Source organism: Actinomadura sp. NPDC048021 (assembly GCF_040653135.1).
Taxonomy (GTDB): domain Bacteria; phylum Actinomycetota; class Actinomycetes; order Streptosporangiales; family Streptosporangiaceae; genus Spirillospora; species Spirillospora verrucosospora.
In genome coordinates this window covers 123,275-238,617 of record NZ_JBEZJQ010000006.1, presented here as the reverse complement: position 1 = coordinate 238,617, position 115,343 = coordinate 123,275, and the positions used below count along the sequence as shown (strand labels likewise).

The 115,343-nt window shown below is 73.8% G+C and carries 90 protein-coding genes and 1 pseudogene (1 of these 91 cut by a window edge); 51 read left to right on the top strand and 40 right to left on the bottom strand.

All coding sequences use genetic code 11. The annotated features are described in order from the left end of the window. From cobT to AB0C87_RS12765, 10 genes are all read left to right on the top strand, one after another. Positions 1 to 1,000, top strand: the 3' portion of a protein-coding gene (gene cobT, locus AB0C87_RS12810) for a nicotinate-nucleotide--dimethylbenzimidazole phosphoribosyltransferase (protein ID WP_360577486.1). The gene continues 80 nt to the left of window position 1, outside the view; only the last 1,000 of its 1,080 coding nucleotides appear in the window; its start codon lies off the left edge, out of view; its stop codon occupies positions 998 to 1,000. Between the two features lie 127 nt (positions 1,001 to 1,127). After that, positions 1,128 to 2,366 (top strand): uroporphyrinogen-III C-methyltransferase, encoded by a 1,239-nt coding sequence (gene cobA, locus AB0C87_RS12805; RefSeq protein ID WP_345175782.1) that lies wholly within the window; start codon positions 1,128 to 1,130, stop codon positions 2,364 to 2,366. Continuing rightward, a complete protein-coding gene (locus AB0C87_RS12800; RefSeq protein ID WP_360577484.1) occupies positions 2,363 to 4,360 on the top strand; it encodes an AAA family ATPase in 1,998 nt (665 codons plus the stop codon). Before cobA ends, AB0C87_RS12800 begins: the two co-directional genes overlap by 4 nt. Then, the gene (locus AB0C87_RS12795; protein WP_345175777.1) at positions 4,357 to 6,072 is read left to right on the top strand and encodes an ABC transporter; all 1,716 of its coding nucleotides are present in this window, start codon (positions 4,357 to 4,359) and stop codon (positions 6,070 to 6,072) included. The genes AB0C87_RS12800 and AB0C87_RS12795 overlap by 4 nt, the downstream gene beginning before the upstream one ends. Positions 6,073 to 6,156: 84 nt before the next feature. Continuing rightward, a complete protein-coding gene (locus AB0C87_RS12790) occupies positions 6,157 to 6,621 on the top strand; it encodes a single-stranded DNA-binding protein (RefSeq protein ID WP_345175775.1) in 465 nt (154 codons plus the stop codon). A gap of 842 nt (positions 6,622 to 7,463) precedes the next feature. Next, complete coding sequence (locus AB0C87_RS12785) at positions 7,464 to 8,753, top strand: GGDEF domain-containing protein (RefSeq protein WP_345175773.1); 1,290 nt, start codon at positions 7,464 to 7,466, stop codon at positions 8,751 to 8,753. Between the two features lie 47 nt (positions 8,754 to 8,800). Next, positions 8,801 to 10,465 carry an energy-dependent translational throttle protein EttA gene (gene ettA, locus AB0C87_RS12780; protein WP_345175770.1) on the top strand — a complete coding sequence of 555 codons (1,665 nt, stop codon included), beginning with the start codon at positions 8,801 to 8,803 and terminating at the stop codon, positions 10,463 to 10,465. A gap of 700 nt (positions 10,466 to 11,165) precedes the next feature. Then, positions 11,166 to 11,597 carry a thioesterase family protein gene (locus AB0C87_RS12775; protein ID WP_089309629.1) on the top strand — a complete coding sequence of 144 codons (432 nt, stop codon included), beginning with the start codon at positions 11,166 to 11,168 and terminating at the stop codon, positions 11,595 to 11,597. After that, positions 11,594 to 12,187, top strand: coding sequence for a GNAT family protein (locus AB0C87_RS12770; RefSeq protein WP_345175766.1), 594 nt, complete (start codon positions 11,594 to 11,596; stop codon positions 12,185 to 12,187). The genes AB0C87_RS12775 and AB0C87_RS12770 overlap by 4 nt, the downstream gene beginning before the upstream one ends. Positions 12,188 to 12,595: 408 nt before the next feature. Then, positions 12,596 to 14,008, top strand: coding sequence for a S28 family serine protease (locus AB0C87_RS12765; RefSeq protein WP_360577481.1), 1,413 nt, complete (start codon positions 12,596 to 12,598; stop codon positions 14,006 to 14,008). 84 nt (positions 14,009 to 14,092) lie between these two features. Here the strand turns inward: AB0C87_RS12765 and AB0C87_RS12760 are convergent, their stop codons facing one another. From AB0C87_RS12760 to AB0C87_RS12745, 4 genes and pseudogenes are all read right to left on the bottom strand, one after another. Next, positions 14,093 to 15,664, bottom strand: a complete 1,572-nt coding sequence (locus AB0C87_RS12760; RefSeq protein ID WP_360577479.1) for a glycoside hydrolase family 13 protein — start codon at positions 15,662 to 15,664, stop codon at positions 14,093 to 14,095. 24 nt (positions 15,665 to 15,688) lie between these two features. Next, positions 15,689 to 16,054: pseudogene (locus AB0C87_RS12755) on the bottom strand (globin); the annotation flags it as partial. 72 nt (positions 16,055 to 16,126) lie between these two features. Beyond that, positions 16,127 to 17,158, bottom strand: coding sequence for a mechanosensitive ion channel family protein (locus tag AB0C87_RS12750; RefSeq protein ID WP_345175760.1), 1,032 nt, complete (start codon positions 17,156 to 17,158; stop codon positions 16,127 to 16,129). A gap of 290 nt (positions 17,159 to 17,448) precedes the next feature. Beyond that, the gene (locus AB0C87_RS12745; protein ID WP_179836786.1) at positions 17,449 to 17,733 is read right to left on the bottom strand and encodes a hypothetical protein; all 285 of its coding nucleotides are present in this window, start codon (positions 17,731 to 17,733) and stop codon (positions 17,449 to 17,451) included. 393 nt (positions 17,734 to 18,126) lie between these two features. On the opposite strand from AB0C87_RS12745, the gene AB0C87_RS12740 reads away from it, so the two are divergent. Continuing rightward, positions 18,127 to 19,776 (top strand): XRE family transcriptional regulator, encoded by a 1,650-nt coding sequence (locus tag AB0C87_RS12740; RefSeq protein ID WP_360577477.1) that lies wholly within the window; start codon positions 18,127 to 18,129, stop codon positions 19,774 to 19,776. Between the two features lie 5 nt (positions 19,777 to 19,781). Further along, positions 19,782 to 20,384, top strand: coding sequence for a GNAT family N-acetyltransferase (locus tag AB0C87_RS12735; protein ID WP_345175755.1), 603 nt, complete (start codon positions 19,782 to 19,784; stop codon positions 20,382 to 20,384). A gap of 440 nt (positions 20,385 to 20,824) precedes the next feature. Here the strand turns inward: AB0C87_RS12735 and AB0C87_RS12730 are convergent, their stop codons facing one another. Next, positions 20,825 to 22,921 carry a prolyl oligopeptidase family serine peptidase gene (locus tag AB0C87_RS12730; protein WP_360577475.1) on the bottom strand — a complete coding sequence of 699 codons (2,097 nt, stop codon included), beginning with the start codon at positions 22,919 to 22,921 and terminating at the stop codon, positions 20,825 to 20,827. Between the two features lie 261 nt (positions 22,922 to 23,182). Here AB0C87_RS12730 and AB0C87_RS12725 point away from each other — a divergent pair, with 261 nt between their 5' ends. Both AB0C87_RS12725 and AB0C87_RS12720 read left to right on the top strand, forming a co-directional pair. After that, complete coding sequence (locus AB0C87_RS12725) at positions 23,183 to 23,692, top strand: HNH endonuclease (protein ID WP_345175751.1); 510 nt, start codon at positions 23,183 to 23,185, stop codon at positions 23,690 to 23,692. Positions 23,693 to 23,723: 31 nt separating this feature from the next. Next, positions 23,724 to 23,942 (top strand): zinc ribbon domain-containing protein, encoded by a 219-nt coding sequence (locus AB0C87_RS12720; RefSeq protein ID WP_360349120.1) that lies wholly within the window; start codon positions 23,724 to 23,726, stop codon positions 23,940 to 23,942. A gap of 42 nt (positions 23,943 to 23,984) precedes the next feature. Here the strand turns inward: AB0C87_RS12720 and AB0C87_RS12715 are convergent, their stop codons facing one another. The 3 genes from AB0C87_RS12715 to AB0C87_RS12705 form a co-directional block, all read right to left on the bottom strand. Next, positions 23,985 to 24,332, bottom strand: coding sequence for a DUF1330 domain-containing protein (locus AB0C87_RS12715; RefSeq protein ID WP_360349117.1), 348 nt, complete (start codon positions 24,330 to 24,332; stop codon positions 23,985 to 23,987). Between the two features lie 98 nt (positions 24,333 to 24,430). Further along, a complete protein-coding gene (gene ilvD / locus AB0C87_RS12710) occupies positions 24,431 to 26,293 on the bottom strand; it encodes a dihydroxy-acid dehydratase (protein ID WP_345175748.1) in 1,863 nt (620 codons plus the stop codon). A gap of 246 nt (positions 26,294 to 26,539) precedes the next feature. Continuing rightward, on the bottom strand, positions 26,540 to 27,265 hold the full coding sequence (locus tag AB0C87_RS12705) for a nuclease-related domain-containing protein (protein WP_345175746.1): 726 nt from the start codon (positions 27,263 to 27,265) through the stop codon (positions 26,540 to 26,542). Between the two features lie 364 nt (positions 27,266 to 27,629). Here AB0C87_RS12705 and AB0C87_RS12700 point away from each other — a divergent pair, with 364 nt between their 5' ends. Together AB0C87_RS12700 and malQ are read left to right on the top strand one after the other, a co-directional pair. Further along, positions 27,630 to 29,054: an amidase gene (locus tag AB0C87_RS12700; RefSeq protein ID WP_345175745.1), complete on the top strand. Its 1,425-nt coding sequence runs from the start codon at positions 27,630 to 27,632 to the stop codon at positions 29,052 to 29,054. A gap of 28 nt (positions 29,055 to 29,082) precedes the next feature. Then, positions 29,083 to 31,185, top strand: a complete 2,103-nt coding sequence (gene malQ / locus AB0C87_RS12695) for a 4-alpha-glucanotransferase (protein ID WP_360577472.1) — start codon at positions 29,083 to 29,085, stop codon at positions 31,183 to 31,185. Here malQ and AB0C87_RS12690 read toward each other — a convergent pair. Next, entirely contained in the window at positions 31,166 to 32,158 is a 993-nt protein-coding gene (locus AB0C87_RS12690; RefSeq protein WP_360577470.1) for a hypothetical protein, read from the bottom strand. The genes malQ and AB0C87_RS12690 overlap by 20 nt on opposite strands. 81 nt (positions 32,159 to 32,239) lie before the next feature. After that, positions 32,240 to 34,774 carry an aminopeptidase N gene (pepN, locus tag AB0C87_RS12685; RefSeq protein ID WP_345175742.1) on the bottom strand — a complete coding sequence of 845 codons (2,535 nt, stop codon included), beginning with the start codon at positions 34,772 to 34,774 and terminating at the stop codon, positions 32,240 to 32,242. 164 nt (positions 34,775 to 34,938) lie between these two features. Here pepN and AB0C87_RS12680 point away from each other — a divergent pair, with 164 nt between their 5' ends. The 8 genes from AB0C87_RS12680 to AB0C87_RS12645 all read left to right on the top strand — a co-directional run bounded on the left by AB0C87_RS12680 (position 34,939) and on the right by AB0C87_RS12645 (position 40,497). Next, the gene (locus AB0C87_RS12680) at positions 34,939 to 35,553 is read left to right on the top strand and encodes a DsbA family protein (RefSeq protein WP_360577468.1); all 615 of its coding nucleotides are present in this window, start codon (positions 34,939 to 34,941) and stop codon (positions 35,551 to 35,553) included. 136 nt (positions 35,554 to 35,689) lie between these two features. Then, complete coding sequence (locus AB0C87_RS12675; RefSeq protein WP_353830947.1) at positions 35,690 to 36,400, top strand: energy-coupling factor ABC transporter permease; 711 nt, start codon at positions 35,690 to 35,692, stop codon at positions 36,398 to 36,400. Between the two features lie 11 nt (positions 36,401 to 36,411). Then, the gene (locus AB0C87_RS12670; protein ID WP_360349098.1) at positions 36,412 to 36,768 is read left to right on the top strand and encodes a PDGLE domain-containing protein; all 357 of its coding nucleotides are present in this window, start codon (positions 36,412 to 36,414) and stop codon (positions 36,766 to 36,768) included. Beyond that, positions 36,768 to 37,532, top strand: a complete 765-nt coding sequence (gene cbiQ, locus AB0C87_RS12665) for a cobalt ECF transporter T component CbiQ (RefSeq protein WP_353830945.1) — start codon at positions 36,768 to 36,770, stop codon at positions 37,530 to 37,532. The genes AB0C87_RS12670 and cbiQ overlap by 1 nt, the downstream gene beginning before the upstream one ends. Beyond that, positions 37,529 to 38,281: an ABC transporter ATP-binding protein gene (locus AB0C87_RS12660; RefSeq protein ID WP_345175735.1), complete on the top strand. Its 753-nt coding sequence runs from the start codon at positions 37,529 to 37,531 to the stop codon at positions 38,279 to 38,281. Before cbiQ ends, AB0C87_RS12660 begins: the two co-directional genes overlap by 4 nt. Positions 38,282 to 38,455: 174 nt before the next feature. After that, positions 38,456 to 39,400: an ATP-binding protein gene (locus AB0C87_RS12655; RefSeq protein ID WP_353830944.1), complete on the top strand. Its 945-nt coding sequence runs from the start codon at positions 38,456 to 38,458 to the stop codon at positions 39,398 to 39,400. A gap of 62 nt (positions 39,401 to 39,462) precedes the next feature. Then, complete coding sequence (locus AB0C87_RS12650; RefSeq protein WP_360577465.1) at positions 39,463 to 39,948, top strand: hypothetical protein; 486 nt, start codon at positions 39,463 to 39,465, stop codon at positions 39,946 to 39,948. Positions 39,949 to 40,020: 72 nt separating this feature from the next. Next, a complete protein-coding gene (locus AB0C87_RS12645; RefSeq protein ID WP_345175732.1) occupies positions 40,021 to 40,497 on the top strand; it encodes a ribose-5-phosphate isomerase in 477 nt (158 codons plus the stop codon). Positions 40,498 to 40,510: 13 nt separating this feature from the next. On the opposite strand, the gene AB0C87_RS12640 is transcribed toward AB0C87_RS12645, so the two are convergent. Then, entirely contained in the window at positions 40,511 to 40,744 is a 234-nt protein-coding gene (locus tag AB0C87_RS12640) for a hypothetical protein (RefSeq protein ID WP_345175731.1), read from the bottom strand. 131 nt (positions 40,745 to 40,875) lie between these two features. Here AB0C87_RS12640 and AB0C87_RS12635 point away from each other — a divergent pair, with 131 nt between their 5' ends. Next, positions 40,876 to 41,994 carry a PP2C family protein-serine/threonine phosphatase gene (locus AB0C87_RS12635; protein ID WP_345175729.1) on the top strand — a complete coding sequence of 373 codons (1,119 nt, stop codon included), beginning with the start codon at positions 40,876 to 40,878 and terminating at the stop codon, positions 41,992 to 41,994. A 24-nt stretch (positions 41,995 to 42,018) separates the two neighbouring features. Here the strand turns inward: AB0C87_RS12635 and AB0C87_RS12630 are convergent, their stop codons facing one another. Next, positions 42,019 to 43,359, bottom strand: coding sequence for a serine/threonine-protein kinase (locus tag AB0C87_RS12630; RefSeq protein ID WP_345175728.1), 1,341 nt, complete (start codon positions 43,357 to 43,359; stop codon positions 42,019 to 42,021). Between the two features lie 332 nt (positions 43,360 to 43,691). Between AB0C87_RS12630 and AB0C87_RS12625 the strand changes: the two genes are divergently transcribed. Further along, entirely contained in the window at positions 43,692 to 45,053 is a 1,362-nt protein-coding gene (locus AB0C87_RS12625) for a HAMP domain-containing sensor histidine kinase (protein WP_345175726.1), read from the top strand. Here the strand turns inward: AB0C87_RS12625 and AB0C87_RS12620 are convergent. Then, entirely contained in the window at positions 45,050 to 46,471 is a 1,422-nt protein-coding gene (locus tag AB0C87_RS12620; RefSeq protein WP_353830942.1) for an amidase, read from the bottom strand. The genes AB0C87_RS12625 and AB0C87_RS12620 overlap by 4 nt on opposite strands. A 101-nt stretch (positions 46,472 to 46,572) precedes the next feature. On the opposite strand from AB0C87_RS12620, the gene AB0C87_RS12615 reads away from it, so the two are divergent. Next, the gene (locus AB0C87_RS12615) at positions 46,573 to 48,051 is read left to right on the top strand and encodes a carboxyl transferase domain-containing protein (protein WP_360577462.1); all 1,479 of its coding nucleotides are present in this window, start codon (positions 46,573 to 46,575) and stop codon (positions 48,049 to 48,051) included. Further along, positions 48,048 to 48,662: a methyltransferase domain-containing protein gene (locus AB0C87_RS12610; RefSeq protein ID WP_353830941.1), complete on the top strand. Its 615-nt coding sequence runs from the start codon at positions 48,048 to 48,050 to the stop codon at positions 48,660 to 48,662. The genes AB0C87_RS12615 and AB0C87_RS12610 overlap by 4 nt, the downstream gene beginning before the upstream one ends. 10 nt (positions 48,663 to 48,672) lie before the next feature. On the opposite strand, the gene AB0C87_RS12605 is transcribed toward AB0C87_RS12610, so the two are convergent. Both AB0C87_RS12605 and AB0C87_RS12600 read right to left on the bottom strand, forming a co-directional pair. After that, positions 48,673 to 49,359, bottom strand: a complete 687-nt coding sequence (locus AB0C87_RS12605) for a gamma-glutamyl-gamma-aminobutyrate hydrolase family protein (RefSeq protein ID WP_353830940.1) — start codon at positions 49,357 to 49,359, stop codon at positions 48,673 to 48,675. After that, positions 49,356 to 50,825: an aldehyde dehydrogenase family protein gene (locus tag AB0C87_RS12600; RefSeq protein WP_360577460.1), complete on the bottom strand. Its 1,470-nt coding sequence runs from the start codon at positions 50,823 to 50,825 to the stop codon at positions 49,356 to 49,358. The genes AB0C87_RS12605 and AB0C87_RS12600 overlap by 4 nt, the downstream gene beginning before the upstream one ends. A gap of 109 nt (positions 50,826 to 50,934) precedes the next feature. Between AB0C87_RS12600 and AB0C87_RS12595 the strand changes: the two genes are divergently transcribed. Genes AB0C87_RS12595 through AB0C87_RS12585 form a run of 3 tightly spaced genes read left to right on the top strand, consistent with a single transcriptional unit; the run spans position 50,935 to position 54,118 of the window. Then, on the top strand, positions 50,935 to 52,383 hold the full coding sequence (locus tag AB0C87_RS12595; RefSeq protein ID WP_353830938.1) for an aldehyde dehydrogenase family protein: 1,449 nt from the start codon (positions 50,935 to 50,937) through the stop codon (positions 52,381 to 52,383). Further along, a complete protein-coding gene (locus tag AB0C87_RS12590) occupies positions 52,371 to 53,273 on the top strand; it encodes a catechol 1,2-dioxygenase (protein ID WP_353830937.1) in 903 nt (300 codons plus the stop codon). Before AB0C87_RS12595 ends, AB0C87_RS12590 begins: the two co-directional genes overlap by 13 nt. After that, on the top strand, positions 53,273 to 54,118 hold the full coding sequence (locus tag AB0C87_RS12585; RefSeq protein ID WP_360577458.1) for a fumarylacetoacetate hydrolase family protein: 846 nt from the start codon (positions 53,273 to 53,275) through the stop codon (positions 54,116 to 54,118). Before AB0C87_RS12590 ends, AB0C87_RS12585 begins: the two co-directional genes overlap by 1 nt. 11 nt (positions 54,119 to 54,129) lie before the next feature. Here AB0C87_RS12585 and AB0C87_RS12580 read toward each other — a convergent pair whose 3' ends face one another. Continuing rightward, complete coding sequence (locus AB0C87_RS12580) at positions 54,130 to 54,702, bottom strand: MarR family winged helix-turn-helix transcriptional regulator (protein WP_345175712.1); 573 nt, start codon at positions 54,700 to 54,702, stop codon at positions 54,130 to 54,132. 193 nt (positions 54,703 to 54,895) lie between these two features. On the opposite strand from AB0C87_RS12580, the gene AB0C87_RS12575 reads away from it, so the two are divergent. Next, on the top strand, positions 54,896 to 55,516 hold the full coding sequence (locus AB0C87_RS12575; protein WP_360577456.1) for a hypothetical protein: 621 nt from the start codon (positions 54,896 to 54,898) through the stop codon (positions 55,514 to 55,516). Positions 55,517 to 55,519: 3 nt separating this feature from the next. Here the strand turns inward: AB0C87_RS12575 and AB0C87_RS12570 are convergent, their stop codons facing one another. Continuing rightward, positions 55,520 to 56,308: an acetoacetate decarboxylase family protein gene (locus tag AB0C87_RS12570; RefSeq protein WP_345175708.1), complete on the bottom strand. Its 789-nt coding sequence runs from the start codon at positions 56,306 to 56,308 to the stop codon at positions 55,520 to 55,522. A gap of 152 nt (positions 56,309 to 56,460) precedes the next feature. On the opposite strand from AB0C87_RS12570, the gene AB0C87_RS12565 reads away from it, so the two are divergent. Beyond that, positions 56,461 to 57,801 (top strand): glutamine synthetase family protein, encoded by a 1,341-nt coding sequence (locus AB0C87_RS12565; protein WP_353830933.1) that lies wholly within the window; start codon positions 56,461 to 56,463, stop codon positions 57,799 to 57,801. A gap of 102 nt (positions 57,802 to 57,903) precedes the next feature. After that, positions 57,904 to 58,995 carry an alpha/beta hydrolase gene (locus tag AB0C87_RS12560; protein WP_360577453.1) on the top strand — a complete coding sequence of 364 codons (1,092 nt, stop codon included), beginning with the start codon at positions 57,904 to 57,906 and terminating at the stop codon, positions 58,993 to 58,995. Here the strand turns inward: AB0C87_RS12560 and AB0C87_RS12555 are convergent. After that, entirely contained in the window at positions 58,976 to 60,403 is a 1,428-nt protein-coding gene (locus AB0C87_RS12555; protein WP_345175704.1) for an aldehyde dehydrogenase family protein, read from the bottom strand. The two genes, AB0C87_RS12560 and AB0C87_RS12555, sit on opposite strands and share 20 nt — an antisense overlap. Before the next feature lie 5 nt (positions 60,404 to 60,408). Next, positions 60,409 to 61,887 (bottom strand): PucR family transcriptional regulator, encoded by a 1,479-nt coding sequence (locus AB0C87_RS12550; RefSeq protein ID WP_360577451.1) that lies wholly within the window; start codon positions 61,885 to 61,887, stop codon positions 60,409 to 60,411. A 91-nt stretch (positions 61,888 to 61,978) separates the two neighbouring features. Between AB0C87_RS12550 and gabT the strand changes: the two genes are divergently transcribed. Together gabT and AB0C87_RS12540 are read left to right on the top strand one after the other, a co-directional pair. Continuing rightward, the gene (gene gabT, locus AB0C87_RS12545; protein WP_353830930.1) at positions 61,979 to 63,340 is read left to right on the top strand and encodes a 4-aminobutyrate--2-oxoglutarate transaminase; all 1,362 of its coding nucleotides are present in this window, start codon (positions 61,979 to 61,981) and stop codon (positions 63,338 to 63,340) included. A 163-nt stretch (positions 63,341 to 63,503) separates the two neighbouring features. Then, positions 63,504 to 65,207, top strand: a complete 1,704-nt coding sequence (locus AB0C87_RS12540) for an amidohydrolase (protein WP_360577449.1) — start codon at positions 63,504 to 63,506, stop codon at positions 65,205 to 65,207. 34 nt (positions 65,208 to 65,241) lie between these two features. Here AB0C87_RS12540 and AB0C87_RS12535 read toward each other — a convergent pair whose 3' ends face one another. The 4 genes from AB0C87_RS12535 to AB0C87_RS12520 form a co-directional block, all read right to left on the bottom strand. After that, complete coding sequence (locus AB0C87_RS12535) at positions 65,242 to 66,231, bottom strand: LLM class flavin-dependent oxidoreductase (protein WP_360577447.1); 990 nt, start codon at positions 66,229 to 66,231, stop codon at positions 65,242 to 65,244. Between the two features lie 38 nt (positions 66,232 to 66,269). Then, positions 66,270 to 66,578, bottom strand: coding sequence for a hypothetical protein (locus tag AB0C87_RS12530; protein ID WP_345175695.1), 309 nt, complete (start codon positions 66,576 to 66,578; stop codon positions 66,270 to 66,272). A gap of 67 nt (positions 66,579 to 66,645) precedes the next feature. Beyond that, entirely contained in the window at positions 66,646 to 68,334 is a 1,689-nt protein-coding gene (locus AB0C87_RS12525; protein WP_360577444.1) for an ExeM/NucH family extracellular endonuclease, read from the bottom strand. Positions 68,335 to 68,410: 76 nt separating this feature from the next. Beyond that, the gene (locus AB0C87_RS12520) at positions 68,411 to 69,274 is read right to left on the bottom strand and encodes an NAD(P)-binding domain-containing protein (RefSeq protein ID WP_360577443.1); all 864 of its coding nucleotides are present in this window, start codon (positions 69,272 to 69,274) and stop codon (positions 68,411 to 68,413) included. 80 nt (positions 69,275 to 69,354) lie between these two features. On the opposite strand from AB0C87_RS12520, the gene AB0C87_RS12515 reads away from it, so the two are divergent. Next, complete coding sequence (locus AB0C87_RS12515; RefSeq protein WP_360577441.1) at positions 69,355 to 72,330, top strand: BTAD domain-containing putative transcriptional regulator; 2,976 nt, start codon at positions 69,355 to 69,357, stop codon at positions 72,328 to 72,330. On the opposite strand, the gene AB0C87_RS12510 is transcribed toward AB0C87_RS12515, so the two are convergent. After that, positions 72,327 to 73,532, bottom strand: a complete 1,206-nt coding sequence (locus AB0C87_RS12510; protein WP_345175688.1) for an MFS transporter — start codon at positions 73,530 to 73,532, stop codon at positions 72,327 to 72,329. The genes AB0C87_RS12515 and AB0C87_RS12510 overlap by 4 nt on opposite strands. 47 nt (positions 73,533 to 73,579) lie before the next feature. Between AB0C87_RS12510 and AB0C87_RS12505 the strand changes: the two genes are divergently transcribed. The 3 genes from AB0C87_RS12505 to AB0C87_RS12495 all read left to right on the top strand — a co-directional run bounded on the left by AB0C87_RS12505 (position 73,580) and on the right by AB0C87_RS12495 (position 77,816). Next, complete coding sequence (locus AB0C87_RS12505) at positions 73,580 to 74,989, top strand: aminotransferase class I/II-fold pyridoxal phosphate-dependent enzyme (RefSeq protein WP_353830922.1); 1,410 nt, start codon at positions 73,580 to 73,582, stop codon at positions 74,987 to 74,989. A gap of 104 nt (positions 74,990 to 75,093) precedes the next feature. After that, positions 75,094 to 76,062, top strand: coding sequence for an acyl-CoA desaturase (locus AB0C87_RS12500; RefSeq protein ID WP_345175683.1), 969 nt, complete (start codon positions 75,094 to 75,096; stop codon positions 76,060 to 76,062). After that, positions 76,059 to 77,816, top strand: coding sequence for a fatty acyl-AMP ligase (locus AB0C87_RS12495; protein ID WP_360577438.1), 1,758 nt, complete (start codon positions 76,059 to 76,061; stop codon positions 77,814 to 77,816). Before AB0C87_RS12500 ends, AB0C87_RS12495 begins: the two co-directional genes overlap by 4 nt. Before the next feature lie 16 nt (positions 77,817 to 77,832). On the opposite strand, the gene AB0C87_RS12490 is transcribed toward AB0C87_RS12495, so the two are convergent. From AB0C87_RS12490 to AB0C87_RS12480, 3 genes are all read right to left on the bottom strand, one after another. Further along, positions 77,833 to 79,074 carry a helix-turn-helix domain-containing protein gene (locus AB0C87_RS12490; protein WP_345175679.1) on the bottom strand — a complete coding sequence of 414 codons (1,242 nt, stop codon included), beginning with the start codon at positions 79,072 to 79,074 and terminating at the stop codon, positions 77,833 to 77,835. A gap of 143 nt (positions 79,075 to 79,217) precedes the next feature. Further along, positions 79,218 to 80,072 carry an EamA family transporter gene (locus AB0C87_RS12485; protein WP_360577436.1) on the bottom strand — a complete coding sequence of 285 codons (855 nt, stop codon included), beginning with the start codon at positions 80,070 to 80,072 and terminating at the stop codon, positions 79,218 to 79,220. Beyond that, positions 80,069 to 80,587, bottom strand: coding sequence for a MarR family transcriptional regulator (locus tag AB0C87_RS12480; protein WP_345175677.1), 519 nt, complete (start codon positions 80,585 to 80,587; stop codon positions 80,069 to 80,071). Before AB0C87_RS12480 ends, AB0C87_RS12485 begins: the two co-directional genes overlap by 4 nt. 102 nt (positions 80,588 to 80,689) lie before the next feature. Here AB0C87_RS12480 and selA point away from each other — a divergent pair, with 102 nt between their 5' ends. The 3 genes from selA to selD are packed head-to-tail and all read left to right on the top strand — an operon-like array spanning position 80,690 to position 84,782. Further along, entirely contained in the window at positions 80,690 to 82,021 is a 1,332-nt protein-coding gene (gene selA, locus AB0C87_RS12475) for an L-seryl-tRNA(Sec) selenium transferase (protein WP_360577434.1), read from the top strand. Then, positions 82,018 to 83,784, top strand: coding sequence for a selenocysteine-specific translation elongation factor (selB, locus tag AB0C87_RS12470; RefSeq protein WP_360577432.1), 1,767 nt, complete (start codon positions 82,018 to 82,020; stop codon positions 83,782 to 83,784). The genes selA and selB overlap by 4 nt, the downstream gene beginning before the upstream one ends. Next, complete coding sequence (selD, locus tag AB0C87_RS12465; RefSeq protein WP_353835314.1) at positions 83,781 to 84,782, top strand: selenide, water dikinase SelD; 1,002 nt, start codon at positions 83,781 to 83,783, stop codon at positions 84,780 to 84,782. The genes selB and selD overlap by 4 nt, the downstream gene beginning before the upstream one ends. Positions 84,783 to 84,961: 179 nt before the next feature. On the opposite strand, the gene fdh is transcribed toward selD, so the two are convergent. The 4 genes from fdh to AB0C87_RS12445 form a co-directional block, all read right to left on the bottom strand. Next, the gene (gene fdh, locus AB0C87_RS12460; RefSeq protein ID WP_360577430.1) at positions 84,962 to 88,213 is read right to left on the bottom strand and encodes a formate dehydrogenase; all 3,252 of its coding nucleotides are present in this window, start codon (positions 88,211 to 88,213) and stop codon (positions 84,962 to 84,964) included. A gap of 131 nt (positions 88,214 to 88,344) precedes the next feature. Further along, entirely contained in the window at positions 88,345 to 89,082 is a 738-nt protein-coding gene (locus AB0C87_RS12455) for a hypothetical protein (RefSeq protein ID WP_360577428.1), read from the bottom strand. Between the two features lie 78 nt (positions 89,083 to 89,160). Further along, positions 89,161 to 90,591: a SpoIIE family protein phosphatase gene (locus tag AB0C87_RS12450; protein ID WP_360577426.1), complete on the bottom strand. Its 1,431-nt coding sequence runs from the start codon at positions 90,589 to 90,591 to the stop codon at positions 89,161 to 89,163. A 264-nt stretch (positions 90,592 to 90,855) separates the two neighbouring features. Then, positions 90,856 to 91,380, bottom strand: a complete 525-nt coding sequence (locus tag AB0C87_RS12445) for a MarR family transcriptional regulator (protein WP_345175664.1) — start codon at positions 91,378 to 91,380, stop codon at positions 90,856 to 90,858. A 429-nt stretch (positions 91,381 to 91,809) separates the two neighbouring features. On the opposite strand from AB0C87_RS12445, the gene AB0C87_RS12440 reads away from it, so the two are divergent. Then, complete coding sequence (locus AB0C87_RS12440) at positions 91,810 to 92,223, top strand: hypothetical protein (protein WP_360577424.1); 414 nt, start codon at positions 91,810 to 91,812, stop codon at positions 92,221 to 92,223. On the opposite strand, the gene AB0C87_RS12435 is transcribed toward AB0C87_RS12440, so the two are convergent. The 8 genes from AB0C87_RS12435 to AB0C87_RS12400 form a co-directional block, all read right to left on the bottom strand. Further along, entirely contained in the window at positions 92,220 to 92,765 is a 546-nt protein-coding gene (locus AB0C87_RS12435; protein WP_345175660.1) for a TetR/AcrR family transcriptional regulator, read from the bottom strand. The two genes, AB0C87_RS12440 and AB0C87_RS12435, sit on opposite strands and share 4 nt — an antisense overlap. A 31-nt stretch (positions 92,766 to 92,796) precedes the next feature. Continuing rightward, positions 92,797 to 93,960: an acyl-CoA dehydrogenase family protein gene (locus AB0C87_RS12430; RefSeq protein ID WP_360577422.1), complete on the bottom strand. Its 1,164-nt coding sequence runs from the start codon at positions 93,958 to 93,960 to the stop codon at positions 92,797 to 92,799. 92 nt (positions 93,961 to 94,052) lie between these two features. Then, positions 94,053 to 95,288, bottom strand: coding sequence for a cytochrome P450 (locus tag AB0C87_RS12425; protein ID WP_345175656.1), 1,236 nt, complete (start codon positions 95,286 to 95,288; stop codon positions 94,053 to 94,055). After that, complete coding sequence (locus AB0C87_RS12420) at positions 95,285 to 95,932, bottom strand: ATP/GTP-binding protein (RefSeq protein ID WP_345175653.1); 648 nt, start codon at positions 95,930 to 95,932, stop codon at positions 95,285 to 95,287. Before AB0C87_RS12420 ends, AB0C87_RS12425 begins: the two co-directional genes overlap by 4 nt. Beyond that, positions 95,913 to 96,275 carry a DUF742 domain-containing protein gene (locus tag AB0C87_RS12415; protein ID WP_345175651.1) on the bottom strand — a complete coding sequence of 121 codons (363 nt, stop codon included), beginning with the start codon at positions 96,273 to 96,275 and terminating at the stop codon, positions 95,913 to 95,915. Before AB0C87_RS12415 ends, AB0C87_RS12420 begins: the two co-directional genes overlap by 20 nt. Continuing rightward, the gene (locus AB0C87_RS12410; RefSeq protein WP_345175650.1) at positions 96,272 to 96,676 is read right to left on the bottom strand and encodes a roadblock/LC7 domain-containing protein; all 405 of its coding nucleotides are present in this window, start codon (positions 96,674 to 96,676) and stop codon (positions 96,272 to 96,274) included. The genes AB0C87_RS12415 and AB0C87_RS12410 overlap by 4 nt, the downstream gene beginning before the upstream one ends. Before the next feature lie 132 nt (positions 96,677 to 96,808). Continuing rightward, on the bottom strand, positions 96,809 to 98,476 hold the full coding sequence (locus AB0C87_RS12405) for an ATP-binding protein (protein ID WP_360577419.1): 1,668 nt from the start codon (positions 98,474 to 98,476) through the stop codon (positions 96,809 to 96,811). A gap of 182 nt (positions 98,477 to 98,658) precedes the next feature. Then, on the bottom strand, positions 98,659 to 99,882 hold the full coding sequence (locus AB0C87_RS12400; RefSeq protein WP_360577417.1) for a cytochrome P450: 1,224 nt from the start codon (positions 99,880 to 99,882) through the stop codon (positions 98,659 to 98,661). Positions 99,883 to 100,174: 292 nt separating this feature from the next. Between AB0C87_RS12400 and AB0C87_RS12395 the strand changes: the two genes are divergently transcribed. The 6 genes from AB0C87_RS12395 to AB0C87_RS12370 all read left to right on the top strand — a co-directional run bounded on the left by AB0C87_RS12395 (position 100,175) and on the right by AB0C87_RS12370 (position 110,796). Beyond that, entirely contained in the window at positions 100,175 to 100,963 is a 789-nt protein-coding gene (locus AB0C87_RS12395; RefSeq protein ID WP_345175645.1) for a DeoR/GlpR family DNA-binding transcription regulator, read from the top strand. A 200-nt stretch (positions 100,964 to 101,163) separates the two neighbouring features. Continuing rightward, a complete protein-coding gene (locus AB0C87_RS12390; RefSeq protein ID WP_360577415.1) occupies positions 101,164 to 103,860 on the top strand; it encodes a family 78 glycoside hydrolase catalytic domain in 2,697 nt (898 codons plus the stop codon). A gap of 79 nt (positions 103,861 to 103,939) precedes the next feature. Then, positions 103,940 to 105,220: an extracellular solute-binding protein gene (locus AB0C87_RS12385; protein ID WP_345175643.1), complete on the top strand. Its 1,281-nt coding sequence runs from the start codon at positions 103,940 to 103,942 to the stop codon at positions 105,218 to 105,220. Between the two features lie 2 nt (positions 105,221 to 105,222). Next, positions 105,223 to 106,197 (top strand): sugar ABC transporter permease, encoded by a 975-nt coding sequence (locus AB0C87_RS12380; protein WP_345175642.1) that lies wholly within the window; start codon positions 105,223 to 105,225, stop codon positions 106,195 to 106,197. Next, positions 106,194 to 107,021, top strand: a complete 828-nt coding sequence (locus tag AB0C87_RS12375; RefSeq protein ID WP_353835173.1) for an ABC transporter permease subunit — start codon at positions 106,194 to 106,196, stop codon at positions 107,019 to 107,021. The genes AB0C87_RS12380 and AB0C87_RS12375 overlap by 4 nt, the downstream gene beginning before the upstream one ends. 103 nt (positions 107,022 to 107,124) lie before the next feature. Further along, on the top strand, positions 107,125 to 110,796 hold the full coding sequence (locus AB0C87_RS12370) for a glycosyl hydrolase (RefSeq protein ID WP_360577413.1): 3,672 nt from the start codon (positions 107,125 to 107,127) through the stop codon (positions 110,794 to 110,796). Between the two features lie 41 nt (positions 110,797 to 110,837). On the opposite strand, the gene AB0C87_RS12365 is transcribed toward AB0C87_RS12370, so the two are convergent. Then, positions 110,838 to 112,442, bottom strand: coding sequence for an alpha/beta hydrolase (locus tag AB0C87_RS12365; RefSeq protein ID WP_360577411.1), 1,605 nt, complete (start codon positions 112,440 to 112,442; stop codon positions 110,838 to 110,840). 316 nt (positions 112,443 to 112,758) lie between these two features. Between AB0C87_RS12365 and AB0C87_RS12360 the strand changes: the two genes are divergently transcribed. After that, positions 112,759 to 115,293, top strand: a complete 2,535-nt coding sequence (locus AB0C87_RS12360; RefSeq protein ID WP_345180990.1) for a collagenase — start codon at positions 112,759 to 112,761, stop codon at positions 115,291 to 115,293. The last annotated feature ends 50 nt before the right edge of the window (positions 115,294 to 115,343 follow it).

The window sequence follows — 115,343 nt, the reverse complement described above, 5'->3', positions numbered from 1 at the left end:
CCGGCTCACCAAGCCGCCCGGGTCCCTCGGCGTCCTGGAGGAGGTGTCGGTCCGCCTCGCCGGGCTCGCCGGGCAGTGCCCGCCGCCCCTGCCCGAGCCCGCCGCCGTCGCCGTGTTCGCCGCCGACCACGGCGTCCACGCCCAGGGCGTCACCCCGTGGCCGCAGGAGGTCACGGCGCAGATGGTGGCCAACTTCCTGGTGGGCGGCGCCGTCGTCAACGCGTTCGCCGCCCAGGTCGGCGCAGCCGTCACGGTCGTCGACATCGGCGTCGCCGCCGAGCTGGAGGAGGCCCCAGGCCTGCTCCAGCGCAAGATCGCGCCGGGCACCGCCGACATGACGGCCGGGCCCGCGATGACCGCCGGGCAGGCCCGGCGCGCCGTCGAGACGGGGATCGAGATCGCCCGTGACCTCCACGGGCAGGGCGCCCGGTGCCTGCTCACCGGCGACATGGGGATCGCCAACACCACCGCGTCCGCCGCGCTGATCGCCGCGTTCACCGGCCTGCCGCCCGAGCGGGTCACCGGCCGGGGGACCGGCATCGACGACGCCACCCACGCCCACAAGGTCGAGGTGGTGCGCGCCGCCCTCGACCGGCACGGCCTGCGGGAAGGGCACGGCCGGCCGCCGATGGAGGTCCTCGCGGCGGTCGGCGGGCTGGAGCACGCGGCGATCGCCGGGTTCGTCCTCGGCGCGGCGGCCCTGCGCGTCCCCGTCGTCCTCGACGGCGTGATCGCCGGAGCGGCCGCCCTGGCCGCCGCCGCGCTGTGCCCGGACGCCCTCGGCGCGTGCGTCGCCGGGCACCGCTCCGCCGAGCCCGGCCACGGTGCCGCCGTGGAGTTCCTCGGCCTGCGGCCACTGGTCGACCTGGAGTTGCGGCTCGGCGAGGGGACCGGCGCCCTCCTGGCGCTGCCACTGGTCCAGGGCGCGGCGCGGGTCCTGCGCGAGGTCGCCACGTTCGACTCCGCCGGGGTGAGCGAGAAGGGCGCCGGGCGGCCGTAACGGCGCGATCACGGAAGAAGTCACGCTCGGCTATCGAACGGGCGAGGCCCCTCTCCACGGACTCCCCGAGCCGAGTACCTTTGTTCCACAAAGAGAGCGTCCGCCACCCGCGTCCGAGAGATCCACCGTGCCCCCGTACCTGCTAGGCCTGCGACTCGGCGGGCGACGCGTCCTCGTCGTCGGCGGAGGGCGGGTCGCCCAGCGCCGCGTGCCCGCCCTGCTGGACGCGGGCGCCGAGGTGGTCCTCGTGTCCCCCTCGGTCACCGCCACCCTGGAGGGCCTCGCCGAGCGCGGCCGGATCACCTGGCACCGGCGGGGCTACCGGCGCGGCGACTGCGCGGGCGCCTGGCTGGTGCAGGCCGTCACCGACGACGCCAAGGTCAACGGCGACGTGGTGGCGGAGGCCGACGCCGCGCGCATCTGGTCCGTCCGGGCCGACGACGCCGAGTCCTCCCCGGCCTGGACGCCCGCCAGCGGGCACGCGGGCGACGCCACCGTCGGGGTGCTGCTCGGCGGCGACCCGCGCCGCGCCGCCGGCATCCGCGACGCGGTGGTGGAGGGCCTGCGCGACGGCGCCCTGGAGTCCCGGCACTCCCGGAGCAAGCCCGCGGGCGTCGCGCTCGTCGGCGGCGGCCCGGGCGACCCGGGCCTGATCACCGTGCGCGGGCGGCAGCTGCTCGCCATGGCCGACGTCGTCGTCGCCGACCGCCTCGCCCCCGGCGGGCTGCTGGACGAGCTCGCCGCCGACGTCGAGGTCATCGACGCCGCCAAGATCCCCTACGGCCGGACGGTCACCCAGGACCGCATCAACGAGTCCCTGGTCGAGCACGCGCGGCGGGGCCGCTTCGTCGTCCGGCTCAAGGGCGGCGACCCGTTCGTGTTCGGGCGCGGCGGCGAGGAGGCCCTGTACTGCGCCCGCCACGGCGTCCCCGTCACGGTCGTCCCCGGCATCACCAGCGCGGTCGCCGTTCCGTCGGCCGCGGGCATCCCGGTCACCCACCGGGGCGTCGCGCAGGAGTTCCACGTCGTCTCCGCCCACGTCCCTCCCGGGCACCCCGACTCGACCGTCGACTGGGAGGCGCTGGCCCGCGCGAACGGCACGATCGTCCTGCTCATGGCGGTGGAGCGGATGGCGCTCATCGCGGCGGCCCTCATGCGCTATGGTCGGTCGTCCGGAACGCCGGTGGCCGTGGTGCAGGACGGCACCCTTCCCGGCCAGCGGGCGCTGACGGCGACGCTGGGCACGGTGGCCGACGAGATGGCCGCCGGAGATGTCCGGCCCCCGGCGATCGTGGTCGTGGGCGACGTGGTCAACGTGGCACGAGAGATCGACATGATTCGAGCGGACTTGGGACGGGATCCGTGACACCCCCCGCAGAGCAGAGCACGGTCCACGACGAGGAGGCCGGCGCCGGCTCGGGCCGGGCCGGCGAGCCCGCCCCCGACGAGGCCGCGGCGTCCGGCGAGACCACGGGCGGCGAGGACGCGTCCGGGAAGGACCCGGAAGGCCCCGGCGCGGCGGCCGGGAAGCAGACCTCCGAGAAGGGCGCTGCCGACGACGACGCGGCGCCCGAAGGCGAGGCGGCCGACGACGAGGCCGGTAGCGGCGAGAAGGCCGAGGCCAGGCCCAGGCGCGGACGGCGCCGCGCCCCCAAGGCCGGGGCGACCGTCAACCGCGCCGAGCTGGTCCGCGCCCTGACCGCGCTGCGCGAACAGCTCGGCGCGTTCGACCTCCTGCTGGACGTCCCCGGCGTCGAACAGGCCCGCGAGGCCCGCGACGAACTGCGCGCCCAGCTCGTCGACTACGTCCTGCCGCGCGTCCAGGCGTCCGGCGCCCCCATGCTCGTGGTGCTCGGCGGCTCCACCGGCGCGGGCAAGTCCACCCTGGTCAACACGCTCGTCGGCGCCCGCGTCAGCGCGACCGGCGTGCTGCGCCCCACCACCAGCAGCCCGATCCTCGTCTGCCACCCCGACCACGTCCGGTGGTTCATGGAGGGGCCGATGCTGCCCGGCATGGGACGGGTCCGCGGCCCCGCGCCCGACGCCATCGCGGGCGACCAGCTGGTCATCATCGCCAGCGACGTCCTGCCGCCCGGCCTCGCCCTCCTCGACAGCCCCGACTTCGACTCCGTCTTCGAAGACCACTACGAGTTCGCGACCAAGCTGATGGCCGCCGCCGACCTGTGGCTGTGCGTCACCACCGCCGCCCGCTACGCCGACGCCCAGGTCTGGCAGATGCTCCAGCGCGCCAAGGAGAACGGCGCCACGATCGGCGTCGTGCTGTCGCGCGTCCCGCAGGGCGCGGGCGCCGGCGGCGGCGAGATCGTCGAGCACTTCGCCGAGATGCTGGACGAGCACGAGGTCGGCGACGCGCGCCGCTTCACCATCCCCGAGACCCGGATCGAGGAGAGCCGCCTCCCCGAGGAGACCGTCGAGGACATCCGCGACTGGCTGACCGGCGTCGCCGAGGACGCCGAGGACCGCGAGATCGTCGTCAGCGACACCCTCGCCGCCGTCCTGGACAGCTTCCGCACCCGCGTCCCCGAGCTCGCCCGGCAGGTCGAGGCGCAGGTCGAGCGGCGCACCGAGCTGGCCAGGGAGGTCGAGGCCGGGTACGGCACCGCCCTCGCCGAACTGGACGAGGCCACCCGCAACGGCTCGCTGCTGCGCGGCGAGGTGCTGGCCCGCTGGCAGGACTTCGCCGGCACCGGCGACCTGCTGCGCGCCCTGCACGTCCAGCGGTCCCGGCGCGGCCGCGCCGCCAGCCGCCGCCACCGCAGCCCGGCCCGCGTCCGCGCCCTCAAGGCGGCGCTGCGCAGCGGCCTCGAATCGCTCATCATGGCGTCCGCCGAGCACGGCGCGGAGCAGGTCATGGCCCGCTGGCGCGAGCACCCGGCGGGCGCCCAGGTGCTCGCCGGCGCCGACGCCGGCCTCGGGCACGTCTCCCCGGAGCTGTCGCGGCGCGTCACCCGGGCCGTCAGCGCCTGGCAGGACCACGTCCAGGAGCTGATCCGCACCCAGGGCGTCACCAAGCGCTCCGTCGCGAAGCTGGTCTCGTTCGACACCGAGGCGGTCTCGCTCGTCCTGACGATCGGCCTGCTCGGGTACGGGACGTCCGACGTGGCCGTGGAGGGCGGCAACAGCGCCGTCCCGCAGCGGCTGCTGAAGGCCCTGTTCGGCGCCGAGTCCCTGCGCGGCATGGGCGCCAAGGCCCGCGCCGACCTGCGCAGCCGCATCGGGATGCTGTTCGACGAGGAGGCCATCCGCTTCGGGCAGGTGCTCGACTCCGCCGGCATCCCCGACGAGACCGTCCCCGTCCAGCTGTACCAGGCCACCTACAACCTCGAGGTTGCCCGATGACCACCTCGGCCATCCCCGCGAACTCCACGGCGGGAACCGGCGAGACCCCGCTCCCCGGCATGCCCGAAGCCGCTCCCCCCGCCGAGCCCGCCGGCCCGCCCGGACTCGTCGAGCGCCTCGACGGGCTCGACCGGCTCGTCCAGGCCGGCCTCGGACGGCTCGACCAGCCCGTCCTGGACGACGCCGGAGCGCTGCTGCGGCGCGCCGGCCAGCGGCTGCGGCTGTCGGGCGACCACACCGTCGTCACCCTCGCGGGCGGCACGGGCAGCGGCAAGTCCTCCCTGTTCAACGCCATCTGCGGGCTCGAACTGTCGCCCACCGGGATGCGCCGCCCGATGACGTCGAAGGCCCACGCGTGCGTCTGGGGGCTGGACGGCGCGGGCCCCCTCCTCGACTGGCTCGACGTCGACAAGCGCCACCGCTACGCCCGCGCCAGCGCCCTCGACCTGGAGCGCGCCGAAGCCACCCTGCAGGGCCTCGTCCTGATCGACCTGCCCGACCACGACTCGATCCAGGCGATGCACCGCGCCGAGGTCGACCGGTTCGTCACCATCGCCGACCTGCTGGTCTGGGTCGTCGACCCGCAGAAGTACGCCGACGCCGCCCTGCACCGCAACTACATCGTCCCGTTCGCCCGGCACGCCGGCGTCACCCTGATCGTCCTCAACCAGGTCGACCGGCTCGCCCCCCACGAGATCGACGACTGCGTCGCCGACCTGCGCCGCCTGCTGGAGGCCGAGGGGCTCGCCGACCCGCGGATCGTCACCACCTCCGCGGTCGCCGAGGACGGCGTGCACGGCTTCCGCGACACCCTCGTCGAGACCGTCGCCGCCCGCCGGGCCCGCACCGAGCGGCTGACGGCCGACGTCGACCGCGCCGCCGAGCGGTTCACCGCCTACCGCTTCGACGCCGAACCGCCCGTCACGGTCGACGACGGCCGCAAGGCCGAGCTCCTGCAGTCCCTCACCGACGCCGCGGGCGCGCCCGCCGTCGCCGAGGCCATGGAGAGCGCCTACGAGCTGCGCGCCGCCGACTTCATCGGCTGGCCCGTCACCGCCATGGTCACCCGGCTGCGCTCGGACCCGCTGCGCCGGATGCGCCTCACCGAGCTCCGCGAGGAACTGCGCAACGCCTTCACCGGGCCGATCGGCGCCCAGCAGGGCGACGTGGACAACGCCCTCCAGAACGTCGCCGAGGGCGTCACCGCCGAGCTTCCGCCGCACTGGGGCCGCTCCGTCCGCGCCGCGGCCCGCTCCCACGCCGCCGAGATCCCCGAGGCGCTCGGCGAGTCCCTCAAGGAGGCCCTGCCCACGTTCAACGTGGTGCCGCGCTGGTGGTGGCTGGTCAAGACCTGGCAGTACTTCCTCGTCCTGGTCGCCGCCCTCAGCGTCGTGTGGATCGGCTTCCTCGTCGCCTACGGCCTGCTCGACCTCGGCGGCGACGACCCGGACGGCCTCATCGGCCAGGCGGGCCTGATCCCCTACGTCGCCATCCTGGTCGTCTGCACGCTCGGCATGGGCTGGCTCACCGCGTCCGCGTGCCGCAACATGGTCGCGCTGTCGTCCGCCAGGCACGGCGAGAAGATGGAGCAGCACATGCGCCAGGGCATCGAGCGCGTCGCCCGCGAGAAGGTGATCGTCCCCATCGAGGAGGACCTGGAGGTCTACGCCCGCTTCCGCCGGGACGTCGACGTCGCCCTCGGCCGCGGCTGAGTTATCCACAGTTCCGCGACCGCGGGCGCCGCCCTGCGCGTCTGAGCCACCGTTGTCCTCGTACGCGAGACAACGGAGGACGCGATGAACGAGGCGCACGTCACCATCACCGGCTGGGTAGCGGCCGAGCCCCGCTACGCCGTGACGGCCAACGGCCACCCCTTCCTGTCGCTGCGGGTGGGCTGCACGCCCCGCCGCTTCGACCGGCAGACCGGCCAATGGCAGGACGACGATTCCCTGTACGTCACGGTGAACTGCTGGCGCGGCCTGGCCGACAACGTCAACGCGTCCGACCTCCAGCGCGGCACGCCGGTCCTGGTCACCGGCCGCCTGCGCATCCGCCAGTACGAACGCGACGACCAGTGGCGCTTCTCCGCCGAGGTCGAGGCCACCACCCTGGGCCCCGACCTGACCCGCGGCACCGTCGACTACCGCCCCGCCCAACGCACCGGCCCCCTGACCGACGAAGACCGCCAACTGGCCCGCGACACCGCCGACCAATGGGCCCTGACCACCCCCACAGAAGAAGACGAACCCAAAGCCGCCTAACCCCACCCACCGAGAGAACCCACCCGCCCCACTCGGCACCCCCGAACGCCGCCCGGCTGCCACAGAAGCGGCGACGCGCGGTTCGGCCTGGCTCGGTCCATACGCGCTCCCACCCGTCGCACGACGCAGCCAAAGAAGGGCACGCGCCAGCGGGACCCTCGACCGGCTCTCTCCAGGGCGCCCTAGCGCAATGACGAGCGACCCACGCTCCTCTGCGCGACCTGTCCCACGGCGTGACCCAGGGATGCACGCGGCGGCGGAGCAAGCTCCGCCGGGGGTGCTCGGGACGAGTAGGCGCCGTTGGTGGGGCGGCGTGCGTGGTCGGGCTGGTCTCGCCGCGGGCGCCACCTGTCGTAAGGCGTGAGCAGGGGATGCGTGCGTGGTGGAGCGGCTTGGCCGGGGGTGCTCGGGGCGAGTGGGCGCCGCTGGTGGGGTGGCTTTGGTGTGGGGTGGTGGGTTTTTGGCTCCTTGCTCCCGCTGTTTTGGGGTGGCTGGGTGGCGGCCAGGTGCGGCCAGTGCTCGGGGCGGCCCGGCTGGGGCCGGGCGTGAGCCGGGTGTGGGAGTTGGAGGTGAGGCGAAAGTGTTCGGTGGGGGGATGTGGGCCGTGGGAGCGGTGAGCGCGCGCCCCCGGCGTTTTGGGTGGCTGCTTGCTGGTCAGATCCAGGAAACGCCGCGCATGGTGGTCCCCCTCAGGATGGTCGGGCTCCGCGGATCAGCGGGCCCGGATACCGGTGATCAGAACGGTCACCCGCATGTGCGTTCCCGAACGTACCTGTTTCACGCCCGTTCCGCACACGTTGCAACTATCGTGTTACACAACGTGATGCGCGTAAGGGGGAAGGATGACGGCAGTGCAGTCGTCCGCCGAGGACCGTGGTGGGGAGCTGGTCCGCAGGCCGAGGCGCAGGGCGCGACTTGGGCGTCGGTCCCTGCTCGCGGTCTACGTGCCGGTGGTCGTCGCCGTCCACCTGGGGCTGATCGTCGCGGGGCTGGTCGAGACCCCGTTCCGGGGCGACGATCTGATGACCTTCGGGGCGCTGCTGGCGTGCGGCGCCGTGTGCATCGAGGCGACGCGGAGGCTGGGGATGCCGGCGGGGGTCGCGCGCGACCTGCTGTCGGCCTGGTGGCTGCCGGTCGCGCTGCTGCTGCCGCCGGTGTACGCGCTGCTGGTCCCGGTGCCGATGCAGGCGTTGCTGCAGTTCCGCGTCCGGCGGACGCTGATCTACCGGCGGGCGGTCGTCGCCGCCGCGCTCGGGATCGCCGGGGCTTGCGCGTCGGTGGTGTTCCACCGGGTGGTGGCCGACCCGCTGCAGGGGGCGCCGCAGTGGGTCGTCGAGAGCTACCCGGGCATCCCGGCGGCCGTCGGCTGCGCGGCGCTGTTCACGGTGGTGAACGCGGCGATCGTCGCGGTCGCCGCGCACGCCGCCGATCCCGAGAGCCGGTGGCGGGACGTCCTGTGGACGCGCGAGAGCCTCCTGCTCGACACGGTGGAGCTCTGCGTCGGCATCCTGGTGGCGATCACGAGCGCCCTGTCACTGGGCCTGCTCCTGCTCGCCCTTCCGCCGGTGATGCTCCTGCAGCGCAGCCTGATGCACCAGCAGCTCCAGGCGGCCGCGCGCACCGACGCCAAGACGGGCCTGCTCAACGCCGCCGCGTGGCAGCGCGAGGCCGACACCGAGCTCTCCCGGGCCCAGCGCACCCACGACGCCGTCGCGCTCCTCCTGATCGACATCGACCATTTCAAGCGCGTTAACGACACCCACGGCCACCTGGTCGGCGACCAGGTGCTGGTGGGGGTGGCGAGCACCCTGTGCCACCAGCTGCGCGACTACGACGTGGTGGGCCGCTTCGGGGGCGAGGAGTTCGTCGTCCTGCTGCCGGGCGCCGACACCGTGGAGGCCTGCCGCGTCGCCGAACGCCTCCGCGGCCGGGTGCGCCGCCTCGCCGTCCCGGCCGAGGAGGGCACCGTCACCGTCACCGTCTCCGTGGGGGTGTCGCTGTTCCGCACCCACGGCCAGGACCTCCTGGAACTCATGACGGCGGCCGACCTGGCGCTCTACCGGGCGAAGTCCTCGGGGCGCGACCGGGTGTGCCTTCCCGCGCTGGAAGGCCCCAGGCCGTCCGGCAACTGAGGCGGCAACGCGAAAAACAGGTTCCAGGACCCCCTAGTCTTGACGATATGGCCGAGTACATCTACACGATGCAGCGTGTGCGCAAGGCACATGGCGACAAGGTCGTCCTTGACGACGTCACCCTGCATTTCCTTCCGGGTGCGAAGATCGGGGTCCTGGGGCCCAACGGCACCGGCAAGTCGACGCTGCTGCGCATGATGGCCGGTCTGGAACAGCCCTCGAACGGCGACGCGCGCCTCATGCCCGGTTTCAGCGTGGGAATGCTGCAGCAGGAGCCGCCCCTGAACGAGGAGAAGGACGTCCTCGGGAACGTCCAGGAGGGCGTCGCCGAGACCAAGGCGATGCTCGACCGGTTCAACGAGATCGCCGAGCTGATGGCGACGGACTACTCCGACGCGCTGATGGAGGAGATGGGCAAGCTGCAGGAGCAGCTCGACCATCGCAACGCCTGGGACCTCGACAGCCAGCTCGACCAGGCGATGGACGCGCTGCGCTGCCCGCCCGGCGACGCCGAGGTGTCGAAGCTGTCGGGTGGCGAGCGCCGGCGCGTCGCGCTGTGCAAGCTGCTGCTGGAGGCGCCCGACCTGCTGCTGCTGGACGAGCCCACCAACCATCTGGACGCCGAGAGCGTCCAGTGGCTGGAGCAGTTCCTCGCCAAGTACGAGGGCACCGTCCTGGCCGTCACGCACGACCGGTACTTCCTCGACAACGTGGCGACCTGGATCCTGGAGCTCGACCGCGGCCGCTGCTACCCCTACGAGGGCAACTACTCCGTCTACCTGGAGAAGAAGGCCGAGCGGCTCAAGGTCGAGGGCAACAAGGACGCCAAGCGCAAGAAGCGCCTCCAGGACGAGCTGGAGTGGGTGCGCTCGAACCCCAAGGCCCGCCAGACCAAGAGCAAGGCCCGCCTTGAGCGGTACGAGGAGATGGCCGCCGAGGCCGACAAGTACCGCAAGCTCGACTTCGAGGAGATCCAGATCCCGCCGGGCCCGCGCCTGGGCAACACGGTGATCGTCGCCGACAAGCTGAACAAGGGCTTCGACGACCGGCTCCTGATGGACGGCCTGACGTTCAACCTGCCCCCGAACGGCATCGTCGGCGTCATCGGCCCGAACGGCGTCGGCAAGACCACGCTCTTCCGCATGATCGTCGGGGAGGAGCACCCGGACGCCGGCGACCTGCGGGTCGGCGAGACCGTCAAGATCTCCTACGTCGACCAGGGCCGCGGCGGCATCGACCCGAAGAAGACGGTGTGGGAGGTCGTCTCGGACGGCCTGGACCACATCAACGTCGGCCAGGTCGAGATGCCGTCCCGCGCGTACGTCGCGGCGTTCGGGTTCAAGGGCCCCGACCAGCAGAAGCCCTCCGGCGTCCTGTCCGGCGGCGAGCGCAACCGCCTCAACCTGGCGCTGACGCTCAAGCAGGGCGGCAACGTCCTGCTGCTGGACGAGCCGACCAACGACCTCGACACCGAGACCCTGTCCAGCCTGGAGAACGCCCTCCTGGAGTTCCCCGGGTGCGCTGTGATCACCTCGCACGACCGGTGGTTCCTCGACCGCATCGCCACGCACATCCTCGCGTGGGAGGAGGGCTCGAACTGGTTCTGGTTCGAGGGCAACTTCGCCGACTACGAGAAGAACAAGATCGAGCGGCTGGGCGCCGACGCCGCCCGCCCGCACCGGGTCACCCACCGCAAGCTGAAGCGCGACTGACCCACGCCTCCCCGAACGGCCGCGCGATCACCGATCGCGCGGCCGTCCGCGTCCTCAGCAGTACGTGTTCCCGGCCGCCCCTGTTCCCTGGCGTTCGCCTGCCAAGGCGGTAAAGCCGGAGGCGAGCGGAGCCGGGCAGATCGCGAAGCGATGCCCGCGTTCGCCCAGGCCCGGTCACGGAGCGAGCCGCCAGGCGAGCGAAGTGAGACGGGACTTCGAAACACGGCCTAGGCCCCGGTCGCCGGTCGTTTCCGGGGGCGTCGCGCCGTCTCCGGTCACTGCGTGCCGGTTGCCGGTCGTCACCGGGATGCGATTCCGTGCCGGGTGCAGAATGCCGGTTGCTGGTCGTCACCGGGGTTTGGTCGTGCTGGACGCCGGTCTTTGGTCGCCGAGTGCCAGGTGCTGGGCGTTGCCGGGATGTGGTTGTGCTGGTTGTGACAGGTGGCTGGTTGATTTAGGTGTGCCCGCGGCCGCTTCATGTGGGATCTGGGTTTTTTCTGCGACTCGTCGGGCGGCATGGGCTGCGGTGAGGTGGCGGGTGGTGAGGGCGGCGGGTGGAGGTTGGAGGATCCCCCCGCGGCGATGAGGCGCGTGGGTTCGGACTGGTGGTTCGACCTGGAGCGACCCTGCCTTGTCAGGGACCTCGGCCGCGCCCGGTAGCATCGGGCCGACCCCCGGTTTCCCGTACCCAGGCGAGGACATGCAGCAGTTGCCCGCGGCCGAGTACCGCCACGTCTACGAGTTCAAGATCCGGTTCGGTGACATCGACTCCCAGGGACACGTGAACAACGTCAAGTTCCTCGGCTACCTGGAGGACGCGCGGCTGGAGATGTTCCACGGCGACCCGGTGCGCAAGGGGGAGCCGCCCGTGCGCGGCATGGTGATCTCCCGGCACGAGATCGACTACCGGTATCCGCTGCTCCCGACCGTCTACCCGATCCGGGTGGAGACGTGGGTGACCGAGGCCCGCGCCGCGTCGTTCAAGCTGGCCTACGAGGTGCGGGACGACGACCACGTGTACGCGGAGGCGACCTCGACGCTCGTCGCGTTCGACGTGGAGGCGAACCGCCTGCGCCGCTTCACCCCGGAGGAACGCGAGTTCATCGGGCGGTACGTGGTGCCCCGCGCATGACGGCGCTCGCCGGCCCCCCGCCCGCGCTCGACGGACGTCGGGTGGGGGTGCGCCTGCGCGCCGTCCAGATCGCGGACGCGGAGGCGCTCGCGGCGCTGTACCGGGAGAACCGCGCCTACCTGCGTCCCTGGGAACCGGAGCGGGGGGAGGCGTACTTCACCGTCGACGGCCAGCGCGACAACCTGCGCGACCTGGTCGAGGCGTATGCGGCGGGGGAGATGTGGCCGGGCGTCATCCTCGTCGACGGCGAGGTCGCCGGGCGCATCACGCTCAACAACATTCTGCGCGGCCCTCTCCAGAGCTGCTTCGTCGGCTACTGGGTGGCGCGCGCGCACGCCGGCAGGGGCGTCGCCACCGAGGCCGTCAGGCAGGCACTGGACGTCGCGTTCGGCGCGCTCCGCCTGCACCGCGTCGAGGCGTTCACGAGAGTCGACAACGTCGCTTCTCAGCGGGTGCTCGAACGCAACGGGTTCACGCCCGTGGGGACGGCCCGCCGCCACATCCACCTGGACGGGCGCTGGCACGACGAGCGGCTCTTCGAACGCCTGGCCCCGTGGGACGACGGCTTCGCCCTCGCCCCTCCCACCTGATCCTCCGCCCGGCCCCATCCCTGCACGCCCCGGCGGACGTTTCGTCGGCACCCGCGTGCCCGTCAGGCTTGCCGATGCCTCGCGCTCGGTCGAAGGGTCGGCCCTCCGCAGGTCGTCTGCCCGGGGCGAGCTGATCTCCGCTCCCCGTTGGTCGCCGTTCCGGACGTGATCGAGGCCCACCGTGCCGCCCCGCGTTCTCCCAGCGTGAACGCCAATGCGTACCTGATCACGCTTCCGCCCCTCTTGGGGGTTGTTTTCCGGTCTGATCGGGTGACAACCGACCTGTCACGGATAGGTAACAAGCCCAACAGCAATCCGTTTTAGCCGGGCTTCTCCCTCTAGGGTCGCGACGCGAATGTGGAGAACCCACGTGAAAGGGGCACAATGCGGCGCGTCTCACGAGGAGCCATGGCACTGCTGCTCGCCGCGGGCATGACCGGGGCGGGCGCCACCGCGGCGCAGGCCGCGGCCACGGCTCAGGCGGGCACGGCGAAGGCCGGCGCCGCCCAGGCGGGCGACATCCTCGCCCAGCTGAAGGCGATCCCCGGCATGCGGGTGACGGAGAAGCCGTCCACCCTGCCCGGCCAGCGCTGGTTCTGGCTGGAGTACCGGCAGCCTGTCGACCACCGCAACCCGCGGGGGCAGTGGTTCGAGCAGCGCATCATGTTGCAGCACAAGTCGGCGGACCGTCCCATGGTGCTCTACACCAGCGGGTACAACACGCCGGAGACGATGTTCACCTCCGAGCCGACGGCGCTGGTCGACGGCAACCAGATCTCGGTCGAGTACCGGTACTTCACCCCGTCCCGTCCCGAGCCGACGGACTGGAAGAAGGACACGATCTGGCAGGCGGCCACCGACGAGCACCGGCTGATCGGCGCCCTGAAGACCATCTACCAGGGCAAGTGGATCTCGACGGGGGCCAGCAAGGGCGGCATGACGGCCGTCTACCACAAGCGGTTCTACCCGCGGGACGTCGACGGCAGCGTCGTGTACGTGGCGCCGAACGACGTCAACAACAACGACGACCGCGCCTACGACAAGTTCTTCCAGACGGTCGGCTCCGACCCCGCGTGCCGCGCGAACGTCAAGGCGCTCGCGCGCAAGTTCCTCGAACGCCGCACCGAGATGCTCAAGCGCTTCAAGGCCGCCGCGGACGAGAACGGCTGGACGTTCGACATCCTGCGCACCCAGGACCGCGCGTTCGAGAACTCGGTGATGGACTACGAGTGGGGCTTCTGGCAGTACAGCCTGCAGTCCGCCTGCGCGGCGCTGCCGAACGCGAAGGACGCCACGGACGACCAGCTCTACGAGACGCTCGACAACATCTCCGGGCTCTCGTTCTACAGCGACCAGGGCCTCGCCCCGTACATCCCGTACTACTACCAGGCGGGGACGCAGCTGGGCTGGCCGACGCCGAAGTTCAAGCACCTGCGGCCGCTGCTGCGGTACGAGGACAGCTACCAGCCGCGCACCTACGTCCCGCGTGACATCGCCATGCGGTTCGACAACGGCCGTGCCATGCGCGACATCGACCGCTGGGTGCGCGGGAACGCCAACCACATGCTGTTCCTGTACGGCGCCAACGACCCGTGGGGTTCCGAGCCGTTCCGCCTCGGGCGCGGCAGCCGCGACTCGGCGGTCTACGTCGCTCCGGGCATGAACCACAGCGGCCGCCTCATCGCCAAGCTGCCCGGTGACCAGCAGACCAAGGCGATGTCCGACGTCAAGCGCTGGGCGGGCGTCGGAACCGGCATGCAGACCCTCAAGTCGGCCCCGATGGCCGACGACCCGCTCCAGCTCCAGCGCCCGCCGCTGTAGCCGGAAGCGCCTTTCGGCGAAGGACCGCGGTGTGCCGGTCCGTGCGTTGACCCCTCGCACGGACCGGCGCACCGCGTCCTGCGTTCAGGGGACGCTCAGCCACGCGGCGGTGTTGCCGGGAAGCAGGTCGCCGTAGAGGGGCGTGCTGGTCAGGAGCGGCGTGCCCTCGGGGAGGCGCACAGGGTTCTCGCCGCAGTTGAGGGCCAGGATCAGAGAACCGCGCCGGAAGAAGAGGGCGGTCTCGGGGGAGTCGAGCCACTCCAGGTCATCGGGGAGGCCGCCGTGCAGGCGGCGCCGCAGCGCGAGGGCCTCGCGGTACCAGCTCAGCATGGAGGACGGGTCGGACGCCTGCGCCTCGGCGGTCATCGACGCCCACCGCTCCGGCATCGGCAGCCACGGCCGGACGCCGTCAGGGGAGAAGCCATAAGGCTCGGCGCGGCCCGACCACGGCAGCGGTACCCGGCAGCCGTCGCGTCCTGCGGTCTGCCCGTTCGTGCGCTTGAAGATGGGGTCCTGCCTGGCGTCGTCAGGCAGATCCGTCACCTCGGGCAGTCCCAGTTCCTCGCCCTGGTACAGGTAGGCCGACCCGGGGAGCGCCAAGAGCAGCAGTAGCGCGGCCTTGGCTCTGGCGTGCCCGATGCCCTGGAAGCCGTCCCGCTGCTCGTAGCGGGTGACGTGGCGGACGGAGTCGTGGCTCGACAGCACCCATGTGGGGGCGGCGCCCATGGGGGCGACGGCCTTCAACGCTGCGTCGATCACTTCGCGGAACGCCATGGCCGACCACGGGGCAAGCTGCAGGTCGAACTGGAACACCTGGTGCAGTTCGTCTGGACGCAGGTAGAGGGCGAGGTCTTCCGGACCGTCCGTCCACACCTCGCCTATGGCCATGCGGTCGCCGTCGTACTCGTCGAGGATCTGGCGCCATCTCCGGTACACGTCGTGGACTTCCGGGCGGCTGTACATGGGCCCGTTCACCATGTCCCGGTCCTGGCCGCGGAGGTCGCGGAACGACTCGTCCTTGAACAGTCCGGCGGCGACGTCGATGCGGAAGCCGTCCACGCCGCGGTCGAGCCAGAACCGCAGGATGTCCTCGAACTCGTGCCGCACCTCGGGGTTGCGCCAGTTGAGGTCGGGCTGCTCGGGCGCGTACAGGTGCAGGTACCACTCGCCGTCGTCCAGCCGCGTCCAGGCGGGGCCGCCGAACGCCGACGGCCAGTCGTTCGGTGGGGCGGCCTCGCCGGGACGTTCCCCTGGCCTGCCGGCGCGGAAGATGTAGCGGGAGCGTGCGGGCGACCCGGGCGGAGCCGCGAGCGCCTCCCGGAACCAGCGATGCCGGTCGGAGGAGTGGTTCGGGACGATGTCGACGATCAGCCGCATCCCGTGGGCGTGCACGTCCGCCACGAGGGCGTCGAAATCGTCCAGCGTGCCGAACCGGGGATCGACGTCGCGGTAGTCGGCCACGTCGTAACCGCCGTCCGCCAGAGGGGAGGTGTAGAAGGGGGTGAGCCACAGCGCGTCTACACCGAGATCCCGCAGGTGGCCGAGCCGGGACCGGACCCCTTGGAGATCGCCTTCGCCGTTCCCGCCGGCGTCGGCGAAACTGCGGACGTAGATTTCGTACACGACGGCGTTGCGCCACCACGGGATTCGCGTCATACGGGGCGCTCTACCCGCTCACGTCGGGGCGTTCACCATGCTCTGCGCCGCCATGGTGAAGTAGGCCCAGAGCTGCTTCTCCAGGTCTTCCGGAAGCCCGAGCTCGTCCACCGCGACCCGCATGTGCCGCAGCCACGCGTCCCGCTCGGCCGCGCCGATGACGAAGGGCACGTGACGCATCCTCAGCCTCGGGTGCCCGCGCTGAGTGCTGTAGGTGTTGGGACCGCCCCAGTACTGGATCAGGAAGAGCCGCAGCCTCTCCTCGGCGGGACCGAGGTCCTCCTCGGGATAGAGGGCGCGGAGGTCGGGGTCGTCCGCGACCCCCTGGTAGAAGCGGTGCACCAGCCGGTGGAAGGTCTCCTCGCCGCCGACCGCTTCGTAGAAGGTCACCTGTTCAGCCATAGCGCTCCCACCCTATGTGAGACGCGCCCTCTTCCTCACCTTGATCCACTGGGAAGGCGGCTAGGGCGCGGGGGTGGCGACCGTGACGCCCGCCTCGTCGAACGCCCGCTTGACGCGTTCGCGCAGCTCGCGGGCGATGTCGCCCTGCTTGCCCGGCGCCGTCTTGAGCACGACGCGGATCACGACGGCGTCGCCGGCGAGGGCCTGCACGCCCCACACCGACGGCTGCTCCAGGACGAGGTCGTGCCACGCCCCGTCCGCGGCCAGCTCGTCGGCGGTGGCCTGCAGGATCTCCTTGACCTTCTCGGTGTCCTCGTTGATGTCGACCGGGATGTCCAGGACGGCGCGTCCCCAGTTCTGCGACTCGTTCCCGACCTTCTTGATCTCGCCGTTCGGGACGTACCAGACGACGCCGTTGACGTCCCGCATGCGGGTGACCCGCAGCGTGACGGCCTCGACCGTCCCCTTGGCGCTGCCCACGTCGATGACGTCGCCGACGCCGTACTGGTCCTCCAGCAGCATGAACAGCCCGGCGAGGAAGTCCTTGACGATGTTCTGCGCGCCGAAGCCGACCGCGACGCCGATCACGCTGGCGCTGGCGAGGATGGGGGCGAGGTTGAGGCCGAGCGAGCCGAGGATGCTGAACGCGGCCGTGCCCATGATGATGATGGACGCGATGGAGCGCAGCACCGAGCCGAGCGTCTGGGCCCGCTGGGCGCGCCGCCTGTTGAGCAGCGCGGGACTGCCCTCGAAGACCGTCCGGGACCGCTCCCGGACCTTCTCCGACATCGTGCCCTCGGCCATCCGCAGCGTGACCTTGGTGATCATCCGGTGCGCGATGTTCTTCACGATCAGCGCGACCACGAAGGTCACGATGATCCACAGCAGCGTGGTGAGCGGCTTGTCCAGCCAGGTCGCCCAGAACTGGGTGAAGTCGGTGTTCTTCGAGATGTTCCAGACCAGCCGGCACGAGACGCTGGGGTCCGTGTTCTTGCAGGCGGCCTCGGGGGTGCCCTTCTCGGCCCAGGGCAGGAACGGCTTGGCGACCGGCGACACGGCGAGCGGCACGCTGATCGACGCGAACAGAGACATGGTGTGGCAGACCCTCCCCGGCCATTGCGGTTCCCCGCCAACTCGCCGTGGACCTGCGGCGGGTACGAGCCCGATCGTAGGGGACGGTTCCGACCGGTTCATACGAACGCCGGGGCCGGCGGCGGGGACCGGCCGGGGAGGGGGCCTGCCGGGCGAACGTGTCCCGCGGGGTCCGCGGCTGCCGCGCCCTTCGCCGCGGCCTCGCGGGACACGCCCGGCCTGGTGGGCGCCCTGCCGGCGGGCGCCCGGGTCGGTGACGGTGCTCGGGCTCGGGCCCGGAGTGAGTCAGCTCACCTCGCGGCGAGCGGCTGGAGGACGTGCGCCAGCTTGAGGGCCGCTCCGCCGACGTCGTCGACGCGGTGCATGCGCTCGCCCCAGGACCACCAGAAGTAGTGGTCCTTGGTCTCGGGGGCCGGCGCGCAGGTGACGTCCTCCGCGAGGCTCGCGGCCTCGGGGTTCACGACCCTCAGGAAGGCCGGCCCCGAGCGGGTCCTGACGACGCGCGCGACGAGGCCCCGCGTGTCGAGTTCGTGTTCCAGCTCTTCGAGGTAGCCGACGCGTCTGTCGCTGACCACCTTCGCACCCCCTCCATCGGCGGGCGGAGCGCCCGCGAGCACAGTGCCGGTCGATCCAGATGATCGACTCTCCGGATTCGCTCGATCACAACACGAGAGATTTCCAACACTCACACTGACCGGTCAAGGGGGCGGCCGGGGGCCGAAGAACCGGATTTCCCCACCTCAGGAGAAGTCCTCCTCCCTGCGGAGGAAAATTCTCTACCCACGGGGTGCGGAGCGCGTCCCGGCCCTCATCACTTCTCCGGAATCGCTTGGCGGGGACTGTGACGAGGATTACGCTGCGTGCGCAAGAGATTATCTGTTGTGGCCAAATCGACCGGTCGCCGCGGTCGGAACGGTCGTCCACCCCCCGAGGGGACGGCGTTCCGGCACGACCGGAGGAGGCGCCGGATGTCGGACCCCCCGCGGAGAGAAACGGACGTCGCTCGCCGGATCCGCGCGCACGCCCTGGCGCGAGGACGGGGCCCGGTGGCGATCGCGCAGGAGATCCACGAGCAGTGCGGGCCGCTGTTCGGGACCAGCCGGATCAAGGCGCACCGGCTGGCCCACGGCGTCGCGCTCTCCGACATCGTGGCGCAGGTCAAGGCGCTCTACGAGGTCGACGGCAAGCCGCCGCCGCGACTCGGGGAGACGCTGCTGTCCGCGTACGAGAGCGGCTACAAGCGACCCGGCCCGGAGTACCTGCACTACCTGTGCGCCGTCTACAGGGTGGAGCCCGACGCCCTCGACTACCAGAGTCCCTGCATCTGCGGCCGCGGGCACGCGACCCGGGCGGGCGCCGCGAGCGTCCCGCAGCCGCGCGCGCCGGACCAGCGTCCGGTACCCGACCCCGACGCCATCGTCGGGGCGATCGTGCCCAGGAGCGAGGAGCGCCCCTGGGCGACCGTCAACGACCTGCGGGGCCATGACCGCGCCGACGGCCCCCTGACCATTGATGTGGGAGAGGAGGACATCGTGCTTCGTAGGACCCTTCTGCAGCTGCTGGCCGGAGCGGGCGTGGCGCTCGACGGTCAGTTCCTTGGGGCCGTCGACAACCTGCGCCGCAAGATGGACGACACGCTCGTCGGCGCGACCGTCTCGCCGACCATGCTCGACCAGTGGGAGGAGACCACCTACGGCTACGGCCGGCAGTACCAGGCGACCCCGTCCCTCCGGATGCTCTGCGACGTGCTGCTCGACTTCAGCGAGGTGCGGCGCATGTGCGACAAGCGCCAGCCGGTCGAGCTGCAGGAACGCCTGTGCCGGATCGCCGCGCAGCTGTCCGGGCTGTCCGGGCTCATCATGATCAACCTGGGCGACCACCGGCTCGCCCGCTCGTTCTTCCGGACCGCGCGGACCGCCGCCGACGAGACCGGCGACCGCCAGCTGCGCGCCTGGGTGACCGTCCGCGAGTCGCTCGTGCCGATGTACTACGGCGACCCGCGCGAGGCGCTGCACCTGGCCCGCAAGGCGCAGGACCTCGCCGGCCGCACCCCCGGCGTCGCCGCCGCCATGGCCCCCGCCGTGGAGGCGCGCGCGCTCGGCATGCTGGCGATGCGCGGCCGCGGGGACGCCGCCCCCAGCGCCCGCCGCGCGCTCGTGCGCGGCCGCTCGGTGTTCGACCAGCTCTCCAAGACCGACACCTCCGACCTGGTGTTCGGGTTCACCGACCGCCAGATGGCCTTCTACGAGGGCGACACGTTCACCAACCTCGGCGACCACAGGCAGGGCGACGAGGTGCTCAGCCACGCCCTCACCCTGTACTCGCCCACCGACCGCGTCGACCTCACCCTGGTGCGGCTCGACCGGGCGATGTGCAAGCTGCACGCCGGCCACCCCGAGGCCGCGCTGACGGCCGGCCGGGAGGCCATCTTCGACCTGCCCGCCGACCACCGGTCCGACATCCTCGTGCACCGCGCCCGGCAGATCGGCGCGGCGGTCGCGACCAAGCACGGCCAGATCCCGGAGCTGCAGGACTTCTACGAGGCCCTCTCCGGCCCGTCCGTGAAGAGCCCCACCCAGGATCCGCCCGCCGCCGTCCGCCCGGGGGAACAGGTCTGACCGGGATGAGCGCCGACAACGCCTCCTGGCAGGGCCACCCCACGCTCGTCCGGCTCGAGGACGATCCCCCCGAATGGCGCTACGGCGACCTGCGGATCCGCCGGTACCACGCGACCGACCACGGCGTCGTCCTGGCCCTGCACCAGGAGGGCCTGGCCCAGGTCGGCCTGCGCCCCGGCGACGGCGTCTACTACGACCACGACTTCTTCCGCATGGAGGACATCTATCTCCGCAACAACGGCGAGTTCCTCGTCGGCGAGCTCGACGGCAGGGTGGTCGCGATGGGCGGCCTGCGCCGCGCCGACCTGATCCCGGGCGGCCACGCCCGCGCCTACGGCGGCTACGCCCCCGGCAACCCGACCCTCGACGTCGCCGAGATGGTGCGCCTGCGCGTCCTGCCGGCGGTCCAGCGCCGGGGCTACGGCACCGCACTGGTCCAGGCACTGGAGGAACGCGCGGTGGAGTACGGCTACCGCATCCTGCGCGCCGACACCACCGAGTTCCAGTCCCCCGCCCTGGCCCTCTACCGCAAGTTCGGCTGGACGGAGACCCGCCGCGAAACCATAGGCGGAATAGTCAACATCTACATCCAAAAGCCACTGCGCTGACACGTGTAGCAGTGCTCTTCTCCACCAGAGAAGAGCACTGCCACAACCCCCACCTGACAACCGCGCCCGCCTCCGAAGACAGGCTCAAGCGGACCGCAACCTGCTCGCGCAGCGAGCCCAAGCAATGCCAGCAGGCGCCCCCAGCACCAGGCGTTGGAAGCCCGCCACCCCCAACGGCGGAGAGCTGACAGCGACAAATGCCGTCACGGCGCCAACCCCGGCCTTAAGAGCAACCACCCAACAACCTGAGAAGTCGCGATCGCGTCCGAAGGCAGGTTCAAGCGAAGCAAGAACCTGATCGCGCAGCGAGCCGCCAAGGCGAGTCGGAGCGATGCCAGCGATCGCCGCAGTGCCCGACGATGGAGGGCCCTCAGGCCCGAAGGAGGAGGGCACTGCCATAGGCACAGCGATCGCCCGCAGTGATCGACGATGGAGGGCCCTCAGGGCCCGAAGGAGGAGAGCACTGCCATAGGCACGAGACCGGTCTGGGCGGCCAGGAAGGTGAGGGTGTCGGCGGTGAGGTCGGCCGAGCGGGTCACCGAGCGGGCGGCGTGGCCCACCTCGGCTTCGTCGCGCAGGAGGATCGGGGCTTCGGACGTGGTCGCGTGCTGGAGGGCGGCGCACATCTTGCGGGCGTGGAGGGGGTCCACGCGGGTGTCGCTGCCGAACGTGGTGAACAGGACGGCCGGGTAGGCGGTGCCGGGGCTGACGCGGTGGTAGGGCGAGTAGCCGATGAGCCAGCCGAACTCCTCGGGGTCGTCGGCCGTCCCGTACTCGTCGTTCCAGGTCTGGCCGAGGCCGAAGCGCTCGTAGCGGACCATGTCCAGGAGCGGCGCGGAGCACACCACCGCCCGGTAGAGGTCGGGGCGCTGGGTGAGGGCGGCGCCGACGAGGAGGCCGCCGTTGGAGCCGCCGGAGATCGCGAGCTGGGACGGCGTGGTGAGGCCGTCCGCGATCAGCTTCTCGGCGGCGGCGTGGAAGTCGTCGAAGACGTTCTGCTTGCGGTCCCGCATGCCGGCGCGGTGCCACTGCTCGCCTTCCTCGGAGCCGCCGCGCAGGTTGGCGACCGCGTAGACGCCGCCGGCCTCGACCCACGCGAGGATGCTCGCCGAGTAGGACGGCGTGAGCGAGATGTTGAACCCGCCGTAGCCGTAGAGGATCGCGGGGCGCGGCCCGGTCAGGCCCGGACGGGACGAGACGAGCATGCGCACCTGCGTCCCGTCCCGGGAGGTGTAGACGACCTGGCGCGTCTCGATCTCGGGGACGTCGACCGTGCCCGGCGCGGACGCCCACGGCGTCGTCTCGCCGGTGCGCGCGTCGTAGCGCAGGACGGAGGAGGGGGTCACGCCGTCGGTGTAGCCGAACCAGGCCTCGTGCCCGCCCTCGGGCCGCTCGACGATGCCGCCGATGGAACCGAGGCCGGGGGTCGGGACGGCGCCGAGCCGCTCCCCGGACGCCAGGTCGTGGACGGTGATCTCACTGATCGCGTGGCGGGTCCACCCGGCGAGCAGGACGGGGCGCTCCAGGCCGTCCAGGATCGCGAAGTCGGTCAGGACGGCCTCGGCGTCCTGGGGGAGCAGGTCCCGCCACGTCTCGTAGGAGAGGTCGGACGGGTCGGCGACGCACAGGCGGGACCGGGGCGCGTCGCGGTCGGTGAAGACGTAGGCGCGGCCGTCGCGGCCCACGTGGACGCCGGTGGAGGCGTCGACGCCCTCCTGCACGGCCCGCAGCGCGGGCGCCTCGGGGGCGGACGCGGTCAGGTCGGCGATCCACAGGTCGTTGCGGGGCGCGGTGCCCTGCGACGCGGAGATCGTGAGCCAGCGGCCGTCGCGGCTGACGCCGACCCCGTAGTAGTTGGTCTTGTCCAGGCCGTCGCCGAAGACCAGCACGTCGTGGGCGTCGGGTTCGGTGCCGACGCGGTGCAGGTAGACGCGGCGGTGGTACTGCTCCTCGCCCGCCGGGACGTCCTCCGCGGGCAGGCGGCGCGTGTAGTAGTACGCCTCGCCGCCCGGCAGCCAGGCCACCGAGGAGTACCGGGCCCGGTCGATGGGCCCCTCCACCCGGTCTCCCGTGGCGACGTCGATGACGTACAGCAGCGACTCCTCGTCGCCGCCGGTCGACACCTTGTACGCGAGGAGGCGGCCCTCCTTGTCGGGCTGCCAGCCGTCCAGCGTCGTCGTCCCGGCGGGGTCGAGGGCCATGGGGTCGACCAGGGCGCGTTCGGAGCCGTCGGGGTCGACGGTGTAGAGCACCGGGTGCTCCTGGTCGGCGGAGCGGCGGGTGAAGAAGCGCCGCTGGCCCCGCCACACGGGGGCTCCGACGCTTCCCGCGCCGAGCAGTTCGAGCAGGCGGGCCCGCAGGGCGTCCCGGCCGGGCAGCGTGTCGATGGTCTCGTGGAAGAGCCGGTCCTGCGCGGCGCGCCACTCGGCGGTCTCGGCGCTGTCCGGGTCCTCCAGCCAGCGGTAGGGGTCGGCGACCCGGTGGCCGTGGATGTCCTCGACGATGTCCTGGCGCTGCGCGGACGGATACGGCGTCATGGATGCACTTTATTGGGCGTTTAGCGCTGCCCGCCCCGGTACTCCCCGCGGGTTCCGTGTTCGAGCGGTGTGCGGATGGGGATTATTGGGGTAGCGGACGACCTCCCTCAGACGCCACACTGATTCTGGTCGGTTCGCCCCTGGGGAGGTCCTCATGGCGAGTGCGCAGGTGCCGGAGACGATAATCGGGCCTCGGTGGGAGGCGCGCTGCGCCGCGACCACCGAGGCGAACGCAGAACGCGGCCCGGCGGAGGGCGTCTGATGCGACAGGTCCTCCTCCTCAACGCGACGTACGAACCCCTCACCACGCTTCCTCTGCGGAGGGCGGTCTGCCTCGTGCTTCGCGAGAAGGCGGAGATCGTCCATCACGACACCTCCGGTGCCGTGCTCCACTCGGCCACGATGACGGTCGAGATCCCGTCCGTCATCCGGCTCCGCCGCTACGTCCGCATCCCCTTTCGCACCCGCGTGCCCCTGACCCGCGCGGCGCTGATGCGCCGCGACAACTTCCGCTGCGTCTACTGCGGGCGCCGCGCCGAGACGATCGACCACGTCCATCCGCGCAGCCGAGGCGGCCAGCACGTGTGGGAGAACTGCGTGGCCTCCTGCATGACGTGCAACCACAGCAAGGCCGACCGCCTGCTGTCGGAGCTGGGCTGGACGCTCAGCGTCACCCCGGCCGTTCCGAGGGGCGCGCACTGGCGGCTCATCGGCCTCGTCAACGACGGCGACCCGCAGTGGGCCGCCTATGTCACCGAGCCCGCGGCCTGACGCGCACACCGGGGGGACGTATCCTGGGGGCGTGCCTCGCTATGACTACCGCTGCCGCGCGTGCGGGTCGACCTTCGAGGTCTCCCGCCCGATGATCAACGCGTCCGACCCGGCCCCGTGCCCGGACGGCCACGACGACACCGTCAAGCTCCTGTCCACGGTCGCCGTCACCGGCTCCTCCCGCGGTGGGGCTCCCCAGCCGCCGCCGAGCGGGGGCGGGGGCTGCTGTGGCGGGGGCTGCTGCTCCTGACCGCCGACCCGCTCTGTTGCCGACCGGTCAGTGCCTGACCGGTCAACCGGCCTGGGCCGCGCGCAGCGCCTTGCCGGTCGCGGCGACGTCGTAGTCCCGCGGGACGCCCTGGAGCAGCACGAGGTGTCCGGGAATGTGGTCGCTGCGCTTCGCCGCGATCGCCTGGTAGGCGTCCGAGTTGTACCAGTCGCGGGCCTTGTCCATGTCGGGGAACTCGATGATGACGTAGGCGCCGTCGAACGGGCCCTCGACCACCTCGGTCTCGCTGGCATGCACGATGAACCGGCCGCCGAACGGGTCCATGGTCTCCTGGATGCTCTCCATGTAGACGAAGACGTCCTCGGGCAGCGGCGGCTGGGGGGTCATGTGGGCGAGGGCGTAGGCGGTCATCGCGGTCTCCTTCAGTGGTGGGGCCGGGCCTGGTTCGCCCGACACCCACCACTTTGCCCTAGGCGGGGAATGACCGCGATTACCCGCCTGGTAACCGCTCAGCCGTTGAGGCGGTCGAGCTGGGAGACGTCGCGCGCGGCGCCGGTCGAGGCGGACGTGGCCATCGCGGCGTAGGCGCGCAGGGCGGCGCTCACCGGGCGGTGGCGGTCGCGGGGCCGGTAGCCGCCGAGGTCGGCGAGCAGCTTCTCGCGGCGGATCTCCAGCTCGTCGGCCGGGACGTCCAGCTCCAGCACGCGGTTCGGGATGTCGATCACGACGCGGTCGCCGTCCTCGACGAGGGCGATGATCCCGCCGCCCGCGGCCTCGGGGGAGGCGTGCCCGATGGAGAGCCCGGACGTGCCGCCGGAGAACCGGCCGTCGGTGATCAGCGCGCACGCCTTGCCGAGCCCGCGGCCCTTGAGGAAGCTCGTCGGGTACAGCATCTCCTGCATGCCGGGCCCGCCCTTCGGGCCCTCGTAGCGGATCACGATGACGTCGCCGGCCTTGATCTTGCCGCCGAGGATGCCCTCGACGGCGTCGTCCTGCGACTCGAAGACGACGGCGGGGCCGGTGAAGGTCCACAGCTCCTCGTCCACCCCGGCGGTCTTGACGATCGCGCCGTCGGGGGCGATGTTGCCGCGCAGGACGGCCAGGCCGCCGTCGGCGGTGTAGGCGTGCTCGGCGGAGCGGATGCAGCCGTTCTCGCGGTCGAGGTCGAGCGACTCCCAGCGGGCGCTCTGCGAGAACGCCGAGGTGCTGCGGACGCCGCCGGGCGCGGCGTGGAACAGCTCGACGGCCTCCGGCAGGACGTCGGGGGAGCGGACGTCCCACTTGGCGAGGAACTCGTCGAGGGACGCGGAGTGGACCGAGTGGGCCGACGCGTTCAGCAGGCCGGCGCGGTTCAGCTCGCCCAGCAGGGCCGGGATGCCGCCGGCACGGTGGCAGTCCTCGACGTGGTACTTGGCGGTGGCGGGGGCCAGCTTGCAGACGCACGGGACGCGGCGGGAGATCGCGTCGATGTCGGCGAGCCCGAAGTCGACGCCGCCCTCGGTGGCGGCGGCGAGCAGGTGCAGGATCGTGTTGGTGGACCCGCCCATCGCGACGTCGAGGACCATGGCGTTCTCGAACGCCTCGCGGGTGGCGATGTTCAGCGGCAGGACGGACTCGTCGTCGCCGTCGTAGTAGCGCTTGGCGATCTCGACCACGGTGCGGCCGGCGTCCTCGTAGAGGCGGCGGCGGGCGGTGTGGGTGGCGAGGACGGTCCCGTTGCCGGGCAGCGCCAGCCCGATCGCCTCGGTGAGGCAGTTCATCGAGTTGGCGGTGAACATGCCCGAGCAGGAACCGCAGGTCGGGCAGGCGCTCTCCTCCATCTCCAGCAGCTTGTCCTCCGGCATGGAGGCGTCGGCCGAGGCGATGATCGGGTCGATCAGGTCGAGCTTGTTGCCGCCCATGACGCCCTCGACGGGCTTGCCGGCCTCCATCGGGCCGCCGGAGACGAACACGGTCGGGATGTTCAGGCGCAGCGCGGCCAGCAGCATCCCCGGGGTGATCTTGTCGCAGTTGGAGACGCAGACCAGGGCGTCGGCGCAGTGCGCGTTGACCATGTACTCGATCGCGTCGGCGATCACCTCGCGGGAGGGCAGCGAGTACAGCATGCCGTCGTGGCCCATCGCGATGCCGTCGTCGACCGCGATCGTGTTGAACTCGCGGGGCACGCCGCCGGCCTCCCGGACGGCGCCGGCGACGACCTTGCCGACCTCGTCGAGGTGGACGTGGCCGGGCACGAACTGGGTGAAGCTGTTGGCCACCGCGACGATCGGCTTGCCGAAGTCCTCGCGTTCCACGCCGCTGGCCCGCATGAGCGCGCGGGCGCCCGCCATGTTCCTGCCATGGGTGACCGTGCGTGACCTGAGCGGTGGCATTTCGACCTCTCCAAACCTGGGACGTGCGGGGACGACGGGCCGCGCATGGTTCGGCGTGGGCGGGCGGGTCGCCTGGAAGGGATACGCGCAGCGGCGGGTCGCGGCGCTGCCGCCGGCTCAGCGGAGGTCGCGCCCGGGCCGGCCCGTGGCCTTCGATGCTACCAACCGCAGGAGGGCAGGAAAAAAGCCGGGACGACGGTGTCCCGGCTTTGCGGCGGGCGGCCCGGATCGGGGCCGCCCTAGGCCTCAGTCGGGGTACTTCGGCGGCAGGGCGTCCTCGGCCGCCTGGAAGATGCGCTGCACGTCGCTCTCGGTGAGGATCTTCGGACGGCGGCGCAGGTACGAGCGCGCCCGGTTGCCCGCGTAGACGTCGACGTCGCGCACCCGCATGACCTTCCACGGGATGGACGGGCCGTAGATCGCCACGGAGGGCTGCACCGGCACGTCGAAGCCGACCCGCTCGGCGAGGATGATGCTCGCCATCTGGGCCTCCCAGCGCGCCTCGTCCAGCCGGTCCTTCTTGTTGAAGGGGCCGTGGAAGAGCTTGAGGTGGGACATGGTGCGCACGGGGAGGCGCTTGTCCCACTTCTCCGAGTCGATGGCGTAGACGCCGCTCGGCCCGATGACCAGGTGGTCGATCCGCCCGTCGCTGACGCCCTCGTCGTCGCGGGGGACCGCCCGCGCGTGCAGCACGAGGTATCCGTTGCGCCGCAGGGACTTCAGTTGCCGCTCGGTGCGCCGTTCCGCCGCCGAGGACTTCTGCCAGGCGGTCACGGTGGAGCTCTTGCGGGACTGCCGCACGTAGTCGCCGATGACGACGAGCACCGCGACCGTCAGCCCGAGCCGCCAGCTGGTCAGGGCGAGGGCGGCGGCGCCGGCGACGACCGCCGCGCCGATCCGGTACGCCCAGCGCCGGATCTTCGGATCGTCGAGCATCGCCGCGGCGGCGCTCGCCTCCAGCCGCTCCTTCACCGGGGGCTGGTCATCGTGCTCACGCGTCTCATCGAGTTCACGAATGTCATCGTGTTCATGAGTGTCATCGTGCTCACGCGCCTCCTCGGACTCGGGTCGCGCCCTGGCATTCTGCGTGTTGCCCCGCTCCATGGTCGCCATGGTGACGCTCCGTGTTCCTTTCCCTTCGGGGGCATGATCCTCCGTGCGCAGAGTAATCATCGGGAGGGTGGGCGACCAGTCATGCCGGGTTAATGTTTTGTCGCCCCACGTCAGTGATTCTCTTACGGCACGGTCGGGTAGGCCAGTATTAATCTCCTTCCGCCGCTGGTGTCGTGTGTGCCCTCTTTGATGCCCGCGCACACGGCGTCTAGCGTTCCGGATCGTGACACAGATTCATGACCTCAGCGCCACACGCATGGCCGCCGCCGTCCGCGCCCGGGACGTCTCCCCGGTCGAGATCGCCGACCACTACCTGGCCCGCATCGAACGGCTGGACGAGCAGGTGGGCGCCTACGTGACGGTCACCGCCGACCGCGCCCGCGAGGAGGCGCGCCGCGCCGAGAAGGCGGTGCTGGAGACGGCGGACGCGGCGGAGCTGCCGCCGCTGCACGGCGTCCCGGTGCCGATCAAGGACCTGAACATGGTGGACGGCGTCCGGATGACGTTCGGCTCGGCGGTCTACGCCGACCTGACCGGGTTCGCCGACGACCACGTGGTGGCCAAGCTCGCGGCGGCCGGGACGGTGCTGCTCGGCAAGACCGCGTCCCCCGAGTTCGGGCTGCCCTGCTACACCGAGGGCGCCGTGTCGCCCCCGGCCCGCACGCCGTGGGACCCGTCCCGGTCGGCCGGCGGTTCGAGCGGCGGGGCCGCGGCGGCGGTCGCGTCCGGGCTGGCGCCGATCGCGCAGGGCAGCGACGGCGGCGGCTCGATCCGGATCCCGAGCAGCGTGTGCGGGCTGTTCGGGATCAAGCCGACCCGCGGCCGGATCTCCCAGGGACCGGTCATCCCCGACCTGTTCGGCCTCTCCACCAACGGGCCGATCGCGCGGACCGTCCGCGACGCCGCCCTCATGCTGGACGTCATGGCGGGCCCCATGCCCGGCGACCTGTACCGGGCGCCGGAGGCGGACGGGCCGTTCCTCGCCCGCGCCGACCGCGCGCCGGGCCGGCTGCGGATCGCGCGGAGCCTCCGGCCGCCGGTGCCGGACGTCGAGGTCCACCCCGACTGCGTCGCCGCGTACGAGGACGCGTCCGCCCTCCTCGAGGAGCTCGGCCACGAGGTCGTGGAGCTGCCGGAGGTGCTCGGCTCCGATCTCGTCCCGCACTTCGCGACGCTGTGGGGCGTGATGGCGACGATGACGCCCGTCCCCGAGGGGAGCGAGGAGCTGCTCCAGCCGCTGACCCGCTGGCTGCGCGGCTACGGCGAGAAGACGACGGCGCCGCAGCTGTTCCAGGCCCACGCCGCGCTCCAGGGGGCGCTGCGCGCGGCGTTCCCGGTGATGGACGAGTTCGACGCGATCCTGCACCCCACGCTCGCCATGCCGCCGGTGCCGGTCGGCTACTTCCACGACCAGGACCCGGAGGAGAACTTCCGGCGGCAGACGCACTTCACCCCGTTCTGCGCCATGTACAACATCTCGGGGCAGCCCGCGGTGAACGTCCCGCTGCACTGGAACGCCGAGGGACTGCCCATCGGGGTCATGCTCGCCGGGCGGCTCGGCGGGGAGGGCACGCTGATCTCGCTGTCCGCGCAGCTGGAGGAGGCCCGCCCCTGGATCGGCCGCAAGCCCCCGGTCTGGACGGCGTGACGCGCCCCGCACCGGGCATGGTGCAGGCGTGGCTGACGACGAACTGATCAGACTGGCCGGGCTGCACGGCGTCGCGACGCGCTACGAGGACTGGCGGGGACGGGAGACGGAGGTCACGCGCGACACGCTCGCCGCCGTCCTCGCGGCCCTCGGGGTGGACGCCTCCACCCCCTCCGCCGTCCGGGCGGAGCTCGACCGCCACCGGGAGCGGGCGCGGGAGCTCCCGCCGGCCGTCGTCGTCCGCCGGGCCGGCGCCGGCACCGCCGGGCGGATCCGCGCCGCGCTCGGCGGCCACCTGGACGGCGCCGCCGAGGTGGAGATCGAGACCGGCACGGACGAGGTCCTGGCGCCGCAGCGCGCCCACGTGCCGCCCGCCGAGCGCTCCTTCGAGCCCCTGTACGGGCTCGCGGACGTCCCTCCCGGCTGGCGCGGCCTGCGCGTCCGGAACGGGGAGCGGACGCGGTACACGCAACTGCTGGTGGCGCCCGGCGCGCTGCGCCCGCCGCCGAGGATGTGGGGGTTCACGGCGCAGCTGTACTCGGTGCGCTCCGCCGCGTCGTGGGGGCTCGGCGACCTGCGCGACCTGGCGGACCTCGCGGACTGGAGCGGCCGGGAGCTCGGCGCGGGCTTCGTGCTGGTCAATCCGCTGCACGCGACCGAGCCCGTCCCGCCGATCGGGGCGTCCCCGTACTCGCCGATGAGCCGCCGCTTCCCCTCGCCGCTCTATCTGCGGATCGAGGACATGCCCGAGTACGCCGAGCTGCCCGCCGCGGACCGGGAGCGGTTCGAGGCCGTCGCCGCCAAGCTGCGCGCCCAGGCGGGCCTGCTGGACCGGGACACCGTGTGGGCCGCGAAGCTGGAGGCTCTGGAGGCGATGCACCGCCGCCGCCGGGACCGCGACCCGGATTTCGAGGAGTTCCGGCGGAGGGAGGGCGCCGCCCTCGCGAGCTTCTCGACGTGGTGCGCCATCAGCGAGGAGCAGGGGTCCACGGACTGGCGGCGCTGGCCGTCCGGGCTGCGGAGCGCCCACGACCACGGAGTGGTGGACGCCCCCCGGTACCACGCCCGCGCCGGCTTCCACGAGTGGCTCCAGTGGAGGCTGGACGGGCAGCTCGCGGAGGCGCAGCGCACGGCCCGGGACGCCGGGATGCCCCTCGGGATCGTCCACGACCTGGCGGTCGGGGTGCCGCACGGCAGCGCCGACGCCTGGATGTACCGCGACTCCTGCGCGGCCGGGATGAGCGTCGGCGCGCCTCCCGACGAGTTCAACCAGCGCGGGCAGGACTGGGGGCAGCAGCCGTGGCGGCCGGGCGCGCTCGCCCTCGACGCCTACCGGCCCTTCCGCGAGATGGCCGCCGCCGCGCTGCGGCACGCCGGCGGGATCCGCCTGGACCACGCGATGCAGGTGTCGCGCCTGTGGTGGGTGCCCGAGGGGGCGTCCCCCGCCGACGGCACCTACGTCCGCTACGACCGCGACGCGCTGCTCGGATCGCTGGCCTGGGAGGCCGAGCGCTTCGGCGCCGTCGTCGTCGGGGAGGACCTCGGCACCGTCGAGCCGGAGGTCCGGGAGGCGCTGGCCGACAGCGGCGTCCTCGGCACGTCCCTGCTGTGGTTCGAACGGGACGAGCGGGGCCGGCCCAAGCCGCCGGGCCGGTGGCGGGAGCTGTCCCTGGCGACCGTCGGCACCCACGACATGCCGCCGATCACCGGGTTCGTGCACGGCGACCACATCGACCTGCGCGACCGCCTCGGGCTGCTCACCCGTCCCCGCGCCGAGGAGGAGGACGACCACCGCCGCCAGCTGGCCGACTGGCTCGCCGTGCTGCACGCCGAGGGCCTGCTGGCCGCCGAGCCGGCCGTGGTCGTGCGGGCGCTGGCGGACGGCTCCGGCGCCTACGACGAGGAGATCGTCACCGGGCTGCAGGAGTTCCTCACCCGGACGCCCGCCCGTCTCATCGGCGTCTCCCTGGCCGACGCCGTGGGCGAGCGCCGCACCCAGAACCAGCCGGGCACCGTCGACGAGTACCCGAACTGGCGGGTCCCGCTGGGGGACGTGGAGGGCCGCCCCGTCCTCCTGGACGACCTCAGGAACCGCGGGACGCTCAGGCTCTTCAGGCGAGCGTCGACGTGATGCGCTCGGTGACGTCGCGCAGGAGCGTGTCGGGGCGCAGGTCGGCGGCGGCGATCGCCGAGAGGACGGCCGGCAGGCCCGGCAGGGGGTAGGAGTCGTCGTCCGCCAATGCGGACTTGCCCAGCGGATGCCGGGCCAGGGACCTGCGGGCGCGGGTCCAGGCGGCCTGGACCTCCTCGGGCGAGGGGACGCCGAACCCGTGGCCGACCGGCGCGGCGTGCCGCAGCTTCACCAGGGCGCCGTCGGCGAAGTCGGCGGCGAGCCGGCAGCGGTCGCTGAGGTCGGCGCGGACGAGGCCGTCCAGGCGGGTCATGACCGTGCAGGGGGTGCGGCAGCGGGCGGCGCAGTCGCCGAGCGCGGCCGAGACCTGGCTGTGCTGGCGGTCGAGGTAGGCGCGCCAGCCGGACGGCGGCTCCTTGGCGACCCGCAGGGTGCGCTCGCAGGCGGAGCGCTCCGGCCGGGTGTGGTCGCACATGCGGACCGCCCCCGGCTCGACGGGGACGCCGAACCGGCTGCCCTCGCCGCGCACGGCGGAACCGATCAGCGCCGGGTCGCCCGCGTGGCCGAGGACGGGCTCCCAGGCCAGCATCGGCAGGTACTCGCCGGCGATGTGGACGGCGGCGACGAGCGCGGCCATGTCGCGGCGGTGCCAGCGGATCGCGATGACCTCCAGCAGCAGCGAGTACGCGGGCCGGAGGCTGGCGAGCGCCCCGCGGGGGTGTTCCCGCGGGGCCTGCGGCATGCGGCTGGCGCGGGCCCGGTCGAGGAGGTCCCGCGGGACCTCGCCGGCCTCCTCGGGCATGCCGAAGTCCTCGGCGTCCAGGTCCAGGACGCGCTGCCCGAACGCGCACAGCGCCGCGACCGGCGCGGAGCGGCCGTCCGCGGCCAGGGTGCCCTGGCTCAGCAGCGCCTCCAGATCGCCGAAGGCGTAGCGCCGCGCCAGCGCCGTCAGAACGTCGCGAGCCGTCTCCACTTCGTCCCCTCCCCGTGACCATGCAACGATCGCATGGTCACGGGGCCTTTGGGCCGGTTCGCTGGGACAGGCGCGGCCGGGTCAGGCCGAGGCGGCGTCCTTCGCGCGGGCGCGCAGGGCGCGCGCGACGCCGTCGCGCCCCTCCGACAGCAGCCGCCGCAGCGCCGCCGGCGGGTCGTTCTCCGCGATGTAGGCGTCGGTGCGGTCGACCGTGGACTGCTCGATCACCAGGAACGGGTAGGCGACCTCGGCGAACGTCTGGGACATGTCGCTGGTCCACTCCTTCCACACGCGCCCGACCTCGGCGAAGTACCGGTCGACATAGGGGACGAGCAGCGCGGCCTGGTCAGGCTCGACGAAGCCGCCGAGCGTCGCCCGGAAGACGGCGTTCGGCAGGTCGCCCGCGATGATCCGCTCCCAGGCGGCCGCCTTGGCCTCGGGGGTGGGGATCGCGGCCTTGCAGGCGGCGGCGTGCCGCTCCCCGGCGGCGGTGCGGTCCCGCTCGTGCTCGGCGTCGATCTCGGCCTCGCCCGCCTTGCCGGTGGTGACGAGGCGGCGCAGCAGCGCCCAGCGCAGGTCGGTGTCGACGGTGAGGCCGTCGAGGACCTGCGAGCCGTCCAGCAGGCCCTGGACGAACGCCAGGTGCTCGCCGGTGACCGCCGACCCGGTGAACGCCAGGGTGTAGGCCAGCTGGAGGTCCGAGCCGGGCTCGGCCTCGCGCGCCAGGTCCGCCAGGGTGTCGGCCATCAGGGCGAGGCCCTCCTCGCGCCACCCCGGGTCGGCGTACTGCTGGACGGCGGTGCGCGCCTGCCGCAGCAGCGTCTGGGTGACCGAGATGTCGGTGACGCCGCGGATCCCCTTGACGACGAGCCGGACGTAGTCGCGCGTCGCCATCTCGGCGTCGCGGGTCATGTCCCACGCCGCCGACCAGCACAGGGCGCGCGGCAGGCTGTCCCTGACCTCGCCGATGTCCTCGATCAGCGTCTTCAGGGAGTGCTCGTCCAGGCGGACCTTGGCGTAGGTGAGGTCGTCGTCGTTGACCAGGACCAGGTCGGGCTGCTTCTTGCCGACGAGCTGCGGGACCTCGGTACGGGCCCCGACCACGTCCAGTTCGACCCGGTCGCGCCGCACGAGTCCGTCGGCGGTCTTGTCGTACAGGCCGATGGCCAGGCGGTGCGCGCGCAGCGTCGGGTAGTCGGCCTTGGCCTCCTGGAGGACGGTGAACGAGGAGAAGTTCCCCACGCCGTCGACCTCGTACTCGGGCCGCATGGTGTTGACCCCGGCGGTCTCCAGCCACTCCTTCGACCAGGACGCCAGGTCGCGGCCGGACGTCTCCTCCAGCGCCCCCAGCAGGTCGGTGAGGACGGTGTTGCCCCACGCGTGCCGGTCGAAGTAGCGCCGCACGCCCTCCAGGAAGTTGTCGAGGCCGACATAGGCCACGAGCTGCTTCAGGACGGACGCGCCCTTGGCGTAGGTGATCCCGTCGAAGTTCACCTCGACCGCGCGGATGTCGGGGATGTCGGCGGAGATCGGGTGGGTGGACGGCAGCTGGTCCTGCCGGTAGGCCCACGCCTTCTCCAGGTTCGCGAACGTCGTCCACGAGCCCTTCCACTTGGTGGCCTCCGCCTGGCACAGGACGCTCATGTACGTGGCGAACGACTCGTTCAGCCAGAGGTCGTCCCACCAGCGCATGGTGACGAGGTCGCCGAACCACATGTGCGCCATCTCGTGCAGGATCGTCTCGGCGCGCCGCTCGTAGGCCGCGTCGGTCACCCGGGACCGGAAGACGTAGTCCTCCAGGAACGTCACGCAGCCCGCGTTCTCCATGGCGCCCGCGTTGAACTCGGGCACGAAGAGCTGGTCGTACTTCGAGAACGGGTACGGGCGGCCGAACACCTTCTCGAAGTAGCCGAAGCCCTGGCGGGTCACGTCGACGATCGCGTCGGCGTCGAGGTGCTCCGCCAGCGAGGCGCGGCAGTACACGCCGAGGGGGATGACGGTGCCGTCCTCACGGCGGTACTCGTCGCGGACGACGTGGTACGGCCCGGCCACGAGCGCGGTGATGTAGGTGGAGATCTGCGGCGTGGACAGGAAGTGCCACGTCCCGCCTCCGGCCGTCTCGGCGGCCTCGTTGGTGACGACCTCCCAGTTCTCCGGCGCCTTCACGGTCAGCTCGAAGGTGGCCTTGAGGTCGGGCTGGTCGAAGCAGGTGAACATGCGGTGCGCGTCGGCCGTCTCGAACTGCGAGTACAGGTAGACGCTGTCGTCGACCGGGTCGACGAACCGGTGCAGGCCCTCACCCGACCGGGAGTACGCGCAGTCGGCCACGACCCGCAGCTCGTTGTCGGCCGCCAGGCCCGGCAGCGGGATCCGGCCCTTCTCTGCGTCGTAGGACGCGGGGTCCAGGGACTCGCCGTTCAGGGTCACCTCCCGCACGACGGCGCCGTGCAGGTCGATGAAGGTCGACGCGCCGGTCTCGGCGCTCCCGAACCTGACCACGGTGGTGGAGCCGAACCGCTCCTCGCCCGTCGTGAGGTCCAGGTCGACCGCGTACGACGCGACGCTGAGCAGCCTGGCCCGTTCCCGCGCCTCGTCGCGCGTGAGGTTGCCTGCCACATGAACTCCTTGGTCGGCTTAAAGGCTTGGTGTCCCCATGTCTACCAACCGGACGACCCTACGGCCCGTCCGCCACGGACTTCGGCGACCTCTCGCCGACGGGAATCGGGACGAGCGCCCCCGGGTTGTCGCTTGAGGACATGCACACTCTCTAGGAGGCCACGTTGCCCGAGGACGCTCCCACACCCGTTGACTTCTGGTTCGACCCCCTCTGCCCCTGGGCGTGGATCACCTCCCGATGGATCCTGGAAGTGCAGGAGCAGCGGCCGATCGACGTGCGCTGGCATGTGATGAGCCTGGCCGTCCTCAACGAGGACAAGGACATCCCCGAGAACTACCGGCGGATGCTCGCCGACGCCTGGGGCCCCGTCCGCGTGTGCGTCGCCGCCGAGCAGAAGAACGGCCCCGAGGTGCTCGGGCGGCTCTACACCGAGCTGGGCACCCGCAGGCACCACGAGCGGCAGAAGTTCGACCGCGCGTTCTTCGAGGCGTCGCTGACCGCGGCGGGCCTCGACCCGGCCCTCGCGGACGCCGCCGAGTCCACCGACTACGACGACGCCGTGCGCGCCTCCCACAAGGACGGGATCGACCGCGTCGGCCAGGAGGTCGGCACCCCGGTGATCGAGGTCGAGGGCCACGCCTTCTTCGGCCCCGTCGTCACCCCGATCCCGCGCGGCGAGGCCGCCGTCAAGCTCTTCGACGGCGTCCTGGCGGTCGCGAGCACGCCCGGTTTCTTCGAGCTGAAGCGCACGAGGACGGAAGACCCGAGCTTCGACTGAGCCCCGCCCGGGGACGTCCCCGGGCGGTCTCGCCGGCGGGCCACACATCGGTTGCTATTGCGAGAATGTTGCAACTACGAGGTCTATGCCGACAAACTGGTCCTGCTGGCTGCAAAGAGGTAGGGGTGGTTGAGTCGTGCATGTACCGGACGGATTCATCGACGCGCCGGTCTCGCTCGCGGCGGGCGCCGTCGCGGTGGCCGGGGTCGGGGTCGCGCTGCGCGGCGCCCGGCGGGAACTGGACGACCGCACCGCGCCGCTCGCCGGGCTGACGGCCGCGTTCGTGTTCGCCGCGCAGATGCTCAACTTCCCGGTCGCGTCCGGGACGAGCGGGCATCTGCTCGGCGGCACGCTCGCCGCGATCCTCGTCGGGCCCTATACCGGCGTCCTGTGCGTGTCGGTGGTCCTGCTCATGCAGGCGCTGCTGTTCGCGGACGGGGGCCTGACCGCGCTGGGCGTCAACGTCACCACGATGGCGCTGGTCACGGTGGCCGTCGGCTACGGCCTGTTCCGGCTGCTGCTGCGGGTGCTGCCCAAGACGCGCGCGTCGGTGTCCGGGGCGTCGTTCGCCGCGGCCGTCGTCTCGGTGCCCGCCGCGGCCGTCGCCTTCACGCTGATCTACGCGGCCGGGGGGACGGCCGACGTCTCGATCGGGAAGGTCGCCGCCGCGATGATCGGCGTGCACGTGCTGATCGGCATCGGCGAGGCGCTGATCACCGCGGTGACCGTGTCGAGCGTGCTCGCCGTCCGGCCCGACCTGGTGCACGGGGCGCGCGGGCTGATGAAGCCGCTGGAGCTGCGCACGGGCGGGCGGAACGCCGCCGAACCGAAGCCGTCCCGGGCCTGAGGAGGACCACGATGACCACCAAGCGCTTCTTCGCCGGGTTCCTGCTCGTCTCCCTCGTCCTGGCCGGGATCGTCAGCTACTACGCCAGCGCGAACCCCGACGGCCTGGAGAAGGTCGCCGAGGACAAGGGCATCAGCGCCAAGGAGAAGGACCACTCGCTCAAGGACTCGCCGCTCGGCGACTACGGCGTCAAGGGCGTCGACGACGCGCGGCTGTCCGGCGGGCTGTCCGGCGTGATCGGCGTGGGCCTGGTCCTCCTCGTGGGCGGCGGGCTGTTCTGGACGGTCCGGGGGCGCGGCACGGCCGCCGACCGGACGGCTCCGGAGCGGGAGACCGAGGCGCCGTCCGAGCCGTCCCGGAAGGGCTGATGGGCGCGGGCCACGCGCACCGGCTCTACGTGCCGGGCGCCTCGCCGGTGCACCGGCTGCCGCCGCAGTGCAAGCTCGTCGCCGTCCTGGCGTTCGTGCTGCTGGTCGTCGCCACGCCGCGCGAGCGGATCTGGGCCTTCGGCGTGTACGCGCTGCTGCTCGCGGCGGTCACCGCGGCGGCCCGGATCCCGTTCGGGACGGTCGCGCGGCGGATCGTCATCGAGGTGCCGTTCGTCGCGTTCGCCTTCCTCATGCCGTTCGTCGCGAACGGCGAGAAGGTCACCGTCCTGGGGCTGCGGCTCAGCGAGAGCGGGCTGTGGGGCGCCTGGAACATCCTCGCCAAGGGCACCCTCGGTGTCGTCGCGTCGATCCTGCTGGCCGCGACGACCGAGCCGCGGCTGCTGCTGCTCGGCATCGAACGGCTGCGGATGCCGCAGCTCATCACGCAGATCGCCGGGTTCATGCTGCGCTACGGCGACGTCGTCGCCGCGGAGCTCGGCCGGATGAGGGTCGCGCGGGCGGCCCGCGGCTTCGAGGCCCGCGACATCCGCGCGACGGGGGTGCTCGCCCGATCCGTGGGCGCCCTGTTCCTGCGCTCCTACGAGCGCGGCGAGCGCGTCCACCTGGCCATGATCAGCCGCGGGTACGACGGCCGGATGCCCGCCGTCGACGGCGCGGGCGCGACCGCCGCGCAGTGGACGGCCGCCGCAGCGCTGCCCTCGGCCGCCGCGCTCGTCGCGCTGGCTGCTTGGATGGCCCCATGACCCTGTCGCTCGAGGTGAAGGGCCTCGCCTACGCGTATCCCGACGGAACGCAGGCGCTGTTCGGCGTCGACCTGGCGGTCGGGCGCGGGGAGCGCGTCGCGCTGCTCGGGCCGAACGGCGCCGGGAAGACCACGCTCGTCCTGCACCTGAACGGCATCCTGCACGGCGGCCTGGGCGAGGTCCGGGTGGGCGGCCTCGCCGTCGACCCGAAGGACAGGAAGGCGCTGCGGGAGATCCGCCGCCGCGTCGGGATCGTCTTCCAGGATCCCGACGACCAGCTGTTCATGCCGACCGTCCGGGAGGACGTCGCGTTCGGCCCCGCCAACCTCGGCCTGCGCGGCGAGGACCTGGACCGCCGGGTGCGGGACGCGCTCGCCCGCGTCGGCATGCTGGACGCCGCCGACCGCCCGCCGCAGCACCTCAGCTTCGGCCAGCGCCGCCGCGTCGCCGTCGCCACCGTCCTGGCGATGGAGCCGGAGATCCTCGTGCTGGACGAGCCGTCGTCCAACCTCGACCCGGCCAGCCGCCGCGAGCTCGCCGAGATCCTGCTGAGCCTGGACGTGACGGTCCTGATGGTCACGCACGACCTGCCGTACGCGGCCGAACTGTGCCCGCGGTCGGTGATCCTCTCCGGCGGGGTCATCGCGGCCGACCGGCCCACCCGCGAACTGCTCGGCGACGCCGGGCTGCTGGCGGCGCACCGCCTGGAGCTGCCCTTCGGGTTCGACCCGGCCGCGGCGCCGCGCTGACCGCCGCGCCCCCCGCAGCACCCTCCGCAGCATCCCCGCAGCGCCCCCTTGCCTTGCCCTGCCCCCGCGCCGATCGCCGGCACTTCGGCCGTTCCGCTTGCCTGCCCGGCCCCGCTCCGGGAGACTCGTGTCCTGACAGTGGTAACGGTTTTCATATCCAGAATGGGGGCATTCGTGAAGGTTGCGTTCGTCGGCAAGGGCGGCAGCGGCAAGACCACCCTGTCGGCGCTGTTCGTCCGCCATCTGGCCGGACGGGGGCTGCCCGTGGTCGCCATCGACGCCGACATCAACCAGCACCTCGGCGTGGCGCTCGGGCTCGACGAGGGTCGCGCCGCCAAGATCCCCGCGCTGGGCGACCGGCTCCCCGAGCTCAAGGAGCACCTGCGCGGCGCCAACCCGCGCATCTCCTCCGCGGAAGCGATGGTCAAGACCACCCCGCCCGGCTCCGGGTCGCGGCTGCTGCGGTTCCGCGGCGACGACCCCTTCCACGAGGCGGGCCAGGAGGTCGACGGCGTCACGCTGCTCGCCACCGGCCCGTTCAACGACGACGACCTCGGCGTGGCGTGCTACCACTCCAAGACCGGCGCGGTGGAGCTCTACCTCAACCACCTGGTGGACGGGGCGGGCGAGTACGTCGTCGTCGACATGACCGCCGGCGCCGACACGTTCGCCTCCGGGCTGTTCACGCGGTTCGACCTGATGTTCCTGGTCGCCGAGCCCACCCGCAAGGGCGTCGGCGTCTACCGGCAGTACACCGAGTACGCCCGCGACTACGACGTCGCCATCCGCGTCGTCGGCAACAAGGTGCAGTCGGAGGAGGACGTCGCCTACCTGCGCGAGCACGTCGGCGACGACCTGCTCACCTGGGTCGGCCAGTCCGCCGCCGTCCGGGCGCTGGAGCAGGGCCGTGAGGGCGTCGCGCTGGAGGACGGCAACACCGCCGCCCTCGACCGCATGCGCGCCGAGGTGGACGGCCGCGTCAAGGACTGGGACGAGTTCCAGCGGCAGGCCGTGGAGTTCCACGTCAAGAACGCGCGGAGCTGGGCCAGCCGGGCCGTCGGAGAGGACCTGGAGGCGCAGGTCGACCCCGGGTTCCGCTTCCCCGTCCCCGCCTCCTGAGCGCCTACAGCGGGTAGCGCGGGCCCTACCGGCGGAGACCGAACCGCACTACTCTGCCCGCCATGACGATGCGGCGGATGCTCGCGATGACGGGCGGCGCGGTGGTTCCCATGGCCCTCCTCGCCCTCCTCTTCGGAAACCAGTGGGTCGTCGAGCAGATCAACAGGAGCGACATCAGGTACGACGAGGGCATCGGACCGGTCGTATCGTGGCTGCTCACGCTCGCCTGGCGGCTCACGCCGATGGAAGGGCCCGGCGTGAAGGGGGCGTTCGCGGAGGACTTCAGCCTGCTCGTCTTCTTCGCCGTGCTGGTCGGGCTGGTCCTGGCGGGCGCCCGGCTGGCCGATCCGGAGCGCGGCCCGTTCGGCGCCCTGATCATCGGCTGGTGGGCGGCGGTCGTCGCGGGCGGCGTCTCCGGAATCGTGGCCGCCCCGCTGACCCGCTGGGCGTTCGAGTTCCACGACGGGTCGTTCGGCCGGACCTTCAGCTCCACGGTCGGCCAGGGCGCCTCCTTCGGCTTCGCCTTCGGCTGGCTGACCGGACCATGATCGACCGCAGGCGGGACGACGACGCCTGACCCGCGCGCGCGGGCCCGGCGGGGGCCTGCGACAATCGGGCGCATGCGCGTGTTTCTTGGATCCGACCATGCCGGCTTCGAACTGAAGGAGCACCTGGTCTCCTGGCTGAAGGCGAACGGGCATGAGGCCGTCGACTGCGGCGCGTTCGTGTACGACGCCGTGGACGACTACCCGCCGTTCGTCCTGCGGGCGGCCGAGCGGACGGTGGCGGAGCCGGGAGCGCTCGGCATCGTGATCGGCGGCTCCGGCAACGGCGAGGCGATCGCGGCGAACAAGGTCAAGGGCGCGCGTGCGGCCCTGGTCTGGAACGAGGACACCGCAACGCTCGCCCGCGAGCACAACGACGCGAACATCATCGCGCTCGGGGCGCGGCAGCACGACCTCGACACCGCGACCCGCTTCGTGGAGCTGTTCCTCGCGACGTCCTACTCCAAGGAGCCGCGCCACACCCGGCGGATCAGGATGCTCAGCGCCTACGAGCACTCCGGCGAGCTGCCCCCGCTGCCGCGCGAGGGCTGATCGGCCGCCCCGGCTAGGAGCCGTTCTCGGAGGGCCTGCGGGCGCCGCGCTTGTCGAGGCGGCGCCGCTCGTTCTTCTCGGCCTTGGTCCGCCTGCCGGTGTCGCCGGGCTTGCTCGGGTTCGATCCGGAGGCGGCGCCGGGTCCGGGGCCCGCCGCGGGCGGGCTCCCGCTCCCGGCGCGCGGGCGCGAGACGTCGCGGGCCCGCATCGCCGCGTCCACCGTGATCCGCATGCCCGGCTGGACCATGGGCCGCTCCCTCCGAGATAGTCGCAAAGCGACATCTACCCCGATTTCGCGTAGCACGATCGTGACAGTGCGTCACCGGTGCCCTCGGATACTGACCGACCGGGCGCATTGCTCGATACAGTGCCGGAGTCATGCTTCAACGTCTGGTGCAGCTGCTCCCGCCGCGTGTGCGTGCCGTGCTGCGCAGAGTTCCGTTCCTGGTCGTGCTCTACCGCTGGCTCAGGCGGGGCACCCTCACCCGGGACCGGTACGTCTTCGTGCCGCTGGCGCTCCTCGCGCTCGCGATCGGCATCGCCACGTCCGGCGACTCGCGCGGGCTGGCGCCGTCCGGCGCGCTGGTGCTGATCGTGGTGGTCGGCGGGCTGCTGCTGAAGGTGCGGAGCCTGGCCGCCCTGCTGGCCGTGGTGGCGGCGATGGCCGCCTACAACGTCTGGAAGGACGTCGCCGCCTTCGGGCTCGGCATGATCGCCACGCTGAGCATCACCGCGGTGCTCGCCGTCACCCTCGCCCGGACCCGCCAGCAGCTCGGCGTGCAGGGCCTGCGCGGCGACTCGATGCTGCTGGAGCTGCGCGACCGGCTCCGGCGGCACGGCGAGATGCCGCGGCTGCCCGACGGCTGGAACTCGCAGGTCGTGATGCTCCAGGCGGGAGGCTCCTCGTTCGGCGGCGACTTCGTGGTGTCGGCCTCCGACGGTGACACGCTGGAGGTCGCGCTGGTCGACGTGTCGGGCAAGGGCACCGACGCCGGAACCAGGGCGCTGATGCTCTCGGGGGCCTTCGGTGGCCTGCTTGGATCGGTCCAGCCCGAGAACTTCCTCCCCGCGTGCAACGTGTACCTGCACCGCCAGCAGTGGGACGAGGGCTTCGTGACGGCCGTCCACGTCGTGGTCGACCTGCGCACGGGGGAGTACACGGTCGAGTCGGCGGGGCACCCGCCCGCCGTCCAGTTCGACGCGGGCAGCGGCGCCTGGCGGGTCAGCTCGGCCAAGGGCGTGGTGCTGGGCGTGGTGCCCGACCTGAACTGCGTGCCCGAGCGGGGGCAGCTGCGTCCGGGCGACGCGCTGCTCCTGTACACCGACGGCCTGGTGGAGTCGCCCGGCAGCGACCTCGACGCCGGGATCGACCGGCTGCTCGGCGAGGCGGAGCGGCTCGTCCCGCAGGGGTTCGGCCGCGGCGCGCGGGAGCTGGTGGAGACCATGGCCGCGGCGCGCGACGACGACTGCGCCCTCGTCCTGATCTGGCGCACCTGACGAGCGCGGCCCTGAGGGCCGGGCTCAGCGCTTGTACTTTCCCTTGGCCTTGCCGTGCTTCGCCGCGTGCTTCGGCTTCGTCTTCGGCTTCTTCTCCTGCGCCTTCTGCTTCTGCTTCGGCTTCTGGACCGGCTTCTGCTTGGCGGTCTTCGCCAGGGGCCGCTTGGACGTTCCGGCCCTGACGGCGCTCGCCTTCTTCGACGGCGCGGCGGAGACCGCCGGCGCGGACGGGGCCGGCGTCCCCGGCGAGGACGGCGGAGGGGCCTTGGCGCCGGTGATCCCGAGGACGACCGCTCCGAGCAGGAGGGTGCCCGCCGCGGCCCCGGCGCCCGCCAGCAGACGCGCGCGGGTGGACGTCGTGGCGTCCGCCACGCCGAGCGGCGTGAACGCCCTGGTGTCGGTGTCCTCGGCGCCGGACCTCCGCGACGGCGTCGCGGGCACGGGCGTGGGGCGCCGCCGCCGTGAGTGCGGGGCGAGGGAGCGCCGGGGAGCGGTGCGCGGCGGGCCGGCCGGAGGCGCGGGGCGCGCCGCGGGACGGGCCGCGGCGTGCGGCTGCGGCTGCTCGACGAGGGCGAGGAGCAGGTCGGTCGCGGTGGGGCGGTCCGCCGGGTCCTCCGCCAGCGCCCACCGGACGAGCGGGACCAGCGCGTCCGGGAGACCGGACAGGTCGGCGTCCCCGGCGGCGGTGCGCAGCGTCGCGGGGTCGCCGCCGATCGGCATCTGCCCCGTCCCGGCGTGGGCGATGAGGCAGCCCCAGGCGAAGATGTCGGCCGCCTGGGACGAGGCGCCCCCGACGAGCACCTCCGGGGCGATCCACCCGGGGGTGCCGAACACCTGGCCGGTCGTGGCGGCATCGTCCGGCGCGTCCTGGCTGCCCGCGATGCCGAAGTCGATGACGCGGCAGCCGGACAGGGTGAGCATCACGTTGGCGGGCTTGATGTCGCGGTGCACGAGCCCCGCCGCGTGGATCGCGGCGAGCGCCGAGGCGACGCCCACGGCGACGCCGTGCAGGTCGGCGGGCGGCAGCGGGCCGCCGGAGGTGAGCCTGTCGTGCAGGGACACGCCTCCGACGTAGTCGGTGACGAGGTAGGGCAGACCGTCCTGCTCGCCCTGCGCGAGGACGCGCGCGGTGCAGAACGAGGCGACCCGGCTCGCGAGGTGCGCCTCGTCGCGGAAGCGCCGCCGGTAGGACGGGTCCTCGGCGAGGTGCGGATGGATCGTCTTGACCGCGACGCGCCCGCCCGACACCGGGTCGGCTCCGAGGAAGACCGTCCCCATGCCGCCGGATCCGAGCCTGCCCAGCAGTCGGTGGCCGCCGACCTCTCGGGGGTCGGCGGGTTCGAGTGGCCTGAAGTCAGTGTCCATGCGGTGCTCCAGCACCCCCCTTCCGTCTCTCCCGCCCACCCATCCCCTATCGGCGGCGAATTATGGCGGGTTTTTCCGAAGAAGGGCGGAAACGTGATCGTCACGTCGATGTAGCACCCCGTGCATCGGAGGCGTGCACAGTGAGGGAAGCGGTGCCCGTGTGGGCGGCTCCCCAGGGGTGGGAGGCGCCGCCCGCACGGGCGCCGGTCCGATATGTGGCGATGTTTTGCAGGGCAACGGCCCGGTAAGAACCGTCCTGCGCCCTCCCCCCGGCGCGTCGACGCGGCGCGGCACCGGCCGCCGCTCGCGAGCCGGAGGGGGAGGGGCGCCGGGTGCGGATACTCGGGGACCGGCTGTCGCCGGTGTCCTGGTCGGTGCGGACCCGCGTGACCGCGGCCGCCACCCTCATCGTCGCGCTGCTGCTCGTCGGCGGCGTCACGCTCTTCTACCAGGTCCTCCGCGGCACCGTCTACCGCGGGCTGCACGACCGCGGCACCCTGGTCGTGACCGACCTCTCCACGCTCGTGCGCGAGACCGACCTGCGGGGGACGATCCGCGTCGAGGACCCCGGTTTCCCGCTGCTCCAGGTCCAGGACGGCGAGGGCGGCGTGCTCGCGGCCAGCGACACGCTGCGCGGCCACGGCCCCGTGAAGGTCCCGGTCTCACCGGTGGCGGGCCGCCCCGAGTACCACACCGTGCGGTCCCAGGGGCTCGCGGACTTCTACTTCGTCACCGAGCGGGTCGACACCCGCTTCGGCACCCGCACGGTCTACGTCGGCGCCCCCATCACGACGGTCACCCGCTCCAGGTCGGTCTTCCTCGCCCTGCTCGTCGTGACGGTGCTGGTCGCGACGACCGTGGTGGGCTGGATCGTGTCGCTGTCGGTGCGGCGGGCGCTGCGGCCGGTCCGGGTGATGAGCGCCGAGATGACGGAGATCACCGGCGGCGCCGACCGCCGGGTGACCGTTCCGGCGCCCAACGACGAGGTGTCCGAGCTGGCCGAGTCGGTGAACGTGATGCTGGACCGGCTGGAGGACGTCCTCACGCGGCAGCGCGCGTTCGTCGCGGACGTCTCGCACGAGCTGCGCAGCCCGCTGACGGGCCTGCGCACCCAGCTGGAGGCGGCGCTGGAGCAGCCGGAGGACGAGGACTGGCCGGCGGTCGCCCGGGCGGCCCTCGCCGACGCCGACCGGCTGCAGGGCATCGTCGGCGACCTGCTCATCCTGGCGAGGCTGGGCGCGGGCGTGCACGTCCCGCGGGAGCGGGTCGACCTCGGCGAGCTGGTCCGGGCGGAGGTGAGCCGGCGGCCCCGGCGGATCCCGGTCGAGGTCGCGGCGGACGAGGGCGTCGTGGCCCGGGTCACCGAGGCCCAGCTCGTCCGCCTGCTGACGAACCTGCTGGACAACGCGGAGCGGCACGCGGAGTCGCGGATCTGGGTGCGGGTGACCGCGGACGGACCGGAGGCGGTGCTGGAGGTCCGCGACGATGGCTCAGGGGTCGCGCCGGAGGACCGCGAGCGCATCTTCTGGCGGTTCCACCGGCTCTCCGAGGGCCGCGAGCTGGACCGCGGCGGCACCGGCCTCGGGCTGACGATCTCCCGCGACATCGCCCGCGCGCACGGCGGCACGCTCGTGGCCGCCGACAGCGACCAGGGCGCCCGGTTCGTCCTGCGCATCCCCCGCGAGGAGGGCTAGGGCTGGGCGAGGGGCGGTCGCCGGTCGCCGTGCCGGGTCGCCCGCTCGAACGCGTGGCCGATCCGCAGGACGGCCAGGTCCGCGTGGTGGGGGCCGACGATCTGCAGGCCCACCGGCAGCCCGTCGGAGGTGAACCCGGCGGGCACTGACAGGGCGGGGCACCCGGTCGCCGAGATGAGGAAGCACGACCGCATCCACTCCAGGTAGTCGCGCATCGGCCGCCCGGCGACCTCGCCCGGGTACTCGGCGCCGGCGTCGAAGGGCGGGACCTGGCTGACCGGCAGCAGCAGCGCGTCGTAGCGCTCGAAGAACTCCCGGACGCGGTGGAACAGCGCCGTGTGGAGCGTCTCGGCGCGGCCGAGGTCGGCGCCGGTGAGGGAGCGCCCGGCGTCGATGTTCTCGGCCAGGGAGGGCTTGAAGTCGGCGCGGCGCTCGTCCAGCAGGGGGCGCAGGGTGATGTCCCAGTGCCAGGCGCGCAGGGTGCGGAAGACCTCGTCGGCGCCGGTCAGGTCGGGGGAGGCCTCCTCGACGGCGCAGCCGAGCTCCTCGAACACCTTGGCGGCGGGCGCGAGGACGCCGGTGACGGCCGGGTCGACGGGGATCGTCCCGCCGAGGTCGGGGGACCAGGCGAGGCGCAGCCCGGCGATGTCGCGGTCCAGCGGCGCGGCGAACGCCGCCCCGGGCGTCTCCAGTGCGATCGGGCTGCGCGGGTCGGGGCCGGCGAGCACCGACAGCAGCAGCGCGGCGTCCGCGACGTTCCGGGCCATCGGCCCCTGCACGCCCAGCGTCGACCAGCCCGCGAGGACCGGCCAGGACGGCACCCGGCCCGGCGACGGGCGCAGCCCGACGACGTTGCAGAACGAGGCGGGGTTGCGCAGCGAGCCGCCCATGTCGCCGCCGTCGGCGAGCGGCTGCATGCCGCACGCCAGTGCGGCGGCGGCGCCGCCGCTGCTGCCGCCCGCCGACCGGGACGGGTCGTAGGGGTTGCGGGTCAGGCCGAACACCGGGTTGAAGGTGTGGGACCCGGCGGCGAACTCCGGCGTGTTCGTCTTGCCGAGCGTGACGGCGCCCGCGGCGCGGATCCGCTCGACGACGAGTTCGTCGCGGTCCGGGACGTGGTCGGCGAAGATCGGCGAACCGGAGGTGGTGCGGATTCCGGCGGTGGCGTGGGTGTCCTTGTGCGCCACGGGCAGGCCGTGCAGCGGGCCCGGCCGCTCTCCGGCCGCCAGCCGCTCGTCGGCCTCGCGCGCCTGCCGTTCCGCCCGTTCGGCGACCAGCGTGACGATGGCGTTGACCTGCGGGTTCGTCCGTTCGATCTGGTCGAGATGCGCCTGCAGGACCTCGCGCGCCGACAGTTCGCGGGCGCGGATCCGGCGCGCCAGTTCGCGGGCGGACGCGAAGCAGATCTCCTCGGACACATGCCCTCCTCGTGCGCGGGGTCCCCACCAGTGTCCACCCCGGGCGCCCGGTGGTCCCCGGGTGAGGACATCATGCAGGAGGGACCGGCGGAAGGGGCTTCGTGACGGATCGTGTCGGGGCGCGCGACCTGCTGCGCCGCGTGCTGGACGAGGGAGCCTGGACGTCCTGGGACGTTCCGCCCGCCGGGGAGCCGCCCCCCGCCTCCGCGTACGCCGAGGATCTCGCGGCCGCCCGCGAGCGCAGCGGCTGCGACGAGGCCGTCCTGACGGGGGAGGGCCTGCTGCGCGGGCGCCGCGTCGCGTTCGTCGTGTCGGAGTTCCGGTTCCTCGCGGGCTCGATCGGACTCGCCACCGCGGACCGGATCGTCGCGGCCGTCGGGCGCGCCACCGCCGAGGGACTGCCGCTGCTGGCCGCGCCGTGCTCCGGCGGCACCCGCATGCAGGAGGGGACGGCCGCGTTCGTGCAGATGGCCCGCATCACCGCCGCCGTCATGGCCCACCGGGCCGCCGGCCTGCCCTACCTGGTCTACCTGAGGCATCCGACGACCGGCGGGGTGTTCGCGTCGTGGGGGTCGCTCGGGCACGTGACGGCTGCCGAGCCCGGCGCGCTGATCGGGTTCCTCGGCCCCCGCGTCTACGAGGGCCTGCACGGGGAGCCGTTCCCGCCGGGGGTGCAGGTCGCCGAGAACCTGGCGGCCAAGGGCCTGCTGGACGCCGTGGTGGCCATCGACGACCTCGCGGGGGTGGCGTCCGCCGCGCTGGACGTCCTGTGCGGGCGGCCGCCCGCGGCACCCGCGCCCTCGCCTCCGCCCGCGGGCGTTCCGCCGGAGGGGACGGCGTGGGACTCGATCGAGCGGTCGCGCCGCCCGGACCGTCCGGGCGTCCGCGAGCTGCTGCGCTTCGGGGCCGCGGACGTGACGCCCCTGTCGGGCACCGGCCAGGGGGAGGCGGAGCCCGGCCTGCTGCTCGCCCTGGCCCGTTTCGGGGCGGCGCCGTGCGTCCTGGTGGGGCAGGACCGGCGCGGCCAGCGCGGCGGCCACCCGCTCGGCCCGGCCGGGCTGCGGGTCGCGCGGCGCGGGATGCGGCTGGCCGCGGAGCTGGGCCTTCCGCTGGTCACGGTGGTCGACACGCCCGGCGCCGTCCTGTCGGCCGAGGCGGAGGAGGGCGGGCTCGCGGGTGAGATCGCCCGCTGCCTGGCCGACCTGATCACCCTGCCGGCGCCGACGCTCTGCCTGCTGCTGGGCGAAGGCACGGGCGGCGCCGCGCTGGCGCTGCTGCCCGCCGACCGCGTGCTGGTGGCCCGGCACGCCTGGCTGTCGCCGCTGCCGCCCGAGGGCGCCTCGCTGATCGTCCACCGGACCCCGGCGCGGGCCGGCGAGATGGCCGAGGCGCAGGGCGTCCGGTCGGCGGACCTGCTGCGCGGCGGGCTGGCGGACGTGCTCGTCGACGAGCGCCCGGACGCCGCCGACGAGCCGGAGGCGTTCTGCCGCCGGGCCGCCGCGGCGGTGGAGCGGGGGCTGTCGGGTCTCGCGCCCACCGGCCCGGCCGCCCGCCAGGCGCGCTACCGTCCTGGATCATGACCGAGACCGTCTCCAGCGCCTACGACGCCATCGCCGACCTGTACGCCGACCTCTTCCGCGACGCGCTCGACGAGCTCCATCTGGACCGGGCGATGATCACCGCGTTCGCGGCGATGGTCCCGGCCGGGCCGGTCGCCGACCTCGGCTGCGGCCCCGGCCGCGGGACGGCGCTGCTGCACGGCCTCGGCCTGGACGCGTTCGGGCTCGACCTGTCGCCCGCCATGATCGCCCGCGCCCGCGCCGACCACCCGCACCTGCGTTTCGACGAGGGCGACATCACGGCGCTCGACCTCCCGGACGGCGGCCTGGCGGGCGTCCTGTCGTGGTACTCGACCATCCACCTGGGGCCGGAGGAGATCCCGCGCGCCTTCGCGGAGTTCCACCGGGTGCTGGCCCCCGGCGGCCTGCTCCTGGTCGGGTTCCAGTCGACCGACGAGGACGAGGCGGAGGCGTTCGACCACAAGGTCGCCCTCGCCTACCGCCGGCCCGTCGACGTCATGGCCGAACTGGCCGCCCAGGCGGGGCTGGTGGAGGTGGCGCGGCTCCTGCGCCGTCCGGCGGAGAACGAGCGCCCGGTCCCCGCCGGCAGCCTCCTGGTCCGCAAGCCCTGACGCGCGGCGGTCACCGCCGGGCGGACGCCTGGACCAGGGCCGTGAAGAGCGCCTGCTGGGCGCGGTCGGTGGCGGCGGTGTCCTCGGGATGCCACTGGACGCCCAGGAACCACGCCCGCGCTTCCGCGAGCTCGGCGGCCTCGACGGTGCCGTCGGCGGCGCGGGCGGTGGGGGCCAGGGCCGGGGCGAGGGCCGCGACCGACTGGTGGTGGTAGCAGGACACGACGGTCTCCTCGGCGTCGAGGGTCTTGGCGAGCAGGGTGCCGGGCCTGACCGACACGGGGTGGACCCGGTGCCGGTGGTCGGGCTCCATGTGCTGGTGGAGGGTGCCGCCGAGCACCGCGTTCACCACCTGGAGGCCGCGGCAGACGGCGAGGGTCGGCAGGCCCGCGTCCAGGGCGTGGGCGGCCAGGGCGAGGTCGAAGGCGTCCTGCTCGTCGTCCACGTCGTAGAGGGCCTCGTGCGCGGGCGCGGCCCCGTAGCGGCGGGGGTGCAGGTCGCCGCCGCCGGGCAGCAGCACGCCGTCGCAGCGCTCCAGCCGGGACGGGTCGAACGGCGAGGCCGGGTGCATGAGGAACGGTTCGCCGCCCGCCCGGTGCACCGCCTCGACCAGGGCCCGGGACGCGACCTCGGCCCGGTGCCGCAGGGCCGAGGCGCTCGCGGAGAACCGGGCGGGAAGCGCGATGAGGGGCCTCACAGCTCGATCCACGTCGTCTTGAGGTCGGTGTACTTGTCCATGGCGTGCAGGGACTTGTCGCGGCCGTGGCCCGAGAGCTTGACGCCGCCGAACGGGACGCTCATGTCGCCCTCCTCGTAGCAGTTCACCCAGACCGTCCCGGCGCGCAGGGCGCGGGAGACGCGGTGCGCCGTCGAGAGGTCGGAGGTCCAGACGGCGGCGGCGAGGCCGTAGTCGGTGTCGTTGGCCAGGCCGACCGCCTCGTCGACGTCGTCGAACTCCAGGACGGCCAGGACGGGCCCGAAGACCTCCTCGCGCGCGATCCGCATCCCCGGGTCGACCCGGTCGAACACGGTGGGGGCCATGAACCGGCCGTCGGCGCGCCCGCCGGCGCGCACGCGGGCGCCGTCCGCGCGGGCCGCTTCCACGTGCGACACGACGCGGGCGTGGTGGGCGGGCGAGACCAGCGGGCCCATCTCGGTGGCGGGGTCGAGCGGGTCGCCCATCCGGAGCGATTCGGCGCGGGCGACGACCCGGTCCAGGACGCGGGAGGCGACCGAGCGGTGGACGAGCAGCCGGGACGGGGCCGTGCACATCTCGCCGGCGTTGAAGAAGATCCCCCAGGCGGCCGTGTCGGCGGCGGCGTCCAGGTCCGGGGCGTCCGGAAGGATGATGTTGGGCGACTTGCCGCCGAGTTCGAGCCAGACGCGCTTGAGGTTGGAGGCGGCGGCGTAGCGCAGGAAGTGCCGCCCCACCTCGGTGGAGCCGGTGAACGCCAGGACGTCGACGGACGGGTGCTCGCCGAGGGCGCGGCCCGCGGTCTCGCCGGGGCCGTTGACGACGTTGAACGCCCCGGGCGGCAGGCCCGCCTCGGCGGCGAGCGCGGCCAGGTGCAGCGCCGACAGCGGCGACTCCTCGGCGGGCTTCAGCACGACCGTGCAGCCCGCGGCCAGCGCCGGGGCGATCTTCCAGGCGGCCATCGTTAGCGGGAAGTTCCACGGGACGACGGCCGCGACGACGCCGGCGGGTTCGCGGCTCACCAGGGCCAGGGACGAGGAGGGGGTGCGGGGGGCCTCGTCCAGCCGCTTGTCGGCGATCTCGGCGTACCAGCGCAGGCAGCCGGCGACGGCGCGCAGCTCGATCCCGTACGCCTCGGAGATCGGCTTGCCCATCTCCAGGCTGACCAGCAGGGCGAGCGTCGCGCGGTCGCGTTCGACGAGGCCGGCCCAGCGCAGGAGGGCGGCCTTGCGCTCGGCGGGCGCGAGGCGGGGCCAGGGGCCGGTGTCGAAGGCGCGGCGCGCGGCGGCGACGGCCGCGTCCACCTCCGCCGAACCGCCCGACGCGACGTGCGCGATCGTCGCGCCGTCGCGGGGCGCCACGACGGGGACCGAGCCGGAGCCGGTGGACTTCCCGTCGATGTGGTGGCCGGTGTGCGGGGCGAGCCCGGCGGCGCGGGCGCGCCATTCCTCGTAGGGGACGTCGGGCACGGACCCTCCCTCAATTCGTTTGGTCCCGAACAATAGCCGGGACGGCTTGACCGCCGCCATCCCCGCTTCCTAGATTATTTGGGGCCAAACAAACTGGAGGTGCGCAGCGATGGCAACAGTCGCGGGCGTCGCCGTCGAGACCGGGCACTGGATCGGCGGTGAGCGCGCCGCCTCCGCCGCGGTGTTCACCGACGTCTCCCCGATCGACGAGCGGCCGATCGCCGAGATCGCGCGGGGCGGTCCGGCGGAGGTGGACGCGGCGGTCGCCGCCGCGCGCCGGGCGTTCCCCGCCTGGGCCCGGACGGGCAGGGACGAGCGGGCGCGGCTGCTGCACGCCGTCGCCGACGGCGTGGAGAAGCGCGCCGAGGAGCTCGCCCGGGTCGAGACGGCCGACAACGGGGCGCTCGTCCGCTCCCACCGGCGCGGCGTCATGCCCCGCGTCGCGCACAACTTCCGGTTCTTCGCCGACCGGCTGCTCGGCCTCGGCCACGACGACTTCGACACCCGCGGGCACACCAACCACGTCAGCTGGAACCCGGCGGGCGTCTGCGCGCTCATCACCCCGTGGAACGCGCCGCTGATGCTCGCCACCTGGAAGATCGCGCCCGCCCTGGCCGCCGGGAACACCGTCGTGCTGAAGCCCGCCGAGTGGACGCCGCTCACCGCGTCCCTGCTGGCCGACGTCGCCGCCGAGGCGGGGCTGCCGGACGGGGTGCTCAACGTCGTCCAGGGCTACGGCGCGGAGGTCGGCGGGCCGCTCACCGCGCACCCCGACGTGCGGCGGATCAGCTTCACCGGCTCGGTGCCCACGGCCCGCACGATCGCGGCCGCGGCCGCGGCGAACCTGACGCCGCTGTCGCTGGAGCTGGGCGGCAAGTCGCCGCTGCTCGTCTTCGCCGACGCCGACCTCGACCTGGCCGCCGACCTCGCCGTCGAGCAGTACGACAACGCGGGCCAGGTGTGCCTCGCGGGCACCCGGCTGCTCGTCGAGTCGTCCGTCGCGGACGAGTTCACCGCGCGGTTCGTCGAGAAGGCGTCCAGGCTCCGGCAGGGCGACCCCCGCGACGAGTCCACCGACGTCGGCCCGCAGATCCACCGCCGCCACCTCGAACGGGTGGACGGATTCGTCCGGCGCGCCAAGGACGCCGGGGCCCGCGCCCTCCTCGGCGGGGGCCCGAACGACGACCTGGGCGGCCTCTACTACCGGCCCACGCTGTTCACCGGCGCCCCCGAGGGAGCGGAGATCCTCACCGAGGAGGTCTTCGGGCCCGTCCTCACCCTCCAGACCTTCGACTCCGAGGACCAGGCCGTCGCCATGGCGAACGGCACCCGGTTCGGCCTCGCCGCCACCCTCGCCACGGGTGACCCGGAGCGCGCGCGGCGCGTCACCGGGCGGCTCGTGGCCGGGACGGTGTGGGTCAACTGCTTCTTCGTCCGCGACCTGCGGGCCCCGTTCGGCGGGTCCCGGCAGTCGGGGGTCGGGCGCGAGGGCGGCGACTGGAGCTTCGACTTCTACTGCGACCTGAAGAACACGGTGACGGCGCCATGGGCGAGGTAGTCGGCGCGGGGCTCCTCGCGCACGTCCCCACGATCGTGCTGCCCGAGGCCACGCGCCGCGAGCTGAACGGCGGCGAGGACACCACGCTCGTCTCCGGCCTGCGCAGGCTCCGCGCGGACGTCTTCGAGCGGGACGACTACGACACGGTCGTCGTCCTCGACTCGCACTGGGCCACCACCGTCGAGTTCGTCACCACGGCGCAGGACCGCCGCGCCGGGCTCTACACGTCCGAGGAACTGCCGCGCGGCATGTGCCGCATGCCCTACGACATCCCCGGCGACCCCGAGCTGGCCCGCGCGGTGGCGCGCTACGCCGGCAGGCACGGGACGTACATCACCCCGATCGACGACCCCCACCTGCCGATCTACTACGCGACCGTCAACCTGTGGACGCACCTCGGCGTCCGCGACGACCCCTACCTGGGCGTGCCGGGGAAGCGGTGGATCTCGATCGGCGTGTGCCAGACCGCCGACACCGAGGACTTCCTGCGCCTCGGCCGCGCCCTCGGCGACGCCGTCGCCGCGACCGGCCGGCGCGTCCTGCTGATCGCCTCCGGCGCGCTGTCGCACACCTTCTGGCCGCTGCGCGTGATCCGCGACCACGAGGCGTCCGGCCCCGAGCACATCTTCACGCCGCAGGCGCGGGCCGCCGACGAGCAGCGCATCGCCTGGCTCGGGAACGGCGACCACGCCCGCGTCCTCGACACCATGCCGGAGTTCCTGGCCTTCAGGCCCGAGGCCCGCTTCGGCCACTACCTCATGATGATCGGCGCCCTCGGCGAGCACGCCTGCACCGCCCCCGGGCGCCTCTACAGCGACTACGAGAACTCCGTCGGAACGGGCCAGGTGCACATCTGGTTCGACCGCCCCGCGAACGGATGGACGGCCTGATGACCGAGTATCGGAGAATCCTGCTGGAGGGCGCCGCGACCCAGGTCGTCCGGGACGGTGACGACCTCCTCGCCGCGGACGGCCGCCGGGTGCGCGCGGCCGACGCCGTCCACCTGCCGCCGTGCGAGCCGTCCAAGGTGGTCGCGGTGCACCTCAACCACCGCAGCCGGGTGGAGGAGTTCCGGACGGAACTGCCGCCCGCGCCGACCTACTTCCACAAGCCGGTCTCGGCGCTGAACGCGCACGGCGGCGCCGTCGTCCGCCCGGAGCGGTGCCGGTACCTGAACTACGAGGGCGAGATCGCGATCGTCATCGGCCGGACGGCCCGCAACGTCTCCCCCCAGGAGGCCGGCGCCCACATCGCCGGCTACACGGTCGCGAACGACTACGGCCTGCACGACTTCCGCGACACCGACGCGGGCTCGATGCTGCGCGTGAAGGGCTCCGACACTCTGTGCCCCCTGGGACCGGGCCTGGTCACCGACTGGGACTTCCGCGGCAAGTACCTGCGCACGTACGTGAACGGCGAGCTCGTGCAGGACGGCAGCACCGACGAGATGGAGTGGGACATGCACTACCTCGTCGCCGACATCGCCCGCACCATCACGCTGTATCCGGGGGACGTGCTGCTGTCCGGCACGCCGGCGAACTCGCGTCCCGTCCGGCCCGGCGACGTCGTCGAGGTCGAGGCCGAGGGGCTCGGACGGCTCCGCAACCACGTCGTCGGCGGGCCCGTCCCCGTGCGGGACGACTGCGGCGCGCAGCCCACCGAGTCCGAGGAGGTCGTCTCCACCGCGTTCGGCGGAGACTGGGAGTTCCGGGGCGTCCGACCGCCGCGCGGGTGAGCGGGAGGGCGTCAGGCGCGCGAGCGGCGGCCCGAGCGCCGGGGCGGCGGCGGCGACTGCTCGCGCAGCGCGGCCCGCCGCTCCTCGCCCTCCTCTTCCAGGTGCTCGACCACCGACCGGAGCGTCCCGGCGAGGGCGCGGTTCTCCTCGCCGCTCAGCCCCTCCACCACGAACGCCTCCTCGGCGTTGAACGCGGGGAACATCTCCCGCATCAGCTCCTGCCCCTTGCCGGTCAGCCGCAGCAGGACCAGCCGCCCGTCCGTCGCGTGCGAGCCGCGCTCGATCAGGCCGCGCCCCTCCAGCGTCTTAACAACCCCGGTGAGCGTGCCCTTGGAGATCCCGGCCTCCTCGGCGACGTGCCGCGTCTCCATCTCGTCCCAGATCCACACCACCCACAGGACGACGAACGACGTCCACGTCAGGTCGGCGCCGCGCAGGACCGAGCTCTCGAAGTGCTGCCGGATCGCGGCGGCGGCGCGGTAGATGTTGGACACCGCCATCATCGCGTCGTGCCGCAGCGGGACGTCCCCGAGCCGCCGCTGGATGGCCTGCTCGGTCTCTTGCAGGGTGTGGTGCCCGGTCACGTGCGTCCTCCCGTAGGGTCCGGCGCCGGCCCGCTCGCGCGCCTCCGGCGGACCGAAGGCGAATCTACTCCCGTCGGCGGTCGTTCGACTCCGTACGATCCCCGTGACCCCGTTCCGGGATTCCCCCGTGCGGGGGAGGGGCGTGGCGCCCGCGGGTGATCAACGCGGCCGGGGCGGGCGCGAGGGTGGGGCCATGACCCTTGCGAGCACGCCATCGGTTCCGTTCGCGCGGCTGCGCGCGGGCTGGGAAGCCGCGCACGCGCCGGTCGCGGGCGTCCCGCGCTGGGCGCGGATCGCGGCCCTGGCCGTGCCGTTCACCGTCCTGCCGTCGGGACTGTGGCGGATCGCCGCCTTCGCCCTCCACCTGCCGATCCTCAGCGGCGACAGCCTGGACTCGGGGACCGCGAAAGGCGACCTTCCCGGCTGGGTGCCGCTGGAGGCGTACGTGGTGCTGCTGTCGATCCTGTCGGAGGCGGTGGCGTTCACCGCCGTCGGGATGGTCGCCGGCTGGGGAGAGGTGTTCCCGCGGTGGGTGCCGGGCCTCCGGGGACGGCGCGTGCCGGTCACGGCCGCCGTGGTCCCGGGTCTCGTGGGCGCCGCGATCCTGACCCCGATGTGGACGGCCTCCGTCGTGAACTGCCTGGTGTTCCAGGAGACCATCCAGGGGCGCCCGTTGCCCGAGGGCTTCCCCATCCACTTCCACGACTGGCAGGGCGTGCTCGGCGTCGTCGCCTACGCGCCGCTGGTGGCGTGGGGGCCGCTGCTCGCCGCCGTCACGCTCGCCTACTGGCGGCGCCGGACACGCGCGTCCTGACGGTCAGGCCAGGCGGCGGCCGCCGTCCCACACCACGCCCACCTGGCGGTAGTAGGCGGCGATGGGCTCCTCGACCGTCAGGCGTGACAGCTCCTCGGTGGGGGAGTCGAACAGGCGCAGGTCGGCCTCGCCCTTCCACGCCTGGCCCGCCTCGAAGGAGGAGGCGCCCGACTCGATCAGCTCGTCCAGGGACGGGGCGCCGCCCGGCTCGATGGACGGCAGGAAGCGGTGGTGGGCCATCGGGTGCCCGTTGACGAAGCCGTTCGTCTCGGACGGTCCGTGCAGCGTGACCACCGCTTCGGCCAGGCGGCGGTCGGCGGCGGCGAGGGTGGCGCCGAACCGCTCGCCCGCGGCGATGCGGGGCGCGGCCCGGCCGTAGGGGTGCGGGCGGGTCTGGTGGATCGAGCCGAGCTTCTTCGGGTAGCCCTGGTGCAGGCCCCGCGCGATGGCGAAGTCCTTGTCGACCCAGATGTGGACGCAGCGCGAGTAGGTGCGTCCCTCGAACGAGCAGCGGACGACGGCGAAGCACTCCTTGTACTGCGCCCGGACGGGGTCCAGCAGCTCCTCGCCGGACTCCGCGCAGGACTGCCAGTCGGCCCAGATGAGCGCGACGGCGCCCGGGTCGTCCGGGGCGGGGGACAGCGGCGCGGGCAGCAGCTCGGCCACGCGGGCCGGGTCGGTGCGGTACTCGACCGTGAGCAGGTCGCCCGAGTAGTGCCACGGCGGGCTCGGGACGAGCGACGAGCGCCCCGTCGCGGTCTTGGGGTGCAGGAAGCCTCGCACGGTCGCCACCACGTACCTCCATTCGTTTGGGTCCATACGATATGCCGGCGGCGTCCGGTTCCGCCACCCTGCCCCGTGGTCTGGGTCCTCTCGCCGCGACCCTTGCCAGGGACCGCCGCCCGCCATATGGTTTGGTCCCAAATGATCTGAGGGGAGTGCCCGTGAGCCGACCGGTCGAGGACGTGGTGAAGCGGCTGGCCGCCGACGGGATCGACGTGGTCCGGGTGTCCTACACCGACCTGATCGGCGTCGAGCGCGCCCGGGACGTGCTCGTCGAGCGGCTGCCCCAGGCGGTCGAGCACGGCCTGTCGTTCTGCCGGGCGGTCTTCCACACGACCCCGGGCGGCGACACCGTCGAGGTGCCGGGCGGGCTGGACGCCGGGCTCCCCGACATCTGCGTGCGGCCCGACCTGTCGACGCTCGCCCCCGTCCCCTGGGAAGACGGCGTCGCGTCCTGCATCGGCGACGCGTGCGAGCCCGGAAGCCGCGAGCCGTGCCCCGAGGGGCCCCGGGAGGTGCTGCGGCGGGCGATCGGGAAGCTGCGGGAACTCGGGCTGGAGGCCGTCGCCGGACCCGAGCTGGAGTACTACCTCTGCGAGCCCGACCCGTCCTCGCCCACCGGCTGGCGCCGGTACGGGGACGCGCCCGGCAACGTCTACACCGCCGGCCGTAAGGGCGACCCGGACGGGCACCTGCTGCGCACGCTCCGGCACCTGCGCGACCTCGGCCTCGGCGTCACGATGGGCAACCACGAGTTCGGCGGCGGTCAGTTCGAGATCAACCTCGCGCACTCCGGCGCGCTCGACGCCGCCGACCGCGCGTTCCGGTTCAAGGCGGCCGTCCAGGAGATCGCCCGGCTGGACGGCCGGCTCGCCACCTTCATGGCCAAGCCGTTCAACGACGACGGCGGCTCGGGCTTCCACGTCCACCTCTCCTGCCTGGAGGCGGACGGGCGCAACGTCTTCGAGGGCGGGGGGCCGGACGGGCTGTCCGAGACCGCCCACCACGCGATCGCCGGGGTGCTGGAGCACGCCCCGGCCCTGGCCGCGCTGCTGAACCCCACGATCAACTCCTACAAGCGGTTCGGCCCGGACAGCCTCGCCCCCTGGCTGATCGACTGGGGCCTGGACAACCGCAGCGCCATGCTCCGGATCCCGCCCGAGCGCGGCGCCGCGGCCCGGCTGGAGGTGCGCCTCGGGGACGCCTCCGCCAATCCCTACCTGGGCGTCGCCGGCCTGATCGCGGCCGTCTACCTGGGGATCCGCGACAAGGCGTCCGCGCCGCCGCCGCTGGAGGGCTACGGCTACGACGCCGCGAAGGCGCCCGTCCTGCCCGCCGACCTGCCCGCGGCGCTCGACGCGCTCGCCGCCGACGAGGCGCTCACCGAGGTGCTCGGCCGGGAGTTCGCGACCGCGTTCCTGACCTACAAGCGGGACGAGGTCGCGCGATTCCGGCGGCACGTCACCGACTGGGAGTTCCGCGAGTACGCCTACCACCTCTGACCGGGCCGGTACGACCAGGTGGTCACACGCGCTCGCGCCCGGGGCTGTGCCGCCCGGCTACTGGAGAGTACGGTGTCCGGGACCCGAGGGCTGGAGGCTGGTGTGGCGTCGTTGACCGAGAAGGTGCCGCCGGGGGTGACCGGGGCCGTGCTCCGCGCCGTGTTCGCGCTGCCGGGGCCGGTGAAGCGGCTCGTCGCCGGGGCGCCGGTCCGGCGGGACGGGCAGGAGCTGGCGCTGGACGCGCAGCTGCTGCTCGCGATGATGCGGCTGGAGGGCGAGCGGAGGCTTGCCGGGGGCACGGTCGAGGACGCGCGGCGCGGGATCGCCCGAGGGCAGGCGTACCTGCCTAAGGTGCCGGCGCGCCCCGTCCGGACGCGGGACGTGGACGCGGGCGGCGTGCCGGCGCGGCTCTACACGCCGAAGGGTCTCGCGGAGGGGTCGCCGCTGCTCGTCTTCTACCACGGCGGCGGCTGGGTCATCGGGAGCCTCGACACCCACGACACGGTGTGCCGGTATCTCGCCGTGCACGCGGAGGTGCGGGTGCTGTCGGTGGACTACCGTCTCGCGCCCGAGCACCCGTACCCGGCGGCGGCCGACGACGCCCTGGCCGCCTACGAGTACGCGGCGTCCCACGCCGGCGACCTCGGCGCCGACCCGGGAGCCGTCGCGGTCGGGGGCGACAGCGCGGGCGGCAACCTCGCGGCGGTGGTGGGGCTGACGGCGCGGCGGACGCCGGACTTCGCGCTGCTGTACTACCCGGCGGTGGACATGACCGTCCTGCGGCGGTCCCGGGACCTGTTCGCCGAGGGGTTCTACCTGACCGACGCGGACATGACGTGGTTCAGCGACCACTACTGCCCGGAGGCGCGGCGCGCCGAGCCGGCCGCCTCGCCGCTGGTCGCCGAGGACCTCTCCGGCTTCCCGCCGACCTACCTCGTCACCGCCGGGTTCGACCCGCTGCGGGACGAGGGGGAGGAGTTCGCCGAGCGGCTGCGCGAGGCGGGCGTGCCCGTCGCCCTGCGGCGGCAGGAGGACCTCATCCACGGGTTCGCGAACATGTGGTCGCTCGGCGGGCGGTTCCGGGAGGCGGCGTCCGAGGCGGCCGGGGCCCTGCGCACCGGGCTGTACGCGGGGCCCCGCGCGCCCGGCTCCGCGCGGGGCCCCGCGGCCGCGGCTAGAGGGGCAGGCCTGTGAGGATCATGACCTTCTCCTCGGTGTAGTCGGCGATCGCCGACCGCAACCCCTCGCGGCCGACGCCCGAGTCCTTCACGCCGCCGTAGGGCATCTGGTCGGCGCGGTAGGACGGGACGTCGCCGATCACGACGCCGCCCACGTCCAGCTCGCGGTGGGCGCGGAACGCCACGTCCAGGCTCCGGGTGAACACGCCCGCCTGGAGGCCGAACGTGGAGTCGTTGACGAGGGCGAACGCCTCGTCGGCGCCGTCCACCGGCTGGACGAACATGACCGGGCCGAAGACCTCCTCGCGGGCGATCTTGGAGTCGGGCGGGACGTCGGCGAGGACGGTCGGCGCGTACGCCGCGCCCTCGCGGGTGCCGCCGGTGAGCACGCGCGCGCCCGCCGCGACGGCCTCGTCCACCCACGCCTCGACGCGCTCGGCGGCCGCCTGGTCGACGAGCGGGCCGACCTGGGTCTTGTCGTCCCACGGGTCGCCGGTGACGAGGGAGGAGACCGTGTCGACCAGCTTCGGCAGGAACTCGTCGAGGACGGACCGGTCGACGTAGACGCGCTGGACGGCGATGCAGCTCTGCCCCGCCTGGTAGTTGGCGAACAGGCCGATGCGCTGGGCGGCCCAGTCGAGGTCGGCGTCGGGCAGGACGACCGCGGCGCCGTTGCCGCCGAGTTCGAGGGTGACGTGCTTGCGCGGCGCCCGGTCGTTGATCGCCCAGCCGACCGGCACGGAGCCGGTGAACGACACGATCGGCAGCCGCGGGTCGTCGACCAGGGCGGAGGCCCGGTCGTTCGGCACCGGCAGGACCGAGAACATCCCGGCGGGCAGGTCGGTCTCGGCCAGCAGCTCGCCGAGCAGCAGCGCCGACAGCGGCGTGGCGGGGGCGGGCTTGAGGACGATCGGCGCGCCCGCCGCGATCGCCGGGGCGATCTTGTGGGCGGCGAGGTTCAGCGGGAAGTTGAACGGCGAGATGCCGAGCACCGGGCCCTTCGGCACGCGGGTGATGTAGGCCATCCGGCCCTCGGCGGCCGGGTCGGTGTCGAGCCGCTGCGTCGTGGCGGCGATGCGGCGGGCCTCCTCGGCGGCGAACCGGAACGTGGAGACGGCGCGCGTCACCTCGCCGCGCGCCCACAGCAGCGGCTTGCCGTTCTCGCCCGTGATCAGCCGGGCGACCTCCTCGGCGCGCTCGGCGAGCCGCGCGGACACGTGCGCGAGGGCCTCGGCCCGCACGTGCAGCGGCAGCGCCGCCGCCTCCCGGCGGACGGCGTCGGCGGCGGCGACGGCCTCCTCCACCTGCGCGGGCGTCGGCACCGCCGCCGTCCCGACCACGCGGCCGTCGTAGGGATGCGTAACGGTCAGCTCACCGTCACCGGTCTCAGGCCGGCCGGCCAGCCAGAATGGGGTCACGTTCATGCGTTTCACGGTATCCGCGGCGCGCCCGATTGGGAGTCGCCGCGATGTCCAATCCGCTCCTCGCCGTTGGACGTGATGGCGAGCGCGATCCACAGTTCGGCGCGGACGGCCGGATCGTCGGGGTCGCGCCCGAGGAGTTCGGCCGCCTTGCGCATCCGCGACCGCAGCGTGTGCCGGTGGACGCCGAGCGCCCGCGCCGCCGCCTCCCCGTGCCCGTTGGCCGCGACGTAGGCCCGCACGGTCCCGACCAGGCCTTCCGCGCGGAGGGGGGCGAGGAGCGCGTCGGCGAAGGCGTGCGCGGGGCCGGGGTCCATCAGGCCGAGCACGCCCTGCCCGGGGAGCCGGGAGTAGTGCAGGACGTCCCGGTCCGAGCGCCCGGCCGCCGCGAGGGCCTCCTCGGCCTGCCGCAGCGCGGCGCGCAGGTCCCCGGAGGCGGGGTCGCTGACGCCGATCGGACCGCTGCCCGCCAGGATGCGCTCGACCGTCCCGAGCTCCCCGTCCGGCACGATCACGGCGATGTGCCCGCCGAGCGGCAGCGCCGGGCACCGCGCCCCGGCCGCGTCGGACTCCAGCGCGTCCAGGACGGCGGCGCCGCCCGCGCAGGCCAGTACCCGGACGGGCCCGCGCGGGATCGCCGGGCCCTCGCCGGGGCGGCCGAGCAGCAGCGCCGCCAGCGATGCCCGCAGGTCGCGCCCGGTGCGCGGCGTCTCCGACTGGAGCGTCAGCAGGGCCACGGCGGCGCCCACGATCGTGTGCGCGGTGGGCGGGAGCGGCGCGTCGGCGCCCACCGCGAGGAACCCCCGCGACCGCTCGCCCAGCCCGATGCGCTGCACGACGATGTGGTCGTCGGGGACGGCCAGCGCGATGCTCGCGGCCGGGCCGCCCCCGTCGGGGCGGCGCCGCAGCCGGGCCAGCTCGGGCGCGAGGTCGCCGGCGCGGTCGCGGGCGCGGGCGGGCTCGGCGTGCCGCACGTCGCCGGACGCGTCCAGCAGCAGCGCCCACCCGCCGAGCAGCCGGGCCAGCCGGGCGACCAGCGCGCCGGGGCCGGTGAGCGCGGCGCGGGTCAGCTCGCGCTGGGCCTGGAACGCGCGGGTCACGTCCTCGTACCACTCGGCGGCGAGGACCCGGGAGACCGCCTTGCCGATCGCGATGAACGGGGTCGGGCGCGGTACCTCCAGCAGCACGAGGCCCTGGTCGCGGGCCGCGGCGAGCAGCCCGGCGGGGACGGTCTCGTGGATGACGCCGACGGCGAAGCCGAGCCCGGCGACGCCCCGCGCGACCAGCCGGGAGACGTAGCCCTCGGCGTTCGCGGCGGTGAGCCGCATGCCGGTGGTCAGCACCAGCTCGCCGCCCTCCAGGAACGGGGTCGGGTCCTCCAGTTCGCTGACGGCGACCCACACGACCGGGGTCGCGGGGAGCGGTCCGGTCAGCGACCGCAGCCCGAGCTGGGGAAGGGCGGCCACGGCGGCCAGCGTGGGCGGCATGTCAATCCCTGTGCAAAGTGTCTACCTCGCCGGACGGATTTCGCCGTCCCGTACGGTTCATCGTAGGCGGCGCCCGGCTTATGTTCAGGCCATGACCAGCCAGGACCCCTTCCCCGGCGCGAGCGGCCCACGCCTGCCGCAGGAGCGCCGCGTCGTGACCGAGATCCCCGGGCCGCGCTCCCGCGCGCTGCACGAGCGGCGCCTCGCGGCGGTGCCGCCCGGCGTCGGCAGCGTCCTGCCGGTGTACGTGACGGACGCCGACGGCGGCGTGATCGTCGACGCCGACGGCAACTCGCTGATCGACTTCGGCTCCGGGATCGCGGTCACGAACGTCGGCAACGCCAACCCACGGGTCGCGGCGCGGGTGAAGGCGCAGGCCGACCGGTTCACCCACACCTGCTTCATGGTCGCGCCGTACGAGTCCTACGTCGCGGTGTGCGAGAACCTCAACCGGATCACGCCCGGCGACCACGAGAAGCGCTCCCTGCTGGTCAACAGCGGCGCCGAGGCGGTGGAGAACGCCGTCAAGATCGCCCGGTACGCGACGGGGCGGCAGGCGGTCGTGGCGTTCGACCACGGCTACCACGGCCGGACGCTGCTGACGATGACGCTGACCGCGAAGAACATGCCCTACAAGCAGGGGTTCGGCCCGTACGCGCCCGAGGTGTACCGGATGCCGCTCGCCTACCCGTACCGGTGGCCGACCGGCCCCGACAACTGCGGGCCGGAGGCGGCGGCGCAGGCGATCGACCAGATCACCAAGCAGATCGGCGCGACGAACGTCGCGGCGCTGCTGATCGAGCCGATCCAGGGCGAGGGCGGGTTCATCGAGCCGGCGCCCGGGTTCCTCCCGGCGCTCGCCGAGTTCTGCCGCGCCAACGGGATCCTGTTCGTCGCCGACGAGGTGCAGACGGGCTTCGCGCGGACCGGCGACCTGTTCGCCTGCGAGCACGAGGGGATCGTCCCCGACCTGGTCGCGACGGCGAAGGGCATCGCGGGCGGGCTGCCCCTGGCGGCCGTCACCGGGCGCGCCGACATCATGGACAAGGTGCACGGCGGCGGGCTCGGCGGAACCTACGGCGGCAACCCGCTCGCCTGCGAGGCGGCGCTCGCCGTGCTGGAGGAGATCGAGGACGGCAAGCTCACCGAGCGGGCCCGCCGGATCGGGGAGGTCATGCTGCCCCGGCTGCGCGCCCTCGCCGGGCGGCATCCGGCGATCGGGGACGTGCGCGGGCGCGGCGCGATGATCGCCATCGAGCTGGTGCGGGAGGGGACGAAGGAGCCCGACCCCGAGCTGACCGCGCGGATCGCGCGCGCCTGCCATGAGAACGGCCTGCTCGTGCTGACGACCGGGACGTACGGGAACGTGCTGCGCTTCCTGCCGCCGCTCGTCATCCCGGAGGAACTGCTGGTCGAGGGGCTGGACGTCCTGGAGGCGGCCTTCGAGGGCTGACCGGCGCCGGCGCCGACCGCCGGTCTCCGCCCGGAGGCCGGCGGTTCCGGCATGCCCGGACGCCTGGGGAGCGCTTCATCCCGCTGTCCGCCCGGTCTTGACCGTCCATCGTTCGGCCCCGTACGTTCACCGGGAACGTTTGGGGCCAAAGGAAGGGGCGGAGATGACGGCGACGCCGGACCTGGTGCTGCTGGACGGCGAGGTCCTCACCGCCGACGCGCGGTTCCGCGTGGCGCGGGCCTTGGCGATCACCGGCGGGACGATCAGCGCGGTCGGCGGGACCGAGGAGATCCGGGCGCTGGCGGGCCCGCGCACGCAGGTCGTCGACCTGCGGGGGCGGACCGCGCTCCCCGGCGTCAACGACTCGCACCTGCACGCCTGCGCGTTCGGCTCCACCCGCCCGCCCCTGGCCCTGGACGCGGGGTTCCCCGCCGTCCGGTCGATCGCCGACGTCCAGGCGGCGGTCAAGGACGCGGCGTCCCGGATCCCCGAGGGCGAGTGGATCCGCGGCAACGGCTGGGACACCGGCTACCTCGCCGAGTGCGCCGACGGCGCCCGGACGCCCGACCGGGCCGACCTCGACGCGGTCGCCCCGGCCCACCCCGTCTTCCTCCAGGACTTCAGCGGCCACCTCGCCTGGGTCAACTCGCGGGCGCTGGAGCTGGCGGGCGTCGACGCGTCCACCCCCGTCCCCGAGGGCGGGGTCGTCCACACCGACGGCGCGGGCAACCCGACCGGCCTGCTCGCCGAGGGCGCGCAGGACCTGGTCCAGCGGCACCTGCCCCCCTTCACCCGGGACGACGTCGAGCGCGCCATCCGGACGGCCGTCGCCGTCCTGCACCGCGAGGGCATCACCAGCTTCACCGAGCCGGGCCTCGGACCCGGCGGCGCGAGCCTGTTCGCGGGCGCGTCCGCCCAGCTCACCCTGGACGTCTACGGCGAGCTGGCCCGCGCCGGCGACCTGGCCGCCCGGGTCGGCGTCCTGCTGCTGCTCACCGGCATGGGCGGCTCGGCCGCCGAGATCGCCGAGGGCCTGGCGAGCGCGCGGGTCCCCCGGGACGTGGACCCGCGCATCCTGCGCGTCCTCGGCGTCAAGGTCTTCGCCGACGGCACCCCGCCCAACAGGACGGCCTGGATGCACCAGGAGTACGCGGGCGGCGGCGGCTTCGGGTGCCTGTGCGTGCACGGCGCCGCCGACGCGCTGAAGACCCGGGAGCTGACCGAGATGGTCCGGCTCGCGCACGTCGCGGGACACCAGCTCGGCGTGCACGTCACCGGCGACCGGGCGCTCGACGCCGTGGTGGACGCCTTCGAGGCCGCGCAGGTCGAGCACCCCCGCGACGACCCGCGGCACTACGTCATCCACGCCGACCTGCCCGGCGCGCAGAGCCTGCGCAAGCTCGCCGCCCACGGCTTCGGCGCGAACATGAACCCGGCCATCCAGTGGACGATCGCCGACCAGGTGGAGGAGCTGCTCGGCCCCGAACGGGCCGCCTACCAGTACCCGGTCCGGTCGGCGGTCGAGGCGGGCATCCCCGTCACCGCGAGCTCCGACGCCCCCGTCACCTACCCGAACTGGCGGCAGGGGATCGCGGCGATGATGCTGCGCGAGTCCAGGGCCAGCGGCCGCACGTTCGGGCCCGCGGAGCGCGTCGGTCTGCCGGACGCCGTGCGCGCCTACACCTCCAACGCCGCGTGGCAGGACTTCGCCGAGGACTGGAAGGGCAGCCTCGAACCCGGCAAGGCCGCCGACGTCACCGTCCTGGACGGCACCCTGACCGCCCTCGACCCGCACGACCTCCCGGACACGCCGGTCGCGATGACCGTCTTCGACGGCCGCGTCGTCCACGCCGCCGAGGGCGTCTGAGACGCGGACCGCGCGCCGGCGACCGGGGTCCGCGTCACGCCGCGCCGAGGTTCTCCGGGTACAGCTCGGCGAGGATGTCGTAGGAGCGCAGCCGGTCGGCGTGGTCGAAGACCTGCGTGGTCACCATGACCTCGTCGACGCCGGTCCGGCCGACGAGGTCGTCCAGCTGCTTGCGGACGGCGTCCGGGCCGCCCACGACCTGGTCGGCCAGCCGCGCGTCGATCATCTGCCGTTCCAGCGGCGTGTACGGGTAGGACGCGGCCTCCTCCGGCGTCGGCAGCAGCCCGGGACGGCCCTGCCGCAGCCTCAGGAACGACAGCGCCTGCGGCCCGGCCAGCTCGCGCGCCCGCTCGTCGGTGTCGGACGCCGTCACCGACACCCCGATCATCGAGTACGGCGCGTCCAGCGCGCCGGGACGGAACGACTGCCGGTACAGGGTCAGGGCGGGCACGGTGTTCTCGGCGCTGAAGTGGTGCGCGAACGCGAACGGCAGGCCGAGCAGGCCGGCGAGCCGCGCGCTGTACCCGCTGGATCCGAGCAGCCACACCGGCGGCTCGTTCCCTGCGGCGGGGGTCACCTTGCTGTCCGCGGCGAAGTAGTTCCGCAGCTCGACGACCTGCTCGGGGAAGTCGTCGACCGACAGCGCCTCGGCGGACCGGCGCAGCGCCCGCGCGGTCGCCTGGTCGGTGCCGGGCGCCCGGCCGAGGCCGAGGTCGATGCGCCCCGGGTACAGCGCCTCCAGCGTCCCGAACTGCTCGGCGACGACCATCGGCGCGTGGTTGGGCAGCATGACCCCGCCCGACCCCACCCGCATCCGGGAGGTCGCCGCCGCGACCTGCCCGATCAGCACGGCGGTCGCCGAGCTGGCGATGCCGGGCATCGCGTGGTGCTCGGCCAGCCAGTACCGGTGGAAGCCGAGCCGCTCGGCGTGCCGGGCCAGGTCGAGCGTGTTGCGCAGGGCCTGCCCGGACGTGGAGCCGGTCACGACGGGGGCGAGATCGAGGACGGAGAGGCGCACGGTCATACCCTGTGCCAACCCGTCCCGGGCCGGTCCTCTTCCCGCTAGCCCTTCAGCGCGGCGACGGCGACGACCGCGACGACCGCGACCACGACGGGGGCCGTGATGCTGAGCCACGACCAGTTGACCAGCGTGCGGGCCCGCGCGGGGTCCTCCCCGAACCGGGTCTCGGCCCGGGTGTACAGCAGGGCGCCGACCACGACCAGGGGCAGGAACGCGAACGTGGTGAGGAGTCCGAGGACGAAGGCGGCGACCTGCCCGAACCGGGTGTAGGTGCCGTCGGGGCCGATTCCGAACGCGAGGCGGGGAGCGGACGCCGAGGCGGGGACGGCGCCGGACACGGCTTCGGTCATGAGCGCACCGATCTCTAGGAATGTGACCTGGATCATACGCTCGGTGACCTCGGCCCGAGGGGGCGGCTCAGCGCAGGTCGAGGCCGAGCAGGACGGGGTCGTGGTCGGACGAGCGGAACGCGTCCGGCCGGTAGAACGCGGGCGGGTTGAACTCGGTGTTGTAGTCGAGGAACACCGGCTCGTCGCTGTTGACGTGCCAGATCGTCGCGCCGGTCACGCGCCGCGACAGCGCCCGGCCCGCGAGCGCGTGGTCCAGCTCGCCCGACTGCCCGTCGAAGACGTAGCTGTACCGCTGGCTCGGGCGGACGAACCGCTGCGTCTGCCCGACGAGCCCGGCGCCGGTGAGGGCCTTCACCGGGTCCTCGGCGGTGTAGGCGTTGAGGTCGCCGACCACGAGCGGGTTCGGCACGCCGTCCGCGAGCGCGGCGACCGCCTTGGCCTGGGACACGCGGCGGGCGTTGTAGCAGCCCTGGCCGTCGCCCTGGTCCTGGTCGGGTCCGGCGGCGCCGCCGCAGCTCTTCGACTTGAAGTGGTTGACGATCATGGTGAACGCCGTCCCGCCCGTGCGGGGGCGGAACGTCTGCACCAGCGGCGGGCGGTCGAACAGCGGGTCCTGCGACGAGCGCGCGTCGCCGACCGGCGTCACCTTCGACGGCCGGTAGATCAGCGCGACGTGGATCTCGTCCGTGCCCGGGTAGGGGTGCCGCACCCACGCGTACGTTCCCGCGCCCGCCGCCCGGTTCAGCCGGTCGACGATCGCCCCGACGGCGGTGTCGCCGTTGTTCTCGACCTCCATCAGCCCGACGACGTCGGCGTCCAGGCCCCGCAGCGCGGCGGTCAGCTTGGCGAGCTGCCGCTCCTGCTCCTCCGTCGTGTCCGCGCCGCGCCTGTCCAGCGTCGTGAACCAGTTCAGGGTGTTGAAGCTCGCGACGCGCACGTCGCCGCCCACGTTCCGCGGCCGCTTCGGCGCCGGGTTCCGGTCGTCGAACCGCGCGGGCCTGGTCGGCTGCAACGCGTAGGCGCCGAACTGGTAGGTGAGCACACCGGTCAGCCCGGTCGTGGCGTCCCCGATCCGCAGGACGCGGGGGTCGGTGTAGGGGATCGTCGCGGGGTTCTGCACGTTCGACCCGTCGTCGACGAGGAGCCGCCGCGCGTCGTTGCCCGCCTGGGTGCCGCCGTGCCCGTCGGTCGGCTGGAAGAGGCGGCCGCCCGCGGAGACGGTGACCTGCCCGTACCGTCCGAGCTGGTAGGTCTCGGTGGCGGTGAGCCGCTGGCCGAACCGCAGCAGCATGCCCTCGTACTGCTCCATCCCCGCGCCGCCCTTGAGGGGCAGCCGGACGGACGTCGGCGCGACCTTCCCCGTGCCGCACACGTCCACGGCCGACACCGGCGACAGTTCGGTGAGCCCGCTGTACTCGACGGCCTTGCCGGTGACCAGGACCCGGTCGCCGACCGCGACGTCGGTGGTCGAGTAGACGAACAGCCCGTCGGAGGTCCGCGGGTCCGCGTCGGGCGTCGGGTCCTGGACGAAGAAGCCCTTGAGCTGGTCGGCGCGCTGGAAGTCGGCGGTCACGACCCCCTCGACCCGGACGGTCTGCCCGGCGAGGGGGGTCGTGCCGCCGCTGCCCTGGATCTCGGCGATCTGGTGGTCGGCGGGAGTGCCGCAGGTGGGCGGCTCCGCCGCGGCGGCCGCCTGGACGCCGGCGGTGAGGCCGGCGGTCAGGACCGTCGCGAGTGCTGCTGCTGTTCGGCGCATGGCGGGAGAGTAGGCGCGCCCCCTGGCCGACCAGCGAACCGTTAATGAAGACTCCACCAATTCGCAACGGACCCGGCTACCGCCCCGGGTTCTCCAGAAGGGTGATCAGGCGGGCGAGGCCGTCCTCGCCGTACCCCTCCTCGACCGCTCGGTCGAGCAGGTCCCGCACGGAGAGCAGGTACCCGGGGTCCACGCCCTGGTCGCGGCTCGTCTCGATCAGGCCGGGGAAGGCCACCTGGCTGGTCGCGACGCTGGAGACGGTGGTGGCGAAGTCGCCCGCCTCCACGGCGCGGGCCTGGTCGGGCAGCATGCCGAGCATCGCGGTCAGCCACGCGGTGGCCATCGGCTCGAAGTCCGTGGCCGCGACCTTCTCCGACCGGACGAGCGCGAAGGCGTGCTGGAAACCGGCGATCATGCCGTACATGGCGTCCAGCAGGGCCAGGTCGAACAGCGGCGCGAGCCCCGGGTCGGCGCCGAGGAACTGGGGCCGGCCGAGCGCCGCGAGGGTCTCGCGGTGCTCCTCGAACGCCTCCTGGTCGCCGCTGTAGAGGATCAGCGCCTCCGGCCGCCCGATCATGGGCGGGACGGCCATGATGCCGCCGTCCACGTACCGGGCGCCGAGTCCGGCGGCGCGGTCGGCCAGGGCGCGCGCCTGCCGGGGCGTCCCGTTGGTGAGCTGGACGATCGTGCGCCCGGCCGCCGCGTCGCCGAGGATCTCCCCGGCGTTGGCGTACACCGACAGGCACACGATCACCAGCGGGCTCGCCGACACGGCCGCCGCGGCGCTCTCCGCCTCCACCGCGCCCCTGGCCACGAGCGGCTCGGCCTTGGCGCGCGAGCGGTTCCACACGGTCACGCTCCGCCCGTCCGCCAGCAGCGCCTCGGCGAGCGCGCTGCCCATCAGCCCCAGCCCGAGCACGGTCACAGAAGTCGTCGTCATGTGCATCCCCTTCGTTTCGTAGGGCTCCAGCCTGCGGCGCGCGGGTTCGGGAAAGGTTCGGGCCGCATTACGGTGGGGGCATGCGCTTCGGGGTCCTCGGTCCGCTGGAGGTGCGGACGGAGGACGGCCGCCCGGTCCCGGTCCCGGACCGGAAGGTGCGGGCGCTGCTGGCCGACCTCCTCGCGCACGCCGGGCGCGCCGTCTCCGCCGACCGGCTCATCGACGACCTGTGGGGCGACGCCCTGCCCGCCGATCCGCCCGCGACGCTGCGGGCCCGCGTCTCCCAGCTGCGCCGGACGCTGGAGGACGCCGAACCGGGCGCCCGCGCTCTGGTCGAGACCAGCCCGCCCGGCTACCGGCTCGCCGTGCGGACCGACGCGCTCGACTTCGCCGTCCTCGCCGGCCGGGCGGCGGACGAACCGGACCCCGCCGCCCGCGCCGCGCGGTTCGCCGAGGCGCTGGCGCTCTGGCGCGGCCCCGCGTTCGCCGACTTCGCCGACGCGCCGTTCGCCGCCCCCGAGATCGCCCGTCTGGACGAACTGCGCCTCGCGGCCCTGGAAGGGCGCGCCGAGGCCCGCCTCGAACTGGGCGAGGACGCGGCGCTGGCGGCCGAGCTGCGCGGAGCGGTGGACGAGCACCCGTTCCGGGAGCGGCTGCGCGCGGCGCACATGCGGGCCCTGTACCGGGCGGGCCGGCCCGCCGAGGCCCTCGCCGCCTTCGACGACCTGCGCGTCCGCCTGCGCGACGAGCTGGGCCTGGACCCCTCGCCCGCGCTGGCGGACCTGCACGCCTCCATGCTGCGCCGCGACCCGGCGGTCGGCGGGCCGCGAGGCAACCTGCCCGCGGACGTGACGCCCCTCGTCGGCCGGGACGCGGCCGTCCGGGAACTGGCCGCGCTGCTGGAGGAGGCGCGCCTCGTGACGCTGCACGGGATGGGCGGGGTGGGCAAGACCCGGCTCGCGGTGGCCGTCGCGCGCGCCCTGCGCGGCGCCGGCGAGGTGTGGCTCGTGCGGCTCGACGAGGGGCTGGAGGCGGGCGCGTCCGCCGACGACGCGGCGTCGTTCACCGCCGGGGTGCTCGGGCTGCGCGACGACGCGGGCTCCGGCGGCGGACCGGCCGCGCGGCTGGGCGAGGCGCTCGGCGGCAGGCGGGCGCTGCTGGTCCTCGACAACTGCGAGCACGTGGCCGAGCCGGTGGCGCGGCTGGCGGCGGCGCTGCTGCGCGACGTCGCGGACCTGCGGGTCCTCGCCACCAGCCGGGAGCCGCTGGCGATCTCGGGGGAGCGGCTCTGGACCGTCCCGCCGCTGGACGCCGGGGCCGCCGCCGCGCTGTTCGCCGAGCGGGCGGGCCTGGCGTCCGGCCCGGGGGACGCCGAGTCGATCGCCGCGATCTGCGACCGCCTCGACGGCGTCCCGCTGGCCCTGGAGCTGGCGGCGACGCGGGTGCGGGCGCTCGGCGTCGCCGGCCTGGCCGAACGGCTGGACGACCGCTTCCGGCTGCTGTCGTCCGGCGCCCGGGACGCCCCGCCCCGGCAGCGCACGCTCCGCGCCCTGATCGACTGGAGCTGGGAGCCCCTGGAGGAGCGCGAGCGGGCGGTGCTGCGGCGGCTGGCGGTCCACGCGGGCGGCTGCACCCTCGACGCGGCCGAGGCGGTCTGCGGCGCCGACGTCGAGACGCTCGCGGGCCTCGTCGACCGGTCGCTCGTCGTGGCGGGCGAGGGGCCGCGGTACCGGCTGCTCGAAACGGTCGCCGCGTACGGCGCCGAGCGGCTCCGGGAGGCGGGCGAGGAGGAGCGGGCGCGCCGCCGCCACGCCGACTACTACATCCGCCTCGCCGAGAGCGCCGACCTGCGAGGTCCGGGGCAGCGCGACGCCCTGCGGCGGCTGCGCGCGGAGACCGGTAACCTGCGGGCCGCCCTCGACGGCGCCGTCCGGGCGGGCGACGCCGGACGCGCGCTGCGGTTGGTCGACGCGATGGGCTGGGCCTGGTTCCTGTGGGGCCGCGCCGGCGAGGCGCGCCGGGCGTTCGAGCGGGCGCTCGCCGTGCCGGGCACGGCGGACCCGGCGTCCGCCGCGCGGGCGCGGACCTGGCACACCGGGTTCGCCCTGCTGGACGGCGACGGCGCCGACCGCGACGAGCGGGTGCGCGAGGCCCTCGCCGCCGACGGCGACCCGTGGGCGTGCTGGTTCCTCGGGTTCGTCCGCGGCGGGTTCGGGGACCTGGAGGCGATCGACGAGCTCGCGGCCCGCGCGCTCGACGGGTTCCGCGCCCGGGGAGACGAGTGGGGCGAGGCGGCGGCGCTCGCCGTGCGGGCCGGGCAGGCGCTGTCGGCCGGTGACCTCGCCCGGGCCCGCCGCGACGGCGAGCGGGCCCTGCGGCTGTTCGGAGCGGCGGGTGACCGGTGGGGCCGCCTCCAGGCCACCGAGACGCTCGGCCTGCTCGCGGAGGTGACCGGCGACTACGCCCGCGCGCGGGACCTGCACGAGAGCGGCCTGCGCGACGCCGAGGAGCTCGGGCTCGGGGCGGAGGCGGCCGGCCGCCTCGCCCGCCTCGGCCGCGTCGCGCTGCTCGAAGGCGACCTCGACCGCGCCGACGACCTGCACGAGCGCGGCAGGCGGCTGGCCGTCCGCGAGGCGCACCGCCGGATGGAGCACTTCGCCGAGGTCGGCCTCGCCCTCGCGGCGCGCAGGCGCGGGCGCCTGGCCGAGGCCGAGGCGGTCCTGCGGCGCTGGCTCGACTGGTGCCGCGCCATCGAGGGGGCGCCCGGCCTGGCCTTCCTCCTGGCCGAGCTGGGGTTCATCGCCGAGCTGCGCGGCGACGCCGCCGGGGCGCTCGACCTGCACACCGAGGGCCTGGCGGCGGCCCGCGCCACCGGCCACCCCCGCGCGGTCGCGCTCGCGCAGGAGGGCATGGCCGGGGCGCTCTCCCTCGCCGGACGCCGCGCGGAGGCCGCGCGGGCGCTGGCCGCCGCCTCGCGGGCCAGGGCGGCCGTGGGCGCGCCGCTGCCCGCGGCGGAGCGCGGCGACGTCGACCGGATCGCCGCCCGGCTCGGCTAGGAGCGGCGGGAGCCGGAGCGGCGGGAGACCGCGAGGGGCAGGGCCAGGAACATCACGGCGGCGGTGAGCGCGAAGGCGACCGGGTAGCCGGTCGCGGCGGCCGTGACGCCGAACGCGGCGCCGCCGACGCCCATGCCGCCGTCGTAGCCGATGTTCCACAGCGCGCTGACCGTGCCGTAGCCGGACGCGGGCGCCCGCTCGAACATCATGGCCATGCTGGCGTTCTGCGTGACGCCGAAGCCCGCCCCGAACACCACCATGGCGGCGAGGACGGCGACCGTGTTCGGCGCCAGGGACAGCAGCGCGATGCCGGCCGCGGAGACGGCCACGGCGGGCAGGAGGAGCCGCGCGGCGCCGTGCCGGTCCCCGATCCGGCCCGCCCACCAGCGCGAGAGCGTGGCGGCCGCGGGCTGGACGAACAGCGCCGCCGCCGCGACCCCGGCGGGGACGGCGTCGGGCAGGAACGTGACCAGGACGCCCGCCGCCATCGCGGTCGAGGCGAACGCGAGGGCCGGGCGCAGCAGCGCCGCCGACCGCAGTCCCGCGACGATGCCGAAGGGCCGCTCGGGGGCCGGTCCGCCGGAGTCCGGCCCGGTGATCCTGCCCGGCAGGCCGGGCAGCGCCGCCAGCGCGGCGAGCGAGGCGACCGAGCCCGCGACGAACACCGGCGTGTAGCCGACCTCGCCCGCGAGCCACACCCCGAGCGGCAGCGCGAGCAGCGACGGCACCCCCGCCACGATCCCGAACAGCCCGATCCCCTCGCCGCGCCGCTCCGCCGGGAGCAGCCCCGCGACCAGCGCGCCCGACACCACCACGGCCACCGCGAAGCCGAGGCCGCGCACCAGGCTCACCGCCGTGATCGTCGCCATGGTCGAGGAGAACGGCAGCGCGAGCGAGGGCGCCCCGAGCAGCACGATTCCCGCCGCGAGGACCCGCCGGTGCCCGAACCGGTCGAGCAGCCGGGGCAGCGAGAGCTCGGCGAGCACGGTCGTCAGCATCAGCGCGCCCGTGGTGACGCCCGCCCCGACCCCGCCCGCGCCGCCGTCGACCGCGTACATCGGCACGACCGAGAACAGCAGGAAGAACCCCGTCAGCGTGCCGAAGGCGGCCGCGAACACCAGCGCCAGATGCCGCCCGACCAGCGGCGGCCGCGCGGCGGCGGGGGTGCCCGGCCGCGGCAGTGTCTCCCGTGTCTCGCTCATGGGGACGACGGTAGGGGACCATCCGGCCTGCTATATGGTCCAATTTCATGGCAATCGAGTGGGCCGGTTCGCCGCCGGAGCTGCTGCTGGACCTGGACCGCGACGCGACCGGGACGCTGCGCGCGCAGCTGGAGACCGCGCTGCGCGACGCGATCTGCACCGGACGCCTCAAGGCGGGGGAGCGGCTGCCGTCGTCCCGCGAGCTGGCCCGCCAGCTCGGCGTCTCCCGCGGCCTCGTCCAGGAGTGCTACGGCCAGCTCAACGCCGAGGGGTACCTGTGCGCGCGGGCGGGTTCGGCCACGCGCGTGGCGCCCGTCCGCGCCGTCGACGGCGAACCGGCGCCCGCCGCGCGGCCGGACGCGTCCCGGCTCCGCGTCGACTTCGCCGCGGGCGTGCCCGACCTGGCGTCCTTCCCGCGCGGCGACTGGGCGTGGGCGCAGCGGGAGGTCGCCCGGACGGTGCGCAACGAGGCGCTCGGCTACGGCGACCCGCGCGGCAGCGAGGTCCTCCGCGACGTGCTCGCAGGCCACCTGCGGAGGGTGCGCGCGGCGGTCGCCGAGGCCGAGGACATCGTCGTCTGCGGCGGCTTCGCCCAGGGGCTCGGCATCGTCCTGCACGTGCTGGCCCGCCGGGGCGTGCGCCGCGTGGCGTTCGAGGACCCCGGCTACGGCGACGGCGCCACCATGGCCGCCGCGGAGCGCGCCGGGATCGAGGCGGTGCCCGTCCCCGTGGACGATCTCGGGCTCGACGTGGACGCGCTCGACGCGAGCGGCGCCCGCGCGGTCGTCGTCACCCCGGCGCACCAGTGGCCGACCGGCGTCGTGCTGGCCCCCGAGCGGCGCCGCGCCCTCGCCGACTGGGCGTGCGAGCGGGACGGGGTCGTCGTCGAGGACGACTACGACGCCGAGTTCCGCTACGACCGGGAGCCCGTGGGGTCGGTGCAGGGCCTCGCGCCCGGCCGCGTCATCGGCCTCGGGACGGTCAGCAAGTCGCTGGCCCCGGCCGTGCGGCTCGGCTGGATCCTGTGCCCGCCCGCGCTGACCCGCGCGGTGGCGGAGGAGAAGCGGCTCGCCGACCGCGGCTCGCCCGTCCTCGACCAGCTCGCGCTCGCCGCGCTCGTCGAGTCCGGCCGCTACGGGCGGCACCTGCGCCGGATGCGGCCCGTCTACGCCGGCCGCCGCGCGGCGCTCGTGGCGGCCCTCGCCGAGCACGCCCCCGCCGTGCGGCTGACCGGGCTGGCCGCCGGCTTCCACGCCGTCGCCCACCTGCCCGGCGGGACGGACGAGCGGCGCGTCGTCGCCGAGGCGCGCCGGCGGTCGGTCGGCCTGTACGGGATGAGCACCTACCGGGCGTCCGGCGCGGCCGATCCCCCGCGGCTCGTCCTCGGCTTCGGCGACCTCGCCGAGAGCGCGATCCGGGACGGGATCCGGGAGGTGGCCGACATCCTCAGATCTTGAGTTGAGTGCTAAGAGCGGCGCCCCAGCATGTGACACGACTTCATTCCGCGCGCCGCGCCGGGTGCGACACAGTCGTCGCAACCCGGAATCGAAGGAGTCGTGACATGACAGCGGGCGTCGCCGACGTCGGCAGCCGCACCCCGCAGCCGGACCTGTCCGGCACCGTCCCGTTCCCCGAGCGCGTCGCGGTCGTGGTGTTCGTGGTCGGGCCCGTCATCGGGCTGCTGGGCGCCGTCCCCTTCCTGTGGGGCTGGGGGATCGGCTGGACCGACATGGCCATCTTCGCGTTCCTGTACCCGCTGAACGCGATCGGGATCACGGTCGGCTACCACCGGCACTTCACCCACGGCGGCTTCAAGGCCAAGCGGTGGCTGCGGATCGCCCTCGCGATCCTCGGCGGGCAGGCCATGCACGGCTCGGTGGTCCGCTGGGTCGCCGACCACCGCCGCCACCACAAGTACGCCGACCAGGAGGGCGACCCCCACTCGCCCTGGGCGTACGGACCCGGTGTGTGGGGCCTCACCAAGGGCCTCTACCACGCGCACATGGGCTGGCTGTTCGGCAAGGAGCGCACGTCCCGCGGCAAGTACGCGCCCGACCTGCTCAAGGACCGGGACATCCGGTTCCTGTCCCTCGACCCCGTGTACGCCGTGATCGTGCTGTCGACCTTCCTCGTCCCGATGGGGCTGGGCGCGCTGCTCACCTGGTCGTGGCACGGCGCCGTCACCGCGCTGTTCTGGGGCGGGGTGATGCGCGTCTTCGTCGGCGACCACATCACGTTCTCGATCAACTCGATCTGCCACGTGTTCGGCAAGGAGGACTTCAGGACGCGCGACCGGGCCCGCAACGTGTGGTGGCTGGCGATCCCGTCGTTCGGCGAGTCCTGGCACAACCTGCACCACGCCGACCCGACCTGCGCGCGGCACGGCGTCCTCAAGGGCCAGATCGACATCAGCGCCCGCGTCATCTGGGTGTTCGAGAGGCTCGGCTGGGTCTGGGACGTCCGCTGGCCCGACCACGAGCGCCTCGCCGCCCGCCGCGTGACCGCCCCCAGCACCGGAGAGCGAGCATGACCGACCTCCCCCCGCTCGACCGCACGCCGCTGATCGAGCGGCTCGCCCGGTTCGCCAAGGACTTCCCCGGCGACCGCGCCTACACGTTCATGGACTACACGGCGGACCCGGACGGCGTCGCGACCGACGTGACCTGGGGCGAGCTGGACCGGCGCGCCCGCAGCACCGCCGCCGCCATCCGCCGGGCCACCGAGCCCGGACGGCGGGTCGCGCTGCTCGCCCCGCAGGACCTGCACTACGTCACCGCGTTCCTCGGCGCCATGTACGCCCGCGTCATCGGCGTCCCGCTGTTCTCCCCGGACCTGCCGGGCCACGGCGACCGGCTCCTCGCCGTCTACCGGGACGCCGAGCCCGACGTGGTGATCACCACGAGCGCGTCGCTGCCGCACGTGCGCTCGTTCCTCGCGGGCGGCGGCGTCCGCGAGCCCGCCGAGATCATCGTCGCCGACGAGGTGGACGCGGCGCTCGACTGGACGCCCGAGCCGGTCGACCCGGGCGACGTCGCCTACCTGCAGTACACCTCCGGCTCGACCCGCACCCCCGCGGGCGTGATCATCACGCACGGGAACTTCGCGACGAACGCCGAGCAGCTGTGGCGGACGTTCGACGGCATCCCGCGCGTGTCGTCCGGCGTGAACTGGCTGCCCGTCTTCCACGACATGGGCCTGGTCACCACCGTCGCGCTGCCGCTGGTGTACGGCAACCCGGGCGTGATCATGGATCCGGTGGCGTTCGTCATGCGCCCTGTCCGCTGGCTGGAGCTGCTCAGCGCCCAGCACCACGCGTTCACCGGCGGCCCCAACTTCGCCTACGAGTACCTCACCGCGCAGGTCACCGAGGAGGAGAAGGCGAAGCTCGACCTGAGCGGCGTGCAGGTCTTCATGAACGGCGCGGAGCCGATCCGGGAGAGCACGCTCACCGGCTTCTACGAGGCGTTCAAGGACTGCGGGCTGCGGCCCGAGGCGCAGGTGTGCGCGTACGGGCTGGCGGAGGCGACCGTCTACGTGTCGGCCTCGTCCCGGTTCCGGGAGCCGACCCGCGTCGCGTTCGACCACGAGGGGCTGCGCCGGGGCGTCGCCGAGCCCTGCGACCCGGGCGCGCCCGGCGCGATCCAGCTGATCGCCTGCGGGACGTCCTACGGGCAGCACACCGTCATCGCCGACCCCGAGACCGGCGTGCGGCTCGCGGACGGCGCCGTCGGGGAGATCTGGGTGCACGGCCCGAACGTCGCGGCCGGCTACTGGGGGCGGCCCGAGGCCACAAGGGAGACGTTCGAGGCGGTGCTGGCGGACCACGGCGACCTGCCGCGCTCCCCGTGGCTGCGCACCGGGGACCTCGGCGTCCTGCACGGCGGGGAGCTGTTCGTCACCGGCCGGATCAAGGACCTGGTCATCGTGGACGGGCGCAACCACTACCCGCAGGACATCGAGTTCACCGTCTCCGGCGCGCACCGAGCGATCCGCCGCGAGTACGCCTGCGCGGTGGCGGTCGACACCGGCGGCACGGAGGGCCTGGTCGTGGTGGCCGAGCGGAACCGCCGGGTGCCGGTCGCCCTGCTCGACCAGGAGGAGGTGGCGCGGGCGGTGCGGACGGCCGTGAAGCAGCAGCACGACCTGCGCGTGCACGACTTCGTGCTGATCGAGCCCGGGGGCCTGCCGCGCACCAGCAGCGGGAAGATCGCCCGGTCCGCGTGCCGGCGGGCCTACCTGGAGGGGAGGCTGCCGGTCCCGGAGGCGGCGCCCCGGCCCGAGTGAGCGGTGACCGCGTCCCTCACGCGTGCTCCCCGCCGGCGCCGCGCAGCCAGACGGGGAGCAGCAGCATCAGCTCCAGACGGATCGCCGGGGCCTCGATGTCGTAGTCGAAGATCTCGTGCAGCTGCGCCAGCCGGTACCGGACGGTCTGCGGGTGCACGCACAGCGCCTCCGCCGCGTCCGTCGCGTTGAAGCCGTGCCTGAGGCACTCCAGCAGCGTGGCCGCCAGCCGGCCGCCGCGGTGCGGGCCGAGCTCGGTGAGCGGGGCCAGCCGGCGCCGGGCGGCCGCCTCGGCGAGCGTCCAGCCCTCCTCCAGCAGCAGGTCGGGCACGTACCGGTCGGCGTGGACGAGCGCGCCGGGGTCCTGCCGGGCGAGCCGCCCGGCCTCCATCGAGTCGAGCGTCCGGTGCGCCCAGCGCAGCGAGACCCCCGCCCGGTCCAGCGGCACCGAGGGCCCGACCGCGCCCGCCCAGCCGCCGAGGGTGGCGGTCAGCCGGTCGGGGCCGCCGGGGCGGTCCGGGTCGGGCATCACCAGGCACGGCCGGCCGCGGTCCAGGCCGCTCAGCAGGGACGGCGGCAGCCCGGCGGGCCCCTCCCCGGCGCCGCCGGGCCGCGGCTCCAGCACGATCACCGCCAGCCGTTCGGGCAGCGGCCAGCCGGCGAGGTTGGCCTGCTCGGCGACGACGTCCCGCGGCGCCGCCGGGTCCGACAGCAGCAGGCTCATCAGGCGGGCGCGGCGCTGCTCGCGCTCGCCCGCGGCCTTCTCCCGCGCCCGGGCGTAGCCCTGCGCGGCGGCGGACGCCAGAAGGTCCAGGTAGGCGAGGTTCGCCTCGGTGAGCGCGATCGCCAGGTCGCGCGGCTTCTTCAGCCGGTCGGCCTCGCGCGACAGGTACCGCCACGCGGTCCTGGAGGCGACGCGCATCGCGTTCTGCAGGTGCTCGAGCCCGCGCCCCTCGACGGCCTCCCCGTACCCGATGTCGAAGTAGACCTGGTGCACCTCCCGCAGGGAGGCGTCGGGGTCGGCGATCATCTGGACGAAGTGCCCCATGGCCTGCGCCGCCGCGAGGCGCATCACCTCGGTGTAGACGGGGTCGTCGGGGCGCGCGTACTCGGGGACGTTCCGCAGCACGCCCTCCACCATGGAGTCGACCAGCGCCGGAAGGTGGGGGCGGATCCACTGCGCCTCTTCCCGGGGGACGTCGCGCCAGGGCTCCCCTGACAGATCGTCGGCCTGGGCGGACCTCTCGTGCAGCTCCGTCAAAGTGTCACCTCCGTCAGCGGACACCTGGGGCCGCCAGGCTAGGGAGCGCGCGTCGCACAAGACACTCAGATGGGTGACAACGCCGCCCGATTCCTTGTCACACCCGACCGATGCGCCTGGTGGCGGCGGACAAGGAGTGGTCCTCATCCGGCGGCGAGCGTCAGCAGGACGACGGCCGCGGCGGCGCCGGCGAGGCCCGCGGCCTGCGTCCGCGACAGGCGCTCGCACAGCGCCGTGACGCCGAGCAGCACCGGGACCACCGGGTACAGCGAGGACAGCACGACCGCGATGACGACGAGCTGCTGCCGGGTCGCGAGGAGGTAGCAGACGAGCGCCGCCGCCGCGAGGCCGCCGTTCACCGCCGCCCACAGCCACGTCGTCCCGCCCGGGAGGCCGCCTGGTGGGCGCCGCCCGCGCGAGCGCATCACCGGAGCGATCGCGAGGACGGCCGCGACCCGTCCCGCCGCGACGGGCCAGAGGCCGGAGTCGTCGCCCGCCTGGGCGAGGGCCAGGTACTGCACCCCGATCCCGGCGCCCGCCGCGAGCCCGTTCACGAGGGCCGCGCGGACCCGGCCGCCCTCGTCCGACCGTGACCGGGACACCAGCCACAGCGCGGGCACCACGTTGCCGATCCCGAGCCAGGCCGCCGCCGTGGGGCGGTCGCCGAGGAACGCGACGCCGACGACCACCGGCAACGCCACCCCGCCGACCGCGCTGACCGGGACGACGATGCTCAGGTTCCCCCTGCTGATGCCCCGGTAGAGGAAGACCATCGCGAGGCCCGTCCCGGCGCCCGAGAGCGCGCCCCACGCGAGGTCCCCGGCGGCCACGTCGGAAGCGGGGACGGCCACCGCCGCGGCGACCGCGCACGCGAGCCCGCCGACCTGGCCGAGCAGCGCGACGGCGGCGAAGTCGGCGCGGCGCGACAACAGGCCGCCCCAGACGTCGGCGACCCCGTAGAGCAGCGCCGAGGTCAGGGCCAGGAGGACGCCCGTCATGCGCGCCCCGCGTCGCGTTCGGCCTGGCCGACCGGACAGACGCCGCCGCTCGTGCAGCACCCCCGGTCGCAGAGGCGGCAGATGACGTCGGAGTCGCCGATCTCCTCGTAGAGGCGGGCCAGGAGCTTGGCCAGCAGCCCGGTGAGCGCCTCGCGCTCGGCGCCGTCCAAGACGTCCAGGACGCCGGCCAGCGGCGCGTCCCGCGCGGCCAGCATCGCGCGCGCCGCCTCCTCGCCCTCCGGCGTCAGCAGGACCTGGACGGCGCGCCCCCCGCCGGGACGGCGCCGGACCAGGCCGGCCGTCTGGAGCCCGTCCACCATGCGCGCGGCGGCGGACTGGGTCAACCCGACGCGGCGTCCGAGCTCGGTGACGCCGAGGCCGGGCGCATGGGAGAGGACGACCAGCGCCGCGGCGCCGCTCGCGCTCACCCGCCCCGTGCCGGTGGCCCCGGCCAGCACCAGGTCGGTCACCGCCAGCGAGGCGGCGCCCAGCAGGTTCGCGAGTCTGTCATGCATGAGTCATGCATGTTAGCAGCCCCGGCGGGCGCGCCCTCCTCCGGGGCGGCGCTGTTTGCGTGCCATGCTGGCGGGGTAGCGCTGCATGTCGGAGGTCGCCTGATGGATCGCGAGGCCGGGCCCGCCGCGGGGGAGGACGAGCGGCGGCGGATCGCCCGAACGGACGTGCTGCTCGCCGAACCGCGCCTCGCGAGCGCGGCGGCGCGGCTCGGGCGCGGCGTCGTGAAGGCCGCGGTCGTCGCCGCCCAGCGCCGGGCCCGCGCCGGAGAGATCGCGCCGGAGGCGGTGGCCGACGCCGCCGTCGCGTCGCTGCCGCCGAACGCCTCCGGCCTCCGCCCGGTGATCAACGCGACCGGCGTCCTGCTGCACACCAACCTCGGGCGGGCGCCGCTGTCGCCGGCGGCCCGCGAGGCCGTGGCGGTGGCCTCCGGCGCCACCGACGTCGAACTCGACCTGGAGACCGGCCGTCGCGCCAAGCGCGGGCGGTCGGTCCTCGCGGCGCTGCGCGAGCGGGTGCCCCAGGCGGAGGCCGCGCACGTCGTCAACAACGGAGCGGCGGCGCTGGTGCTGGCCGCCGCCGCGCTCGCCCCCGGCCGGGAGATCGTCATCAGCCGCGGCGAGATGGTGGAGATCGGCGACGGGTTCCGCATCCCCGAGCTGCTGGCCGCCACCGGCACCCGGCTGCGCGAGGTCGGCATGACGAACCGGACCACGCCGGACGACTACGCCGCGGCCGTCGGCGAGGAGACCGGGTTCATCCTCAAGGTGCACCCCTCCAACTTCCGCATGACCGGCTTCGCGCGCGGCGCCGGCGTCGCGGAGCTGGCCGGGCTCGGGGTGCCGGTCGTGGCCGACATCGGCTCCGGCCTGCTCGCCCCCGAGCCGCTCCTGCCCGACGAGCCCGATGCCGCGTCCATGCTCAAGGCGGGCGCCGACCTCGTCACCGCCAGCGGCGACAAGCTGCTCGGAGGCCCGCAGTGCGGCCTGATCCTCGGGAGGGACGAGCCGGTGCGGCGCCTCGCCCGCCATCCGCTCGCGCGGGCCCTGCGGGTCGACAAGCTGACGCTCGCCGCCCTGGAGGCCACCCTCCGCGGGCCGCTCACCCCCACGGCCGAGGCGCTGCACGCCGACGCGGGCGCGGTGCGGGAACGGGCCGAGCGGCTCGCCGCCCGGCTCCGGGACGCGGGAGTGGACGCGGCGGCCGCCGGGAGCGAGGCGGCGGTGGGCGGCGGCGGCGCGCCGGGCGTCGTCCTGCCGAGCGCGGCGGTCTCGGTGCCCGAGCACTACGCGTCCCGGCTGCGGCGGGGGACGCCCGCCGTGATGGGCCGCGTGGAGGACGGCCGGTGCCTGCTCGACCTGCGGTCCGTGCCGCCCGACCAGGACGGCGCCCTCGCCGAGGCCGTCCTGGCCCAGGCCCGCCAGGGGGCCCGATGACGCACGTCGTCGCCACCGCCGGCCACGTCGACCACGGCAAGTCCACGCTCGTCCGCGCCCTCACCGGGATGGAGCCCGACCGGCTGGAGGAGGAGCGGCGGCGCGGCCTCACCATCGAGCTGGGCTTCGCCTGGACGGCCCTGCCGGGCGGCGACCGGATCGCCTTCGTCGACGTCCCCGGGCACGAGCGGCTCGTCACCACGATGCTCGCCGGGGTCGGGCCCGTCCCGGCCGTGGTGTTCGTGGTGGCCGCCGACCAGGGCTGGCAGCGCCAGTCCGAGGAGCACCTGGCGGTCCTCGACGCGCTCGGCGTCCGGCACGGCCTCCTCGTCGTGACGCGCCGCGACCTCGCCGACGCCGCGGCGGCGGACCGGGTGCGGGAGGAGTCCCTCGCCCACCTCGCGGCCACCTCCCTCGGCCGGGTCGAAGCGGTCGCGGTCAGCGGCGCCACGGGCGACGGCCTCGACGAGCTGCGGGCGGCCCTGGAACGGCTCACCCGCTCCCTCCCGGAACCCGAGCGGGACGCCGACGTCCGCCTCTGGATCGACCGGGTCTTCACCGTCCGCGGCAGGGGCACGGTCGTGACCGGCACGCTCGGCGCGGGAACGATCAGCGTCGGCGACCGCCTCGCCGCCGGCGACGCCCTCCTGCGCGTGCGGGGGCTCCAGAGCCTCAAGGAGGACCACGAAGAGGTCGGCGCCGTCGCCCGCGTCGCCGTCAACCTGCACGGCGACGCGGGAGACCTCGGCCGGGGCGGCGCCCTGCTCACCCCCGGGCGCTGGCTCGCCGCCGACGTCGTCGACGTCCGGCTGCGCGGCGACGCCGCGTCCGACCTGCCGCGCGAGCTGACGCTGCACGCGGGGACGGCGGCGGTCCCGGTCCACGTCCGCCCGCTGGGGGACGACACGGCGCGGCTGTCGCTGCGCCGCCCGCTGCCGCTGCGCGTCGGGGACGTCGCCCTGCTGCGCGACCCCGGGCGGCACCGCGTCCCGGCGGGCGTGACGGTCCTGGACGTCCGCCCCGAGCCGTTCGCGCGGCGCGGCGCGGCGGCCGCGCGGGCCCGGGTGCTCGCCGCCATGACCGGGCGCCCGGACGGCGCCGAGGAGGTCCGCCGCCGGGGCCTGATCAGGCGGTCGGACCTGGTCGCGATGGGAGTGCCCGTCCCCTTCGAGCCGGTGGCGGGGGAGTGGCTCGCCGACCCCGCGCTCTGGACGGACCTGCGCGGGCGCCTCGCGTCGGCCGTCGAGGAGCACGCCGCGGCGAACCCCACCGACCCCGGCCTCCCGGCCGACGCCGCGCGCCGCGCTCTCGGCCTCCCCGACCGCGTCCTCGTCGACGCGCTCGCCGGGGGCCTCCTGCGGCGCGACGGCAGGATCTACGGCCGGACGACCGCGCCCGAGCTGCCGCCGCCCGTGCGCGAGGCCGTCGACGCCGTCCGCCGCGACCTGGCCGCGGCCCCGTTCCAGGCGCCGGACGCGAACCGGCTCGCCGAACTCGGCCTCACGCCGAAGCTGCTCGCCGTCGCCGCCGCGACCGGCGCGCTGCTCAAGGTGGCCGACGGCGTCGTCCTGCTGCCCGGCGACGACGCCCGCGCCGCCGGACTGCTCGCCGGGCTCGGCGGCCCGTTCACGCTGAGCGAGGCGCGCCGCGCGCTCGGCACCACCCGCCGCGTCGCCGTCCCGCTCCTGGAGTACCTGGACGACCGCGGCTACACGGTCCGGGTCGACGACCTCCGCCGCCGCTGCACCGGAAGGCAGTCATGACCGACGCCACCCAGAAACGGCTCACGCAGTACGCGCACGGCGGCGGCTGCGCCTGCAAGATCCCGCCCGGCGAGCTCGAAGAGGTCGTCGCCGGCCTCGGCGCCGCGCCCGCCTCGCCCAACGCCGACCTGCTCGTCGGCCTGGACACCGGCGACGACGCGGCCGTGGTCCGGCTCCGCGACGGCCTCGCCGCCGTCGCCACCGCCGACTTCTTCACGCCCGTCGTCGACGATCCCTACGACTGGGGGCGCATCGCCGCCGCCAACGCCCTGTCCGACGTCTACGCGATCGGCGGCAGTCCCGTCGTGGCGGTGAACCTGCTCGCCTGGCCCCGCGACGTCCTGCCGTTCGACCTGGCGCGCGAGGTCCTGCGCGGCGGCCTCGACGTCGCCGCCGAGGCGGGCTGCCACGTCGGCGGCGGCCACAGCGTCGACGACCCCGAGCCCAAGTACGGCATGGCCGTCACCGGGGTCGCCGACCCCGCCCGCCTCCTGCGCAACGACACCGGCAAGCCGGGCACGCCGCTCAGCCTCACCAAGCCCCTCGGCCTCGGCGTCCTGAACAACCGCCACAAGGCGACGGGCGAGGTCTTCCCGCACGCCGTCGCGACCATGGCCGCGCTGAACCGCGACGCGTCCGCCGCCGCGCTGGACGCCGGGATCGCCTGCGCCACCGACGTGACCGGCTTCGGGCTGCTCGGCCACCTCTACAAGATGGCCCGCGCGTCCGGCGTGACCGCCGTGGTCGACGCCGCCGCCGTCCCCTACCTCGACGGCGCCCGCGCGTCCCTGCGCGACGGGTACGTCAGCGGCGGCACCCGCCGCAACTTCGAATGGGTGGCCCCGCACACCGACTTCGGCGCCGTTGGCGAGGACGACCGCCTGCTGCTCGCCGACGCCCAGACCTCCGGCGGCCTCCTGCTCGCAGGCGAGATCCCCGGCGCCCCCGTCATAGGCGAACTCATCCCCGCAGCCGACCACCCCCTGATCGTCCGCTGAAGCCCGGGTTCCGAGACCCCGCGACGACCGGGATGGTCGCGATCGCGTCCGAAGGCAGGTTCGAGCTCGCGAGAACCTGATCGCGCAGCGAGCCTCTGGGCGAGTCGGAGCGATGCCGGCGATCGCCCGCGTTTCTCGACGATGGAGGGCCGCCAGGCCCGAAGGAGGAGAGAAAGGCCCTACAACTCGGTTCCGGTTTGGTCGGTGATGCCGGCTCGTCGCTGGTACTCGCGGACCAGGGCGGGGGCGGCGGGGCCGCGCGGGCGGCGGCCCGGGCGGATGTCGACCGACAGCGCCTTCGCCTCCTGGATGTGGGTGTTCGGGTCCAGGGACAGGTGCAGCAGCTCGTTGGCCGCGTCGCCGCGGCTGTAGCCGTTCGGGCCCCAGTGGTAGGGCAGTCCGACCTGGTGGAGCTTGCGGCCGTCCACGGTCAGCGGCGACATGCGCTCGGTCACCAGGACCCGCGCCTCCACGACGGCGCGCGGGCTGACGATCGTCGCCCACCCGCCGTGCTCCAGGCGCCGCTCGGCCGCCAGTTCCGGCGAGACCTCGCAGAAGAACTCCGGTTGCAGCTCCGCCAGGTACGGCTGCCAGCGCGACATGCCGCCCGCCGTGTGGTGCTCGGTGAGCCGGTACGTCGTCGCCACGTACGGGTAGACCTCGGCCCCCGGCTCCGTGCCGCTCGGCGCGTACCGGTTGTCGGGATGCGGCGGCGACAAATGCCGGACGGGGTTGCGCTGCTGCTTGTACAGCGCGTTCTGGAACGGCGAGTCCTGCGGCTCGTAGTGCGTCGGAAGCGGGCCGTCGGTCAGGCCGGCGGGCGCGTACAGCCACGCCTTGCCGTCGGCCTGCATGATGAACGGGTCGTTGCCGGCGAGCGCGTCCGGACCCGTCGCGTCGCGCGGGGGCTTGTAGTCGGGCGGGCGGTCGGCGATGAAGTCGGGTACGTCGTGGCCCGTCCACTTGCCCTCCTCGGCGTCCCACCAGATGAGCGCCTTGCGGTCGCTCCACGGCTTGCCGTCCGGGTCGGCGGACGCCCGGTTGTAGAGGATGCGGCGGTTCATCGGCCACGCCCAGCCCCACTCGGGGGCCACCCAGTTCTGGTCCTTGCCGGGCTTGCGGCGCGCCGTCTGGTTGACGCCGTCGGCGAAGCAGCCGCAGTAGATCCAGCAGCCGCACGAGGTGGACCCGTCGTCCTTCAGCTGCGTGTAGGACGACAGCGGGTTCCCGTCCGCGTCCCGGCCGTTGATCTCGGCGAGCACGGCCTCGGCGTCCGGCTCCGCGAGATCGCCCCTGGTCGGGTAGTCCCACGTGAGGTCGAGGACCGGCCGGTCCATGTCGTCGGCGGACCCGGCGAGCTTCTCCCGGATGATGCGGCCGAGGTGGTAGGTGAACCACAGGTCGCTGCGCGTGTCCCCGGCGGGCTCCACGGCCTTGTGGTGCCACTGGAGCATCCGCTGCGTGTTGGTGAAGCTGCCGTCCTTCTCGGTGTGCGCGGCGGCGGGCAGGAAGAACACCTCGGTGCCGATGTCCTCGGTGCGCATCTCGCCCGACTCGATCTCCGGGCCGTCCTTCCACCACGTCGCCGACTCGATCAGCGAGAAGTCGCGGACGACGAGCCAGTCGAGGTTGGCCATCCCGAGCCGCTGGATCTTGGCGTTGGCCGACCCGACGGCCGGGTTCTCGCCCATCAGGAAGTAGCCCTTGCACACCCCGTCGATCTGCGCCATGGAGGTCTCGTAGGTGCTGTGGGAGCCGGTCAGCCGCGGCAGGTAGTCGAAGCGGTAGTCGTTGTCGGCCGTCGCCGCGTCGCCCCAGTACGCCTTCAGCAGGCTGACCATGTAGGAGCGCATGTCGCCCCAGAAGCCCTTGCGCGCCGCCTCCGCTTCGATGAACGTGTCCAGGTCCTCGTTGCCGTGGGCGTGCGGCATCGGGATGTAGCCGGGCAGCAGGTTGAACAGCGTCGGGATGTCCGTCGAACCCTGGATGGACGCGTGGCCGCGCAGCGCCAGGATGCCGCCGCCGGGGCGGCCGATGTTGCCGAGCAGCCCCTGCAGCACCGACGCCGCGCGGATGTACTGGACCCCGACCGTGTGCTGCGTCCAGCCCACCGCGTACGCGAACGCGGTCGTCCGGTCGCGGCCGGAGTTCTCGGTGACCATCTCGCAGACCTTGAGGAACTGGTCGCGGGGGACGCCGCAGATCCGCTCGACCATCTCCGGCGTGTACCGCGCGTAGTGCCGCTTCAGCACCTGGAACACGCACCGCGGATGCTCCAGCGTCGGGTCCCGCTCCGGGTCGCCCACGCCGATCGCCGCGCCGCCCGAACCGTGCGCCTCGCCGCGCGCCGCCTCCTCGACCGACCCGACGCGGTCCTCGTACTCCATGTCGCGCTCGCCGGAGGCGGCCTGGACCTCCATGCCCTCGTACTGCCACGTCCGGTGGTCGTAGCCGCGCTTCTCCGGGTCCAGGCCGGAGAACACGCCGTCCAGGTCCTCGGTGTCGCGGAACTCCTCGGTGAGGATCACCGACGCGTTGGTGTAGGGGACGACGTAGTCGCGGAAGTACTTCTCGTTCTGCAGGACGTAGTTGATGATCCCGCCGAGGAACGCGATGTCACTTCCCGCGCGCAGCGGGACGTGCTCGTCGGCGAGCGCGCTCGTCCGCGTGAACCGCGGGTCCACGTGGATCAGCTTCGCCCCGCGCGCCTTCGCCTCCATCACCCACTGGAACCCGACCGGATGGCACTCGGCCATGTTCGAGCCCTGGATGACGATGCAGTCCGCGTGCTGCAGATCCTGCTGGAAGGTGGTCGCGCCGCCGCGTCCGAACGAGGTCCCCAGACCGGGGACGGTGGAGGAGTGTCAAATGCGGGCCTGATTCTCGATCTGCACCGCGCCGAGCGCGGTGAACAGCTTCTTGATCAGGTAGTTCTCCTCGTTGTCGAGCGTGGCGCCGCCGAGGCTCGCGAAGCCCAGCGTCCGCCGCACCCGCACGTCGTCCTGCTCCCACTGCCAGCTGTGCCGGCGGGCCTCGATCACCCGGTCGGCGATCATGTCCATGGCCGTGTCGAGGTCGAGCGGCTCCCACCCGGTGCCGTGCGGGCGCCGGTACAGCACCCGGTGCTCGCGGGCCGGCCCGGTCGTCAGCTGGAGGCTCGCCGACCCCTTCGGGCACAGCCGCCCGCGGCTGACCGGCGAGTCGGGGTCGCCCTCGATCTGGGTGACCTTGCCGTCCTTGACGTACACGTCCTGCCCGCAGCCGACCGCGCAGTAGGGGCAGACGGACTTCACGACCTCGTCGGCGGTGCTCACCCGTGGCCTGATCCGCTCGGTGCGGGCGCTCTTGGACGCCGCTCCCCGCCCGAGGGGGTCGTCGCCGGTGAACTGGCGGTAGACGGGCCACGACTCGATCCATGTGCGAACGCCCACGTCCCACCGCCCTTCTCGGCTCGGCCCGCCGCCGACCTACCCGCCGCCCGTCCCGCGAAACACGGGGGGTGCGCGAAGCGTGAACGGGGCGCCGTCCTTCGACCGGTGCACCGGGTGCTCCGCGGAACCGCTCAGCGCAGGACGGCCGCGCCGACCGCGCCCATCCGCTCCGCGAACTCGGCGCGCTCGGACGGGGACAGCGCCCGCTCGTAGACGGCGGCGGACAGCCGGTCGGTGATCTCCTCGGCCTCCGCCCGGCGCGGCCTGAGCGCCGCGCAGTCGGGGAGGTCGCCCTGCCAGCCGAAGAAGCGCGCGGTGTCGGGCCCGTCCTGGGTCAGGATCGCCTCCAGCGGGGAGAGCCCGACGGAGGTCGTCGCGACGAGATGCAGCCCGCCGCGCAGCTCCCGCAGCACCTGCACCAGCTGCATGAGCCGGGCCCGGGAGCCGTCCGGCAGCGGTTCGGCGCGCCAGCCGCAGAACAGCGGCAGCCCCGACCCCTCGGCGGCGCGCGCCACCCGCTCGGCCAGCTCGCACAGGCGCGGGTCGTCCGGCAGGTGGGACTCGCCCCAGGCCGCGCATCCGAGGGCGTACCGCCGCGTCGCCTCGCGCGCCCCGGCGACCGCGACGCCCTCCTCCCACTGGGGGCGGACGAACCCCGGCTCGAACCAGCCGAGCGCCGCCGCGACGACCTCGGCGTCGACGTCGCCGAGGACCCCGCCGCGTCCGGCGAAGTAGTACGCGAACGGATTGCCGTACCCCTGCTCCTTGCCGTGCTCGGCCGTCCTGCGCGACAGCATCCACCGCGACCCGACACCGTGAATGATCCTGTCGGCGGCGCGGACGGTCTCCGCGGCGGTCAGTTCGCCCATCGGCGCTCTCCCGGTTCCTCGCTGTCAAGTAACCGAAAGGTTACTGCCCCCGGGCCGCCGCTCCGCGAGCGGTCCCGGTCAGATCGCGGATCCGCCGCGCACGGCCTCGCCGCGCGGGTCCGGCGAGGAGCCGCCGGACGGCCGGTGCCAGTCGAAGCACACCACGACGGCGTCGTCGGCCAGATCGGCGCCCTCGTGGAACTCGATGAGCTCGTCGATCACGGTCAGCGGGACCTCCGCCGCGGGCTGCAGCCGGCTCCGCCGGGTGGCCTGCTCCAGCGCGTGCGTTCCGTACTCGCCGGACGGGGCCCGCGCCGCGAAGACGCCGTCGCTGACGATGACCAGCCGGTCGCCGGGTTCGAGGGGGAAGCGCTGGGGCCGGTACTCGGTGTCGGGGAACATGCCGAGCGGCATCTGCTGCTCCAGCGGCACCGCCGTCACCTCGGCGCCGCGCAGCAGCAGGATCCTCGGGGACCCCGCGTCGATGACGTGCACGGTCCCGTCGGCGAGGTCGATCCGCATGACGAGGGTCTCGGTGAACTCCCGGCCGCCGTGCCGCACGTGCACCATGTCGTTGGCCAGGCTCGCCTGCTCGCCGAGGTCGGCGCCGGACCGGCGGGCGTTGCGCAGCGCGCCGACGGTCAGGGACGTCAGCAGGGCCGCGTTGATGCCCGTGCCCGAGCCGTTGGTCACGGTCAGCGCCAGATGGTCGTGCTCGACGGACCAGTCGAAGTTGTCGCCGCCGATCGAGTAGGCCGGCTCCAGATGGCCCGCCAGGCTGAACGAGTCGTCCGCGTGGGCGTGGCCGGGCAGGAGCTGCCACTGCAGTTCCGCGGCGAGGGTGAGGCGGTGCCGCCTCCTGGCCCGCTCGTACCGGTCGGTCCGGTTCCACGCGACCTTCAGCGCGCTGCCGACCAGCTCGCCGATCTCGGCCAGCTCGCCGACCTCGTCCGCGCTCCAGGGGCCGGACGAAGTGAGCTCCAGGACGCCGATCCGCTCGCCGCGCGCGCGGACCGGTATATAGGTCGCGGTCTCGGCGGCCTCGTCACCGTCCCCCTCGGGGGACGCGAGGACGCGGCCGGTGATGAACGCCCGCCCGGCAGGGCTCTGCCGGATCCCGATCGCCTCGACGCCCTCCTCGGCCGCCTCCTCGGCGGCCGCCACCTCGGCGTCCGGAACGGTCAGGGCCAAGCTGTCCGGGTGGGGCGTGGCCAGAAGCGGCGCGACCGGCATGAGGGCGCGCGAGTGGTAGTCGCAGACCAGGAGCCGGGCGGCGGAGACGGCGGGGTACTCCCGCGAGAGCGTCGCGGCCAGCACCTCGGGCAGTGCGTACGCCGGGGCGGCGCGCAGCGCCCGCTCGACCCTGGCCGTGCGCCTGCCCCCGCCTCCGCCGGGGCGTCCCTGCCCGACCCCGGCCTGGCGGCCGTGCTCATCCCTGGCCGGGCGGCCGTGCTCATCCCTGGCCGGGCGGCCGTGCTCATCCCTGGCCGGGCGGCCGTGCGTACTCATTGCGACCCCATCTCATCACTGCCTGCCGACGCGCCGGACGCGGCCGCGTCCCCCGCGCGGTCCGGTTCTGGGACGCCGGACCGCGGGAACGGCCGTGCCCCCCTCGACCGGCCGTCCAACCGCGGGAATGCGGCTCTGCCATCGGGTCCGCCGCGTCTCGGACGCAGGACCGCAGGGGAAGACTGCCAAAGAGTTTGCCGTATGGCAAATACTTGATATCGAGCCGCGGGAGAAGGGGTTCGCGCCGGGTCGGGCGGAGGGCGGTCAAGCCGTCCGGGACCCGGGCATCCCCCTCCCGCCGCGCTCGCCCCGCTCGCTCGCCTGGCCGAACTCGGTGAGCGCGTCGAGCAGCCGCCCGCGGGAGGCCGGCGACATCTGCGCCAGGACGTCCCGCACGGCCGCGCGGCGCCGCCGGACCAGCTCGGCGTGCAGGCGTTCGCCCTGGTCGGTCAGCCGCAGCACGATCTCGCGGCGGTCGACGCGGGCGGTCTCCCGCGCGATCAGCCCGGCCGCCTCCAGCCGGTCGCAGAGCCGGCTCGTGGACGAGGGGATCGCGCCGAGCTCCTCGGCGAGCCCGCCGAGGTTCGGCCGGCCGAACCGGGCGATCACCTCGACGGCGCGCAGCTGGATCGGCGAGATGGCGGGTTCGAGGCCCTGGTCGGCGCGGTTCCAGAGCAGCGCCGTCGAGCTCAGCACGCGTTCCACGGCGACGGCGACGTCGTCCGGGACGGCGCCGTGTCCTGCTCCCGCCTGCTCTTCGCCTGACGGCCGCGGTCGTCGCTGACTCACACCCCAGCCTTTCGCACGGAGTCCCCGCCGGCGGCATCTCACTCGCCCCCGGTGGCCCCGCCGCGCCGCCCCCGGTCTGGGCCGGGCGGTACGGTCGCGGGCGGTACCACGATAGAGGCTCGGACCGGCGCGATGCACGGCCGCGTCCGGTGCGGCCTGCGGCGGCGGGCGGAAACGCCCGGCGGCGCGCGGGTGCCGGCCGATGGCGACGGGGCGGTCCGCGACGGGCTCGACGGCCGCGCGACCCGCCCCGGCGAACCGGTGGACGGTGTCCGGTTCCGGACATCGAGGCGCCCGGCGCGCCGCGACGACCGGCGCGGATCCGAACCCCGCGGCGCCGGGGCGCGTACGAGAGGGTGGGCCCGGCGGGGCCCGGCCGACGCGACCGTGAACGGACAGGGATTCGTGAAGCCAGCGCGAGGTGACCGGATGGGTGACCGGGCGGCGAGCGCCGGGCTCCTGTCGCGGCTGCTGGAGGCGCTGGAGGACGACTGCGCGGTGTGCGGGGGGACGGGCAGCACCCCGAACGAGCAGTGGCTCGCCTGGCACCGCCGGGCCGGCGAGCTGATCGCGGTCGCCCAGGCCGCCCGCCGCGCCCACGAGTGGCGTCCCGTCCCGGGCGTCCCGCCCGTCGCCGCGCCCGAGCGCGTCGCGGCCGCCGAGCCCGCCATCGTGACCGCCGTGGAACGCGCCATCGACGATCACATGAGGGCCCGCCCGGACGAGCCGGAAGAGGAGCGCTGCACCGCGTGCCGGGGCCTCGGCAAGGAGCTCACCCCGGCCGGGCGGGAGTTCGCCGAGGTGCTGGCGCGGCACGGCTTCGTCCGCCGGGAGCGGGACTAGGGGGCGAGAAGGATCTCCAGCATGCGTTCCCGGGGGTCGGGGCCGGTCCCCGGCACGAGGTAGCCGCCGGCCCAGACCCGCAGCATCAGCTGCGCCCGCAGGAACGCCTCCTCCTCGTCGAACCCCAGGTCCTCCAGGCACGCGGCGATGTGCCCGAGCAGCGCCCGGTCGGCGTGCCGCACCGCCTCCTCCGCCGCGGGCTCGTCCTGGGCCCACAGCCGCATCGCCCGGTCGACCGGGGCGACCTCGCGGCCGAGCGCCTGGATGCGGCGCAGCCGCTCGCGCGGATCGGCGGTGCTGCCGAGCGCCAGCCCCAGGACCTCGTCGGTCCGCTCGTGCGCCCACCGGTCCAGCAGCGCCCGCATCAGCTCCGGGCGGTCGCGGAAGTGCCAGTAGAAGCTGCCCTTGGTGACGCCGAGCCGGGCCGCCAGCGTGGTGATCGCCACGCCGCGCTCGCCGGCGCGGGCCAGCTCCCCGTAGGCGGCCTCGATCCAGTCGCGCCGCGCCACCCTGGGCCGCGCCGCCCTCGTGCGGGCCGTCATCACACCTCCCGTCTCCGCCGCGCGGACGCCGTCACACCAGGGTCACCGGGCCGGGGTCCAGGCCCAGTTCGATCCTGCCGTAGAGGGCGTACGCCGCGTCCGGTTCGAACACCACGTGCCCGGAGATCGTATTCACGTCCCGCTGCGCCCGCTGGAAGGGCGAGCCGGTGAACTGCGCGCTCGCCCCGGCCGCCGAGCACAGGTCGTTGACGACCCGCCGCGCGGTCCCGGCGACATGCGCGGCCGCCAGCCGGGCCCCGGCGCGACACCGCAGGTCGCAGTTCCCCTCCGCCACGGCGCGGACGACGCCGCGCAGCGCGTCCTCCAGCAGCAGCCGGGCGGCGGCCAGGTCCGCGGTCGCCGACGCGAGCCGGATCTGCGCGCCGGTGGTCTCGCGCTGCCGCTCGCCGGAGTAGGCCGTCACCCGGCTCCGGGTCCTCTCGGCGAACCGGGCCAGCACGCCCTCGGCCACGCCGAGCACGGGCGCGGCGCCGGTCAGCGCGAACACGGGGACGAGCGGCGTCCGGTAGAGCGCCCCGGAGTGGACGAGGGACCCGGGCGAGCGCCCCTCCGCCAGGTCGGCGAGCGGCGCCGACCGGTGCTCCGGGACGAACACGTCCGCCACCTCGATGTCGTTGCTGCCGGTGCCCCGCATCCCGCTGGTGTGCCAGACGTCGTGGACGGCCACCTCCTCGCGCGGCAGCAGGAACAGCCGCGGCTCGATCGCGTCGCCCGCGGTGACCAGCGCCATGACCATGACGTGCCCGGCGTGCATCACCCCGCTGCCCCACGACCAGCGCCCGGTGACCCGGTGCCCGCCGTCCGCGGGGGCCCCCGTCCCGGTCGGCGCGAGGACGCACGGGATCAGCGCGTACGGCCGGTCCGCCCAGACCTCGGCCTGCGCCCGCTCCGGGAAGAGCCCGACCATCCAGTTGTGCAGCGTGTAGATGACCGACAGCCACCCGGTCGAGGCGCATCCGGCGCCCGCCTCCCGGCACGCCGCCGCCATCTCCTCGAACCCGCGCTCGGCCCCGCCGAACCGCTTCGGCACCAGCATCTCGAAGAGCCCGGTCGCGGCCAGGTCGGCGATGGTCTCGTCGGGCAGCCGCCGCGCCCGCTCGGCGGCCGGCGCGCGTTCGGCGAGCGTCGGCGCGAGGTCCCGCACGCGGCGCACGATCCCGTCTCCATACTCCATGGTACGGAACCATACCCATAGGTATGTTCCCGGGCGAGGCACCCCCTGTGTTCAGGCCGGGACGCTCACCCCGGCGGACGGCGACCGTGGGGTCAGTGGGGGGACAGGGTGGGGGTGAATTTGACGGGGAGGGCGGCGAGGCGGCGGACCCAGAAGGACGGGAGCCACAGGAGTTCGTCCGGTTTGACGGCGAGTTCGATGTCGGGCAGGCGGTCGAGCAGGACCTCGACCGCGGTCCTGGCGACGACCTCGGCCAGTTCAGGAGCGGGGTAGGGGCATCCGTGGTCGCCGTGGCCGAACGACAGGTGGGCGCGGTTGCCCGCGCCGGCGCCCTGCGCGGGCGGCTGGACCTGGGGGTCGGCGTTCGCCGCGGCCCAGCCGAGGATCAGCATGTCGCCCGGACGGATCTTGCGGCCGGCCAGCTCGCAGGAGCGCACGGCGAAGCGGCCGATGTTGTTCTGGGACGGCGTGTCCTCCCACAGCACCTGGTTGAGGGCCTGCGTGACGCTGCCGCGGCCGCCCTGGAGGGTCACGGCGAACTGGTCGTCCACCAGCATCAGCCGCAGCGTGTTGCCGATCCAGTGGCCGGTGGGCAGCGTCCCGGCGCTGAGCATGGGGATCAGGTCGCTGATCAGCTCGTCGACGGTGTAGCCGGCGGGGTGCTGGAGGAGGCGGGAGGTGACGTCCGGGCCGGGGTGCGCCCTGCGGGTCTCGGCCAGCCGGCGCATGGTCTCCTGGAGCCGCTGGTAGGCCGCGACGGCGGTCTCGTCGGAGCCCGCCACGGCCTGGATGTCGCGGATCATGTCCGGCACCTCGGCGTCGGGGACGCCGAAGATCCCGACCATCACCATCGGGGGGAGCCGGTCGGCGAACTGGGTGCCGAGGTCGGCCTCGCCGTCCCCGGCGAACTCGTCGATCAGGTGGTCGGCGACGCGCTCGCTGATGCCCGCAAGCTCGGTGCGGTCGACGGCGTCCAGCGCGTCGCTGATCGCCGCGCTGCGCCGGTGGTGCTCCTCGCCCTCGGCGAGCATCACCGAGGGGTTCCAGCCGACGAACGGCAGCAGCGACCAGTTCTCGGGGACCATGTCCCAGGCGTTCCACCGGCGGGTGTCGCGGGCGAACAGCCCGGGGTTGCCGGTGACGTGGTTGACCTCCCGGTACCCGATCACGTACCAGGCGGGGATGTCGCCTTCGAGCAGGACGGGCACCACGGGGCCGTGCTCGCGCCGCATCCGCTCGAAGAAGTCCTTCGGCCGCTGGTCGAACTCCTCCCCGTACAGGCGGACGGCGTTCTCGTCGGCGGGCGGCCGGACGGTCTCGTCGGTCACTGCGCGGCCTCCTGGAGCGTGGCGGGATCGTGGAGGGTGGTGAGGTGCCGGACGAGTGTGATCAGCACGCTCTTGGAGGATTCGCGCTGCCGGGCGTCGCAGTCGACCAGGGGGACGTCCGCGGGGAGCGACAGCGCGTCGCGGACCAGGTCCAGCGAGGGCCGCGGCTCGGGGCCCTCGAACCGGTTGACCGCCACCACGAACGGCATCTTGTGGTGCTCCAGCCGGTCGAGCGGGTAGAAGGACTCCTCCAGGCGGCGCGTGTCCACCAGCACCACCGCGCCCAGGCTGCCCGAGAACAGCTGGTCCCAGATGAACCAGAACCGCTGCTGGCCAGGGGCGCCGAACAGGTAGAGCACGCGGTGGGCGTCCAGGGAGATCCGGCCGAAGTCGAAGGCGACCGTGGTGGTCCGCTTGTCGGCGACGGCGCTCGGGTCGTCGATGCCGACGCCGGCCTTCGTCATGACCTCCTCGGTGCTCAGCGGGCGGATCTCGGAGATCGAGCCGACCATGGTGGTCTTCCCTACGCCGAACCCGCCCACGATCACGATCTTCAGCGCGTCCCGGACGCTGCTGCGCAGCGGGACGCCGCCCGCGGGCGCGGTCGCGGGCTCCGGTGCGCGGTCAGAGGGCTTTGAGTCCATCGAGCACCTCCTTCAGGGTGTCCAGGTCGGCCAGGTGGGTGGTCGCGGTGGCCGAGGTCGGATGGCGGACGGTGATGTGGCCGGTGTCGCGCAGGTCGAGCAGAAGGATCTTCACGACGCTCACCGGCAGCCGCAGATGGGAGGACAGCTCGACCACGGCCACCGGCTCGTTCCGGCACAGCCGCAGGATCGCGACGTGCTCGGACTGCATGCCCGGCGCCGGGTCGTTCTCCGCGACGACCAGCGTGACGAGATCGAGGTCCGCGTCCCCGGCCCGGCTGCGGCCACCGGTCACGGTGTAGAGCCGGTCCGGATCGTCGAGGTCCAGGGGGCGCGGTTTCATCTCGAAACGGAGGTGCGCGGAGCCGCGGTCAGGTAGCCGCCGATCTGCTCCACCAGTTCGTTCATGTTGTGCCCGACCAGGCCGACGTCGGCGTCGTCGCGGGCCACGACGGCCAGGTGCGCCCCCTCGCCCGCCGGGATGATCAGCAGGAGCCCGCCCGCGAACTCCACCATCGACTGGCCGGCGCCGACGCCCCGACCGAACTCGTGGGAGGCGGTCATGGACAGGCTCTGGATGCCCGAGGCGATGGCCGCGAGCTGGTCGGCCCGGTCGTCGTCGAGGCCGGGCGTGTGGCAGATCTTCAGACCGTCCCTGGACAGCACCAGGACGTGCTGGACGCCGGGCGTCCGTTCCGCGAGGGACGTCAGAAGCCAGTCGAGTCGGCGCTCATCGGTGCTCATCGAGATCACGGGGCTGCGTCCGCCGCAGACGCGGGCCCCTGCCTCCTATCTGTCGATCCTGCGGTCCGGACGAGGCCGCCGGGACCGGTCGGCCGGCGGCCGTCCGCGGGACGGCGCGCCGGGCCATGCGCCCTACTGATCGGGGACTCCGGTGGACGGGTCCTCCTGGTCGGCGCCGGTCTCGGCGCCGCCGGTCGTTCGGTGGCTCCCCGAGGTGGACGCGCGGAACGCGGCGAACCGCGCCCCGGGGTCGCGGGGGAGGGGAGGCGGGGCCGCCTGCGGCTCCACCATGTCGGTGAGGGTGGCGCCGCGGCGGCGCTTGGGCAGGTACGCCGCCGGGTCCGAGCCGTCCGCCGCGGGCGCCGCGGGCGCCGCCACGGCGGCCAGGGCCGGGGCGGGTTCGCGGGCGGGCCGGGTGGCGCGCGCGCCGGTGCTCCTGGGCGCGCTGCGGATGGACTCCGCCAGGGTTCCCGCGCCGGCGGCGCCGACGGAGTGGGTGACGAGCTGGCGCGGGATCAGCACGACGACGCCGACGCCGCCGCGCGAGGACGGCCGGAAGTTGACGCGCAGGCCGTGCTTGCCCGCCAGCCGCCCGACCACCGCGAGGCCCAGCCGGGTGCCGGGCAGCGACGTCAGGTCGGCGGCGTCGGAGACCAGCCGCTCGGCGCGCTCCCGCTCGCGCTGGCGCATCCCGAGCCCGCTGTCCTCGATCGTGATGACGATCCCGGCGTCCTCCTCCTCCGCGTAGACGTGCACGGCCGAGCCGTGCGGGGAGAAGTTGGCCGCGTTGTCCATCAGCTCGGCCAGCGCGTGCATGACGCCCTCGGCGGCGAAGCCGGCGATGGCGGCGGTGCTGGTCGAGTGGTACTGGACGCGCTGGTAGGAGGCGATCCGCCCCATGGCGCCGCGGATGACGCTCTCCAGCACGATGGGCTTGGTCCAGCGACGCCCCGAGCGCCCGCCGCTGAGCAGCGCGATGCTGTCGGCGAGGCGCCCCATCTGGGAGACGTGGTGGTCGAGGTCGAGCAGGTCGCCGAAGACGTCGTCCTCGCTGTAGCGGTCCTCCAGCTCCCGGAGCTGGGCGAGCATGCGGGTCGTCTGCGCCTGGATCCGCGCCGCCGCGGCGGCGGAGGCCGCCATGGCCGCCGCCCGGGTGCGCTCCCCGGCGGCCACGTCGTCGGCGAGCGCGCGCAGGAGCCGGTCGAGCGCGGCGTGCGCGGGCGCCGGGAACTCGGCCAGCACGGACGCGGCCGAGGCGCGGTCGCCGCGGATCCGCTCGATGAGGACGGGCAGCGTCGAGTCGGCGAGCCGGTCGACCTCCTCCTCCAGGGCGGCCAGCTCGGCCTCGGCCCGGGACGCGTGCCGCTCGCTCGCGGCGACGCCCTCCGCGACCAGGCGCACCAGGCGGCCCAGCAGGTGGTTCGGGACGGCCTGCAGTTCGGTCAGGGTCTCGTCCGGCGAGGCTCCGGCGTGGAGCCGCTCGATCAGCGCCGGGAGGGGACCGTCGACCAGCTCGTGGAGCCGGCGCTCCAGGAGGTCGCTCTCGCCCTCGACCCGGGCCAGCCGGGCGCGGGCGGCTCGCGCGCACTCGGCGTAGTAGGCCGCGGTCCCGGCGAGGAGGCTCACCAGGAGCGTCCCCGCGCCGCCGCCCACGGCGACGACGGTCCGCGAGCCCTGGTCCACGGCCAGAAGTGCTCCGAGCCAGGCGCCGCCGCCGACGATCGCCACGATCAGCCAGACCCAGAAGGCGCGTTCCAGCGCGGCGCGCTCGGTGGGTGCTCGATCCGCTCCCGTTGCCATCCCTCTCGTCCCTGTGAGCGTCGGTGACTGGTGTGCAGGACTCCTCGACCCACTGCACGGTGGTCATATCGGTATAAGGCGTGACAAGGATGCACCAAAATGCCGGGGGCACACAGGTGATCACAGAAAATGGTCGTTCCGTCCCGGTCCGGCGGCCTCGGCCGCCGGACCGGGACGGGCCGTCAGGGCCGGACGGGGCCGAGGGCGACCGGCAGGCTGAGCGGGCCGACGGTGAAGAACGACGGCGAGTAGGGGACGTCGTCCGGGTCGACGGCGAGGGAGAGCTCCGGCAGCCGCCGGTACAGAGCGGCGAGCGCCAGCCGGCCCTCCAGCCGGGCCAGCGACGCGCCGATGCAGTACCGGGGGCCGTGGCCGAACACGAGGCGGGAGTTCTGCTCCCGGGTGATGTCGAAGCGGTCGGCGTCCTCGCCGTGCTCGGCCGGGTCGAGGCCGCTCGCCTGGTAGACGACGCCGACGGCCTGGCCCTTGGGGATCCGCACCCCGGCGATCGTCACGTCCTCCGCGGTGAAGCGGAAGCTGGTCATCATGACCGAGTGGCGGTAGCGCAGGGTCTCCTCGACCACGTCGTCCCAGCGGTCGCCGGCCTTGGCCAGTTCGAGCTGGTCGGGGTTCTGGGACAGCGCGATGATGGCGTGCCCGAGGAGGTGGACGGTGGTCTCGTGGCCGGCGATCAGCATCAGCCACAGCACGCCGACCAGCTCGTCGGTGGTGAGCTTGTCGCCCTCGTCGCCGGCCTGGACCAGGCCGGTGGTGAGGTCGTCGCCGGGAGTCCGGCGCTTGTTCTCCACCAGCTGGTGCAGATAGGCCTGAAGGGCGTTCTGCGTCGCGAACGCCTTTTCCGGCGGAGTGGTGTGCGCCAGAAGCGCGGCGGTCCACTCGCGCACGCGGGGCCGGTCCTCGGTGGGGACACCGAACAATTCGCAGATCACCCAGATGGGCAGTGCCTCGGTGAAGGCGGGAACGATGTCGACGACGTCCCCCGCGGTCACCACGTCGTCGAGCAGGCCCTCCACGATCTGCCGGACGCGCGGCTCCAGCGCCTTCACCCGCGCGGGCGTGAACGCCTTGCCGACCAGGCCGCGCAGCCGCCGGTGGTCGGCGCCGTCCTTGGTGGACAGGTGACCGCCCTCGACGATGGCGCGCAGCGGCCAGTCCTCGGGGATCGACCCGTCGTGCAGCGCGGGCCAGTGCTCCGGCTCCCGCAGGAAGGTCCGGTTGTCCCCGGCGAGGATCTCCCGGACGGCGTCGTGGGTCAGCGCCAGGTAGGCGGGCACGCCGCCGGGGAACTCCACCTCGACCACGGGAGCGATCTCCCGCAGCCGCAGGCACGTGTCGAGCGGGCTCTCGTCCGCGGCGGGAAAGGGAGGAAGGGGGCTCGTCGTCATTCTGTCCCATTCGGAGATGAGGTAAGTGACAGAGGGCCCATCCTTTCCCCCATGATCACCTCGCGGCAAGATATTCACGAATTAGGTGTTATTTCGATCGTGTGGTACTCGCGCCGCGGAGGGGGGCGGAGCGGCGCCGGGGGACGCGGGGGCCGCGCACGCGGCGGGCGCTCCGACGGGCCGCGTCAACCCGGCTGACCCGTGTGTTAACAAACCATCCGAACGTGTTACCTTGTGTGGCGCCCGGCCTCCGCGACAGCCCGTCGCGCGCGCCGGCCACGGGAGGTTCCGGATGGTCGAGCAGGGCGGAGGCGCGCGGGGACCGGAGCGGCGCCGGCAGGACATCGCCGACATCGTCCTGTCCGCCGGCTCGGTCTCGGCCGCCGGGCTCGCCGAGCGCTTCGGCGTCAGCCTCATGACGATCCACCGCGACCTCGACGAGCTCGCACGCCAGGGCGTCGTCCGCAAGCACCGCGGCGGGGTGACCGCGCAGCCGTCCGGAGTGTTCGAGAGCAGCGTCGCCTACCGGATGAAGTCGATGCGGCCCGCGAAGGACGCCGTCGCCGCCCTGGCCGTCGAGATGATCGAGCCGGGCATGGCGGTCATGCTGGACGACTCCACCACGGCGCTGGCGCTGGCGCGCAGGCTGGCCGGCGTGGCCCCCCTGACGGTCGTCACCAACTTCCTCCAGGCCGTCAACCTGCTGTCCGCCGAGCGCGACATCCGGCTGATGGCGCTCGGCGGCGACTACGACCCGCTGCACGACTCGTTCCTCGGCGTCTCGTGCGTGGACGCGATCGAGGCGCTCAACGTGGACCTGTGCTTCGTGTCGACCTCCGCGGTGTCCGGCGGGTTCGCCTACCACCAGGAGCAGCGCATCGTCTCGGTGAAGCGCGCGATGCTCGGCGCGGCGGCCCGCAGCGTGCTGCTGATCGACCATTCCAAGCTCAGCCGGGTGGCGCTGCACCGGGTGGCGCCGCTGTCGGCGTTCGACCGCGTCATCGTCGACGACGGCGCCGGGGCCGACGCGCTGCGCGAGCTCGACGAGCACAAGGTGGCCTACGAGCTGGCGACCGCCTGACGGCGGTCCCCCCGGTCACGGGCGCCGGCGAGTCCCTCGGACGCGCCGGCGACGGCGTTCCCCCCACCGGTTTGGTACGGCCGAAATCGACCGGATCCTGCACCTTGACACCCTGTTCGGCACCCTCCTACTCTCAAGCTCACATTTTTTAACGTTAACTTCACAGCCCACCTTGTTGGGATTGCGATCGGAGTGGGTGAGTGACGGGTTCCCTGGGCCGAGGTCTCGCGCCGTACGGCCTCCGCTGCGACCACCGGGCGGAGCCGCTCGGGGTCGACGAGCCCGCGCCGCTTCTGTCGTGGCGGCTGGCCTCCGGCCGGCGCGGCGACGCGCCCGCCGGTTTCCAGGTCCGGGTCCACGCCGACGACGGCGCCCGGGTCTGGGACACCGGCGCCGTGGCCGACCCGTCCGCCGTCTCCGTCCGCTACCGCGGCCCCGCCCTGCGGCCCCGCACCCGCTACCGCTGGACGGTCACGGTCACCGACGCGGCCGGCGCCTCCTCGCGGGAGGAGTCCTGGTTCGAGACCGGGATGCTGAGCCCGTCCGCGTGGTCGGCCGCCTGGATCACGCACGACCCGTCCGTCCAGGACGTCGTGGACGCGCCCGAGGAGGGCGAGCTCGCCCTCGCCGACCACGGCCTCCAGCCCGCCGTCCGGCTGCGGAAGGCGTTCGAGTCCGCCGCCGCGCCGGTCGCCGCGCGCCTCTACGTCACCGCCCGCGGCGTCTACGAGATGCGCCTCAACGGCGCGCGGGTCGGGGACGCCGAGCTCGCCCCCGGCTGGACGGACTACCGGGACCGCGTCGACTACCAGGTCCACGATGTCACCGACCTGGTCCGGACGGGCGCCAACATGCTGGCCGCCACGGTCGCGGACGGCTGGTGGAGCGGGTTCGTCGGCTTCGACGAGCGCCGCTCGGGCGCGCATTACGGAACGTTCCCGCAACTGCTGGCCGAGCTGCACCTCGTGCACGCCGACGGGACCACCGACGTGATCGCGACCGGCGGCGACTGGCAGAGCGCGCGGTCGCCCGTCCGGTACGCCGACCTGCTCATGGGGGAGTGCCACGACCTGCGCCGCGAGACCCCGGGCTGGGACCTGCCCGCCGGCGACCGCGACCGCGCGGGATGGCTTCCCGCCTGGGTCGCCGCCACCGACCGGAGCAGGCTCACCGCCACGGTCGCGCCGCCGGTCCGCGCCGTCCGCGAGCTGCCGGCGCGGTCGGTCGCCCGCATCGCCGGCGACCGGTTCCTGGTCGACTTCGGGCAGAACTTCGCCGGACGCGTCCGGCTCACCGCCCGCGGCCTGACCCCGGGCGACCGGGTGGTCGTCAGGCACGGCGAGGCCCTGGACGAGGCGGGCGCGCTCTACACCGCCAACCTGCGCACCGCCGACGCGACGGACGTGCTGATCGCGGGCGAGGACGCCGAGGCCGTCTTCGAGCCGCGCTTCACCTACCATGGCTTCCGGTACGCCGAGGTGACCGGCCTGGGCGCGCTCGACGCGGCCGACGTCACCGGTGTGGTGCTGCACAGCGACACGCCCTGGGCGGGGGAGTTCACCTGCTCCGACCCGGACGTCGACCGCCTCCACCAGGCGATCTCCTGGGGGCAGCGCTCCAACTTCGTCAGCGTCCCCACCGACTGCCCGCAGCGCGACGAGCGGCTCGGCTGGCTGGCCGACGCGCAGGTCTTCCTGCCGACCGCGTGCCTCAACGCCGACGTCGCCGCGTTCTTCGACGGCTGGCTGCGCGAGGTGCGCGGCGCCCAGTCGCCGGATGGCGCGTTCGGCAACGTGGCGCCGAGGATCGCGGGCGTGGCCGACGAGGGCGCGCCCGGCTGGGGCGACGCGGGCGTCCTCGTCCCCTGGCACCTCTACCGCGTGTACGGGGACGAGCGCTTCCTTGAGCGCAACCTCGACGCCATGTGCGCCTGGGTCGACCACGTCCACCGGCACAACCCCGACCTGGTGTGGACCCGCCGCACCGGCCCGCACTTCGCCGACTGGCTCGCGCCCGCCCCCACCCCGCGCGACGTCCTCGCCACCGCCTACTTCGCCCGCAGCGCCGCGCTGACGGCGCGCGCCGCCGAGATCCTCGGCGCGGACGAGGCCGCGGCCCGGTACGGCGCGCTCGCGGCCCACGTCCGCAAGACGTTCGCCGAGCGGTTCACGTCGCCGGACGGGCGGGTCGCCGGCGACACCCAGACCGCCTACCTGCTGGCCCTGGCGTTCGAGCTGCTCCCCGGCGAGCTCGTGCCGGGCGCGGTGCGCCGCCTCGCCGAACTCGTCGAGGAGGCCGGGCCCGGCCTCACCACCGGGTTCCTCGGCGTGGGGCTGATCGCGCCGGTCCTCGACGCGCACGGCCGCGCCGACCTCGCGCACGCCCTGCTGCGCCGCACCGACCCGCCGTCCTGGCTGTTCCCGCTGCGGCACGGCGCGACCACCGTATGGGAGCGCTGGGACGGCTACACCGCCGAGCGCGGGTTCCAGGCCGCGGCGATGAACTCCTTCAACCACTACGCGCTCGGCTCGGTCGGCGAGTGGCTCTACCGGGGTGTCGCCGGCCTCGACCAGGCGCCCGGCTCGGCCGGCTACCGCGACCTGCTGATCCGGCCGAGGCCCGGCGGGCTCACGGCGGCGAGCGCCCGCTACGAGTCGGTGCGCGGCGCCGTCTCCACCGCCTGGACCCGCCGCGACGGCGTGTTCGAACTGCGGGTGGCGGTGCCGCCGGGCGCGACCGCCACCGTCCACATCCCCACCGACGACCCGGACGGTGTGCGCGAGAGCGGGATCCCGGTGGCGGACGCCCCCGGGGTCTCGGTCGCCGGAACGGCGCGGGGGGAGCTCCGCTGCCGGACCGGCTCGGGGGACTACCGCTTCACGGCGGCCCTTCAATGACGTCCGTCCCCGCGAGGGACGGCCGCGGCCGGGACCGCCGCCACCCCGGCGGTCCGCGCCGCGAACGCGAGGAGGAAAGATGACATCGTCGTTCCAGAACGCGGCCCTCAGCCGCCGAGGATTCCTGCGGATGACCGGAGGAGTCGCGGCCGCGGCCGCGCTGCCGGCGGGACTGGCCGCCTGCGGGGGGTCGTCCGGCGGCTCGGGGACCCTGCGCCTGGTGGGCGTCGCCGACCAGCAGAAGGCGCTCGACCTGCTCACCAAGGCCTACACCGGCGCCAAGTTCAGCACCTCGTTCGCACCCACCGACCAGGTGCAGACGTCGGTGCGCACCCAGCTCGGCGCGGGCAACGCCCCCGACCTGCACGTCGTCTACCCGGGCAACGGCAGCGCCATGAGCATGGCGCAGATCGCCCAGGCCGGGCTGCTCGCCGACCTGAGCGGCCAGGCGTGGACGAAGAAGATCCCGGCGAGCCTGAAGCCGGCGTTCCAGAAGGACGGCAAGACCTTCATCTATTCCGCCGGGTCGAGCGTCATCGGCGCCATCTACAACACGAAGGTCTTCGAGAAGGCCGGAGTGGAACCGCCGAAGACCTGGAGCGAGTTCCTCGACGTCTGCGAGAAGCTCAAGAAGAAGGGCACGGTCCCGATCGCGCTCGGCGCGCAGACCCCCTGGGTCACGCAGCTGATCACCTACGCGCTGGTGCCGTCCACCGTGTACGCCAAGAACCCGCAGTTCGACAGCCAGATGCAGGCGGGGTCGGCGTCCTTCGCCCAGTCCGGCTGGGTGCAGGCCCTCGAGATGTACCTGGACCTGCAGAAGCGCGGGTACTTCAACGACAACCCCAACGGCACGACCTTCGAGCAGCAGACGTCCATGGTCGCCACCGGCAAGGCCGCCATGGCGATCCAGGTCTCGGCCGTCCTGCCCGACTTCCGCAAGGCCGCCGCGAACGCCGCCGACCTGTCGATGTTCCCGGTGCCGGGCGCGGACGACGCGGCCCAGGTGCGGATCCCCGCCGGGGTCGTCGTGGGGCTCGGCGTCAGCGCCCGCAGCAAGAACAAGGAGGCCGCCGAGAAGTTCGTCGAGTTCCTCGGCGAGCAGCAGAACATCAACCGCTGGGCCGAGGCCGTCGCCTGCGTCCCGCTCGTCCGCGACTCCTCCTCCAAGATCGACCCGGTCCTGGAGCCGTTCCTGCCGTACCTGGACGGCGACAAGGCCGACCCGTTCATGGACCAGGCGTGGCCGAACGCCGAGGTGCAGCCCGCCCACTTCGCGCTGGTGCAGGAGCTGCTCGCGGGCAAGACGACGGTGGCCGCGGGCCTGGCCAAGCTGGACGAGACCTACCGGAAGAAGTAGCCGTGCCCCCGACCGCACGTCCGGCACCGGCCGCCTCGGCGGCCGGTGCCGCGGGACCTCCCGAGAGCGCGGCGCGCCTCCCGGCGCCGCCCCGCCGCCGCCGGCGCGGCGGCTTCCTGACCCCGCCGTGGTGGTTCGCCGCGCCCGCCCTGCTGGTGTACGCGCTGATCGTCCTGTATCCGAGCGCCAGCGGGATCGTCTACGCCTTCACCGACTGGAACGGCATCGGCGACCGGTCGTTCGTCGGCGTCGACAACTTCGGCCGCCTGCTGCGGGACGACGCCGCGCGCGGGTCGCTGGTCAACACGCTGCTGCTGACGGTCGCGATCGTGGTCGTCCAGAACGGCATCGGGCTGCTGCTCGCGCTGGGCGTGCACACGCGCATCCGGTCGCGCGCGGTGCTGCGGGTCGTCTTCTTCGCGCCCGCGGTCGTCAGCCCCGTGATGGTCGCGTTCCTGTGGAAGTACGTCTACAACCCGGCGCCGGACGCGGGGCTCAACGGGATCCTCGGCGCGGTGGGGCTCGGCTCCCTGCGTCAGGACTGGCTCGGCGACCCCTCGCTCGCGCTGTGGTCGGTGGCCGGCATGGTGATCTGGCAGTTCTCCGGATACTCGATGGTCATCTTCCTGGCCGGGCTGGAGGGCGTGCCCGCGGAGCTGCACGAGGCCGCGATGATCGACGGCGCCGGGCGGTTCCAGCGGTTCCGCAGCGTCACCTGGCCGCTGCTCGCGCCCGCCGTCACGATCAACGTCATGCTGTCGACCATCGGCGGGCTCAAGCTGTTCGACCAGGTCTACGCGGCCACGAGCGGCGGGCCCGGCCACGCCAGCGAGACGCTGTCGACCGTCCTGTACAAGCAGGCGTTCGTGTTCGGCAACTACGGTTACAGCACGGCGATCGCGCTGGTCCTGGCGCTGTTCGTCGCCGCGGTCTCGCTGATCCAGATCCGGTACCTGCGCGGTCGGGAGGTGGCATGAGCCTGCGTTACGGACTGCGCACGTTCGCCCTGGAAGTCGTGATGATCGCGGTCGCGCTGGCGTTCCTGTTCCCGGTGTACGCGCTCATCACGCTGTCGCTGAAGGACAAGCAGCAGATCGCCTCGGCGCCGCTGGCGCCGCCGTCGTCGCCGACGTTCGGCAACTACTCCGACGCCTGGTCGCGGGCCTCGCTCGGCTCGGCGCTGGTGAACAGCACGGTGATCACGGTGGTGAGCCTGGTGGCGCTCATCGCGATCGGGGCGTTCGCAGCCTACTTCCTGGCCCGCTGCGCCACGCGGCTCGGTTTCACGCTGTACGTGCTGTTCCTGCTCGGCATCGTGCTGCCGTTCCAGCTCGGCATGATCCCGCTGTTCAAGCTCGCCGACTCGGCGGGCCTGCTCGGCACCTACCAAGGGATGATCATCTTCTACACCGGCATCCAGCTGCCGTTCACGATCTTCCTGTACACGGGGTTCATCCGGGCGCTGCCGGGCGACTACGCCAACGCGGCGCTGATCGACGGCGCGGGCCACCTGCAGGCCTTCACCCGGGTCGTGTTCCCGCTGCTGCGGCCGATCACCGGCACGGTGCTGATCCTCAACGCCGTGTTCATCTGGAACGACTTCTTCACACCGCTGCTGTACCTGGGCGGATCGGCGCGCGAGACGGTGCCGGTGCGGGTCTTCGCCTTCGTGGGCCAGTACGTCTCGGACTACGGCCTGGTCTTCGCCGGCCTGGTCCTCGCCGCCCTCCCGATCATCGTGATCTTCCTGGTGCTGCAGAGGTATGTGATCAAGGGGTTTGCGAGCGGGCTCAAGGGATGAGCGGAGCGAACCGGGGGGTGTGGGGGGTCGCCCCCCACAGGGAGCAGGGATGAGCGGAGCGAACCGGGGGGTGTGGGGGGTCGCCCCCCACAGGGAGCAGGGCATGAGAATTTCGGGGCGGTTGGGGGAGGTGCTGGACGTGCCGCCGCGGGCGTTCTCGCCCGCGCCCATCTGGTGGTGGAGCGGGGAGCGGCTCGACCGGCGGCGGCTGCGCGACCAGCTCGAACGGTTCGCCGAGGGCGGCGTCCACAACCTGGTCGTGCTGAACCTGGCGCCGTCCGGTCCGATGTTCGGCTCGGACGCCGACGATCCGCCGTTCTTCTCCACCGAGTGGTGGGACCTGCTGGACGCGGTCTGCGAGGACGCCGCCGAGCTGGGCGTGTCCCTGTGGTTCTACGACCAGCTCGGGTTCTCCGGCGCCGACCTGCAGGCCTGCCTGGTGCGCGACGTCCCGGAGTACGCGGGGCGCTGGCTCCGGCCGGACGGGACGGCGGACGTGCGCGGCTTCGACTACCTGTCGGCGGAGGCGTGCGCGGCGCTCCTCGACCGCGTGCACGGCGAGTTCGCGCGGCGGTTGGGGCACCGGCTCGGCAAGGTGATCGTGGGGTCGTTCCAGGACGAGCTGCCGTCGTTGCCGACCTGGTCGGAGGGGTTCGCCGGCGAGTTCGCGCGGCGCCGCGGCTACGACCTGGGACCGCACCTCGCGGCGCTGTGGGGGAGCGGCGGCGAGGACGCCTTCCGGATCCGCCGCGACTACCATCTCACCCGCGCCGAGCTGGCCGAGGACGCGTTCTTCCGGCCGCTGGCCGAATGGCACGAGCGGTACGGGCTGCTGCACGGCTGCGACCAGCAGGACCCGGCGCGGGCCGGGCTTCCCGTGGACGGGGTCAGGCTGTACGCCGACTACGCGCGCACGCACCGCTGGTTCGGCGCTCCCGGGTCCGACCACCACGGCGACGCCCGCGTCCACTCGTCGCTCGCGCACCTGTACGGCCGGGACCGGACCTGGATCGAGGCGTTCCATTCCAGCGGCTGGGGCGGGACGCTGGAGGAGACCTTCGACTGGCTGCTGCCGTGGCTGCGCTCTGGGGCGACCCTCTACAACCCGCATGCCGTCTACTACACGACCAAGGCGGGCTGGTGGGAGTGGGCGCCGCCGTCCACCGACTGGCGTCAGCCCTACTGGCGGCACCACCGTGTCTTCGCGGACGCCGTCGCCAGGCTCTGCGCCGCCCTCTCTCTGGGGCGGCACGTGTGCGACGTGGCCGTGCTGTTCCCGACCGCGACCGCGCAGGCCGGGACGCGGCTCGACGGCGTGGACCCGGACGCCGTGCTGGCGCAGGAGACCTACCGGGAACTGGTCGGCGACATGGCCTGGTTCCGGATGGTGCCCGGCGTGCTCGACCAGCTGGGGATCGACGCCGACGTGGTGGACGACGACTCCGTGCAGCGTGCCAGGGTCGCCGAAGGACGGCTGGACGTCGCGGACGAGTCGTACGGCGTCGTCCTCCTCCCGTCCTGCGCGGTACTGGAAGGGGAGACGGCCCGCAGGCTCACCGCGTTCGCCGAGGACGGCGGCCGTGTCGTCGCGGTTGGCGCGCCGCCTCGTCGCGGGGTCGGCGACCCGGGCGCGGACGAGGCGGTGGCCGGGCTCCGCGCCGTGCTGGAGGTCGTGCCGGACACCGGAGCTCTCGGCGCCGTGCTCGCCGGCGTCCGCCGGGTGGACGCGCCGGTGCCCGCCCTCGTCCGGGAGGTCGACGGCACCACGCTGGTGTTCCTGACGGCCGCGCCGTCGATGGCCAGCCGCGTGTCGGTGGGGCGGCCCGACGAGCGCGGGGCCGACCTCGGCTGGCTCGACGTGACCTACGACTTCGATCCCGGCCGGTACCTGCGGGACATGCGGGTGCGGGTCCGGGGCGTGCGCGGCCCGGCGTTCCTCGCGAGCCCGTTCGGGGGTCCGCCGCGCCGGCTGGAGACGCGCGCGGTGGACGGGACGTCCGTCGAGATCGTCGTCCCGTTCGACGACGGGCCCGCCGCGCTGCTCCTCTTCCCCGGCGGCGAGGATGTCGCGGCGCCGGATCCGGCCCCCGCGAGGCAGCAGACCCTCCTCGACCTCGGCACGTCCTGGACGATGGACCTGGTTCCGACGCTCGACAACGCCTGGGGCGATTTCGCCAGACCCGCCGGTCAGGACGTTCTCCTGGAACGCTGGACCATGAGTCACCGACCGGAGGCGGAGCCGGCGTGGTCCGAGGCGCACGCGACGTTCGGCCCGCACGGTGTCTGGTCCAGGGAGAGCGAGGGGCGATGGCGGCCCTCGGTGTACTCCGACTCCCGCGGCATCCGCAAGGACACCTTGCACCGCGCCTTCCTCGGCCCCAAGGGACACGTGCCTGAGGAGTTCCTCGACTTCGGGGAGGTGCGGTCCGGGGACGCGGTCGTGTTCCGGACCCGCCTGACCGTGCCCGGTGACGGCGGCTTCGTGGCCGTCGGCGCCGCGGCCGCCAAGACGCTGCGAGTGGACGGCGCCGCCGTCCCCCTGGCCGACCGGGGCCATCTGGCGATCGCCGAGGTGCCGGTCCCCGCCGGTGAGCATGACGTCGAGGTCCGGCTGGTCCCCGACGAGGACGTCCGGCTGCGGGCCCACCTCGCCGTCGTCACCGACCGCGAGCGCTACCGGCGGCCGGAGTGGATCACGGCGGCGGGCCCCGCGCGGCCGGGAGCCGAGATCGCGCTCCGCGTCCCGCTCCCGGAGTCGGCCGACGGCGCGACGATCCAGGTGGCCTCGGCCGCGCCCTGCCGCGTCCTCGTCGACGGCGAGGAGGTCGGCCGCCAGGGGGGATTCGACCCGTACGCCGAGCAGGAGGTCCCGCGCGTCGGCCGCTACCGCGTGGCGGGCGGCGACCTGGCCCTGGTCCTCACCGAAGGCGGCCCGCCTCCCGAGGTCCTCGTGGACGGACCCGTCGTGTCCGGCGCCAGCTGGACCGCGACGCGCGACGGCGCCCCGGTGCCCGTCGCGGCGCGGCGCGCGCAGTACGGCGACCCGGCGTCCCTGCACCTGCGGCGGCGGCCTCATCCGCTGCCCGGCGCGGCATGGCTTGAGGACGACCGGGAGACGGGCGTCGTCCTCCCGGCGACGCTCGCGATGCCGGACGCGGCACCGCGGGTGGAGAGGCTGCGTTTCGCCGTCCCGCCCGGGGCGACGGGTATGGCCGTCGACGTCCGCGGTGAACTGCTGGAAGCGACTCTGGACGGGGAGCCTTTGTCCCCGGCCCCCGAGATGGCGCTGCCGGGCCCGGAGGCTCCATCCGGCCGGACGGCGGAGCTGCGGATTCGCACCCTCCCCGGTCACCGGGCGGGCGCGGCGCTCGCGGGGCCGGTGCGTTTCACCGTGGGTCGCGGAACCATCGGGCTGGGCGACTGGGAGGACGCGGGACTCGCCGGCTACAGCGGCGCCGTCCGCTACCGGCGCTCGTTCCGCCTCACCATGCCCGCGGGCGCGGTCACGCTCGACCTCGGACGGGTGCGCGGCACCGCCGAAGTCACCGTCAACGGCGACCCGGCCGGGGTGCGCATCTGCGCCCCGTACCGCTTCGACATCGGAGCGGCCCTGCGCGAAGGCGACAACGAGATCGAGATCCTCGTCTGCGGAACCCTCGCGCCCTACCTCGACGAGGTCAGCCCCACGCATTTCGTCTTTCAGGGCCAGCGAGTCTCGGGCCTCTTCGGCCCCGTCCGACTGCTCGTGGAGGCCCCGGCCGCCGGCGGGCGCTGACCGAACGGGACGGTAGCGCCGCGCGGCGGCCGGGGCCCGCGTCACCTCACGAACTGGCGCGGAACGGCGGTCGCCTGCGTGCCCGAGGCCACGGCCGGGGCGGGCGTGACCCAGACCGGCGCCGGGTCAGGGTTCTTGGCGCAGGTGCGGTCTACCAGGCCGCGGTCCGGCGGCACCTTTCCGCCGCGGAGATAGTCGACCAGGAGGTCGTCGAGGCATGTGTTGCCCGCGAACGTGATGGCGTGGCTGCCGCCGCCCCTCTCCACGACGAGGCGTGCGCTCGGCAGGGCCCGCGCCATGTCGAGGCCGCCTTCGTACGGTGTCGCCGGGTCGTCCGTCGCCTGGAACAGCAGCAGGGGCGGCAGTCCCTTCCCGGTGATCCTGGGCCGGTGCCCCGCCTTGACGGGCCAGGTCAGGCAGCCCGCGTTGAACCACATGTTGTTGTAGGTGTAGAAGGGCGCCTTCTCGTTGACCTTCGCCTGGTCCTTGCGCCAGTACCGGAAGTCGCGCGGCCACTTGCTGTCGCTGCACATCACGGCGTTGTAGAGGTCGAAGGAGTCGTCCGCCGGGTCCGGCGCCGCGTAGCGCTCGTACGCGGTGACGAGGGGCGCGGTGTCGCCCGAGTTGGTGTACGCGGCCAGCACCGTCGCGAGCCGGGGCCACCGGAGGACGTCGTAGCCGCCCGCGACCTGCGTGTCGTCGAACTCGTCGGGCCCGATCCGGCCGACGGGGTGCTCGCGCAGGCGGGTGCGCATGGCGTACCACTTGGCCTCGACCCCGGCGGGGTCGGTGCCGAGGTGGTAGACGCCGTCGGCCTTGGCGACCCACGCGGTGAACGCCTTGAACCGCTTCTCGTGCTGCAGGTCCTGGAGGACGTTGTGGTCGTACCAGGAGACGGACGGCCCGACGATGCTGTCCAGGACGAAGCGGCGGACGTGCCCCGGGTAGAACTGGGCGTACGTCGAGCCGAGCGTGGTGCCGTACGACCATCCGAAGAAGTTGATCTTCTCGGCGCCGAGCGCCCGGCGGATCGACTCCATGTCCCGGACGTGGTCGACCGTCGACAGGTGCGGCAGAAGCCGGGAGTGCTTCTCGGTGCAGTTCGCGACGTAGCCCGCCGCCTTCGCCAGCCACGCCTCCGTGGTGCCCTGGTCGACCTGGAAGTCGGGCCGCGGGCCGTCGAAGTAGTGCGGGTCGCAGGACATGCGCGGCTCGCTGTGCTGGGAACCGCGCAGGTCGAAGCCGATCCAGTCGTAGGAGGCGGCGACGTCGGGCGGCAGCCTGGAGGGGATCCAGCTCGCCATCCACAGCCCGCTGATTCCGGGCCCGCCCGGGTTGAGCAGCATCGGCCCCTGCCGCTCGCCCGGGGGCGCGGTGGCCGGGAGCCGGTTCAGCGCGATCCTGACCGTGCGCCCGTCCGGGCGGGCGTGGTCGAGGGGCACCTCCAGCATCGCGCACTGCAGGGCCGGGGTCGCGGCGTCGCCGCAGGGCTTCCAGTCCAGGCGCGGCGGGTCCCCGGCCGCCGCGGTCGCCGGCGGCCCGGCCAGCGCGGTCGCCGGCGGTGGCCCGGCCAGCGCCGCGGCCGCCAGCATCCCGCCGCACGCGACGAGCGCGGCGCCCGCGCGTGTCCTGCTCCGTCGTCTCACAGACACCTCCAGAGTGGTTGTGACATTGCAGTGTACAATTTCACCTTTCTTTCGTCATTGTCCGGAAACGGCGTCGGGGGCGTCTCGCGGCCGGAAAGGGGGCGCCACCTCGGCGAATTCCTTTCCCGCGTTTCGGGGGGGATCCGTCCGGGAGATCCATAACCCAGATCGATGGCGCGGCGTATGACCACGGGTCGTTTCCGCGCCACAAACTGCGGGCGCACGCTTCCCCGACCCTCCGGACCTTGGACCCCGGAGCCCTGCGACTCCGTCCGGCGCGCCTGCCGGACGCCCGCCCCATGGAGGAAGACCCCCCGTGAGAAACAGACGCAGATCGACCCGCTGCCTGCTGGCGTCAATGGCGGTGGCCCTCGGGACGACGTTCCTCGTCCCGCCCGCGAACGCCGCTCCGAAACCCCCTCCCGCCAGCGTCCGCCCCGACGGCGGCGACGCGCGCCACGTCCAGAAGGCGCCGCTGCCCGCCAAGGACCGGCCGCCGCTCTCCGCCGACAAGAACGACCTGAAGAGCAGCCCCGACCAGCCGAAGAAGCCGGCGGAGCACAAGCGCCCTTCCATGAAGGCCGCCCCGAAGACGAGCGCCAAGGCCGCCGCGGCCGCGTGCAGCGCGAGTGACTTCACGAGCCGTTCCGGAAGCGCGCTCGTCCAGCAGATCAAGTCGTCCACGACCGACTGCGTCAACTCGCTGTTCAGCCTCACCGGCACCGACGCGTACTACGCGTTCCGGGAGTCGCAGATGGCGAGCGTCGCGTACGGGCTGCGCGACAACGGGCTCTCCTACCCGGGCGACAACACCACCGGCACGGCCCAGCTGGTCCTCTACCTGCGGGCCGGCTACTACGTCCACTGGTACAACCCGTCGACCGTGGGGACCTACGGCCCCACGCTGAAGACGGCGATCCAGTCCGGTCTGGACGCCTTCTTCGGCAACTCCCGGTCGTCGACGGTCAGCGACGCCAACGGCGAGGTCCTCGCCGAGGCGGTCACGCTGATCGACAGCGCGGAGGAGAACGCCCGCTACCTCTACGTGGTCAAGCGGCTGCTGACCGGCTACAACAGCTCCTACGACGCGTCCTGGTGGATGCTCAACGCGGTGAACAACGTCTACACGGTGCTGTTCCGCGGCCACCAGGTCCCCGAGTTCGTCTCGGCGGTCCAGGCCGACCAGAGCGTGCTCGACACGCTCAACTCCTTCGCCTCGGGCCACCTCTCCCTGCTCGGGACCGACCGCAGCTACCTGACGTCCAACGCGGGCCGCGAGCTGACCCGCTTCGTGCAGCACACCGCGATGCAGGCGAAGGTCAGGCCGCTGGCCAAGGGGCTGCTCGGGCAGAGCGCCATGACCGGGAAGACCGCGCCGCTGTGGGTCGGCGTCGCCGAGATGACCGACTACTACGACAAGGCGAACTGCTCCTACTACGGCACCTGCGACCTGGCGCAGCGGCTCGCCGCGAACGTCCTCACCATCAACCACACCTGCAGTCCGAGCATCAAGATCCGGGCGCAGGACATGACGGCCGCCCAGCTCTCCGACAGCTGCGCCAGCCTCCAGAACCAGGACGCCTACTTCCACGGCCTGGTGAAGGACGGGAACCGGCCCGTCGCGAACGACAACAACACCACGATCGAGGTCTGCGTCTTCGATTCGAGCACCGACTACCAGACCTACGCCGGCGCGATGTTCGGCATCGACACCAACAACGGCGGCATGTACCTGGAGGGCGACCCGGCCGCCGCGGGCAACCAGCCGCGGTTCATCGCCTACGAGGCCGAATGGGTGCGCCCGGCGTTCCAGATCTGGAACCTCAACCACGAGTACACGCACTACCTCGACGGCCGCTTCGACATGTACGGCGACTTCAACGCCGGCGTCACCACCCCCACGATCTGGTGGATCGAGGGTTTCGCCGAGTACGTCTCCTACTCCTACCGCAAGGAGGTCTACGACGCGGCGATCACCGAGGCGGCGCGGAACACCTACGCGCTCAGCACGCTGTTCGACACCACCTACAGCCATGACACGACCCGCATCTACCGCTGGGGCTACCTCGCGGTGCGGTACATGTTCGAGAAGCACCCGGGCGACGTCTCGACCGTCCTCGGCTACTACCGGACCGGCAACTGGAACGCCGCCCGGACGTTCCTGACCAGCACGATCGGCACCCGCTACGACAGCGACTGGTGGACGTGGCTCGCCGCGTGCGCGTCGGGCGCGTGCGCTGGCGGCGGGGGCGGCGGCAACCAGGCGCCGGCCGCGCGGTTCTCCGCCTCGGCGAACGGCCTGGCGGTCTCCTTCACCGACCAGTCCACCGACTCCGACGGCACCATCGCCTCCCGGCGGTGGGACTTCGGCGACGGCGCCACCTCGACGTCGGCCAACCCGTCCCACACCTACGGCGCGGACGGCACCTACACCGTCACCCTCACCGTCACCGACGACAAGGGCGCCACCGGCACCGCGACCAAGCAGCTGGCGGTGTCGGCCGGAGGCGGCGGCGGGACGACCGAGTGCACCGGGACGGACACCCGCCAGCTCGGGCAGAACTGCCAGCGGAGCAACCTGTCGGCCACCCAGGGCAACCTGGCCTACCTGTACCTGTACGTGCCGGCCGGCACGCGGTCGATCAAGATCACGTCATCGGGCGGCACCGGCGACGCGGACCTGTACTACAGCCCCACCAGCTGGGCCACGTCGACGTCCTACACCCAGAGGTCCGTCAACGCCGGCAACGGCGAGACCCTGACCATCACCAACCCGCCCGCGGGCTACAACTACATCAGCCTCTACGGCAAGCAGGCGTTCAGCGGAGTGACGGTGAAGTCCGAGTACTGATCCCCCCACCCCGAGAACCGATCGCCGGGGCCGGACCGCGAGGTCCGCCC

What these genes read in the sequence shown, in the direction of transcription:
- AB0C87_RS12530 (WP_345175695.1), bottom strand. Translation starts at nt 66,578, where the DNA reads ATGACCGAAGCCGTGTCCGGCGCCGTCCCCGCCTCGGCGTCCGCTCCC.
- selD (WP_353835314.1), top strand. Translation starts at nt 83,781, where the DNA reads ATGACCGACGCCACCCAGAAACGGCTCACGCAGTACGCGCACGGCGGC.
- AB0C87_RS12645 (WP_345175732.1), top strand. Translation starts at nt 40,021, where the DNA reads ATGCGCGTGTTTCTTGGATCCGACCATGCCGGCTTCGAACTGAAGGAG.
- AB0C87_RS12730 (WP_360577475.1), bottom strand. Translation starts at nt 22,921, where the DNA reads ATGACGCCGTATCCGTCCGCGCAGCGCCAGGACATCGTCGAGGACATC.
- AB0C87_RS12480 (WP_345175677.1), bottom strand. Translation starts at nt 80,587, where the DNA reads ATGCATGACAGACTCGCGAACCTGCTGGGCGCCGCCTCGCTGGCGGTG.
- AB0C87_RS12400 (WP_360577417.1), bottom strand. Translation starts at nt 99,882, where the DNA reads ATGACGACGAGCCCCCTTCCTCCCTTTCCCGCCGCGGACGAGAGCCCG.
- AB0C87_RS12740 (WP_360577477.1), top strand. Translation starts at nt 18,127, where the DNA reads ATGTCGGACCCCCCGCGGAGAGAAACGGACGTCGCTCGCCGGATCCGC.
- AB0C87_RS12535 (WP_360577447.1), bottom strand. Translation starts at nt 66,231, where the DNA reads ATGACCGTGCGCCTCTCCGTCCTCGATCTCGCCCCCGTCGTGACCGGC.
- AB0C87_RS12405 (WP_360577419.1), bottom strand. Translation starts at nt 98,476, where the DNA reads ATGGCAACGGGAGCGGATCGAGCACCCACCGAGCGCGCCGCGCTGGAA.
- AB0C87_RS12525 (WP_360577444.1), bottom strand. Translation starts at nt 68,334, where the DNA reads ATGCGCCGAACAGCAGCAGCACTCGCGACGGTCCTGACCGCCGGCCTC.
- AB0C87_RS12375 (WP_353835173.1), top strand. Translation starts at nt 106,194, where the DNA reads ATGAGCCTGCGTTACGGACTGCGCACGTTCGCCCTGGAAGTCGTGATG.
- AB0C87_RS12495 (WP_360577438.1), top strand. Translation starts at nt 76,059, where the DNA reads ATGACCGACCTCCCCCCGCTCGACCGCACGCCGCTGATCGAGCGGCTC.
- AB0C87_RS12650 (WP_360577465.1), top strand. Translation starts at nt 39,463, where the DNA reads ATGACGATGCGGCGGATGCTCGCGATGACGGGCGGCGCGGTGGTTCCC.
- AB0C87_RS12715 (WP_360349117.1), bottom strand. Translation starts at nt 24,332, where the DNA reads ATGACCGCCTACGCCCTCGCCCACATGACCCCCCAGCCGCCGCTGCCC.
- AB0C87_RS12590 (WP_353830937.1), top strand. Translation starts at nt 52,371, where the DNA reads ATGGGCGAGGTAGTCGGCGCGGGGCTCCTCGCGCACGTCCCCACGATC.
- AB0C87_RS12735 (WP_345175755.1), top strand. Translation starts at nt 19,782, where the DNA reads ATGAGCGCCGACAACGCCTCCTGGCAGGGCCACCCCACGCTCGTCCGG.
- AB0C87_RS12370 (WP_360577413.1), top strand. Translation starts at nt 107,125, where the DNA reads ATGAGAATTTCGGGGCGGTTGGGGGAGGTGCTGGACGTGCCGCCGCGG.
- AB0C87_RS12725 (WP_345175751.1), top strand. Translation starts at nt 23,183, where the DNA reads ATGCGACAGGTCCTCCTCCTCAACGCGACGTACGAACCCCTCACCACG.
- ettA (WP_345175770.1), top strand. Translation starts at nt 8,801, where the DNA reads ATGGCCGAGTACATCTACACGATGCAGCGTGTGCGCAAGGCACATGGC.
- AB0C87_RS12450 (WP_360577426.1), bottom strand. Translation starts at nt 90,591, where the DNA reads ATGAGTACGCACGGCCGCCCGGCCAGGGATGAGCACGGCCGCCCGGCC.
- AB0C87_RS12415 (WP_345175651.1), bottom strand. Translation starts at nt 96,275, where the DNA reads ATGAAACCGCGCCCCCTGGACCTCGACGATCCGGACCGGCTCTACACC.
- AB0C87_RS12395 (WP_345175645.1), top strand. Translation starts at nt 100,175, where the DNA reads ATGGTCGAGCAGGGCGGAGGCGCGCGGGGACCGGAGCGGCGCCGGCAG.
- AB0C87_RS12420 (WP_345175653.1), bottom strand. Translation starts at nt 95,932, where the DNA reads ATGGACTCAAAGCCCTCTGACCGCGCACCGGAGCCCGCGACCGCGCCC.
- AB0C87_RS12430 (WP_360577422.1), bottom strand. Translation starts at nt 93,960, where the DNA reads ATGGAGTATGGAGACGGGATCGTGCGCCGCGTGCGGGACCTCGCGCCG.
- AB0C87_RS12660 (WP_345175735.1), top strand. Translation starts at nt 37,529, where the DNA reads ATGACCCTGTCGCTCGAGGTGAAGGGCCTCGCCTACGCGTATCCCGAC.
- AB0C87_RS12635 (WP_345175729.1), top strand. Translation starts at nt 40,876, where the DNA reads ATGCTTCAACGTCTGGTGCAGCTGCTCCCGCCGCGTGTGCGTGCCGTG.
- AB0C87_RS12765 (WP_360577481.1), top strand. Translation starts at nt 12,596, where the DNA reads ATGGCACTGCTGCTCGCCGCGGGCATGACCGGGGCGGGCGCCACCGCG.
- AB0C87_RS12435 (WP_345175660.1), bottom strand. Translation starts at nt 92,765, where the DNA reads ATGACGGCCCGCACGAGGGCGGCGCGGCCCAGGGTGGCGCGGCGCGAC.
- AB0C87_RS12515 (WP_360577441.1), top strand. Translation starts at nt 69,355, where the DNA reads ATGCGCTTCGGGGTCCTCGGTCCGCTGGAGGTGCGGACGGAGGACGGC.
- AB0C87_RS12610 (WP_353830941.1), top strand. Translation starts at nt 48,048, where the DNA reads ATGACCGAGACCGTCTCCAGCGCCTACGACGCCATCGCCGACCTGTAC.
- AB0C87_RS12760 (WP_360577479.1), bottom strand. Translation starts at nt 15,664, where the DNA reads ATGACGCGAATCCCGTGGTGGCGCAACGCCGTCGTGTACGAAATCTAC.
- AB0C87_RS12520 (WP_360577443.1), bottom strand. Translation starts at nt 69,274, where the DNA reads ATGACGACGACTTCTGTGACCGTGCTCGGGCTGGGGCTGATGGGCAGC.
- gabT (WP_353830930.1), top strand. Translation starts at nt 61,979, where the DNA reads ATGACCAGCCAGGACCCCTTCCCCGGCGCGAGCGGCCCACGCCTGCCG.
- AB0C87_RS12575 (WP_360577456.1), top strand. Translation starts at nt 54,896, where the DNA reads ATGACCCTTGCGAGCACGCCATCGGTTCCGTTCGCGCGGCTGCGCGCG.
- AB0C87_RS12595 (WP_353830938.1), top strand. Translation starts at nt 50,935, where the DNA reads ATGGCAACAGTCGCGGGCGTCGCCGTCGAGACCGGGCACTGGATCGGC.
- selA (WP_360577434.1), top strand. Translation starts at nt 80,690, where the DNA reads ATGGATCGCGAGGCCGGGCCCGCCGCGGGGGAGGACGAGCGGCGGCGG.
- cbiQ (WP_353830945.1), top strand. Translation starts at nt 36,768, where the DNA reads ATGGGCGCGGGCCACGCGCACCGGCTCTACGTGCCGGGCGCCTCGCCG.
- ilvD (WP_345175748.1), bottom strand. Translation starts at nt 26,293, where the DNA reads ATGCCACCGCTCAGGTCACGCACGGTCACCCATGGCAGGAACATGGCG.
- AB0C87_RS12485 (WP_360577436.1), bottom strand. Translation starts at nt 80,072, where the DNA reads ATGACGGGCGTCCTCCTGGCCCTGACCTCGGCGCTGCTCTACGGGGTC.
- AB0C87_RS12550 (WP_360577451.1), bottom strand. Translation starts at nt 61,887, where the DNA reads ATGCCGCCCACGCTGGCCGCCGTGGCCGCCCTTCCCCAGCTCGGGCTG.
- AB0C87_RS12440 (WP_360577424.1), top strand. Translation starts at nt 91,810, where the DNA reads ATGGGTGACCGGGCGGCGAGCGCCGGGCTCCTGTCGCGGCTGCTGGAG.
- AB0C87_RS12670 (WP_360349098.1), top strand. Translation starts at nt 36,412, where the DNA reads ATGACCACCAAGCGCTTCTTCGCCGGGTTCCTGCTCGTCTCCCTCGTC.
- AB0C87_RS12510 (WP_345175688.1), bottom strand. Translation starts at nt 73,532, where the DNA reads ATGAGCGAGACACGGGAGACACTGCCGCGGCCGGGCACCCCCGCCGCC.
- AB0C87_RS12640 (WP_345175731.1), bottom strand. Translation starts at nt 40,744, where the DNA reads ATGGTCCAGCCGGGCATGCGGATCACGGTGGACGCGGCGATGCGGGCC.
- AB0C87_RS12790 (WP_345175775.1), top strand. Translation starts at nt 6,157, where the DNA reads ATGAACGAGGCGCACGTCACCATCACCGGCTGGGTAGCGGCCGAGCCC.
- AB0C87_RS12775 (WP_089309629.1), top strand. Translation starts at nt 11,166, where the DNA reads ATGCAGCAGTTGCCCGCGGCCGAGTACCGCCACGTCTACGAGTTCAAG.
- AB0C87_RS12630 (WP_345175728.1), bottom strand. Translation starts at nt 43,359, where the DNA reads ATGGACACTGACTTCAGGCCACTCGAACCCGCCGACCCCCGAGAGGTC.
- AB0C87_RS12455 (WP_360577428.1), bottom strand. Translation starts at nt 89,082, where the DNA reads ATGGGCGAACTGACCGCCGCGGAGACCGTCCGCGCCGCCGACAGGATC.
- AB0C87_RS12540 (WP_360577449.1), top strand. Translation starts at nt 63,504, where the DNA reads ATGACGGCGACGCCGGACCTGGTGCTGCTGGACGGCGAGGTCCTCACC.
- AB0C87_RS12795 (WP_345175777.1), top strand. Translation starts at nt 4,357, where the DNA reads ATGACCACCTCGGCCATCCCCGCGAACTCCACGGCGGGAACCGGCGAG.
- AB0C87_RS12555 (WP_345175704.1), bottom strand. Translation starts at nt 60,403, where the DNA reads ATGAACGTGACCCCATTCTGGCTGGCCGGCCGGCCTGAGACCGGTGAC.
- selB (WP_360577432.1), top strand. Translation starts at nt 82,018, where the DNA reads ATGACGCACGTCGTCGCCACCGCCGGCCACGTCGACCACGGCAAGTCC.
- AB0C87_RS12585 (WP_360577458.1), top strand. Translation starts at nt 53,273, where the DNA reads ATGACCGAGTATCGGAGAATCCTGCTGGAGGGCGCCGCGACCCAGGTC.
- AB0C87_RS12385 (WP_345175643.1), top strand. Translation starts at nt 103,940, where the DNA reads ATGACATCGTCGTTCCAGAACGCGGCCCTCAGCCGCCGAGGATTCCTG.
- AB0C87_RS12410 (WP_345175650.1), bottom strand. Translation starts at nt 96,676, where the DNA reads ATGAGCACCGATGAGCGCCGACTCGACTGGCTTCTGACGTCCCTCGCG.
- AB0C87_RS12770 (WP_345175766.1), top strand. Translation starts at nt 11,594, where the DNA reads ATGACGGCGCTCGCCGGCCCCCCGCCCGCGCTCGACGGACGTCGGGTG.
- AB0C87_RS12505 (WP_353830922.1), top strand. Translation starts at nt 73,580, where the DNA reads ATGGCAATCGAGTGGGCCGGTTCGCCGCCGGAGCTGCTGCTGGACCTG.
- AB0C87_RS12500 (WP_345175683.1), top strand. Translation starts at nt 75,094, where the DNA reads ATGACAGCGGGCGTCGCCGACGTCGGCAGCCGCACCCCGCAGCCGGAC.
- AB0C87_RS12785 (WP_345175773.1), top strand. Translation starts at nt 7,464, where the DNA reads ATGACGGCAGTGCAGTCGTCCGCCGAGGACCGTGGTGGGGAGCTGGTC.
- AB0C87_RS12750 (WP_345175760.1), bottom strand. Translation starts at nt 17,158, where the DNA reads ATGTCTCTGTTCGCGTCGATCAGCGTGCCGCTCGCCGTGTCGCCGGTC.